The organism is Sphingomonas aquatilis (genome assembly GCF_014196115.1).
Taxonomy (GTDB): domain Bacteria; phylum Pseudomonadota; class Alphaproteobacteria; order Sphingomonadales; family Sphingomonadaceae; genus Sphingomonas; species Sphingomonas aquatilis.
Genome location: NZ_JACIDB010000009.1, coordinates 1 through 115,343 on the forward strand (window position 1 = coordinate 1; position 115,343 = coordinate 115,343).

Here is a 115,343-nt window from a genome sequence, read left to right on the forward strand (position 1 = left end):
AAAATGGAGGTGACCATGACACCCGAAGCCTGCCGTAGAGGTTACCGTCTCACTTCTAAATTGCAGGAGAGTCTCATTTCCACGTTGCGCTTACAAGCACCTACACACCGTAAGATTGATAATATACATTATGTAAATTTCTGGTGATGATGCGGTACGAGGATCAGCGTATTTCCCTCAACCCGCCAGGATTTCAGCTTCGACAGGAAGTTCATGCCGAGGACGTCGGTGTCGCCGAACGCGGGCGATACGACCACCGGCAAATCACGCGCGACGATATCGCCGAGTTTCAGGTCTCGCACCGTCGCGCTCCGCGCCTGGATGCGCCCGTTCGCCGTATTGAGCACGATCGGGATCAGGCTGTCCCTCACGTCCAGCGACGCGGCGGCCGCGGTGTCCGTAGACAATGCCGTCAGGGTCGCGCCGCTATCGACGAGCATGCGCCGGTTCACGCCATCGATCGTCACTTTCGCCCAGAAATGCCCGTCGGCAGACATTCTGATGCGCGTTTCCTCGCCGACGACATTCTGGTCGTCCAATTTCAGCAGCCGCGTAACATATTGCAGATACGGATCGAACCGTTCACGCTCGGTGATCACCACCAACAGCAACCCCGCGATTACCGCCCAACTGACCAGCGACAGGACGACCCGCAATACCGGCACCCGCCGGGCGATCAGCGCCGAGATCGGCAGGATGAGCAGCAGCAGATAGATGACCGCCTGGCCGCCCGAGTCGAGGTTCATAGGACGAATTCTAATCCATCGTAGCCGGGTTCGACACCGGGCGGCAGATCGCGGACCAGCGTGGCGTAATCCATGCTCTGATCCATATGTATGAAGGCTGACCGTTTCGGCCGAAGCTCTGCGATCCAGTCGAGCACCTCCGGCACGTGCGGATGGGTCGGATGCGGCGCATAGCGGAGCGCATCGACGATCCAGACGTCGAGCCCCGTGTAGAGCGCGCGCATCGCCGGGGTCAGTTCGTGAAAGTCGGTGGCATATCCCACCACTGCGCCACCCGCTGAAAAGCGCAGGCCGGCCGAGGTGATATGACCGTGCGGCTGATCGACGACGTCGACCGTGATCGCACCGATCGTCAGCCTATCGGGCAACACGGCACTCTCCACCGTCGGCGGATAGCCCTGTCGGCCGGCGAAGACATAAGCAAACCGATCGCGGAGCGCGGTGAGCGTGCTCGTCCGCGCATAGCCCGGGACTGGTCGACGCATGGCGTGGAAAATCTGGCGAACGTCGTCGATGCCATGACAATGATCGGCATGATCGTGCGTCCACAGGATCGCGTCGACCGTCGACACATCCGCCGCGAGCAACTGTTCCCGCATGTCGGGGCCTGTGTCGACCAGGATACGCGTGTCGTCATGCTCGACGAGCAACGATACGCGCGTACGCCGGTTGCGTGGTTCGTTGGGGTCGCAGGCGCCCCAGTCGTTCCCGATCCGCGGCACGCCCGATGACGTGCCCGATCCGAGAATGCGAACCTTCACGCGCGCGCCTTATTGAACAACGTGAAGAAGTTATCTGCGGTCCGTGCGGCCAGCTCTTCGATCGCTTCGCCGCGCAGCTGGGCGAGGAAGGTCGCGGTGTCCGCGACGAAAGCAGGCTCGCCCTGTTTGCCGCGATGCGGCACCGGCGCCAGAAATGGAGCGTCGGTTTCGATCAGCAGCCGTTCGATCGGCAGCCGGGCCGCCGTCTCTTGCAGGTCGCGCGCATTCTTGAACGTTACGATCCCCGAGATCGAGATGTAGAACCCGAGCTCCAGCGCCGCATCGGCAAAGGCGCCGCTTGCGGTGAAACAGTGGATGACGCCCGTATAGGCCCCCTGCTTCATCTCATCGCGCAGGATCGCCAGTGTGTCCTCTTCCGCGTCACGGGTGTGGACGATGAGGGGAAGCCCTGTTTCGCGACACGCTCCGATATGACTCCGGAAGCTTGCCTGCTGGCGGGCACGATCGGAATGATCATAGTAATAATCGAGGCCGGATTCACCGATGCCGACGATGCGCGGATGCGCCGTTCGGTCGACGAGGCGCGCGATGTCAACGTCGGGATGCTGATCGGCCTCGTGCGGGTGGATGCCGATCGAAGCCCAGACGTCGGGTTCGCGCTCGGCTGTCGCGACCACCGCGTCCCATTCGCTTTCGCGCGTCGAGATGTTGAGCATCGCCCCAACCCCACGTGCTCGGGCGCGGGCGAGCACCTCACCCTGCTGCTCGAACACCCCTTTGTAATTGAGGTGGCAGTGGCTGTCGGCGAACATCATGCCGCGGCGGCAGGCAATTCGAGCCGTGGGAAGACCGGCGACGGCGGTGCGATCGTAAAGCCCGCGGCCTGCTGGCGGCCATACCAGCCATCGTCGTCGATCGCGGCATGGTCACGCTCGTCCGCGCCGAGCTGATCCAGCACCTTGCCAGCCGATTGCGGCACGACGGGCAGGATCGCAATCGCCAGCATCCGGATCGCCCGCACCAGCGTGCCTAGCACCGCATGCATCCGATCGGGATCGGTTTTGCGCAACGCCCAGGGGGCTTGCGCATCGATATACTGATTGCACGCGAAGACGCCGCGCATCCATGCCTCGATGCCCTGGCTCAGCATCAGATCGTCGAATGCCGTCCGCAGTCCGGCGCAGGCGACGACCATCTCCTCGACCAGCATCGCGTCCGCCGGATCGCTGCGCCCGGCATCCGGCAGCGCGCCATCCAGATTCTTGGCGATGAACGACAATGTGCGCTGCGCCAGATTGCCGAAGCTGTTGGCGAGCTCCGCATTGACGCGCGTCACGATCGCCTCAGCCGAATAGCTGCCGTCCTGCCCGAAGCTGACTTCGCGCAGCAGGAAATAGCGGACCGCATCGACCCCGAACGCATCGGTCAGTTCGTTGGGGCTGACGACGTTGCCGACCGATTTCGACATCTTCTCACCCCGGTGGAGCACGAAGCCGTGTGCGAACACCTGTTTCGGCAGCGGCAAATTCGCCGACATCAGGAATGCCGGCCAGTATACGGTGTGGAAGCGCGTGATGTCCTTGCCGATCAGATGCAGATCGGCGGGCCAGAAGCGTGCCATCATCTCGGAATCGTTCGGATAACCGGCACCAGTCAAGTAATTGGTCAGCGCATCGACCCACACATACATGACGTGGCCGGGGCTGTCCGGCACCGGCACCCCCCAGTCGAAGCTGGTCCGCGACACGGACAAATCCGACAGACCGCCCTCGACGAAGCGCATCACCTCGTTGCGGCGCGCCTCAGGGCGGATGAAATCGGGGTTGGCGGCGTACAGGTCGAGCAGCGGCTGCTGATATTTTGACAGGCGGAAGAACCACGTCTCTTCGGCGGTCCATTCGACGGGCGTACCCTGGGGGGACAGCTTGGCGCCCCCTTCCCCCTCGACCAGTTCCTTCTCGTCGTAGAAGGCCTCGTCGCGCACCGAATACCAGCCCTCATACCGATCGAGGTACAGGTCGCCGGCATCGCGCATCGCCTGCCAAATCGCTTGGCTGGCCGCGTAGTGATCGGGTTCGACGGTGCGGATGAATCGGTCGTATGAGACGTTGAGCGTGTCCGCCATCGCGCTGAAATGCGACGACATTTCGTCGGCGAAGGCGCGCACGTCGATGCCGCGGGTGCGCGCGGTCTGCGCCATCTTCAGCCCATGTTCGTCGGTGCCGGTCTGGAAGCGCACGTCGCGCCCCGCCTGCCGCTGGAAGCGTGCGATCGCATCCGCGGCAATCATCTCATAGGCATGGCCGATGTGCGGACGGCCGTTGGGGTAATGGATTGCGGTGGTGATGTAATAGGGATCGGCCATAGCGCGCTTCCCTAGTCGATCGATCCGGCGAGGTGAAGCGGCGTCAGCGCAGCCGCGCGACGATCGCCGCCATCTCGAACACCGTCGCCTGTGCATCGAGCGACAGGCCCATTGCTGCCCCGGCGAGGTCGCGCGCAGCAGCCTGAGCGTCGAGCGCGGTTTTCAGGCGCGTCCCCGCCCGCCCACGGGCTTCGCGCGCGATAATTGCCGGAACCCGATCGAGGAACACTTCGTAGCGCGCGGCATTCCCCTTCCCCGCCAAAGCCTTGGCAAGCGCTGACCGACGCGTGTTCATCGGATCGCCATCGGTGGCGATCGCGGCGATCGCATTGTCGAGGGCAGCAACGTCCAACCCCGCATAACGGATCGCACGTCCCGGCGAGCCCTCCCCCGCCGCGATCAACGTCCCGATCTCGTCGCTATCGGCATCGGGCAAAGCGTCGTGTAGCGCACGGCGCATGTCGGTTTCGTCGAGCGCGCCGAAGCGCAGGACCCGGCATCGCGAGCGGATCGTGGGGAGCAATCGTCCGGGAGCATGGCTCACCAGCAGGAACACCGTTCCCACCGGCGGTTCCTCCAGGTTCTTGAGCAGCGCATTTGCCCCGTTGCGCTCGAGATCGTCAGCCGCGTCGATAATGACGACCCGGCGCGCGCCCATCGACGGCGTCGTTGCGAACATCGGTTGCAGGCTGCGCACCTGCGCGATGCTGATCGACCGCGCGATGTCCTGATCGGGCTTGTCGGCATCCTTGGGCAGACGGCGCAGGATGCGTAGGTCGGGATGCGACCCGGCCTCCACCAAGGCGCGCGTGGGATGATCGTCGGGCACCGTCAGTCCCGGCGCGCTTACCCCGCTCACGCTCGCCTCGGCCAGCATGCGCAACGCCGCCATCTCGGCGAAGCGCGCCTTGCCGACGCCTTGCGGCCCGACCAGCAACCAGGCGTGATGCAGCACACCGCTGCGCACGGCGGCCGCGACGGCCTCCTGCGCCTCGGCATTACCGAACAACGCGGTCATCGCGGTTGCGCGATCAACCGAAGAACGAGGTCAGCCCAGCCCAGGCGCGACCAAAGAAGCCCGCCTGACCGACGTCCTTGTCCGCGACCAGCGGCAGGCGCTGCTCGGGCAGATCGGGCGACGTCACGACGAGGTCGGCGATATGCTGGCCCTTGGTGATCGGCGCCTTGATCGGACCTTCGTAGACGACCTTGGCGCTCATCTGCGGCACGGCGCCAGCGGGCAGCGTGACGGTCAGCTGGCGCGGCGCGACCAGACCGACGTTGCTGGAACTGCCCATCTGCACTTCCGCCGTCGACACCTGCTTACCCGCCGCGACGACGGGTTTTGCCTGCCAGGCGCGGAAGCCCCATTCCATGAAGCGCACCGATTCCTCGGCGCGATCCTTGGACGACGTCAGCCCCGCAACGACCATCACCAGACGCCGGCCGTTCTGCTCGGCAGACCCGGTGAAGCCGTAGCCGGCCTCTTCGGTATGGCCGGTCTTCAGGCCGTCGGCGCCGGCGACGCGGCCCAGCAAAGGATCGCGATTCGCCTGCGTGATGTCCGCCCCTGCCCCCAGCGTCTTGCCCCAGGTGAAGTTCGGCAGCGAGTAGAAGCGCTTATAGAGATCCGGGAAATCCTGGATCGTCGCGGTGGCCAGATGAGCGAGGTCGCGCGCGGTCACATAGGTGACGCCATTGTCCGGCCAGCCATTGGCGGTGCCGAAGTGACTGTTGGTGAGGCCAAGGCGCTTCGCCTGCGCATTCATCCGGTCTGTGAACGTTTGCTCGGTGCCCGAAATACCCTCGGCCAGCACGACGCAGGCGTCGTTGCCCGACAGCGTGACGATGCCCTTCAGCAGGTTCTGGACGCTGACGTTTTCGTTGGGCGACAGGAACATGGTCGATCCCGCCTGCGGCCCATGCCACTTCGCCCAGGTTTCGGGGCGGACGGTGATCATCTGGTCCAGCTTTAGCTCGCCCTTCTTGATCATGTCGAAGGCGACGTAGACCGTCATCATCTTCGCCATCGATGCGGGCGGCATGCGGCGGTCGGCGTCACGCTGATACAGGACAGCGCCCGACGACAGATCCTGCATGAAGGCGATCGGCGCGATGCCCTGGAACTGCGGCGCCGCAGCGACGGAAGGCATGGCGAGCGCGACGATGGCGAAGGGAGCGGCGATCAGCGGTTTCATGACGTCGGGTTCGGCTTTCGGCAGGGTAATAATGGTGGAATGGGTCAGGCATAGCGCCGCAACCGCGCCGCGTCAGCCCTCAACCGCGTCGGCGAGCAGGCCGACGGACAGCGCGTAGAAGTTCGAGCAATTGTAATCGAGGATCACACGGTAATTGCTGGTGAGCAGATAGGCGGTGGCATTGGGGCCATCCGGCTCGATCAGCGTCGCCTGCACGCTGTCCGCGGGCCAGCCCCTGCCCTGCGGCACGAGGCCGAGCGCACGCCATTCGGCCATCGTCCGCCACTGGCTGTGCCGCTCGAACACCCGCGGGCAGCGCGGTGAGACCATGCGCGTCGTCAGCGCGGCGCGGTCGAAGCCGGCGGGGACGCGCACCGCGATGCCCCAGGGCTGGCCCGGCCGCCAGCCGGCATTCTCGAAATAGTTGCCGATCGAGGCGAGCGTATCCGCCGGGCTGGTCCAGATATCCGCGCGCCCGTCGCCATCGCCGTCGCGGGCGAGGCGCAGATAGACCGAGGGCAGGAATTGAGGATTACCGGTGGCGCCTGCCCAGCTGCCCTTCAGCCGCTCGCGCGGGATGCCGCGGTCGAGGATTTTCAGGCCGGCGATGAATTCGCTGGCGAACAGCTCGCGCCGACGACCCTCATAGGCCAGCGTCGCCAGGCTGCGAAGCAGATCGAAATTGCCCGTGTAGGCGCCGTAATTCGTTTCATGCCCCCAGATCGCGACCATGATCGATTCGGGGACGCCCGTCTCCCGCTCGACACGGGCGAGGCGCGCTCGCTGCGCCTGATAGGTACTGCGCCCGCGGCCGATCCGCGCGGCATCGACGTGACTGATCCGATAGGGCGCGAACGGCGGCGTCGCGGTGCGACCCGGATTACCCGGCTGCGCGCGGTCGAGCTCGATCGTCCGCTCGCTGAGCGTCAGCGTCGGGAATACCTCGTCGACCGTGCGACGCGTGACACCCTCGGCCAGCGCCTGCGCGCGCAGCGTGCCGAGATAGGACTGGAAGCCCTGCTCGTCCTGCGCCGCGACCGGTCCGGCCGAAGCCATTGCCAGGATCGTCGCCATCAAACCGGCCTTCAGCCCGCGCGTCATCGGATGCCCCCACATGCCATCGGAGGTGCCACAGCCGGCATCCCGCGTGAACCTCCTATCGTCGCGGGGCTTGCACGGACAAGCGCGGTGCGCGTATTCGGGCGCTCCACACGGAGGGATGGCCGAGTGGTTTAAGGCAGCGGTCTTGAAAACCGCCGTAGGTGGAAGCCTACCGTGGGTTCGAATCCCACTCCCTCCGCCAAGGCTCCCCGGCCGAAACCGGGGAGGCAGCGGCGATTATTTTGCGGGCTGCGCCGGACCCATCAGCTTCTGCGCGAAATAGGTCATCTGCAGCGCCTGCAGGCGGGCGCCCTGTTCGATGTCGGCATCGCCCGAATGGCCGCCGGCGGTGTCCTCGTAGAACAGATACGGCAGGCCGTATTCCTTCAGGCGCGCGGCGAACTTGCGGGCATGCTGCGGGCCGACGCGGTCGTCCTTGGTCGTGGTCCAGATATAGGGTTCGGGATAGGCCACCCCCTTCTTGATATTCTGATAGGGCGAGATCGTGCGTAGGAACGCCTTTTCCGCCGGCACGTCGACCGAGCCATATTCGTCGACCCAGGACTTACCCGCCTCGATCTGTTCGTAGCGCATCATGTCGAGCAGCGGGACCTGGATCGTCACCGCCTTCCATAGGTCAGGGTGCTGGTTGAACTCGACGCCCATCAGCAGACCCCCGTTCGATCCGCCGTAGATGCCCAGCTCCTGCGGGCTGGTCAGCTTGCGCGCGAACAGGTCCTTCGCGACGCTGGCGAAATCGTCGTAGATGATCTGTCGCTTGGTTTTGCGGCCGGCATCGTGCCAGGCGGGACCGAATTCGCCGCCGCCACGGATGTTCGCGAGCACGTAGGAGCCGCCACGCTCCAGCCACAGCTTGCCGGTGATCGCCGAATAGGCGGGCAGCATGGGCAGCTCAAAGCCGCCATAGGCCGTCATGATCGTCGGCGTGCTGCCGTTGAGCGGAATGTCCTTATGGTGGACGATGAAATACGGGACCTTGGTGCCGTCGGTCGACGTCGCCTCATGCTGCTCGACCACCAGACCTGCCGAATCGAACTTGGGCGGCAGCGTCTTGACCGGCTTGCCGACGCTCGCCGTCGCGGCGTCGAGCGGCAGCAGCGTGGTCGGCGTCAGGAAGCCGGTGACGGTCATATAGCCGTGGTCGCTGCGATCGTCGGCACTGGCGACGCCGAGCGAGACGTTGTCCGGCAAGGCGATCGGCCGCGCGGTCCAGCCCGCCTTGCCCGGCGTGTAGACCGCCGCGCGACCGCGTACATTGTCGTTATAGATCAGGACGACATGGTCCTTGGTCGTCACCACTTCGTCCACCGATTGGCGCGGATTGGGCGCGAACAATATCGTCGGCGTCACCCGGCCGCTTTCGACCATGGCGAGCGGGGCCGAGGCGACCGAGCCGGCGGCAACGGCGCCCCAGGGATCGCTGGTTTGGAACAGCACCTGCCCGGCGACCATGCCGGCGGGGAAGGTACGCGCCGGAATGTCGAGCTTCTTCGTGCCCTCTGGCGTCCAGACATGCGTCTCGCCGCCGAAGAAGGTGGTGCGGCGTTCGATCGTGACCAGACGATGGCCCTGCCCGTCGGTCATCACGCCGGCATAGGTGCCCAGCTGATCGGTCGGCGCGCCGCGGAAGATTTCCTTGGCGGCATCCAGCGGTTGGCCGCGCTTCACCATCTTGACGACGAAGGGATAGCTCGATCCGGTCATCGTGCCGGCGCCCCAGTCGCGGCTGACGAGCAGCGTATCCTTGTCGAGCCAGCTCGCGCCCTGCTTCGACTTGGGTAGCGAGAAACCGCCGGGCACGAACTGTCCGGTCGCCAGGTCGAACTCGCGATAGCTGATCGCGTCCTCGCCGCCTTCGGACAATGCGACGAGGCAGAGGCGCTCTTCGGGATGGAGGCAGCTTGCGCCCTTCCACACCCACTTCTTGCCCTCGGCTTTCGACAGCGCGTCGAGATCGAGCGCGACGGTCCATTTGGGCTGCGGCGCTGCGTAATCCGCCTCGCTCGTCCAGCGCCAGATGCCCTGCGGGTGATCGGCGTCGCGCCAGAAATTGTAGATGCGGCCGAACAGCTGGTTCGGCATCGGAATGCGATCCTTCGCAGAGGCAATCGCCAGCGCGTCGGCGTAAAAGCCCTGGTAGCGCGGATCGTTCTGCAACCGGGGCAGCGTGCGGGCGTTTTCGGCCTCGACCCAGGCGAGCGGCTTGGCGCCGTCCTTGTCTTCCAGCCAGATATAGGGATCGGTATCGGTCACGGGCGTGCTCTGCGCGAAGGCGGAGGTCGCGGCAAGCATGGTGGAGGCGATCAGCAGCGTGCGGACGATCATCGGGGTGCAATCTCCCAGGGGTGCTACGAGCAGTGATGGACCGGTTGTGCCGGGCAATGGCCCCACGGGCAAGGCACCGGCACGCGAAAGCGGCGATGGCCTGCCCCTGCCCCGTCGCTTCGTGGCGATCGGGGCGATTTCGGCCGGCACCGCGCTGACGATCATTGATGGCGGCATCGCCACGGTCGCGCTGCCGACGATCGCGACGGACCTGCACGTCGGCAGCAGTGCGGTGGTGTCGGTGGTCACCGTCTACCAGCTGATCCTCGCGATGATGATCCTGCCCTTTGCGGGCCTCGGCGACCGGTTCGGGCTGAAGCGCACCTATCAGTTCGGGCAGCTGTTGTTCACCGTGGCGACAGTGCTGTGCTTCTTCGCCAAAAGCCTGCCGTTCCTGCTGGTGGTGCGAGCAGCGCAGGCGTTGGGCGCAGCGGCGGCGTTGAGCGTCTCGTCGGCGCTGATCCGCTCGATCTATCCCTCGTCGCAGCTCGGCCGGGGCCTCGGCATCAATTCGGTCGTCGTGTCGAGTTCGGCGGCGCTGGCACCGACGTTGGGCGGGCTGGTGCTGGGGATCGCGCCATGGCCGTGGGTGTTCGCAAGCGCGGTGCCCTTCGCGATCATCAGCCTGGTCCTCGGCCGCGCACTGCCTGCGCCGCAGCCGCGCAAGGAGCCGTTCGACGTACTCGGCGCGGTGATGTGCGCGAGCATGATCGGCCTGGTCATTTCCGGGGCGGAGAGCGCGGTACATGGCGACAGTCCGGTCGTCTCCGCCGCGATCGTCGGGGTCGGCGCGGCGATCGGCTGGGTGTTCATCCGCCGCGAGCGTGGCGAAGCCAAGCCCATCCTGCCGGTCGATCTGTTGGCGAAGCCCGTGATCGCGCTGTCGGCCATCGGCGCATACACCGCTTTCACCGCTTCGATGACGCTGCTGCTGTCGACGCCGTTCCGGCTGACGCACGGTTATGGCTGGAGCGCCGCCGCGGTGGGCGCGGCGATCGCGCCGTGGCCGCTGACCAACATGATCGTCGCGCCGCTGGCGGGCTGGCTGTCCGACCGCGTGCCCGCGGGGCTGCTCGGCGGCATCGGCATGGCGGTATCGATCGTCGCGTTGACGCTGATCGCGCTGCTGCCGGCGGACGCGACCTATGTCGATATCGCGTGGCGGATGGCGCTGTGCGGGTCTGGGTTCGGACTGTTCCTGCCGCCCAATGCGCGGCTGATCATCGGATCCGCCCCGCGCGAGCGGGCGGCGGCCGCAGGCGGGCTGGTCGGCACGGTGCGGCTGGTCGGCCAGACGACCGGCGCCACGCTGGTCGCGGCCCTGCTGGCGATGGGCGTGGGGGCGACATCGACGCCGCCGTTGGTCGCTGCGGGGCTGGCGCTGGTCGCGGGTCTGTGCAGCCTTGCGCGACTGCGCCCGTCGATCCGTAATCCGCGCAGTGACGAGGCGGAGGATGAGCAGCCGGGCACGCAGGTGTCGCGGTAGTTCGTGCAGTCCTCCCCCGCCAGGGGGAGGTGGCAGCGAAGCTGACGGAGGGGGAGGATGCAGCGGGCTTAGCGATTGCGGAAACGCCCCCTCCACCATTCGCTGGCGCGAACGGTCCCCCTCCCCCACTGAAGCGAGGGAGGAATTGTAGGCTCAGAACGCGGCTTGGGTCGCGGTGGGGCATTTACCCACATTCCGTCACCCCGGCCGAAGATCCGCGGTCCCGCTTATACACCCGATGCGCGGAAGCAGGGGGGGGGCGCGGGTTAAGCTCGGGGTGACGGGCGAGGTACGATCAGAACACCGCCCGGGCGGTGTCTTCGCCCATCATCTGCTGGCGGACGAGGGGGATGGCCGGGCCGCCGTAGCTGAGGAATTGATCGTGGAAGGCCTTCCACGCCTTTCGCCCGCCGCGGCTGGCGGTCCAGTCGTCGCGGAGCTTGCGGATCAGCAGCTTGCCCATCGTGTAATTGAGATAGGCGGGATCGTAGGTGCCGCGGGCCGCCTGTTGGCGCGCATTACCTTCGTCCTGATAGCATTGCTCGCGGAACATCTGGAGGCTCTGCGCCTGCGTCATGCCGCGTGCGTGCAGGCCGATGGCGGACAGGAAGCGGCAGTCGCGCAGCAGTGCGTTGCTGAGCTGGCCGATGTGCGTTTCGGGCTTGCCGTTGTCGATGCCGGCTTCCCACATCATCTCTTCGGCATAGTGCGCCCAGCCCTCGGCAAAGGCGTAGCCGACGAACAGGCGACCGATCGGCGATTTGGCCCGGTTCGAATGCAGGAACTGGAGGAAGTGGCCCGGCATCACCTCATGGATCGAGGTGAACAGCAGGTCCTTGCGCCCCGGCACGAAGGCATCCTGCGTTTTCTTGTCCCACGCCGGATCGGGCGGCGAGATATAATAGACCGACGGCACGTTCTTTTCGAACGGCCCGGCGGGATCGATATAGGCGGAATTCTGACGGTTGTAGGGCGGGCTTTCCTCGACCTTCGCCTCTTCGGTCCCGGGAATGGTAACGAGGTCGTGCTTGACGACGAAGGCGCGCAGCTCGGGGATCTGGCGGCGGGCTTCGGCGACCGGGCCATCGGGCGCCTTGTCGGCGTTCATCTTGTCGATGCACTGCGGGATCGTCTTGCCCTTCGCGTAAAGCGCGCAGGCAGCGGTAAGCGCGTTCTGGTTGCGCTTCAGATCGGCGCGGCCCGCCGCCTCGAGCTGGTCGAGCGAGGCATCGACGCCCTCGGTCGCACGGACCATCCGCTGGAAGCGATCGGCGCCGAGCGCGAAATCCTGAGTCGCGCTGCCGCGTTGCGACGCGAGCCACGTGCCGAGGCCGCGCATTGCCTCGCTGGCGGCGGCGGAGGCGGTCTTGAGCTGCTCCTGCAGCGTGGGATCGTCGACATCGGCGAAGGCCTTCACCGCGTCGCCGCCGTAATAATCGGCAAAGCCGTTGAAGCCGGCCACCCCGTAATTCACGAACGACAAGGGCATCGGCGTCTTCAGGTTCGCGCGGATGTTGCCGACCGCCGCCGGCACGCGTTGCAGGAAGGCGATCACCGCCTTCATCCGCGTCGGCGCATCGGCATAGGGCCGCGCGATATAGACGTTGGGGTCGAGGCCGCCGCCGACATAATAAGCCGGGTTGTTGTGCGGCTGGTCGGCGTCGTCGAGCCAGAACAGCTTGCCCTCCGCAACGCGCACCAGATAGTCGCGCTCGAACCGGTCCTGCGGCGATAGATCGGCGTCGCCGAACGCCTTGGCGCGGTCGATCGTCTGGTGCAGGAATTCGGACTGGCGCTTCAGTCCCGCCGCGCTCCAGTCGGGCAGCTGACCGTCGAAATCGTGGCGGCCTTCATACACCGCGAAGGCGGGATCGATCCGGAACCAGCTTTCGATGAAGCCGTCGCGAAAGCGCACCCAGTTGCTGGGCGTGGCGACGGGCTTCGGCGCGGGCGCGGTGGCCGCCTCGTTGGCGGCGGGCGCAGCGCCACGCGAACAGCCTGCCGATACCGTTGCCGCGATCGCCATCGCCAACAGGGATGCCCTGACCCTGACCGTCATATCCGTCTCCACTCCGCCATTCCGGCGCTTGTCGCGGCCGATCCTGACAGCCCGGACCCGATGGCGCCACCCCCTTCGGTCGCCGACGGCTATCCGGGCGGTTGCTCGGAAATGTGATCTAAGTTGCGGAACGGCCGCCCGATCCGCCTCGTTGGGGCAGCGCATTGCCTGAAAGGATGATCGCCATGCCCTATATCAAAACGCGCGACGGCACCGATATTTACGTCAAGGACTGGGGCTCGGGCCGGCCGGTGATCCTGATCCATGGCTGGCCGTTGTCGGCGGACAGCTGGGACCCGCAGATGATGGCGCTGGCGGACGCGGGCTTCCGCGCGATCGCCTATGACCGGCGTGGGTTCGGACGGTCGGGGCAGCCGTGGAGCGGCTATGATTACGACACGCTCGCCGACGATCTGGCCGACGTGATGGCCGCCACCGGCGCGGACAGCGACGCGACGCTGGTCGGCTTCTCGATGGGGGGTGGCGAGGTCGCGCGCTACATGAGCCGTCATGGCGGCAAGGGCGTGATCGCCGCCGCGCTGGTCGGATCGGTCGTCCCCTATATGCTGAAGACCGAGGACAATCCGAATGGCGTCGCCGAGGCGGATCTTGCCGAGATCGGCGAGAACATCCAGAAGGATCGGGCGCACTTCTTCCGCAGCACCTTCTTCAAGCAGTTCTTCGGTGTCGGTGTGATCAGCCATCCGGTGAGCGATGCGGTGCTGGATGCGGCGACGGCGACCGCGATGCAGGCGGGGCTGAAGCCGACGCTCGCCTGCGCCGAGGCGTTCGGCCACACCGATTTCCGCCCCGATCTCGGCGCCTTCCGCGTGCCGACGCTGATCATCCACGGCACGTCCGACGTGACGGTGCCGATCGATGCCACCGGTCGCGCCGCGGCCGAGGCGATCGCGGACAGCCAGCTGGTGGAATACGACGGCGCGCCGCACGGCCTGTTCGCCACGCATGGCGACCGGCTGACCAACGATCTGCTGACCTTCCTCGGGCGCTGACGCTACGGCTGGCGCCGGGCGAGATGCATCGGTAAGCAGTGCCGCGGGCGCCCGGGAGGTGCCCGCGGTTTTGAGTTGGGGAGCGTGATGACCGATCCAGAAATCTATCCGATCACCGGCGATTGGACGAACGCCAGCCTCGACGCCAAGGCCTATGCCGAGTTGTACGAAGCGGCGACGAGCAACCCCGGCGGCTTCTGGCTGGATCAGGCGACCAAGCGCCTCGACTGGACGCGCACGCCCACGATCGCCGGCGACTGGTCGTTCGCCGAGGCCAATTTCCACATCAAATGGTTCGCCGACGGCAAATTGAACGTCGCGGCCAATTGCATCGACCGGCATCTGGCCGCGCATGGCGACACGGTGGCGATCATCTGGGAACCCGACGTGCCGACCGAAGAGGCGCGGCACATCACCTATCGCGACCTGCATGCTGAGGTCTGCCGCTTCGCCAACGTGCTGAAGAGCCAGGGGGTTGGCAAGGGCGATCGCGTCACACTCTACATGCCGATGATCCCGGAGGCGGCGTATGCGGCGCTCGCCTGCGCGCGGATCGGCGCGATCCATTCGGTGGTGTTCGGGGGCTTCTCGGCGGACGCGCTGGCGGGCCGGATCGAGGATTGCGGATCGCGCATCGTCGTCACCGCCGACGAAGGCCGGCGCGGCGGCAAGCGGATCAAGCTGAAGGCCTGCGTTGACGAAGCAGCGGCGCGCGCGCCTAGCCTCGAAAAGGTCATCGTCGTCAAGGCGACGGGCGCCGATGTGCCGATGGGTGACCGCGACGTCTGGTATCACGACGCGGCGGCCGCGGTCGGCACCGACTGCCCGGCGGAAGAGATGGACGCCGAGGACCCGCTGTTCATTCTCTATACCAGCGGTTCGACCGGCAAGCCCAAGGGGGTGATGCACACCTCGGGCGGATATCTCCTGTGGGCGAGCCTCACCCATCAGATCGCGTTCGACTATAAGCCCGGCCAGATCTTTTGGTGCGCGGCCGATATCGGCTGGGTAACGGGCCACACCTACATCCTCTACGGCCCGCTCGCGAACCGGGCGACGACGGTGATGTTCGAAGGCCTGCCGACCTGGCCCGACGCCAGCCGCATCTGGCAGGTCGTCGACCGGCATAATGTCGACACGCTCTTCACCGCCCCCACGGCGCTGCGCGCGCTGATGAAGGAGGGCGACGATTTCGTCCGCAAGACCGACCGCAGTTCGCTGAAGGTGCTGGGATCGGTCGGCGAGCCGATCAATCCCGAGGCGTGGCGCTGGTATCACGACGTGGTCGGCGAAGGCCGTGCGCCGATCGTGGATGCCTGGTGGCAGACCGAAACGGGCGGGATAATGATCGCGCCGATTCCTGGCGCGGTGCCGATGAAGCCCGGCTCCGCCGCCAAACCCCTGCCGGGCGTGACGCTGCAACTGGTCGACGATCAGGGCAGCCCATTGGTCGGCGAAGCGCAGGGCAACCTCTGCATCACCGAAAGCTGGCCGGGGCAGATGCGCGGCGTGTGGGGCGATGCCGAGCGGTTCTTCCAGACCTATTTCACCACCTACAAGGGCAGCTATTTCACCGGAGACGGCTGCCGCCGCGACGCGGACGGTTATTACTGGATCACCGGCCGCGTCGATGACGTCATCAATGTCAGCGGCCATCGGATGGGCACTGCCGAGGTCGAGAGCGCGCTGGTGCTGCATGAGGCGGTGGCCGAGGCCGCGGTCGTCGGCATGCCGCATGACGTCAAGGGGCAGGGCATCTACGCCTATGTTACGCTGAACGCCGGCCGCGAGAGTTCGGACGAGCTGCACAAGGCGTTGGTCGCCTGGGTGCGGCAGGAGATCGGGCCGATCGCAACGCCCGATAAGCTCCAGTTCGCGCCTGCGCTTCCCAAGACGCGATCGGGCAAGATCATGCGCCGCATCCTGCGCAAGATCGCCGAGGGCGATGTGTCGAGCCTGGGGGATACGTCGACGCTAGCGGACCCGGCGGTGGTGGACGATCTGGTGGCGAACCGGGTGGATTGAGGCGGCGCGGTCGCCGAATCTTCCTCGTCACCCCGGACTTGTTCCGGGGTCCACTGGGCGGCGAGGGCAACGCTCGAGCCTCTTGTCATGCCCCTCGCCGCGGAGTGGACCCCGGAACAAGTCCGGGGTGACGGTGTGGGTGGGGCGACTGTAACGCTTCGTAACGCGCCTGCCGGTTGCCCCTCATGCCCTCGCCCTCTACGCATTTCCCGCAAAGGGAGACAGACGGATGGGCATCGCTAGCAGGATCGGCTGGATCGTCCTCGCACTGGTCGGGGCGGCGGCGCTGGCCGTGGTCGCGACCGCGCGGGGCGAGGCGGTGAACGCCATCTGGATCGTCGTCGCGGCAATCTCCGTCTATCTGATCGCCTATCGCTTCTACGCGCTCTATCTCGCCAAGATCGTCGGTATCGACCCCGCCCGCCCCACCCCGGCGGTGCGCCATCCCGACGGTCTCGATTTCGTCCCCACCGACCGGCGCGTGCTGTTCGGCCATCATTTCGCGGCGATCGCCGGCGCGGGGCCGCTCGTCGGGCCGGTGCTGGCGGCACAGATGGGCTATCTGCCCGGCATGCTGTGGCTGCTCGCCGGCGTCGTGCTGGTAGGGGCGGTGCAAGACTTCATGGTGCTGTTCCTGTCGATGCGGCGCGACGGGCGCTCGCTCGGCGAGCTGATCCGCATGGAAATGGGCGCGGTGCCGGGCACGATCGCGCTGTTTGGCGCCTTCATGATCATGGTGATCATCCTGGCGGTGCTGGCGCTGATCGTCGTCCGTGCGCTCGCCGGCAGCCCCTGGGGCCTGTTCACCGTCGCCGCCACCATCCCGCTCGCGCTGCTGATGGGCGTCTATACGCGCTGGATCCGGCCGGGGCGGATCGGCGAGGTGTCGCTGCTGGGACTGGTCGGCCTGATCCTTGCGATCGTCTACGGCCAGAATGTCGCAGAATCGGCGACGCTGGCGCCGTGGTTCACCTATACGCCCGTCCAGCTGTGCTGGATCCTGATTGGCTATGGTGCCATTGCTGCTCTGCTGCCGGTGTGGCTGTTGCTCGCGCCCCGCGATTACCTGTCGACCTTCCTCAAGATCGGCGCGATCGCTGCCCTGGCGATCGGCATCGTGGTGGTCGCCCCGCCGCTGCGTATGCCGGCGCTGACGCAGTTCATCGACGGCAGCGGGCCGGTGTGGTCGGGTTCGCTGTTCCCGTTCCTGTTCATCACGATCGCCTGCGGCGCGGTGTCGGGCTTTCACGCGCTCATCGCCAGCGGCACGACGCCCAAACTGATCGCGAGCGAGGGCGATGCCCGCTTCATCGGCTATGGCGCGATGCTGATGGAAAGCTTCGTCGCGATCATGGCTCTGGTCGCGGCATCGGTGATCGATCCGGGCGTCTATTTCACGATGAACAGCCCCGCCGCGGTCGTCGGCACCGATCCCGCCAGCGCGGCCGCCGCGGTCACCAAGATGGGCTTTGCCGTCAGTGCGGATACGATCGCCGCGACCGCGAAGGATGTCGGCGAAACGACGATCATCAGCCGCGCAGGCGGCGCGCCTACGTTGGCGGTCGGCATGGCGCATATCTTCAGCCGTCTGATCGGCGGGCGTGAGATGATGGCCTTCTGGTATCATTTCGCGATCCTGTTTGAGGCGCTGTTCATCCTGACCGCGGTCGACGCCGGCACCCGTGCCGGGCGTTTCATGTTGCAGGATCTGATCGGGCTGGCGGTGCCGAGCTTCCGTAACGCGACATCCATCGTGCCGGGGCTGATCGGCACGGGTCTGTGCGTCGCGGCCTGGGGGTTCTTCCTCTATCAAGGGGTCACCGATCCCCTGGGCGGCGTGAACACGCTGTGGCCACTGTTCGGGATTTCGAACCAGATGCTCGCGGCGGTCGCGCTGACGCTGGCGACGGTCGTGCTGTTCCGCATGAAGCGGCAGCGCTACGCCTGGGTCACGATCCTGCCCGCGAGCTGGCTGGTGCTATGCACCGTCACCGCCAGCCTGATGAAGTTGTTCGCGTCCGATCCGCGCGTGGGCTTCCTCGCCCATGCCAGCCGCTTCGCCGATGCGGCAGCGCGCGGCGAGGTGCTGGCGCCGGCGAAGTCGCTGGCCGAGATGCAGCGGATCGTGATGAACGACCGGATCGACGCGGCGCTGTGCGCGCTGTTCCTGGCGGTGGTCGTTTCGATCGTGGCATATGGCGTTCGCACGTGCCTGGCGGCGCGACGGATCGACGCGCCCTCGGTCAGCGAACTTCCGGCGACCGCGGGAGCGGTGGCGTGACGATTACCCGCACAATCCGGACGCTCCGCGATGCGCTGCACCTGCTGGTGGGCATGCCATCCTACGAGACATACCGGGCGCATATGGCGGAGGCGCATCCGGACCGGCCGATCATGAGCAAAAGCGCGTTCTTTCGCGACCGGCAGCAGGCCCGGTACGGCGGGCGCAACGGCGGGCGTTGCTGCTGACGCGCAGCGAAGGTTTCGGCCATGACGCTGCCGGCGGTCAGCCGAGCAGCAGGAACGTCACCGCACATATCGAAGCCGCCATGCCGCTGGCGCAGCACAGGATCCCAAATCCGCATTGGCACAAGGTCGGTTGATACCGGTCCATAGCACCTCTCCTGTCGATCGCGTCGTTGCGCGACCAACGGAGGGTAACATGGACCGGATCGGAAGGAAATAGCCCGGATTGTGCGTCAGGTAGCCGGCGCTTCCTGCGCGTCGAGCTCGGCGGACAGTTTCGCGAACAGCACCGACAGCTGCGCCTGCTCGTCGTCGGTCAGCGCTCCGAACACGCTGCCGATCAGCTCCTGCCGCAGCGGTTCGGTCTCGCCCAGCACGCGCCCGCCCGCTTCGGTGATCGAGATCTGCTTGACGCGGCGATCGTGCGGATGCGGTCGCCGGACGACGAGGCCGTCGCGCTCCAGCCCGTCGATCGCCTCGGTCACCGTGCGCGGCGCCTGATCGAAGAAATCCGCGATGTCCGCCGCGCGGGACGGGCCGCGCCGGTCGAGGAACAGCAGCAATTTCGTGCGTGCCAGCGACGCACCCTGCTCCGCGAGGCGTTTGTTCATCATCCGATGCATGCGCAGGAACAGGCTGAACAGGTCGGAGGCGAGGTTTTCGGTGCAGGCCATATATGAGGACCCTCATTAAATGGTCTTGCGCTATGCTGCAAGTGCGAGCATGAGGGCGCCTCACGCAGTCTGAAAAGATGAAGAGCATGGCAGACCACGAGCAGACGCAGGACGATCATTCCGACTCGCAGGACGATGCAGAAACAGAGAAGCCGTCGCCGCTGAAGAACCCACGGGTGCGGATCATCCTGTTGCTGGTCCTCGCCGCCGCGGTGATCGGCGGCGTGCTGTGGTATGTCCGCTACCAGAGCGTGGGCAAGTTCATGCAGGCGACCGACGACGCCTATATCCAGGCGGATGCGGTCACGATCGCGCCCAAGGTGTCGGGCTATGTCGACCAGGTGTTCGTCGCCGATAATCAGGCGGTTAAGGCCGGGCAGCCGCTGCTGCGCATCGATGCCCGCGACTATCGCGCCCAGGCCGCGCAGGTCGAGGCTCAAATCGATGTCGCGCGGGCGAATGCGGAGGGCGTGCGCGCCCAGATCCGCGAACAGCAGGCAGCCATCACCAAGGCGCAGGCCGATCTGACTGCAGCGCGCAGCGATGCCGCCTTCGCCCATGCCGAAGTGGCCCGCTATCAGCCGCTGGCGGCGTCCGGTGCGGAGACTCGCGAGCGTTTGTCGCAGCTGCAAAACCAGGCGCGCCAGGCCGATTCGCAGGTTGCGGCCGCACAGGCGGCGCTGACCAGCGCCAATCGCCGCGTGGGCACGCTGCAGGCGCAGGTGCAGCAGGCGCGCGCCCAGGGCGAAGCGAGCCGGGCCCAGCTGACCGCGGCCAACGTCAACCTCGGGGCGACCGTGCTGCGCGCCAGCATCGACGGCCGCGTCGGCGACAAGACGGTACGCGTCGGCCAGTTCGCGCAGGCCGGCACGCGCCTGATGTCGATCGTCCCCGTCAAGCAGCTGTACGTCGAGGCGAACTTCAAGGAAACGCAGCTTGGCCTGATGCGGGTCGGCCAGCCGGTGACGCTGGAGGTCGATGCGCTGCCGGGGGTCGAGATCAAGGGGCACGTGCAGAGCGTGTCGCCGGGCACGGGCGCGCAATTCTCGCTGCTGCCGCCGCAGAATGCGACGGGCAACTTCACCAAGATCGTCCAGCGCATCCCCGTCCGCATCGCGATCGATGCCGGCCCCGAAACGCGCGCCCTGCTCGTCCCCGGAATGTCCGCGGACGTGACGGTCGACACGCGCTCGGCCAAGGGTGCCGTGAAGCGCATCCGCGAAGAGCAGGACCAGCATAACGAACGCCGGGCGCAATGAGCAGCGCGGCGCTCCCCGCCGACACGGCGCCGCCAAAGCGGGACGCCGACGCGCCGCCGGAGCGGGCCGACCTCGGCGCGTGGCTGGCGGTGGCGGCGGGCAGCCTCGGCGCGCTGATGGCGACGCTCGACATCTCGATCGTCAATTCGGCGCTCCCCGTCATCCAGGGCGAGATCGGTGCGAGCGGGACCGAGGGCACGTGGATCGCCACATCCTACCTCGTCGCCGAGATCATCATCATTCCGCTTGCCGCCTGGCTAGAGCGGGTGCTGGGCTTGCGCACCTTCCTGCTGATCGCCTCGATCCTGTTCACCGGCTTTTCGGTGGTGTGCGGCCTGTCGACGTCGCTCGGCATGATGATCGTCGGCCGCGCCGGGCAAGGCATCACCGGTGGCGCGCTAGTCCCCACCGCAATGACGATCATCGCGACGCGCCTACCGCGTTCACAGCAGCCGATCGGCACCGCCTTGTTCGGCGTCACTGCCATTTTGGGGCCCGTGCTCGGGCCGTTGATCGGCGGCTATCTGACGGAAAATGTCAGCTGGCATTACGCCTTCTTCCTCAACGTGCCGGTCGGCGCGGTGCTGCTCCTGCTGCTGCTCGTCGGCCTGCCGCACCAGAAGGCACATCTGGAGGAGCTGAAGAAGGCCGACTGGCTCGGTATCGCCGGCTTGGCGCTCGGGCTCGGCGGCCTCACGGTCGTGCTGGAAGAGGGGCAGCGCGAACAATGGTTTCAGTCGGCGCTCATCATCAAGCTGACCGCGCTGACGGTGCTCGGCCTCGTCATGCTGATTGCAGGCCAATTCGTCGCCAAGAACCCGGTAATCAAGCTGCGCCTGTTGCTGGACCGCCAGTTCGGCAGCGTCGTGACGATGGGCCTGGTGCTCGGCATGATGCTGTACGGCAGCAGCTACGTGATCCCGCAATTCCTCGCGGCGATCGCGGATTATAACGCGCTGCAATCGGGCAAGGTCGTGCTGCTCAGCGGCATCCCCAGCCTGCTAATGATGCCGCTGGTGCCGATCATGATCCGGCGTCTCGACATCCGGCTAGCGGTGGCGTCGGGCCTGCTGCTGATGGCGATGAGCTGTCACCTCGACACGACGCTGACGGCGGACTCGGTGGGCAGCGCCTTCACCGATTCCCAGCTGTTGCGCGGTGTCGGCACGGTGCTGGGCTTCGTGTTCCTCAACCAGGCGGCGATCGCGTCGGTCAAACCATCGGAGGCAGGCGATGCCGCGGGGCTGTTCAGCGCAGCGCGCAACATCGGCGGGTCGTTTGCGCTCGCCGGCATCGCGACGTTGCAGGATCAGCGCAGCTACCTGCATGCGCGCCGGATCGACGAAACGCTGAACGCTAACTCGATCGACCTGCAATCCTACCTTGCCGCCACCGGGCGGGCGCTGGGCGATCCCGCCGCGGCGCTCAGGGCGCTTGGCGGCACGATCCAGCGCGAGGCGCTGGTGATGACGTATAATGATCTGTTCTGGCTGCTGTCGGTCGGCATCTGCTGTGTCGTGCCGCTGGTCCTGTTCCTGCGCCCCCTGCCGCAAGGCAAGATGGCGGCGATGCATTGAGGCGATTGATGCGTACCCTCCCCCTTCTCGTCCCGGCGCTACTGCTTGGCGCCTGCACCGTCGGTCCCAATTATGCAGGCCCGCCGAAGACGCTCGCCGATGCGACCGGCACCACCGGCTTCAAGCGGGCGGGGCCTGCCACCACCACCGCGGCGCCGGCCGTTGCCGATTGGTGGACGCAGCTGAACGACCCCACGCTGACCGCGCTCGAGCAACAGGCGCTGGCGGGCAATCCCACTATCGCAGTGGCGGAAGCGCGGCTGCGTCAGGCCCGCGCAGGGCTGCGGCTGCAACGCGCCAATCAGGCACCCAGCGCGAACGCCTCGGCCGTCTATGCGCATGCCCGTATCCCCGGCATCGACCTGACGGGTAAGGGCGATACCGGCGCGAGTGCGGTCGATCTGTACAATCTCGGCTTCGATGCGAGTTGGGAGGTCGATCTGTTCGGCGGCCAGCGCCGACAGGTCGAAGCGGCCCGTGCGCAGGCGCAAGCGGCGGAGGCCAATGTCGCCGATGCGCAGGTCAGCCTGACCGCCGATGTCGCCAACGCCTATGTCGCGCTGCGCGATCGGCAGCAGCGGATCGCTTTGTCGCGCCGTTCGGCCGAGATGCAGCAGCGCATGCTCGACCTCACCCGCCAGCGGTTCGATCAGGGCGCCGCCTCCGCGCTCGACGTGGAGCGGCTGACCGGGCAGCTCGAGGCGACCAATGGGCAGATCGTGCCATTGCAGGCCGAACTCGAAAGCTATCTCAACGCGCTGGCCGTGCTGACGGGGCGGGAACCGGGCGCGCTCGATGCCCAGCTGACGGCGTCCGCACCGGTGCCGCTGCCGCCCGCGTCGGTGGCGGTCGGCGATCCCGCCGCGCTGCTGCAACGCCGCCCCGATATCCGCGCCGCCGAACGCCAGCTCGCGCAGCGTACGGCGCAGGTCGGCATCGCCGATGCCGCGCGCTTTCCCCGGCTCAACATTCTGGGCCTCATCGGCCTCGGCGGCACGCGCCTGTCGGACATTAGCCCGGACAAGCTGCTCGGCATAGCCGCACCGATGCTGCAATGGAATTTCCTCGATTTCGGCCGCGGCCGGGCGCGTGTCGATCAGGCCAAGGGCCAGCGGGACGAGGCGGAGGCGCAGTATCGGGGCGCGGTGCTCGGGGCGCTGCGCGACGCGGAGGATTCGCTGTCACGCTTCGGCCGCCGTCGCGAAACGGTGGCGAGCCTGATGCGGAGCAAGGCCAGCGCCGATCGCGCGGCGGGGCTGATGCAGCAGCGGTTCCGGGCCGGCACCGCGACGCTGATCGACACGCTGGATGCGGAACGCCAGCGCGTCGCGGCAGAGCAGAATCTGTCGGCGGGCGTTGCGGCGCTCACCGGCGATTACGTCTCGCTGCAAAAGGCGCTGGGCCTCGGCTGGGCGCCGGTGCCGCCGGTCGAAAGCCGGTCCGCGCGATAACTGCGGCCCCGGCCGGCGTTACCCGATGACCAGCGACACCGCGCTGCCCGTGTCGGCGAAGCGGAGGTCGAAGCCGTGCAGGTCGGCGATCGCCTTGACGAGGCTGAGCCCTAGCCCAGCGCCGCCGCCATCGGACCGGGCGCGATAGAAGCGCTGGGTCACCAAGGCGCGATCGGGAGCTGGTATGCCCTCGCCATCGTCCGCAACGGTGACGACCGCGCCCTCGCCCACTGGCCCCACCGAAACGTGGACCGTCCCGCCCGCCGGGCCGAATTTCATCGCATTGTCGATCAGATTGGCGATCGCCTCCATCAGTAGGCTGGCGTCGCCCTCGACCGGCGGCACCGGTGCGATCGAGCAAAGCAGCGTCAGGCCACGATCCTCCGCGGCGGGGCGATACAGGTCGCAGGCATCATCGACCAGACGTGCGAGGTCGACCGGCGCGAAGCGGCTGCGGCGGGCATGGTCCTCCATCTCGCGGAGGCGCAGCAGCGCGCTGACGATACCGAGCAGCGTATCGATCTCGGCGAGCGCCTGATCCGCCACGGCAGCGAACGCCGCGGGATCGGCGGCATCGCGCAACCCCCGATCGATCCGGGCGCGCAGGCGCGTGAGGGGGGTGCGCATCTGGTGCGCGATGTCGTCGCCGATCCCGCGCACGTCGCCAACCAACTGCTGGAGCCGGTCCAGCATCGTGTTGATATGCGCGCACAATAGCCCGAAACTGTCGGGATAGGGCGCCACGGGCAGCCGCTGTTCCAAATCCCCCGACACGATCTGCTGCGTTAGGCGGCGGACGGTATCCACCTGCCGCGCGGCGCGGCGCCCGGCGACGAAGCCGAAGGCGACCGCGAGCAGCACGCCGGGCACCAACCCCAGCAGCAAGGACTGCCAGATCAGCTGCAGCGCCTCTTCGGTATCGTCGAGGTCGATACCGGTCAGCAACCGCGTGCCATCGGGCATGGGACAGACCATGACGCGCGCTTCGTCGCTGCGCTTGCCGGGCAATTCCGTCGGCGCAAGGTCGGCGATGAACGATTGCCCCTTCGGCGGCGCGGTCGGAAGGCGCGCGATATTCCCCGCGATCAGGCGCCCGCGTGCATCGAACAGCCCCAGGAACCGATCGCGATGAATGTCGCGCGTCAGCTTTTCGCGCAATTCCTCGGGCCGCTCCTCCGCCGGGGTCAAGGCGAAGAAGGCGCAATCCTCGCCCAGCGCGTGTTCGATCGCGCGTCGGTGGCTGCCGTTGGCGAGCATCCAGAAAGCGGCGGTCATCACCAGCGACTGGACGACCAGCATCGCCGCCAGCGCCCCGCCCCAGCGCCACGTCGATCGGGTCCGCGGATCAAAGCGGCGCGTCAAGCACATACCCCTGGCCGCGCACGTTGCGGATCATCGGTGTCTCGCCCTCGCCATCGATCTTGCGGCGCAGGCGACCGAGGTGGACATCGACGACATTGGTATCGGGTTCGAAGCTATAGCCCCAGACGTCGCGCAACAGCATCGCGCGGGTCACGATCTGTCCGGCGCGGCGAACCATATAGTCGAGCAGCTTGAGTTCGCGCGGCAGCAAACCCAGCGGGCGTCCGGCACGCGTTGCGGTGCCAGCCAGCAGGTCCAGTTCCAGCGGCCCGGCGATCAGCCGCGTCGCGCGCGTATCGTTGGGCCGGCGCAGCAGCGCCTCGACCCGCGCGACCAGTTCGACCAGCGCGAAGGGCTTGGGCAGATAATCGTCGCCGCCCGCGCGCAGGCCGCGCACCCGGTCGTCCAGGCTGCCTAGCGCGCTCAATACCAGCGCAGGCGTGCGCTGGCCGTTTCGTCGCAGGTCGGACAGCAGCTCCAGCCCCTCGCCATCGGGCAGCTGGCGATCAAGGATCAACAGGTCGAAGGGTTCGCCGGCCGATAACGCCCGTGCCGGTTCCAGCGCGGCGACGCGCGTGACGTCATGGCCGCTCGACGTCAGCTCGAGGCCGATCTCGTCGGGGGTGCCGTCGTCGTCTTCGATAAGCAGGATGCGCGCCATGACCGGTCTGATCGCCGGGCGGCTGGGTCGGGGTCAACTGAATAGCAATTTAGGTTTGATCTGCGTGCGCGTCGTTGACGGCTCCTCACGCTTCGGCCGGGGACACGGACATTCTGCCAGACGGTGATCGGTCCCTGAAAATAAACCCTGATTTAGTCGACACCTGGCCGCGCCGATGCCTACCAGCCGGGCAACAGGAATCCGGAGTTTGCGATGCGGACAGTTGCGTGCGTCTGTCTGATGGTTGCGGCGTCGCCCGCGGCGGCCCAGTCCACTGCGCTATCGCTCGATGCGCTGGCGCAGGACGTCGTCACCCACAATCCCGAACGGCAATTCTACCAGCGGCAGATCGAGACGGCGGGCGTCGAGCGCGATGCGGCCGGGCGCTGGGCCGATCCCGAGGCGGTGGTGGAATTCGGCCAGCGTCGCGCACAGGACGTCACCAGCGGCGCCGTCACCGGCGAAGGGCTGACCTACGCCGTGTCGGTCGTCCAACCGATCGAGTTCGGCGGGCGCATCGCGCTGCGCCGGGCGATCGCCGATCGGCAGGTAGCGCTGGCACGGATCGGGTTGCAGCAGTTCGACGCGACGCTCGCCGCGCGTGCCCGCTCGCTGGGCTATGGATTGTTCGCCGCGGACGAAAAGGCCGCTGCGGCGCGCGAGGTTGCCCGGCGGATGCGCACGCTGGCGAAGGTCATCGTCTCGCGCGATCCGGCTGGGCCGTCGCCGCAGCTGGAGGCCGCATCACTGGTGGCGAGCGCGATCGGCGCGGAGCGCACCGCCGCGACGGCCGATGCCGAGGCAAATTCGATCCTCTACGAACTCAACCAGCTGCGCGGCGCACCCTTCGCCGCCCGCATCCGCATCGTCCGCCCCGATATGACGCTGCCGGCCCTGCCCTCCGGTCAGGTGCTCGCGAACCGCGCGTCGGAGAACAATTTCGAGCTGAAGGCGCTGCGGGCGCAATTCGAGCAGCAGGGGCTGCGAGTCGATCTGGCGAAGAAGGCGCGTATTCCGACCGTCAGCGTCGGCCCCTATTACGATCGGGCCCGATCCGACATCCGCGAAACCAATTACGGCGTCCGCCTGTCGACCAGTATTCCGCTGTGGAACCGGCAGGCGGGCGAGGTCGCGGTCGAACAGGGTCGGCAAGCGCAGGCTAATGCCACACTGATCAATGCCGAGCGGCGGATCGCGCGCGACGTCTTCGATCAGGCGGCGCAATATGCGGCGAAGCGTGAGGCGCTGGCGCAATGGGATGGCGAAACGCCCAAGCGCTTTGCTCAGGCGGCGGTCGATGCCGATCGCAACTACCGGTTGGGCGCCATCCCGCTGACCACCTACACCCAGATGCAGCAAAGCTATGTCGAGGCGGTCAACGCGATGCTCGACACCCGGCGCGAGGCCTTGGAGGCTTTGCTGCAACTGCGCGCGCTCAACGGCGGGGAACCGCTGGCGCGATGAACCGCTGGCTGCATTACGTCACGCACCACCGGCTTGCGGTGGCGCTCGTCACCGCCTTGGTTGCCGCGGCCGGTCTGTGGTCGTTCATCAACCTGCAGATCGATGCGATCCCCGATATCACGGGCGTGCAGGTGCAGATCAACACGCAGGTGCCCGCGCTGGCGCCGGAGGAGATCGAGCGGCTGGTGACGCTGCCGATCGAGCGCGCGATGGGCGGCCAGCCGGGGCTCGACCAGACCCGCTCGCTGACCAAGACCGGGCTCAGCCAGGTCACATTGCTGTATAAGGACGGCACCGATCAGCTGAAGGCGCGCCAGCTCGTTACCGAACGGCTGACGGCAGTGCAGAACCAATTGCCCCCCGGCAGCACGCCGCAACTCGCCCCGATCACCACCGGTCTGGGCGAAATCTACTACTATACGCTTGAATGGCGCCGCCCGCCGCCGGGCATGGACGCGCAGCGCCAGCTGATGGAGCTGTACGAGGCGCAGGAATATACCGTCCGCCCGATGCTGCGCGCGGTGCCGGGCGTCGCCGACGTCAATTCGAACGGCGGGCTGGAGGAACAGTTCGTCGTCTCGCCCGATCCGGTGCGGCTGCGGCTCCATGGCGTCACCGCCGGCGAGCTTGCCGCGGCGGTGGCGAAGAATGTCGAGAATGCGGGCGGCGGCATCATTCGACGCGGGCCCGAACGCTTCACTGTCCGCACCGACGCGCGCGTGCTGAACGCGACGCAGATCGGCGCGATCCCGGTCAAGTTCGCCGCCGGCGTCCTGCCGTTGCAGGTTCGCGACCTTGCCGATGTCGTGATCGGCGCTGCCCCGCGGCAGGGTGCGGCGACGCAGAACGGGCGGGAGACGGTGCTGGGCACCGTGATGATGCTCGTCGGGCAAAACAGCCGCGAAACCGCGCTGGCGGTCGAGGACGCGCTGCCCGGCATCCGCGCGGCGCTGCCCAAGGGCATGGTGATCGATCGCCAGTATAGCCGCGCCGATCTGGTCGATCGCACCATCCACACGGTCGAAAAGAATTTGGGCGAGGGCGCGCTGCTGGTGGCGCTCGTGCTATTGCTCGTGATGGGCAATTGGCGCGCGGCGCTGATCGTGGCGCTCGTCATTCCGCTCGCCTTCCTCGTCACCGTATCGGGCATGCATGCGATCGGCGTGTCGGGCAATCTGATGAGCCTTGGCGCGCTCGACTTCGGATTGATCGTCGATGGCGCGATCGTGGTGGTCGAGAACAGCCTGCGATTGATGGCCGTGCGTCGCCAGGAAAAGGGCGGGGCGCTGACGGCGGACGACCGCCGCGACGTCGTCGCGCATGCGGCGTAGATGGTCGCGCGGCCGACCTTCTTCGGCATCGCGATCATCGCTCTGGTCTATGTGCCGGTGCTGAGCCTCGGCGGGGTCGAGGGTAAGCTGTTCCAGCCGATGGCGCAGGCGGTGATGCTGGCCATCGTCGCCGGGCTCGCATGGACCTTCACGATCGTCCCGGCTTTGTCGGCATGGCTCCTCCGCTCCCCCGCTGCCGATGCGCAGGACGATCACCACAAGGGTTTCGTCGGCATGGCGGAGCGCGTCTATACGCCCGCGCTGAACCGGGCGCTGGCGCATCCGGTGCTGCTCTTCATCGGCGCGGTGGCGCTGCTCGCCGCGACCTTCCTCGTCTTCAAGACGCTGGGATCGCAGTTCACGCCGCAGCTCGACGAAGGCGCGATCACCGCCATGGTCTACCGCCCGGTCGGCATGTCGCTGGAAGAGAGCCTGGCGATCGAACAGCGGACCGAGGCCGCGATCCGCCGTGCCTACCCACAGGTCACCCACACCTTCTCGCGCATTGGCACCAGCGAGGTGGCGACCGACCCGATGCCGCCGAACGAGAACGACCTGTACATCTTCTACGGCCCCCAAAAGGACTGGCCGACCGGCGATGGCATGCCGCGCACGAAGCAGGAGCTGATCGCCGGCATCGAAAAGGTCGCACGCCGCGTCTACGCCGGCCAGAATTTCGAATTCGCCCAACCAATCGAAATGCGCTTCAACGAGATGCTGGAGGGTGTGCGCGCCGACGTGTCGGTCAAGATCTATGGCGACGATTACGACCGGCTGGAGCAGGCGGCCGCGAAGGCGAAGGCGATCCTGGAGAAACTGCCCGGCACCGAAGGCGTCGAGTTCGAAACGGCCGGCCGCCCGAAGAGCATCGTCGTCGACCTCGACCGCGATGCGCTGATCCGCCTCAATCTCGGCGCCGAGGAGGTCAACAACGCCATCCGAGACGCGCTCGCCGGTGCGGAGGTGGGCTTCATCCCGCATGGCCCCGCGCGCCATGCCATCGTGATCCGCATGCCCGAAAGCCTGCGCGCCGATCCGTCGGCGATCCTCGCGCTGCCCCTGCGGGTCGGCGAGTACGGCATGGTGCCGCTGTCGCGGGTCGCGCGGCTGCGGCAGACGCGGATCGTCGAACCGATCCTGCATGACGACACCAACCGCCGGGCCGCGTTGATGGTCAATCTGTCGACCAGCGACCTCGAAGGCTATGTGCAGAAGGCGAAAGCCGCGATCGACGGGCAGGTGAAGCTGCCGCCGGGCTATCGCATCGAGTTCGGCGGCCAGTATCACCAGTTGGAAGCCGCGCAGAAACGCCTATCGATCGTCGTGCCGGTGGCGCTGATCCTGATCTTCGCCTTGGTCTATGCGGCGCTCGGCAGCGTGCGCGAGGCGGCGATCGTCTACACCGGCATCCCCTTTGCCGTGACCGGCGGCATCCTGGCATTGTGGCTGCGCGGCATGCCCTTTTCGATCACCGCCGCGATCGGCTTCATCGCCTTATCCGGAATCGCGATGCTGAACGGCTTGGTCCTCATCGACCATATCAACGCGCTTCGCGATGGACGGGAGGGCGATCCGCTGCCGGTCGAGGATGCGGTGCGGCAAGGCGCGCACGACCGGTTGCGGCCGGTGTTGTCGACCGCGCTGGTCGCCTCGGTCGGGTTCGTGCCGATGGCTATCGCGACGGGCGCGGGGGCGGAGGTGCAGCGGCCGCTCGCCACCGTAGTCATCGGCGGGATCATCACCTCGACGATCCTGACGTTGCTGTTGCTGCCCAGCCTGTACGCCTGGATCGAACGGCGCGCGGCGCGGTTGCGTAGCGACGAACAGCCATCGGCATGATCGCAGCCGGTTGTGGAGCCGGCGCGAATGATACAAAGTCACCGTCGAGTCTCACAGCCGAGTGCGGTCATGCCCATCGACATCCTCCCCTCGCCCGTCACCCGACGCCCCATCCGTATTGCCGCGATCGTCGCGAGTGGCCTGCTCGTCGCCTTCGCGGCGGGGGGCAGCACCGCGAAGAGCGACACGCCCGGCTATCTCAGCGCCGGGGAGTTCGACGTGACGCACGTCCTCGAACCGGCGCCGCGCAAGGGTGATCCGCGCTACGAGACCGACCGGATCATCTTCCGGGCGACGCGCAAGCTGGCCGGCTCGCCGCGGTGGCAGCTCGCGACGAACGACGCCGATACCTCGCGGCCGGCGCTGATGCGCGACTTCAGCTGCGCCGTCGGCGTCGCGCTGACCCCGGAGACCGCACCGCTGACGCTGCGCCTGATCTCGCGCGCCGGTGCGGATACGGCCGCGCAGACCAATATCGCCAAGAATTACTATCGCCGCGCCCGCCCCTATCACCAGGACAAGGGGCCCGTGTGCCAACCCATCGCGCAGCTTGCCGACAGTTACGATTATCCGTCGGGGCATACCACCTGGGGATGGACCTGGGCGCTGATCCTCACCGAGCTGGCGCCCGATCGCGCCGGGCCGATCCTGCGGCGCGGCCGGGCCTATGGCGACAGCCGCTTCGTCTGCGGCGCGCATAACGAAAGCGCGGTCGAGGGCGGCATGCTGTCCGCGAGCGCGACGATGGCACTGGTGCGGACCAAGCCGGCCTTCCAGCAGGACCTGGCCGCCGCTCGCACCGAGATCGACCGGTTGCGCGCCGATCCCGCGACGCCCCGGCCGCAGGGCTGTGCCGCGGAAGAGGCGCTGGTCGTGCAACGCGTGATGCCGAAGCTCGACCGTTGAGGCCCGCACCGCTCCTGATCGCGCTGGCCGCCACGGCCGCCAGCGCGCAGGACTATCAACCGCGCGAGACGTTCGCGCCGTTCGACATGGCGCAGCCGATCAACCGCTATCGCAGCGCGAACGGGCTGCCCGGTCCCGATTACTGGCAGAATCGCGCCGATTATCAGTTGCGCGTGACGCTCGATCCCGTCGCCAAGACGATCGCGGGGACGGCGACGATCACCTATACCAACAACAGCCCCGATACGCTCGACGTCCTGTGGCTGCAGATCGACCAGAACCTCTACAAGCCTGGCTCGCGCGGCGGGATGGCGCGCGGCGGTGCGGCGGGTGGCCATACCGACGGGATGACGCTGGATGCGGTCGGCGTCGCGGTCGGGAGCGGCAAGGCCGTGTCCGTCACGCCGCTGGTCAGCGATACGCGAGCACAACTGCGGTTGCCAACCGAGCTTGCGCCGCATGCGAAGGCGGTCGTGACGATCCGCTACCATTACACCATTCCGGGGGAATGGGGCGGGCGCACATCCTGGGGGCGATCACGCGACGGCGAGATTTACGATATCGCGCAATGGTATCCGCGCATGGCGGTGTACGACGACGTGCGCGGCTGGGACACGGCGCCTTATCTCGCCCAGGAATTCTACCTCGAATATGGCGACTTCGATTATTGGGTGACGCTGCCGGCATCTATGCTGATGGCGGGGTCCGGCGAATTGATGAACCCGCGCGAGGTCCTCACCCCGACGCAGGCCGCGCGACTGGATGCGGCGCGACGCAGCGACTCGACGGTTCCGATCCGCAGCGTCGCGGAAATCGGCGACCCGGCGTCACGACCGCGACACACCGGTACGCTGACCTGGCATTATCGCATGCACAATACGCGCGACGTCGCGTTTTCGGCCTCGTCGACCTTCGCCTGGGACGCGGCGCGTATCCGCCTGCCGGACGGCAAGGCCGCGCTCGCCATGTCCTATTACCCCGCCGAAAGCGCCGGCACCGCACGTTGGGGCCGATCGACCGAATATGTGAAGGATACGGTCGAGCGCTTCTCGGCGCGTTGGTATCCCTATCCCTGGCCGGCCGCGATCAATGTCGCCGGCCCGACGAGCGGGATGGAATATCCCGGCATCGTGTTCGATGCGCCTGAAGATGCGGGCAAGGAGTTATTCTGGGTCACCGCGCATGAGATCGGCCACAATTGGTTTCCGATGATCGTCGGCTTCGACGAACGACGGCATGCGTGGATGGACGAGGGCTTCAATACGTTCATCGACGTCTATCAGTCGGACGATTTCAATTGCGGCGAATATGCGCCCAAGCGCGACAGCGAATATGCCGAAGGGGGCGGCAATCCGGTCGACGAAATTCTTCCCGTACTGGCCGATCCCACCGCGCCGCCGATCCTGTCCCGCGCAGATACGGTAATCGAAAAGTGGCGGCACCCGGTCACCTATTTCAAGTCGGCGCTGGGCCTCGTGCTGCTGCGCGAGCAGATCTTAGGGCCGGACCGTTTCGACCCCGCCTTCCGCCGGTTCATCGCCGCCTGGGCCTATCGCCACCCGCAGCCAGCGGACTTCTTCCGTTCGATGGAAAGCGAGGCGGGCGAGGATTTGTCCTATTGGTGGAACGGCTGGTACGCGCACAATTGGCAGCTCGATCTCGCCGTAGCGGGGATCGAGACGGCGAAGGACGGGACGCCGCTGGTTCGGGTCACGTCGCGCGACCGGTTGGTGATGCCGGCGACGTTGCGCGTGACCTATGCGAACGGCACGACACGCGATGTCCGCCTGCCCGCGGAAACCTGGATCCGTCAGGCATCGACCGCAGTCTCCGTGCCCGCAGGAACAGTCGTGAAGGCGGAACTCGATCCCGACCATAAGCTGCCCGATAGCGACCGGTCGAATAACGTCACGCAACGCTGACGACCCTGAAGGCCGATGCGGTCGCGAAGGCAGCCTATGACGCTTCGTTATGGGCGGGCGTCATGGTGGAATGGGTTGCGGGCATCGGTCATGCTATGCGCGCTCACATGGACGGCAGGACGATCCGCGGCGCGGCCAGAACCCGCTTCCACCGCCTCTCGCGGGTCGGGTGGCTGGTAGCAGGGGCGGCATGTCTTGCCGCCTCGCCTACCGGTGCGGCGACCGCGACCGACAGCTGTCCGATCCTCCACGATCCGGCGCCAAGGCCCGACACGCGGTTCGCATCGATCGACGCCGCCGTGCGCGGGGGTGTCGGCACGCTGTACCCCGGCGCAGTGCTGCTGATCGCATATCACGGCGAGATCGTGCATCGCGCCGCCTTCGGCAATGCGCAGACGCTGACTACGACGCCGGAGGGCGATCTGCGCCCCCTTGCCCCGCCGCGGCCGATGACGGTCGATACACCGTTCGACATGGCGTCGATCACCAAGGTGGAGGCGACCACCGCCGCGATCCTTCACCTCGTCGGGCGCGGCAAGCTGTCGCTCGACGATAGGCTCGGCGCGCTGTTGCTCGCCTTCCGCAATACCGACAAGGCCGGCATCACCGTGCGCCAGCTGCTGACGCATCGCAGTGGAGTGTGGGAATGGCAGCCGACGTGGCTGCATCGCGTACCCTCGGGAGGCGCCCTGCCCTATCTCGCGGCGCTACCGCTGCGCTATCCGAAAGGGGCGCGCTTCGCCTATTCGGACCTCGGCTTTATGATCCTCGGCGAGGTCGTCGCCAAGGTGTCGGGGATGCCGCTGGATCGCTACGTGCGCGAAGAGATCTACCGGCCGCTCGGCATGACGGGCACCGGGTTCCTGCCGTACGCGGGCCAGCGTCGTCGGGCCGCGGCGACGTCACAAGGGGACGCATACCAGCGCCGGATGGCGGAAACGGGTAAACCCTATCCGCAGGCCCCCTACCCACCGGCCCAGCCCTTCTCCGGCTATCGAAGCCGGGTGCTGGTCGGCGAGGCGAACGACGCCAATGCCGCGCTCGGCTGGGACGGCGTCGCGGGGCATGCGGGGCTGTTCTCGACGGCGACGGACGTTGCGCGCTACGCGCAGATGCTGAGTAACGGCGGCTGCTACGGCCGCTGGCGGCTGGCGCCGGCCGCGACGGTGGCGGCGTTCGAGCAGACGCCGTACGATCCCGATCAGGCGCTCGGCTTCCACAAGACGCAGCTCGCCGGCATCACAGCACCCTTCTTCGGCCATTCCGGCTTTACGGGTACGTGGTTCGCCGTGTCCCCGCACTTGGGGCTGACCGTCGTCTTGCTCACCAATCGCGTCCATCGTCCCGATGGCGAGCCGTATCCATCGCTCGATGCGCTGCGCGAGACGGTGTTGCGTGGCGCGGTGGCGGCGTCTGGCCAATGATCCGGGACGGCAGAAAGGTACGGCTATGACAGTGAACCTCGGCGTGATCGAAGGGCTGTTCGGCAAGCCGTGGAGCTGGGCCGATCGCACCACCGTCTTGCGAACGCTCGCCCCGGCCGGCTATCGCTTCTATCACTACGGGCCCAAGGCCGACCCCTTCCTCCGCCGACGCTGGCAGGAACCCCACCCGCCCGAACAGTTCGCCGCGCTGGCCGCTTTCGCCACCGAGTGCCGGGCGCGGGGCGTTCGCATCGGCGTGGCGCTGACCCCGGTCGGCAGCACGCATCCCTTCGATGACGCATCGCGCGCGGCGCTGCGGCGGAAGCTCGCCCATCTCGACACACTCGGTCTCGATGACCTCGCCATCCTGTTCGACGATCTGCCCGCCGAACTGCCCGATCTGGCGCGCAGCCAAGCGGACCTGGTTAATTTTTGCGCCAACGCCACCCGCGCCAGCCGCGTGTTCTTCTGCCCCAGTTTCTATTCGGACGATCCCATCCTCGAACGGGCCTGGGGCCGCCGTCCGCCGGCGTATCTGGCCGATCTCGGCCGGTTTCTCGACCGGCGGGTCCAGGTCTATTGGACGGGCGAAGAGGTGATTTCGCGCGAGATCGGCGTCGCGCATCTGAAGCGGGTGCAGGACGAACTGGGGCGCAAAGTGTGCCTGTGGGACAATTATCCGGTCAACGACGGTGTGCGGATGTCGCAATACCTTCACCTGCGCGCCTTTACCGGGCGACCCGCGGCGATCCGGAACCACGTCAGCGGCCATGCGATCAATCCTGCTTCGCAACCTCTGCTGTCCTGTATCCCGGCGCTGACGCTGGCGGCGAACTATCGCGAGGGGGACGGTTATGCCTATGGCCAAGCGTTTTTGACGGCGGCGACAACGGTGCTGGGACCCGATTTCGCCGCGACGCTGCGCCGGGACATCCTGCCGCTGCAGGATACGGGGCTCGACAATCTGGGGCCGCGCCATGCGGAATTGCGCGCGCGCTACAGTGCCATCGACCATCCGGCGGCCCGCGAGATCACCGACTGGCTGGACGGCCGCTTCCGCACGACGCTGGAAGAGGTACAGACGCAATAGCGGGGGACCGGAATGACGCGTTTTTTCCTGGGCGTGGACGCCGGCGGCAGTCATTGCCGCAGCCGTCTGGTCGATGCGAGCGGTCGGGTGCTGGCCGAGGCGCAGGCCGGGCCCGCCAATGCCGGGTTGGGGCTAATCGCACTGCATGCGACGCTGCGCGACGTGACCGATCGGGTGGTGCGGCAGGCGGGGCTCGACGCGGCCGACGTGGCGCAGATCAGCGCGGCGATGGGCGTGGCCGGCATTTCCCGCTCCGGCGTGCGCGCGGCGCTGGAGGGGTTCGCCTTTCCCTTCGCCACCACAGTCTTCGAAAGTGATGCGGAAGTTGCGAACCTGGGGGCGCACGGCGGTGCCGATGGAGCGACCCTGATCATCGGCACGGGCAGTATCGCGCTGGTGCGCGTGAACGGCGAAACCTTCCGCATCGGCGGCTATGGCTTTCCGATATCGGACGAGGGTAGCGGTGCCGCGCTGGGTCTCAGTGCGATGCGCCATGCGATGCGGGCGCTAGACGGCCGCACGCGCGCGACACCGTTGAGCGCGGCCGTGACCGAACGCTTCGGCCACGACACCGCCCGCGCGATCGCGTGGATGGATCAAGCGACCCCGCGCGATTACGGCAGCTTCGCACCGCTGGTGATGGCGCATGCGGAGGCGGACGACGTGATCGCGCGGTCGATCGTCGAGGATGCCGCAGGCCATATCGAGCGTTTCATCGAGACGATCTTCGAACGCGGCGCGACCCGCTGCGCGCTGCTGGGTGGCCTGTCGCAGGCAATGCGCCCGTGGCTGCGGGCGCGGACCGTCGCACGGCTGAGCGAGCCGTTGGGGGATGCGCTGGACGGCGCGCTGTATCTGGCGGGGCTGCCCGGCTGCGCTAGGGAGGGGATGGCATGATCGACCGCCGCAGGGTCCTCGCCGCCGTCGCGAGCGCCGGACTGGCGCCAGTCGCAGCGCCGGTGGTTCGCGCTATCCCGTTGCCGTCGGCGCCCCCTATCCTCGCATCGAGCGCGCTGGCCGCATTGCTGGCCTAAGCCCCGTCGCTCAGTTTGCAGCGGCAATCGCTACCAAGGCTGCATCGATCGCCGCGGTCGCGCTCGCGTCCCCCGCCATGTCGTTGGCATAGGCCGAGAAGATCAGCGTCCGCCCGCTCGCTGCCGTGAGATAGCCGGACAAGGCATTGGCTGCGTTGAGCGTCCCGGTCTTGGCAGACAGCCGTCCCGCGAGCGGCGTGCCGACGAAGCGACGCGTCAGCGTACCATCGGTCGCCGCGACCGGCAGCGTCGCCCGCCACGCCGCGCCCCACGGCTGAGTCATCGCCCAGCTTAGCAATGCCACCGTCGCGCGCGGGGTGACGCGATTATAGTTCGACATGCCCGCCCCGTCCGCGAAGTCGAACGCCGGCGTCGCCACGCCCGCGCGGGCCAGCGTCGCGGTGACCACGGCATGACCATCCGCGACCGACCCGCTGCGAGTCAGCCGGCGCAGCAGCAGTTCCCCGTGGAGGTTCTGGCTCGTCTTGTTGGTGCGCAGGATATCCTCGGCCAAGGGCGGCGGGGTCAGCCCAGCCAGCACCGGCAAAGTGGGCGTGCCGACATCTCCCGGCATTGCCACGGGAGCGGGTAAGCGATGCCGCACGATAATCCGCCCCGTCACCGTCACGCCGGCCGCGCGCAACAATTGCGCGAAACGCCACGCGGCGTGATGCGCAGGATCATCGATCCCGAGGGGGATGACGATCGGCGCATGGCCGGCGGGAACGCTGCCCGACACGTGCAAGCAATCGCTGCCGGGCATACGCTCGACCGTCAGCGTGCGCGCGCTGCCAGCGGGACCGGTCGTCGCACTATTGTCGATCTGGAAATAGCCGTCGCCCGTCGCCGTCAGCGGCGATCCTGGCGTCGTCGGCACGACCGTAAGCGGCACGGCATTGTCGTCCAGCGTCAATGCCGACACGCCGGTGCCGTAGACGCTGTCCATGTTGTTCCAGCTCATGCCCTGCGGCCAGCGTTCGTCCGGAAAGGCGGTATCGTCGCCAACGACATCGCCGACGATCCGGGTACGCTGCGCGACCGCCGTCGCCAGCGTCGACAGGCAATCGACCCGGCAATCGGGCGCGGAGGACAGCCGCGCATCCCCATGCCCCGCCAGGATCACCGTTGGCCGTTCCGTGCCCTCCAGCCGTACCGTCGCGCCGCCGCGCATATCCGGCGCCGCCACGTCGAGCGTCGCGAAGGCGGCGGCGGTGGTGAACAGCTTGGTGTTCGACGCGGGGATGAACCGCTCGTCGGGCCGGATCGCGACGATCTCCCGCCCATCGGCATCGACCACGAGCAAACCGATGCGCGTGCCGGGCGGCGCCTTCGCCAGTGCCTCCGCCACCGCAGGCGGGGGCGTGGTTGGCGCCGGCGGAGGGGATGCCGGGGCCGCCTGTCCCGCCAGCATCAGGGGTAGGAGCAGGGCCGTACCGATCATCGACGTTCGATTTCCTCGCTCAACAGGGTCAGGAACTCGGCGGCCAGCGCCGATGGCGGGCGGTCGAGCAGGTGGATCGCATGGACATCGAACGTCACCGACGGGCGCAGCGGACGCATCGACAGGCCCTGGCTGATCGATGCCGCTGCGGTGAAATTATCGACGATCGCCACGCCCACCCCCGCCTGCACCAGAGCGGCGGCGATATAGAAGGTCCGCGCGACGGCGACCTCGTTCAGCGCAAGACCCAGGCGGTCGATCTCATCGCCGAACAGCTTGCCGATCGGGCCGCTACCCTTCATCGAAATGATCGGCTGATCGACCAGTTGCGACAATTCGATCCGGGCTGGCGCATCGGGTATGGTCTGTTCGCGATACAGCACCACGAGTTCCCCTTCGCCCAGCCAGCTACGTGACAAAGCGACCCCGCGCGGCGGCTCGCTCGCGATGGCAATGTCGCTTTCGCGCTCGTACAATTTGCGCAACAAGTCGTCGTGGTGGACGGTCTGCAAATCGAAACTGACGTCGGGGTGGCGGGTCAGAAATCGCGCGACCGCATCGGGTAGGACGCTGAGCGCCAGGCTGGGCAGCGCGGAAATGCGCAGCGTCGTACCCGCACCGACGCGCAGGTTGCGGCCCGCTTCGCGCAGCGCGCGGACGCGTTCCTGAATGTCGGCGACATCGGCGAACAGGGCGTGCGCGTCTTCGGTCGGCAGCAGCCGGCCGTTGGAGCGCTGAAATAGCTCGAACCCCAACAGGCTTTCGGCATGCCGCAGCGTCTTCGAGACCGACGGCTGCGACACGTTGAGCGCGCGCGCCGCGGCCGAGACGGAGCCGTTGACGTAGACGGCGTGGAAGATCTCGATGTGGCGCAGGTTCATGGACAGCAGCGTAGCGAAGCCGAGGCTATTCGGCCACCGGCCCGCCGAACCGCGCGGCATCCAACGCCCCTTCGCCACGCGCGACCAGCGTCGCCACCGTCAGATTGGCGGAGGCGGAGGGGACGGTGCGCGTCATGTCGAGCAGGCGGTCGAAGGGCAGCACCAGCCCGATGACCAGCGCGGTCTGCTCCGTGCTGACGCCCACTGCCGACAGCATCGCCGCCAGCATGAACAGCGAGGCGGACGGTACGGGTGCAGTGCCGAACGCGGCCAGGGCGCCGGTCAGCAGCATGGTGACGAGCATCGTCGCGTCGGGAACGATGCCCAGCGCCTGCAACGCGAACTGGCCGAGCAGCCCGACATACATGGCCGTCCCGTCCTTGCCGATCGACGCGCCGAGCGGCAGGACGGTGGAGGCGACTGCACGCGAAACGCCCAGATTGTCCTGCGCGACCCGTAGCGCGACGGGCAGCGTCGCCGATGACGATGCCGTCGAGAAGGCGACGATTAGCGCGTCGACGATCCCCTTGAAGAACCGCGTCACCGGCAGGCGCGCGACGAAGCGGATCAGCCCGGCGTGTACCACCAGCATCTGGACGAGCGAGGCGAGCACCACGGCCAGCGCCAGCCAGCCGACATGGACGAACACGCCCGCGCCATTGACCGCGACCGCCTGGGCGATCAGCGCCAAGACGCCGAACGGGGTCGCCTCCATCACCAACCGGACGATCTGCAACAGCACAGCCGACAAGCCCTGTAGCAGTGCCGCGACCGGCTTGCCCGCCTCACCCGCCAGGATGGTCCCCGTGCCCAGCAGCACCGCGACGAAGATGATCGCAAGCATGTCGCCACGGACCAGCGCCTCGACGATGTTGAGCGGCACGATCGACAGCAGCTGATCGGCCGGCGTCACCGCGGCGCCCAGCACATGCGGCACGACGCCGCCCAGCGACATGGCCGCACCGGGGCGCAGGATCAGCCCTGCGGCCATGCCGATCGATACCGAAACCAGCGTGGTGGCCGCGAACAGGCCCACGGTGCGCAGGCCGATCGACCCCAGCCGTCGCGGATCACCCAGCGTGGCGATCCCCGCCGCGATGGTGACCAGCACCACCGGCACCACCAGCATCTTGATCAGCCGCACGAACAGATCGCCGATCAGCTGGATCGCACCCGCCGCCTCGGGCCACAGCAGCCCGAGCGCGACGCCCAGGATCAACCCGCCGACCACCCGCTGCCACAGCGGAATGGCGAACCAGCCCCGGATCAGGCGCAAGCGGGTGAGCCCCAAAAGCCAGGCGCCGGTGCGGACAGGATGCCGTCGTGATCGCGCGCGCCGCCGTCGCGATCCTGCGCCAGCCACAGCGGACCGTCGAGATCGACGAAGTCCGCGCCATTCGCAACCAGCATCGCCGGTGCGATCCCCAGCGACGAACACACCATACAGCCCACCATCACCCCGAACCCCCGTTCCCGCGCCTCACCGGCCAGCGCCAGGGCTTCGGTCAAGCCGCCCGTCTTGTCGAGCTTGACGTTCACATGGCTGTAGCGGCCGGCCAGCCGATCGAGATCGTCGCGGGTGTGCAATGCTTCGTCCGCACAGATCGGGATCGCGCCGGCCAGGGCCGCCAGCCCCTCGTCGTCATCCGCCGGAACAGGCTGTTCGAGCAGATCGACCCGCTGCGCGCGCAGCAGGGGCAGATAGGCGGCGATGTCCTCCACCCGCCAGCTTTCATTGGGGTCGACGATCAGCCGGGGCGCGGGCGCAGCGGCGCGGACGGCCGCGATCTGGGCTGCGGCCTCCTCGCGGTTCACCTTGATCTTTAGCAGCGGCACGTGCGCCACCGTCGTCGCGATGGTGGCCATTGCCTCGGGCGTATCGATGCCGATCGTGATCGCGGATGGCAGCGCCGAGGCGCGCGGCACGCTCGCCAGCGCGGCGACGTCGGTACGGCCGATCCGCGCCTCCAGGTCCCATAGAGCGCAGTCGACCGCATTGCGCGCGGCACCCGGCGGCATCGCCTGGGCAAGATCCTGCCGTGATCCGCCGGCTTCGATCAGCGCGCGGACGGCGTTGATCGCGGCGATCGCGCCATCGATCGTTTCGCCATAGCGGGGATACGGGACGCCTTCTCCCCATCCGCGCACGTCGCCGTCCGTGATCGTGACCGTCACCACATCGGCCGCCGTCTTCACGCCGCGGGCGATGCGGAACGGCGTCCTCAGTGGGAAGCGGTCATGGCGAACGGTGAGGGTGCGGCGCATGATGTCTCCAGCAGCAGGTCGATGATCGCCTCCGACCCGAAGCGATAGGGGTCGGTGCAGGGCAGGCCCAGTGCATCTTCGGCCTCGCGGCACATCCGGCGGGCGGTCAGCTCGTCGAGCTTCGCCGTGTTGAGCGCCACGCCGACGCCGCGGACGTTCGGGCTGGTCAGCCGGGCGACGCGCAGGTTCGCGTCCAGGCATTCGGCAAGACCCGGCATCGGGCAATGCGGCAGGCCGCGCATGTGCGGGCGCAGCGGATCGTGGCACAGCACCAGCGCGGCCGGCTGCGCGCCGTGCAACAGCCCGGTCGACACGCCGGCGAAGGCCGGGTGGAACAGCGATCCCTGCCCTTCGATCAGGTCCCAGCCATCGTCCTCGCGTGCCGGGGCGAGCGTTTCGATGGCGCCCGCGATGAAATCGGCGACGACGGCGTCGAGCGGTACGCCCTCGCCCGCGATCAGGATGCCGGTCTGGCCGGTAGCACGGAAATCGGCTGTGACGCCGCGCGCCCGCAGGGCGTCGCGCAGGCCGAGCGTCGCGTACATCTTCCCGACCGAACAATCCGTGCCCACGGTGAGCAATCGGTTGCCCGCACGCCGACGACCATTGCCGACGGGAAGGCCCGCGGGCGCGTCGCGCACGTCGAACAATTCGACCCCCGCCGCCTTCGCCGCCTCGACCAGTTCCGGCACGTCGCGCAGCCGCTCGTGCAGGCCGCAAGCGACGTTCAGCCCGGCCCGGATCGCGGCGAGCGCGTCGCCGATCATCCAGCCGGGAAAGCGTCCGCCGGGATTGGCGATGCCGAGCACCAGCGTCCGCGCGCCCGCGGCACGGGCGGTGTCCGCATTCATCTGCGGGAGACCTAGCGTGAAGGGGCAATCGCTGTGCCGCCATTCGCCGACGCAATCCGCCCCGCGAAAGGCGGCGAGCCCGCGGGAGGTTTTGAGGCCGATCTCGTCATCCGAATGGCCGAGATAGAGCAGATAGGGAGCGGGAATGGTCATGATGCCAGCATGATAGAGGGGGGATCGCCGATGGTGCCAATCGCGCTCGCGGCGCTGCCTATAACGTTCGGCTATTGGTCGCAGCCCGCGGGACGGGGGCGGAGCAGCGCCCGTCCGGCAGCGGCCCCGGTCGCCGTGCCATCGGTCAGCGCGCGCCGGCCGTTGACGAACAACGCGACGACGCCGACGCTCGTTTCGCGGGGATGCAAATAGTCGGCGCGCGGTGCATAGCTTTTGGGGTCGAGCACCACGACATCCGCATAATAGCCCGGCTGAAGATACCCGCGCTGCGGGATACGGTACATGTCCGCGGTCGCGCCGGTAGAGCGGCGGATGAACTGCCGCAGCGTGATGACCTTCCGGTCGACGACATAGGTTCGATACAGCCGGGGGAAGGTCGCATATTGGCGCGGGTGCCCGTCCGATCCGTCCGACGATGTCACGACCCAGGGCTGCTTCATGATCAGGTCGACGTCGCGGTCGATCATGTTGAAGCTGGCGACGTCGGACCCCGCCGGGCCGTCACCTGCCGCATTCGGCGTGCGGAGGATTCGGATCGCCGCGTCGATCGCGGAGAGTTGCCACGTCGTCGCCATCTCGGCGAGCGTCTTGCCGGTCCACGGCTGGCCCTGTGCGGTGAGCAGCAGCGCCCCCGCCCCGCCCCGGCGGCGCAGATTGTCCGCCATCGCCGACGTCAGCCGCGCCATCGTCGCCGGATCGTCGAAGCGCGCGAGCAGCCGCTTATAACCACCGTCCATCGCCCAGCCCGGCACCAGCGCGGCATCGACGCTCGATCCCGAGGCGAGCCACGGATATTGGTCGGCCGTCACGACCTGCCCCGCGCGCCGCGCTGCCTCGATCGAGGCGTTTAGCGCGGGCGCCTGCCCCTGAACGGGCACGCCCAGCGCCTTCAGATGCGCGAAATGCACCGGCGTGCCGGCGCTCTTCCCGATCGCGATCGCCTCGCGCGTCGAGGCGAGCAGGCCGATCGAGTAGTTGGATTCGTCGCGCTGGTGCGTGTCGTACATCCCGCCGCGCTTGCCCGATTCGCTGGCGACGGCCGCCACCTCGTCGGTCTTGGCGAAGCTTTGAGGTGCATAGAACAGGCCGGTGGACAGACCATAGGCCCCTTCGCACATTCCTTTGGCGGCGAGGCGCCGTTCCTCCGCCAGTTCGGCCGGAGTGGGTGCGCGGGCGTCCTGCCCCAGCACATGCGTGCGGATCGCGCCGAAGCCGACGAAGGGCACAATATTGGTGCCGATCCCACTCGCCTCCAGCGCGTGTGCATCCTTGGCGACCTCGTACGTGCCATAGCCGTCGACGCCGATCACGACCGTGGAGACACCCTGCGTCAGCCACGGCAGGTTGAGACGCGCCTTGGGATCGGGCGAGCGGATGTAGCTGTCGGGATGGGTGTGCGCATCGATCAAGCCTGGCGCGACGATCATCCCCCGCCCATCGATCACCTCGCCCGCGGCGGTGCCGCGCGGTCGCCCGACATAGACGATGCGGTCGCCGGTCAGCTCGACATCACCGACGAAGGGCGCACTTTCCTCCCCCGTATAGATGGTGCCGCCGTGGATCACGACATCGACGCGCGGGTTGCTCGCCGAGGTGGCAATGCACCAGACGAGAGCGGTCAGGGCGAGGCGCGTCATCGCGGGCTCCTTTCGGGTCGAAGGTGGGTGGTGGCGGCCGCAACCGCGTCGACCGCCGCCCGGCTGAAGGGCATGGGCAGCATCCGCCCCGCGATCCACGGGGGCGCTTGATCGTCGCGATGGACGGACCGCGGATCGTTGGACTGGCCGGGCAGATTGAGCATGACCGATCGGTCCCAGTCGCCGACATCGATGACCTGCAGGTAGCTCGCGCCGCCACCGACCTGCCAATCCGGCCCGTTGCCCAGCCAGCGCGCCATCACAGTAAAGCCGTCGCCACCGGACCCACCGACCTCGATCGGCGGAAAGGCTGCGGCAATGGCGGGGATACGGGTGAGCGGGTGCGCGATCCGGACGCGGTGGAGTGTATCCCACCGCCACGCGGCGGGGTTGTTGCCGAGCAGCGTCGTCGCTTTCGACCAGCCATCGGCGAGCGCAGCGTCGATCAGGTCGGGGCGCGTGGCGGCGACACGGATCAGCTCGGGCGGCTCGATCGCAGGGATGAGGGTGCGGGCGCGCTCAGGCACCAGTGCGGCGATCATCTTCGCGTTAAGGTCGCGGAGCACGATCTCGTACAGCGCCGCCGCGCCGCTTGCGCCGTCGATCCGGCCGTCCCAGCGCGCCAGCATGACCGCAGCGGCGGCAGCCCCGGCGGATGGCGTGCTTGGCAGCAGCGACTGGAAACGCCGGGCAGGCAGCGATAGCGTGTCATGCTGGAGCGCGACACTGTCGGCGACGCTGTGGCGCGTCTGCGTCGATAACACCTCGGCAATCCGGTCGTGGCGCGCGGGGCTACGGAACGAAAAGGCCGGGCTGTGGTCTGCGGGCCAGCCATCGGGCAGATTGTCTTGGTTGGCGGAGGCGAACCATCCGGCGGGTGGATCGATGACGCCGGGCAAGGCACGGAAATCACGCACCCCTGTCCAGTCGTAGCGGCCGTCGCCCGGCACCGGCAGCAGGCCATGGCCGCGCTTGCGCTGTGGCCAGAAGCCGATCGCCTGCCAGCCATGATGGCCGCGCACGTCGGCATAATGGAAATTGGTCGGCGACGGGTGCAGCTTGAACGCCTCGCGCAAACCGTCCCAATCCTGCGCGAGGTTGATCGCCACCATCGCGAACGCGCCCGATCCGCCGGGCTGCATCTCGACCGAAGCCAGCACGGTGGCGCGCGAGCGGGGCGGATCGTGGGCGATGACGGGCCCCTGCACGGCATAGCGCAACCGCACGGTGCGGGGCGCGGCGTCCTTGACCGGGATGGCGACATCGACCGTCGTAAACCGCTTCCACCCGCCGTCGTGGCGGTAGCGTTCGGGGTCGGCCGGATCGAGTTCCAGGACGAACAGATCCTCCTGATCGATATGGAAGTTGGTGCGACCGAAGGCGAAGCGATCGGTATGGCCCTGCATGATGCCCGCGAGGCCCGGCGCGCCGCCGCCGATCACGTCCAGCCCCGGCGCGGTCAGATGCGCGACATGGCGCGGGCCGAACCCGCCGATGCCGAGGTGCGGATCGTTGGCCAGGATCGGGCGCCCGGTCGCAGTCCGGCTGCCCGCGATCGTCCAGGCATTGGAGCCGGCGTTGGCGGCGTTCAGCAGCTCGTCCGGGTCCTGCGTGTGCGTTTCGCGGCCGAACGGCAGCGGTCCGAGGCGCAGCACGCCCAGATCGGCCTCGCTGACCTGCGCGGGGTCGAGTCCGTCGGGCACCTCAAGCGGGATCGACGGGCGTAGCGGCGCCACCAGCTGGTCGAGGTCGAGCAACCCCAACGCCGCCAGCTGCGCGCGGCGGATCTCGTCGTCGACATTCCCGATGCCGCCGCCCCGCGCCAGCACGAGGTCGCGCACGTCCCAGCGCAGCGGCATGACGCCGAGGATACGGTATTCGAGCGGCAGCAACGACCGGTCGCGCTCCACCTCCGCGATGCGCGCATTGATGCCGGCGATATAGCCGCGCACGCAGTCGAGCACCTCGCTCGGAATGCGCGCCAGCTCGGCGTCGAGATCGCCGCGATAGTGGAACAGCCGCGCCGCCGCGTCATGGGCGGCGAAGTCCCCGCCGAACACCTCGGCCACCTGCCCCATCTCGCGGCGATGCGCGAAGTCGATCTGAAACAGGCGGTCGCGCGCGACCACATAGCCCTGTCCGAAAAAGGCATCGCGCTTGGTCGCGGCGCGGATATGGGGAACGCCCCACAGATCGTCGACGATGGTGATCGGCTGCGACAGCCCCGGTACCGTCGCATAGGCGGGAGCGGCGGACAGCCGTGCCGCCGCACGCCAGGGTGCGAGCGCGCCGAACGCCGTGGCGCCGAGCAGGAAGGTGCGGCGAGAGACCATGGTTTCCCCTTGTTCGGCCGACCCACGATACGGCCGCGCATCATCGGCGGCGCAACGGTCGGCGGGGCGGTTCGCGACGGAGCATAGGCCGGCGTCGGGACCGCGCAATGCCACCATAATCGCAGGCTATGGCCCACCCAACGATCGGTGTCGGTCAACCCTTGACCTAGGTTGCATCCCGCCTGCACCATCGCCGCCGCCCGGATCAGCGACAAGACCATGACCGGCCGCAGGGTGATCACGCTCAAAACGATCGTGAATAAGGGGGATTGCAGATGACGGACGGATCATGGCGCAGGGTAATGGCGACCGGGACCGCATTGACGGCCTTGTCGATGGCGCTCGCCGCTCCCGCCTTCGCGCAGACGACGCCGGCGGCGCCGGCCGACGCAAGCCCGCCCCCGCCAGAGACCAACCCCGGGGACATCGCGCCGGACGACATCATGGTCACCGGTACGCGCATCGTGCGCGACGGCTTCAAGTCGCCAACGCCGCTGACCGTGGCGACGCAGGAGGATATCCTCAACACGTCGCCGACCAACAACATCGCCGACTTCGTCAACCAACTGCCGGCGCTGGTCGGGTCCACCCGCCCCTCGAACTCACGCCTCGCGATCAGCTCCGGTCTGGCCGGCATCAACGCGCTCAATCTGCGCGGCCTGGGTGAAATCCGGACGCTGGTGCTGCTCGACGGGCGCCGCACGGTGGGATCGAGCGTCACCGGACTGGTCGACGTCAACACCTTCCCGCAGGCTTTGGTGAAGAGTGTCGAGATCGTCACCGGCGGTGCGTCGGCAGCCTATGGCTCCGACGCGGTCGCCGGCGTGGTCAACTTCGTGCTCGACAAGACGTACAAGGGCATCAAGATCCAGGCGGATAGCGGCGTCACCGAACGCGGCGACGGCGCCAATTACTCGTTCAGCGCCGCGGCGGGCCTTGCCTTCGGCAGCGACGATCGCGGGCATTTGCTCCTCAGTGGCGAATGGGCGCATCGCGACGGCATCTTCCGCGTCGATCGCGAGTGGAACGCGCGCGGCGTCGTGCGGATCACCAACCCCAATTACACCAACACAAACGGGCAGGCGCAATTCCTGATCCGCCAGCCGGTGGGTGTCGCCAATACCACGCCCGGCGGCATCATCCTCAATTCCAGCGGCGGCGTCGCCAACCGGCTGCGCGGCATCTATTTCGGTCAGGGCGCCGCGGCGAGCCAGTTCCAATATGGTGCGCTTACCTTCCCCGCGGTCGGTGGCGCTACCGCGCCCTCGCTGACGCAGGGCGGTGACTGGCAGGTCAACGATCAGGGCCGCAACATCGGCCTCGACGCGGACGACGATCGCCGTGGCGCCTTCGGTCGGCTGAGCTATGAAGTCGCCACCGGCGTAACGCTCTTCGCCGAAGCCTCGTACAATTGGCAGAAGACGCTGTTCAACGCGGGGCCGCAATCGACGACGTCGATCACGCTGTCGTCGGCCAACCCGTATCTTCAGAGCGCGCTCGCCAATGCGGTGTCCGCCGGCCTCATCACCGCAGCGGAGCGCGCGGCCGTCACGTCGGTAACGGTCGGCAGCACCGCAGTCGACCTGCCCTATCGCAAGAACAACAGCAGCCGCGACGTGCAGCGCTATGCGATCGGTGCGGAGGGTGAGTTCCAGGCCTTCGGACACAAGGCGTTCTGGAACATCTACGGCCAATATGGCGAGACGAACGCGCACGAGCAGCTGCGCGACATCATGAACACGGCCAACATGGCCAATGCCACCGATGCGGTCGCGGCGCCCGCCGGCAATGCGCTGGGTGTGGCTGCGGGCACGGTCGTGTGCCGCTCGTCGCTGACCGCGCCGACCAACGGCTGCGTGCCGCTGAACCGGCTGGGCATCGGCGTCGCCAACCCGGCCGCCTTCGCCTATGTGCTGGGCGATCCCTATCGCGACCAGAAGCTCAAGCAGACGGTGGCGGGCGTCAACCTGTCGCTGACGCCCTTCGCGACCTGGGCCGGCGACGTCAGCGTCGCGGTGGGCGGCGAATATCGACGCGAATCGGTGTCGGGTTCGGTGCCGACGCAATTCCAGACCGGCTGGTCGGTGGGCAACTTCCTGCCCACCTTCGGCAGCTATAACGTCAAGGAAGCCTATCTCGAAACGGTCGTGCCGCTGGGCCTCGGCCTTGAGTTCAACGGCGCGGTGCGCGGAACCGACTATTCGACGTCGGGCTATGTGACGACGTGGAAGCTCGGTGCGACGTGGCAGCCGATCCCCGACATCCGCTTCCGCGCCACCCGCTCGCGCGACATCCGCGCGCCCAACCTCAGCGAATTGTACGCGTCGGGCACGTCGCGCACCAACACGCTGACCGATCCGGCGACGGGGCGCACGACGGTCACCTTCCGCGAGACGACGACCGGAAACCCGAACCTGCGGCCGGAAAAGGCGGATTCCGTTTCGGTCGGCGTGGTGTTCCAGCCGACGTTCCTGCCCGGCTTCTCGGCGTCGGTCGACGGGTTCGACATCAAGCTGAAGGACGCGATCGGCCAGTTCTTCGCGCAGGACATTATCAACCGCTGCTTTGAGGGGCGGACCGAATTCTGCGCCGCCTATGGCCCCGATCCCACAGGCGATCGCGAGCTGTTCTTCCGCGCCAGCCCCTTCAACTTCGCCCGCCAGTGGGTCCGCGGCATCGATTTCGACGCGAGCTACCGCCTGCCGCTCGCCAACATCATCCAGCGTGCGCCGGGCACGGTCACGCTACACGGCCTCGCGACGCGCTACATCCACAACATCAGCGACAGCGGCGTGCCGAACGTGATACCGGTCGACACCGTCGGCCAGCTGAGCGGCATCAGCCCGCCCAAGTGGATCTATCGCTTCAATGCCAGCTATGAGACCGATAGCTTCTCGGTGACCGGCACCGCGCGCGGGGTGAGCAGCGGCACCTATGGCAATGCGTATATCGTCTGCGACGGCAATTGCCCGACGGGTCGCCCCGCCGCCACCGTCTCGCAATTCCCGACGATCGACAACAATTCGATCTCGGGCGTCACCTATTTCGACCTCAACCTGACGACCAAGATCGAAACGCACAGCGGCGGCCGTGCGGAGCTGTTCCTCAACGTTACCAACCTGTTCGACCGCGATCCTATCCTGCTGCCTGAAACCGGGCTGGCGGCGAACAGCACCTATTCGGATCTGCTCGGCCGCGCCTTCCGGGTTGGCATCCGCTTCCAGACGCGCTGAGCCGGGCGGCGACGATGACCCATCGTCGCGCAGCCCGCCCGACACCCCGCGCCGCCATCGCACCGCCCGGCGATGCGGCCGCGGGGGCGAGACCAGCGTCGCCGGAATGAGCAATGCGGCAACACGTGGTCCGGTGACGATCGCCGACGACATATGGGGCGTGCCCCATATCCGGGCGGGCTCGATCCCCGACGCCTATTTCGGCCAGGGCTATGTCGTCGCCCGCGATCGACTGTTCCAGATCGATCTGCAACTGCGCCGCGACCTCGGGCGGCTGGCGGAGAGCTTCGGGCCGCGGTTCGTGGCCTATGATCACACCGCCCGCCTGCTGCTGTTCCGGGGCGATGTCGCGGCAGAGCTCGACGCCTTGCCGCCGGACGTCGTGGCGTGCGCGTGCGCCTATGTCGACGGGATCAACGCCCGAATTGCGGAAGTGGAGGCGGATCCCGCACTGCTCCCCCCCGAATATGCTGCGCTGGGGCTGACACCGCTCTGCTGGAATATCACCGATCTGGTCCGCATCCGCAGCGGCGACATGGGCCGGCCCGATGACGAGGTGCGCCGCGCCCGGCTTGCGGCGCGCGGGCTGCTCGACCTCGACCGCCTGATGACACCTCTCGCCTGGGATTGGCGGCCCGTGGTGCCCGACGGGCTCGACGTGGCGGCCGTGTCCGACGCCGACCTCGGCGTTCTCGCGCTGACCGATGGGCCGTTGCCATGGGACACGGCGGTGCAGGCGCGCTACGATCCCGTCCACGATCGGCTCGACCGCGATGCGCATGGTAGTAATGCGTGGACGATCGCCGCGGACCGCTCCGCGACCGGTCGCCCGATCCTGGCCAACGATCCCCATCTCGGCATCGGCGGCTTTTCGCCGCGCCATATCGCGCACCTGACCGCACCGGGGTTCGACGTGATCGGCGCCGGCAGCCCAGGTATGCCCGGCATCATGCAGGGCCACACCGATCATTATGCGTTCGGGCGCACCAACTCGCACATCGACCAGGAAGACCTGTACGTCCTGGACCTGCACCCGAACGACCCGGAGACCTATCGCCACGATGGCGTCTGGAAGCAGTTCGAGACGCGGACCGAGACGATGCGGGTCAAGGATGCGGTCGACGCGGCCGTCACGATCCGCCATTGCGTGTACGGTCCGGTTCTGTCGCACGACCCGTCGCGCCGACGCGCAACTGCGATGTCTTCGGTGTCGCTGCAACCGGGCGCGAACATGACCTTCGCGATCATCGCGCTGAACCTCGCCCGCGACTGGGACGCGCTGGCGCAGGCCGCCCGTCTGCATGTCGCGCCGACGAATTTGCACTATGCCGATCGCGACGGGAACACCGGCTGGCGGATGCTGGGCCATGTGCCGGTCCGCAGGGCTCATCACGACGGGCTGATGCCGGTCCCGGGTGACGGACGGTACGAATGGCAGGGCATCGTCGCGACGGAGGACATGCCGGCGATGCTGAACCCGCCCGACGGCTGGTTCGCATCGGCCAACCAGTTCAACCTGCCCGCCAATTGGGGCCCCGACAAACGGGTCAGCAGCTTCATCTGGAACGCGCCCTATCGCCACGATCGGATCGTTGAGGCGCTCGAACAGCAGGACCGGCACAGCCTCGCCGACAGCGTCGCGCTGCAACACGACGAGCTGTCGCTTCCGGCACGTGCGCTCGTAGCATTGTTGCCCGACCGCCTGGACGGGACTGCCGCCAGCGCCGCCGCACTGCTCCGCGACTGGGACTGCCGGTTGGGGGCCGACAGCGCGGCGGCGGCCCTGTTCGAGATGGTCTGGATCGCGCTCGGCAAGGCCTTTCTCACCGCGATCGTGCCGGACGCAGCGCGGGACCTCGTCACCTCCGTCGATCCCCGGCCGATGCTGGCGATGCTGTCCCACCCCGATGCCCGCGTCGGTCCCGACCCCGAAACCGCGCGGGATAGACTCCTGGCGACGGCGCTCGCCGCGGGATGGGAGGCGGCCATCGCCGCGTTCGGGCCCGATCCCGATGGCTGGCGCTGGGGAAACGCGCACCGCGTTGTGCTGCGCCATCCGCTGTCCGCGCTGCCCGAGGTCGCCGCCGTCAGCCCCGCGATCGAGGGCGGCCGATCGGGCGGCGATGCCTTCACGGTGATGGCGCGCGGCTATGTCGCGGCGCGCGATTACACCGTAAGCCACGGGGCCAATTTCATGATCGTCTGTGACGTCGGCGACTGGGACGAATCGCTCGTCTGCGCGCTGCCGGGTCAATCGATCGACCCGCGCTCGCCGCATTATTCTGACAGCTATGCCGCCTGGGTCGCGGGCGAACCGCGCCGCCTCGCCTTTAGCCGGCACGCCGTCGATGCGACCATACGCCAGATCACGGAGCTTCGACCATGAGAGGCCTCATCAGAGCAGCAGCGCTCGTGTTCGCGCTCGGTGCCGTCACGGTGGCGCCGGTCCCCACCCCAGCCATCGCCGCAGACCGCACGCCGAACTTCGACGCCGCCTTCGCGGAGGTGCAATCCTGCGTCGGCAAGGCCTTCCCCGGCGCGGTGGTGGCGGTCGGCGTGCATGGACGGCTGGTCGCGTTGAAGGCCTTCGGGCGCATCTCCTCCGCTCCGGACGCGCCGCCGATGCCGCGCGATGCGATCTTCGACCTCGCGTCGCTCACCAAGGTCGTTGGCACCACGACCGCCGCGGAAATCCTCTACGACCGCGGCCTGCTCGACCTCGACCGCCCCGTCGTCTCGTATCTGCCGTCCTTTGCCGGCACGCCGGGTCATGAGCGGATCACCGTACGCCACCTGCTCAGCCACAGTTCGGGTCTCTTCACCACCGACCTGTTGTGGCAGCACAGCCGCAACCGGCAGGAGTTGCTCGCACTGATCGACCGGATGCCGATGGCCTGGGCGCCGGGCACGCATTATCAGTATCGCGACGAGAATATGATCCTGATGGGCGAGATCATCGAGCGTCTCTCCGGTCAGCCGCTCGACCGCTTCCTGCACGATACGGTGTTCGCGCCGCTGGGCATGACAGACACGGGCTTCAATCCCCCCGCCAGCCGGATCAACCGGATACCGCCCACTGAGCAGGACGACCTATTCCGTCATCGGCTGGTCCGGGGCGAGGTGCATGACGAAAATGCCTTCGTCCTGGGCGGGGTCGCCGGTCACGCAGGGCTGTTTTCAACCGCGCGAGACCTTTCGCGCCTCGCGCAGCTCTATCTCGACCATGGCCGTCACGACGGTCGCCCATTCCTGAAGCCCGGCAGCCTTGCAGCCTTCACCACCCGGACGGCTTTTCCGCCGGGGAGCTTCCGGGCGCTGGGATGGGACATGCCCGATCCGGCCGGCAGCTTCGCCGGCCCCCTCGCCTCGCCCGACGCATTGATCCACACCGGCTTTACGGGCACATCGATCTATATCGACCGGTCGCGCGACGCCTTCGTCATCCTGCTGACCAACCGTGTGAATCCCACCCGCATCAACAAGCGGATCGCCGAGGCCCGGATCGCGATCCACACCGCCATCCTCTCCGCCATCGATGCTGCGGCGCGGTCGTCAGCCGCCCGCCAGTCGCGTCCACGCTGACCGTTAGCGGTGGTGCCTACGGCACGATCCGTAGCGCGAGACGCCCCAGGGCGCCGCGTTCAGCGTGTTCGACTTGCTAAATAAAATGGTCGGGGCGACAGGATTCGAACCTGCGACCCCCACACCCCCAGTGTGATGCGCTACCAGGCTGCGCTACGCCCCGACCGAGGGACCGTGCGGCATTCGCTGCCGATCCCAGAGCGCGGGCCTTTAGGCGGCGCGGACCGGCGATGCAAGCGTTGATCGTCGCTTGGCCGATACAATGCGGTCACGTGTGCCGTTGCAGCGGCGCAACATTGCGCAAGCCGCCGTGCGATGCTAGCGCGCGGCGCTTCCAGTGCGGGGGATTTCCTCCGCCGATCAGCCATGCACGGATCAGATGTTCATCTCCCCAGCCTATGCCCAGACCGCGGGTGGCGCCGCTGAATCCGGCGGCCTTGCCTCGCTGATCAGCTTCGCACCGCTGCTCCTCATCTTCGTCGTCTTCTACTTCCTGATGATTCGCCCGCAGCAGAGCCGCATGAAGGCGCTGCAGGCCGCGATCGCCGGCGTGAAGAAGAACGATCAGGTCGTCACCGCCGGCGGCATCGTCGGCCGCGTCACCAAGGTGGAGGACGCCTTCGTCGAGGTCGAGATCGCCGCGAACACCCGCATCCGCGTGGTGAAGGCGACGCTGGCCGAAGTGACGAGCCCCAATTCGAAGCCGGCGAACGACTGATGCTGGACTTTCCGCGCTGGAAGGTAGCGACGATCTGGACAGTGCTCGCGTTGCTGTGCGCGCTGGCCATCCCGACGTTCCTGCCCGAATCGATGACCGCGAACTGGCCGTTCCATCCGCGGGTCAACAAGGGCCTGGACCTCGCCGGCGGCAGCTATCTGATGCTGGAAGCCGATACGCAGGATCTCGCCAACACGCGGATCGAGGCGATGCGCGACCAGATCCAGGGGACGATGCGCAACGGCACACCCCGGATCGACATCGGCGACATTTCGACGCGCAACAACCAGATCAGCTTCATGCTGCGCAACCCGGCGCAGGTCGATGCGGCGCGCGAACGCCTCCTCGGCATCACCGGCGGCGGCGCCGGCATGACCGGCCAGCGCGAATGGGACATCCAGGTCGTCGACGGCAGCCGCTTCGTGTTGACCCCGACGCAGGCGGGCCTCAACCAGGCGATCAAGACCGCGATGGAGGATGCGACCGACGTCGTGCGCCGTCGTATCGACGCGCTCGGCACGCGTGAACCGACCATCGTGCGCCAGGGCGACAACCGCATCCTGGTGCAGGTGCCGGGCCTGCAGAACCCGCAGCAGCTGAAAGACCTGCTCGGCAAGACCGCGCGCCTCGAATTCAAGCTGGTCGACACCACCGCCAACCCGGCCGACGTCGCCAAGGGCATTGCGCCGATCGGCAGCCAGATCCTGCCCTACCCCGGCAGCCGTGACGGCGTGCCGGTCAGCGTCGTGAAGCGCACCGCGGTCATCACCGGCGACATGGTCGCCGACGCGCGCCAGGGCTTCGACCAGCAGACCAACGCCCCCAACGTCCAGATCACGTTCAACGGCGTCGGCGGCAACCGCTTCGCCCGCGTGACGCAGGCGAACGTCGGCAAGCCGTTCGCGGTGGTGGTCGACAATCAGGTCGTCTCGGTCGCCAACATCAACGAACCGATCCTGGGCGGATCGGCGGTCATCAACGGTGGCTTCACCGTCGAAAGCGCCAACCAGCTCGCCATCGCGCTGCGTTCGGGCAAGCTGTCGATCAACCTGAAGGTGATCGAGGAATCGACCGTTGGGCCGGAACTGGGCGCCGATTCGATCCGAGCCGGCATCCTCGCCTGCTCAGTTGCGGTCGCACTCGTCATGGCGTTCATGTTCCTGACCTATGGCCGGTTCGGCGCCTATGCGAACCTCGCCGTCGTCATCAACGTGTTCGTCATCCTCGGCGTCCTCGCGCTGATCAGCGGCACGCTGACGCTGCCGGGCATCGCGGGCTTCGTGCTCACCATCGGCACCGCGGTCGACGCGAACGTGCTGATCAACGAGCGTATCCGCGAGGAACGCCGACGCGGCCGCAGCGTCGTGCAGGCGGTAGAGCTGGGCTACAAGGAAGCCAGCCGCACCATCTTCGAAGCGAACATGACCCACTTCATCTCGGGCGCGATCATGTTCGTGCTGGGGTCTGGTCCGGTCCGCGGCTTCGCGGTCGTTCTGCTCATCGGTATCGTCACTTCGGTCTTCACCGCCGTCACCTTCACGCGCATGCTCGTCGCGCTGTGGATCCGGCGCGAGAAGCCCAAGACGATCAACATTTGAGGCGAAAGGACACCTCATGCGCCTCCTGAAAATCGTACCCGACAACACCAACATCGACTTCGTCCGCCTGCGCGGCTGGGCATTTGGGCTGACGCTCGCGCTGAGCCTGCTCGCGGTGGGGCTGACGGTGGTGAAGGGCCTCAACTTCGGCGTCGATTTCGTCGGCGGCCTGATGATCGAAGAGAAGTTCCCGACGCAGCCCGACCAGAACAAGGTCCGCCAGGTCATCGACGGCCTGGGCGTCGGCGAAGCCGCACTCCAACAGTTCGGCGACCCCAAGACACTGACCATCCGCCTGCCCGTGCAGGAAGGCGCTGACGAAGGCGCGACGAACGCCGTCGTCAAGAAGGTGGAAGGCGCATTGGGCCAGGCATTCCCGGGCGCGACATTCAGCCGCTATTCGACCGTGTCGAGCAAGGTGTCGGGTGAATTGATCCGCAACGGTGTGCTCGCGGTCGTCCTCGCGATCCTGGGCATCGGTCTGTTCGCGATCGTGCGGTTCGAATGGCAGTTCGGCGTGTCGACGATCGTCGCGATCGTCCACGATCTGCTGATGACGGTCGGCTTCTTCGCGCTGTCGCGCTTCGAATTCGACCTGAACATCATCGCCGCGGTGCTGACGATCATCGGCTATTCGATCAACGACAAGATCGTGATCGACGACCGTATTCGCGAAAACATGCGCCGCTATCGCAAGATGGAGATGCGCGAGATCATCAACCTGTCGGTCAACGAAACGCTGCCGCGTACCGTCATGACCTCGGTCACGATCCTGCTCGCGCTGATCGCGATGCTGCTGCTCGGCGGCCATGTGCTGCGCGGCTTCACCGCGGCGATGATCCTCGGCATCGTCGTCGGCACCTATTCGTCGATCTACGTGTCGTCGTCGCTGCTCATCACGCTCGGCCTGCGCGCCGATCCGAATGCCGGCGAACGCACGGCAAAGGGCGGCATCAGCAATGCGGAGCGGGTCGGCCCGCGCGAGGGCTGACGCGGTGCGGATGGACCGTGAGGCCGCCGCCGGCGGCCCGATCGTTCGCGGCTTCGTCGGCTCGGGGTTTCGGGTCGACGACGAGCGGGTGTTCCGAGCGCTGTTGATGACGGTGGAGACGGCGTCCGAATGGACGCCGCCCCCGCTCGACCGGCTCGACACGGCGGCGTTGCAGCCGCTGATCGACGCCGCGCCGGAGTTCATCCTGATCGGCACGGGCGCCGGGCTGACCCGACCGCCGGTCGCGCTGGTCCGCGCACTGGAAGATGCCGGAACCGGCGTCGAGGCGATGGACAGCCGCGCCGCGGCACGCGCCTGGGGCGTGCTACGCGGCGAGGGCCGCGTGATCGGCGCGGCGCTCTACCCGCTGGACGCCTGATCCCTCTCGCGCCGGTGGGCGGCGAGCGCCGACAGGTGATCGACCAGCGCCGCGGTATTCGCTTGCCAGGTAAAGCGCTTCACCGTCGCAGAGACTGCGTCAGGTGCATGCGGATCGGCGATCAGCTCCCCTATCGCAGCGGCAAAGGCCTCCGGGGTGCGCGCGACGATCCGTCCGGCGTCCGCTGAGGTTACCACCTCCGCCGCACCGCCGATTGGCGGAATGACGACAGGGGTGCCGCAGGCGAGCGCCTCGATCCACGCATTGGCCAGCCCTTCCGAACGCGAGGCCAGCGCCATGACGTCGGCTGCGGCGATCACCCCCGGCAGCGCCCGATGGGGCACGCCGCCCGCGATGCGGACGCGATCGGCAATCCCCAATGACGCGGCAAGCGCGGTGAGGCTTGCCCGCTCGGCCCCCTCGCCCACGATCATCAGCGTGACGCCGGGTAGCGTCGCCACCGCGCGCAGCACGATGTCGTGGCCCTTGCGGGGGATCAGCGCACCCAAGGACAACACCAGAGGCCCGGTGACGCCCAGCGCGGCCTTGGCAGCGGCCCGATCGGCCGAGTGGAAGGCGTCCGTGTCGATGCCTGTGTGATGCACGCGGATGCGGTCTGCCGGCATGCCGAGCGCGATCATGTCGTCCCGCATCGCGCCGCTGACCGCGAGTAGACCGTCCGCCGCGCGGCCGGCCTCCCGCACCTGCGCCGCCGTCGGGCCCGACCGTCCCCAAAGGTGGATATCCGCCCCGCGCGCCTTGATCGAGACGGGAACGCCATAGCGCCGCCCGAGCATCACCGCGGCCGGCCCATCGGGGAAGAAAAAGGACGTATCGATCACATCGAACGGAAAGTCGTGCCGTATGGCATCCAGCACCGGCACCAGCGCGCGAACGAGCATACGGGCATGCCAACGACCGGCGGTGCCCGGCATCGCGATAAAACGCGGCCGGTACACATCGACACCGCGCCAAGTTTCGCGCGTGGGCAGCGCCAGCCGCTCGCCTTGCCGCAAGCGCGACACCGGCCAGGGGGCGACACCCACCGGCGCGATGACCCGCACCGCGACGCCGTCCGCGGCCGCCAGCCCCTGCGTCTGCCGTTCGACGAACACGCCAAAATTCGGCCGGTTCGCATCCGGATACAGGGACGACAGGGTCAGGACGCGCAGCATCGCGGCTTGGCCTAACGGCGCCGGGTTAAGGCTTCCCCAACCCGGCGCCACCCGCGAATCAGAGGCGCTGTGTGCCCGGATAGGCGAACAGCAGGTCGGCATCAGCGCTGCTCGCGATCGTCTCGCTGCCGGTGACGGTGACGCATTCGCCCGCCTTGAACGCGACGCCGGCAACCTCGCCCGCCCCGCGGATCGGCAGCAGCCAGCCGGTCTGACCGTCCTTCAGCGCGACCTGGTGTTCGCCGCCGGTCCAGCGCTCCAGTACGAACTTCGGCCCCTCGACCAGAATGTCGCGCCCCTCGCCCGCCGCACCCGGCGAGACGATCGGCTGGTACGGGGTCAGGTGCGAAACCGCGACGCCATCGTCGAGGTGCAGTTCCCGGTCGCTGCCGTAGTCGTATAGGCGATAGGTCGTCTCGCTGTTCTGCTGCACCTCGATCAGCGTCAGGCCACCGCCGATCGCGTGGATCGTGCCGCTGGGGGCGTAGTAGAAGTCGCCGGCCTTCACCGGCACCCAGTCGAGGTCGTCCTCGATGCTGCCGTCCTGTGCGTCAGTGCGCAGTTGCTCCGCGGTGATCGGCTGCTTGGGGCCCAGGGCGATCGTCGAATCGGGGCGGGCCGCCAGGATCGTCCAGCATTCGTCCTTGCCGCGCGGCAGGCCGCGTGCATGCGCCTGCTCGTCGTCCGGGTGGACCTGCACCGACAATTTGTGGTCGGTGAACAAATACTTGATCAGCAGGTCAGGCGTGCTGTCGCCCGGCTCCTGAAACCAGATTTCGCCGATCGGCTCGCCGTCCCTGGGCGCGTCCTCAAAGCCGAACCCCAGGTCATGCCGGCCCCACGGCTTTTCGACGCGGTGGGTGTGGAGCAACGTAGCAGGCATGAGGGTCCTTTCGAGTCCGTAACAGGCGCGCCAACGTGCGACGGAGGGGATTGTTCGCTGGCACGCGCTTACGCTAAGAGCCTTAGCCGATGCGTATCCCACAGTCCAAGGCGCTTGCCGCCGCGATGATCGCCGTCCTCGCGCTTCCGGTCGCCGGTTGCGCCCGTAACAAGGCGAAGTCCGACCTGCCCTATGTCGCGCGCGACGTGGGCACGCTCTATTCCACCGCGAAGACGCGGCTGGATCAGGGCCGCTACAAGGAGGCGGCGCTGCTGTTCGACGAGGTCGAGCGCCAGCATCCCTATTCGATCTGGGCCCGCCGCGCGCAGCTGATGAGCGCGTTCAGCTATTATCTCGACCGCGATTACACCGCGAGCATCCAGTCGGCGCAGCGCTTCCTGTCGGTCCACCCCGGCAACCGCGATGCTCCTTATGCCTATTATCTGATCGCGCTGAGCTATTACGAACAGATTCGCGACGTCACGCGCGACCAGAAGATCACGCTCCAGGCGCTGAGCGCACTGGGCGAACTGACCCGCCGCTATCCGAACACCCGCTACGCCTCCGACGCCCGCCTGAAGATCGACCTCGTCAACGATCACCTCGCCGGCAAGGAAATGGAGATCGGGCGGTTCTACGAGACCCGCGGTCAGTGGCTGGGCGCCGCGCTGCGCTTCCGCACCGTGATCGACAAATATCAGACCACGACGCACACGCCCGAAGCGCTGATGCGCCTCGTCGAATGCTATCTGGAACTGGGCCTGCGCGGCGAAGCCGAGAAGGCCGCGGCGGTGCTCGGCGCCAACTATCCCGGCAGCGACTGGTACTCGCATGCGTACAAGCTGATGCAGGAGCACCCCTTCACGCCGACTGCGCCGATTCCCGCCGGCCAGCCGATCATTCCGCCCAACACGCCGGGCACCAAGAAGCTCGCCGAACCGGGCGAGCTGGAGGCCGCCAAGCCCAAGGCGGAAGCCCCCACGCCGCCGACGCCGGTCGCCCCGAGCGGCGGCACGGCCGGCGCGCCGGTGCCGACCACCGAGACGCCGACCAACTGATCCGCGCCCCGGCCGTCATCGCGGCGATGAGAACATTTAAGGATCAACATCGCCGCGCGGGCGCGCTATAGCGCCTGCGATGCTGACCGCGCTGTCCATTCGCGATGTGGTGCTGATCGAGGCGCTTGACCTCGAATTCGGGGCCGGGCTCGACGTGCTGACCGGGGAAACCGGTGCGGGCAAGTCGATCCTGCTCGATGCCCTCGGGCTGGCGCTGGGGGGGCGTGGCGAATCGGGTCTGGTGCGCCACGGCGCGGCACAGGCGATCGTCACCGCGACCTTCGATCCGCCCGTCGGCGCGCTCGGCGCCTTATTGGAAGAGAATGGCGTCGAGGTGGAGCCGGGCGAACCGTTGCTCGTCCGCCGCATCGTCAAGGCCGATGGCGGCAGTCGCGCGCTCATCAACAACCAGCCCGCAGGCGTCGCGCTGCTGCGCGAGATCGCGCCGATGCTGGTCGAGATTCACGGCCAGCACGACGATCGCGGCCTACTCAATCCACGCGGGCATCGCGCGCTGCTCGATGCGTTCGGACGCGTCGATCCGGGCGATACCGCACGCGCCTGGGCAAGTTTGCGAGACGCGCAGGCAAAGCTCGCCGCGGCGCAGGCCGAGATCGAAACGGCCGCGCGCGATCGCGAATGGCTGGAACATGCGGTGGGCGAACTCAGCGCCCTAGCCGCCGAACCGGGCGAAGAGGAAGCGCTCGCCGACAAGCGGCGCGGCATGCAGCGCGCCGAAAAGATCGCGGACGAATTGGCCGCTATCGATGATTATCTCGAAGGATCGAATGGCGGGCTAGCGCAGTTGCGCCAGGCAGCGCGGGTGCTGGAACGCATCGCCGAGGATCATCCCGCGCTCGGCGAAGCCCTCGCGGCGATCGATCGCGCGGTGATCGAGGCGGCGGCTGCCGAGGAACAGCTGGTCGAGGCGCGCCGTGCCCTCGCCTTCGACCCACGGGCGCTGGAAGAGGATGAGGCGCGCCTGTTCGAACTGCGCGGTATGGCGCGCAAGCATCGCGTCCAGCCCGACGATCTCGCCGCGCTGACCGAGGATTTGCGCGGCCGATTGGAGCGGCTGGAAGCTGGCGAGGGCGGGATCGCGCTGCTGGAAGCGTCCGTCGCCGCGGCTCGGGCCGATTACGACGCCGCCGCCGACATCCTGTCGCAACGCCGCCATGCCGCGGCCGAGCGCCTCGACGCGGCGGTCGCGGGCGAACTCGCGCCGTTGAAGCTCGACGCCGCACGCTTCCGCACGACCGTGGTGTCGGTCGGGCCTGACGGGTGGTCCGCGCACGGCAAGGATCGTGTTGAATTCGAGATCGCGACCAACCCCGGCGCGCCCTTCGCCCCGCTCGCCAAGATCGCCAGCGGTGGCGAGCTGTCGCGCTTCATCCTGGCGCTGAAGGTCGCGCTGGCCGAAGAAGGCGGCGCGGCGACGATGATCTTCGATGAGATCGATCGCGGCGTCGGCGGTGCGGTGGCGAGCGCGATAGGCGAACGCCTCGCGCGGCTCGCCGAACACACGCAGCTACTGGTGGTGACGCACTCGCCCCAGGTCGCGGCGCGCGGTGCCGAGCATCTGTTGATCGCCAAGAGCCACGACGGCACCGTCACCCGCACCGGCGTCCGGGTGCTCGACGAGGCCGAACGACGCGAAGAGATCGCGCGGATGTTGTCCGGTGCGACCGTCACCGATGAGGCGCGGGCGCAGGCCGACCGGTTGCTCGAGACGGCCTGACCCTACCCTTCTTCATCGGAGGGGAAATGTCAGATCGCGCCGGTGCCGCCGTTCGCGCCAAAGGCGCTGCCGGTGGTGAAGCTGTTTCCCGCCTCGGCCAGCGCAACGTACAGCCCTGCCAGTTCCGCTGGCTGGCCCGCGCGGCCCAAGGGCGTATCCTGCCCAAACTCGCCCATCTTTCCCGGCAGCTGGCCGCCCGCCACCTGTAGCGGCGTCCATACCGGACCCGGCGCGACCATATTCACGCGGATGCCCTTCGGCCCCAGCTGTTTCGCCAATCCCTTGGTGAAGACGAGGATCGCGGCCTTCGTCGTGGCATAATCGAGCAACTCTTCGCCCGGATTGACCGAATTGACCGACCCGGTATTGATGATCGCCGCACCCCTCGGCATCAGCGGGATCGCCGCCTTGCACAGGTGGAACATCGCATAGACGTTGGTCTTCATCGTCCGGTCGAACTGTTCGGTGCTGATCTCCGCGATCGACGCCTTCGACTGCTGGTACGCCGCATTGTTGACCAGGATATCCAGCCCGCCCAGCTCGCGGTTGGCACGCGCGATCAGGTCGCGACAGAATTTTTCGTCGGTCAGATCGCCGGGGATCAGCACCACCTTGCGCCCTTCGGCCCGCAGCAGTTTGGCAACGTCTTGCGCATCGGGCTCCTCGGTCGGATAGTAATTGATCGCGACATCGGCGCCCTCGCGCGCGAAGGCGATCACCGCGGCACGGCCGATGCCGGAATCGCCGCCCGTGACCAACGCCTTGCGCCCGGCCAACCGCCCCGACCCGCGATAGCTGCGCTCGCCGCTGTCGGGCACCGGCTTCATGTCGCGTTGCAGCGCCGGCCATTTCTGGCGCTGTTCGGGAAACGGCTGGCTGGTGTAGCGCGTCTGCGGATCGCTGAGCGCCGGGACGCCTTGCGCGAAGGCCGGGGCCGCAGCGGCGGCGACGCCAGCGACGGCGGCGCCCTTGAACAGATCGCGGCGATTGGTCTGATCGGTCATGATGCGGCTTTCGATGGCGGATGGATGAAGACGCAATCGCCGGGGGCCGCGGTTGGTTCATCCGCGGCGGAAATTCATGCGGCGGATCAAGCATCTACCGCCGTCGATCCGGGCTATTCCACTCCCCGCTTGCCCGACCGCCTTTCTGTCCCCTAGTCCGCAGCCATGACCGACCTGCCGCAGACGCCGCTCGATGCCGCCGCCGAACTGGAGGCGCTCGCCGCGCAGATCGCGCACCACAATAGCCTCTACCATACGCATGACGCGCCCGAGATTTCGGACGCCCAATATGACGCGCTGGTCCGCCGCAACACCGCGATCGAAGCGGCCTTCCCCGACCTGATCCGCGCCGATTCGCCCAGCCGCAAGGTCGGCGCCGCCCCGGCCGCGCATCTGGCCAAGGTGCCGCATGCCCGGCCGATGACCAGCCTCGACAATGCCTTTACCGACGAAGAGGTCGAGGAGTTCGTCGCCCGCGTCCGCCGCTATCTCAAACTTCCCGAGGACGAGCCGGTCACCCTGACCGCCGAGCCCAAGATCGACGGCTTGTCCTGTTCGCTGCGCTATGTCGACGGGCGGCTGGTCCAGGCGTTGACCCGCGGTGACGGCGCCATCGGTGAGGACGTGACCGAGAATGTCCGCACCATTGCCGACATTCCCCAAGCCCTGCCCGCCGACGCGCCGCGGGTCTTCGAGGTGCGCGGCGAGGTTTATATGAGCAAGGCCGATTTCGCCGCGCTCAACGCCCGACTGGCGCAGGAGGCCGCCGACACGGGCAAGGAGGCGCGCCAGTTCGCCAATCCGCGCAACGCCGCCGCCGGATCGCTGCGTCAGAAGAACCCGGCCATCACCGCCGGACGTCCCTTGCGCTTCCTGGCGCATGGCTGGGGCGAGGCGAGCGACGTGCCGGTCGACACCCAATATGACATGGTCGAGGCATGGCGCCGCTGGGGCTTTCCCATCGCCGACGCCTTTGCCCGCGTGCCCGATGCCGCGGCGGCACTAGCCATCTATCGCAGCATCGAGACGCAGCGCGCCGACCTGCCCTTCGACATAGACGGCGTCGTCTATAAGGTCGATCGGCTCGACTGGCAGGCGCGGCTGGGGATCGTCGGGCGCACCCCGCGTTGGGCGATCGCGCACAAATTTCCGGCCGAGCGCGCCCAGACCACGCTGGAGAAGATCGACATCCAGGTCGGTCGCACCGGTGCGCTGACCCCCGTCGCGCGGCTGGAGCCGGTGACGGTCGGCGGCGTCGTCGTGACCAACGCGACGCTGCACAATGCCGACGAGATCGAGCGGCTGGGCGTCCGCCCCGGCGACCGCGTGGTCCTGCAACGCGCTGGCGACGTCATTCCGCAGATCGTCGAAAACCTGACCCGCGAGACGCCGCGCGAGCCCTTTATCTTCCCCGATCACTGCCCCGAATGCGACAGCCTGGCGACGCGCGAGGAGGGCGAGGTCGTCATCCGCTGCACCGGCGGCCTGATCTGCCCGGCGCAGCGCGTGGAACGCCTGATCCACTTCGTCTCGCGCCACGCCTTCGACATTACCGGTCTCGGTCTTGTCCGGGTCGAGGAATTCTTCCGCGACGGCCTGATCGCCTCGCCTGCAGACATCTTTCGCCTGCACCAGCATCGCGAGGCGCTGATCCAGCGCGAGCGTATGTCCGAGCTGGTGGTCGACAAGTTGCTCGCCGCGATCGATGCGCGGCGTGACATATCGCTCGACCGCTTCCTGTTCGCGCTGGGCATCCGCCATGTCGGTGAGATCACCGCGCGCGATCTCGCCCGCCGCTTGGTGTCGATGGCCGGCTTCCGCGCGATGATCGACGCCGCGCTTCAGGTCCGGGCCGACACCGTCCCCGCGCTGGGCGAGCCCGACCGCAAGTTCGAGCTGCGCCGCCAGCGTGCGATCGTCGCGGCGATCGACACGCCCCAGATCGGCCCGGAAGTCGCCGACGCCCTGCTCGATTTCTTCGCCGAGGCGCATAACCGCGAGGTCGTCGACGACCTGCTCAGCGAGGTCACGCCCGCCGACGTCGTGTGGGAAACCCGCGCCTCGCAGGTCAGCGGCAAGATCGTCGTCTTCACCGGCAAGCTCGAAACGCTGAGTCGCGACGAAGCCAAGGCGCAGGCCGAGGCACTGGGCGCGCGCGTGTCAGGATCCGTGTCCGCCAAGACCGACCTCGTGGTGGCCGGAGCCGATGCGGGGTCGAAACTCAAGAAGGCGACGGACTTGGGCGTGGCGGTCATCTCCGAAGCGCAATGGGCTGAAATCGTTGCCGAAACGGCCGCATGACAAAGCGGGGGCGTTGCCTTTTTGCAACGCAGCGGGACGAAGCGACGCGGGTCATCATCGCTGCCCTTTGATTGTCACAAACTCGCAATATTGATCTCACATGGGCCGCGGCAACGGCAAAAAACACGAGCCGCGAATCCAAGAGCACCATGCTCAAAGGGGACAAGATCAGATGCGTATGACTTTCGCTTGCGGCGTTGCCTTCGCCGCGCTCATGCTGCCGGGCGCCGCCTTCGCGCAGTCGACCGGTTCGACCGAAGCCGACACCGTCGGTTCGGGTGACATCGTCGTCACCGGCGCGCGCGAACCCGGCGTCGGCGGCGTGGATATTCCGAACACGTCGAAGAACAAGCAGGTCCTCAACCAGACATTCATCTCGCACCAGACCCCTGGCCAGACGATCAACGACATCATCAACCAGCTGCCGGGCGTCAGCTTCCAGAACAACGATCCGTTCGGTTCGGCGGGCGGTACGCTCACCATCCGCGGGTTCGACAGCAGCCGCATCAGCCAGACGTTCGACGGCATTCCGCTGAACGACACCGGCAACTATGCCATCTATTCGAACCAGCAGCTGGACCCCGAGCTGATCGAGCAGGTCAACGTCAACCTCGGCTCGACCGACCCCGACTCGCCCACCGCATCGGCTTCGGGCTCGACCGTCAACTACCGCACGCTGATCCCCACCGACGAATTCGGTGCGCGCATGGTCGGCTCGATCGGCGACTATAAGTTCTTCCGCGTCTTCGGCCTGGTCAACACCGGCGTGTTCACCCCCTGGGGCACCAAGGCCTGGTTCTCGGGTTCGAGCGCGACCAATGACGTCGTGTTCAACAACTTCGGCCGCATCAACAAGCAGCAGTACAACGCCAAGATCTATCAGCCAATCGGCAGCGGCAAGGACTTTATCTCGGTTTCGGGCCACTACAACCAGAACCGCAACAACTTCTTCGGTTCGGCGCCGCTGCGGAACGAAGATTTCGTATACACCTCGACCGGTGGAACCGGCGCGAACGCTGCCGCCCCGACGCTGGTGACCGGCGTTGCCCGCACCGCAGGCACCGGCAGCCTGAACCGCTTTCCGCGCAGCCGCGACGAGCTACCCTATTCGGTTGCGCGGTGTCAGATCGACGTGGCGCAGGCCGGCGTCGCCGACCAGCCCGCGATCGTCAACGCGCCGGGCAATTCGAACAACGGCAGCGCCTGCGGCAGCAGCTTCGACGAGCGCTACAACCCGTCGAACACCGCTAACATTCGCGTCAACTCGCGCTTCTCGCTCAGCGACAAGCTGACGCTGTTCGTCGATCCGTCGTATCAGTACACGAAGGCCAACGGCGGCGGCACCGTGACCGCGCGTGAAGGCGGCTGGGTGCGTGGTACGTCGACATCGGGTCTGCCCGCCGTCACGACGCCGATCTATGGCTATATCGGCAACCAGTATTATTTCGGCCGCGACCTGAACGGCGATGGTGACGTTCTCGACACGTGCGCCCTGCAGACCAACGCCACGACCGGCGCTGTGTCCTGCACCAGCGCGACGTCGAGCAATGGCGTGACCCTGCTGGCCCCCAGCCAGACGATCACCAACCGCTACGGCGTGATCGCATCGCTGCGCTACAATTTCTCGGACACGCAGAGCATCCGCGTCGGCTACACGCTCGATTACGGCCGTCACAAGCAGACCGGCGAGCTGGGCTTCCTGCAGGCGAACGGCAAGCCGTTCGACGTCTTCCCGGTCAACAACGGCATCCTCGCCATCAGCGGCGGCGTCCTGCAGAAGCGTAACCGGTTCTCGAAGGCGATCCTGAACCAGGGCTTCGCGCAGTACATCGGCAACTTCTTCGACAGCAAGCTGCGCGTCGAAGCGTCGGTGACCGGCAAGTGGTTCAAGCGCGACCTGACCAACTATTGCTTCACCACGTCGGCCGGCGGCAACGTCGACTGTATCGCTTCGGGTGCGCAGAACGCGGCCTATGCCGCAGCCTTCCCGTATGTCGTGGGCGGCACCACGGCGGTTCCGACCGTGACCGGCTATGCCGCGCCGCAGAACCGGGTCTACAAGTATGACCGCATCCTGCCGGCAGGCGGCCTGACCTACGAAGTCACTGACGCGGTCAGCATCTTCGGCAACTATTCGAAGGGTATTCAGGTCCCGGGCACGGATAACCTGTATCAGGCGTTCTACTATCCGCAGAACACCACCCCTGCGAACCCGAAGCCAGAGACGACGGACAACTTCGACGCAGGCATCCGTTACACCTCCAGCCGCATCCAGGCGTCGCTGGGCCCGTGGTACACCCGCTTCCAGAACCGTCTGGCGAGCGCCTACGACATCGACACGCAGCAGACGATCTATCGCAACCTGGGTCGCGTCGATAAGTATGGCATCGACGGCAGCATCTCGTATCGTCCGATCCGCGAACTGCTGTTCTACGCCTACGGTTCGTATCTGAAGTCGGAGATCAAGACGAACGTCGAGATCGGCCGCTGCCCGCAGACGCTGACCGCTGCCAACACGACCAACAACTGCACGGTCGCTGGCGCCCCGATCCTGGCGCAGACCGCCGGCAAGCGTGAATCCGGTGCTCCGGTCTACACCTTCGGTGGTCGTATCCAGGCGACGCTGGGCCCGCTCGAACTGGGCGTCCAGGCGAAGCGGACCGGCCGTCGTTACGTCAACGACCAGAACCTGCCGAACTTCGGCTGCACCGTGTCGCTTGTGAACAACGTTTGCCCGACCGTGAACGACGTGCCCGCCACCTACACCGGCACGCGCGGCATCCTGGTCCAGACGTGGGGCGCCACGGCGCCGGGCTACACGGTCGTCGACTTCGACGCCCGTCTGGCGCTCGACTGGGTCGGCATCGGCGGCAAGAACAAGACCTACCTGCAGCTGAACGTCGTCAACGCGTTCAACAAGTTCTACGTCGGCGGCTTCAACGGCGGTTCGACGCTGACCTACAACAACACCATCCCGTTCGTGCAGATCGGCAGCCCGCGCGCGTTCATCATGTCGGTGAACACCGCCTTCTGATCGACCTGACCGACACGGTCTGACGGACAGGGCCGTCGCTCCATCATCGGAGCGGCGGCCCTTCTGTTTTGCACGGCGGTGCGCACGCGTGTAGAGACGCCGGCTATATGGCGACCCTTCCCGCCCCCAACCGCCCGGCGCTCAACGTGCGCCCCTTCTTCGAGAACAAGAGCCGCGCCTTCTGGACGCTGCAGGCGGTCGGCTGGACCGGCTATCTGCTGCTGCGCGGCGCCTCGACGCTCACCAACCTGTCGCTCGACACGATCATTCCCGTGATCGTCGAGGCGATCGTCGGCTATTGCGTCACGTTGCTGCTCTCGACCTTCTACGGCTATTTCCGGCGCTTGCCGCGGGTCAGCGGGCTGATCCTGACGATCCTCGCCTTCGTGGTCGCGACGATCTTCTCGACCTTCGTCGATGCCTTCACCTGGTCGCTGATCCAGAACGGCCAGCCGGGCGTCACGCTGCCGCGCATGGTCGTTGCCTTCTACGTCGCCTTCACCGCGCTGTTCGGCTGGTCTGCGCTGTACTTCGGCATCAACTTCTACCTGATCGTCGAGGATCAGATCGACCAGATGCAGCATCTGGAAAGTCAGGCATCGTCGGCGCAGCTCGCGATGCTGCGCTATCAGCTCAACCCGCACTTCCTGTTCAACACGCTCAATTCCATCTCGACGCTGGTACTGCTCAAGCAAACCGAGCGGGCCAATGCGATGCTGAGCCGGCTGTCGTCCTTCCTGCGCTACACGCTGGCCAACGAACCGACTGCGCACGTCACCGTGCTGCAAGAGGTCGAGACGCTGAAGCTATATCTCGAGATCGAAAAGATGCGGTTCGAGGATCGCCTGCGCCCGGTGTTCGACGTCGATCCGCGTGCCGAACGCGCCCGCCTGCCTTCGCTGCTGCTGCAACCCTTGGTCGAGAACGCGATTAAATATGCCGTCAGCACGCAGGAGCAGGGAGCCGAAATCTGCATCCGCGCGCGGCTCGCCGGGGATCGCGTGCAGATCGGCGTATCCGACACGGGGCCGGGTTTGCAGGAGGGTCGTGCGATGCCAAGCCTTTCAACCGGCGTGGGTCTCCCCAATATTAGGGAGCGGCTGGTCCAGGCCTACGGCCCGGATCACCGTTTTGAGACGCGTACCGCGCCGGCTGGCGGGTTTTCGGTGGAAATCGAAATTCCCTTCCAGCTCGACGATGTGAGTAGAGAGGCCGCATGACGATCAGAACCATCCTGGTGGACGACGAACCGCTCGCGATCCAGGGATTGGAGCTCCGGCTCCAGGCGCATGAAGACATCGAGATCATCGAAAAGTGCTCGAACGGGCGCGAGGCGATCCGGGCGATCAAGACGCACAAGCCCGACCTCGTCTTCCTCGATATCCAGATGCCTGGTTTCGATGGCTTTTCGGTCGTGCAGGGCCTGATGGAGGTCGAGCCGCCTTTGTTCGTGTTCGTCACCGCCTATAGCGACCACGCGCTGCGGGCGTTCGAGGCGCAGGCGGTCGATTATCTGATGAAGCCCGTCGAGGAATCGCGTCTTGCCGACACGATCGAACGGGTGCGGCAAAGGCTTAGCGAGAAGCGCGGCGTCGAGGAGGTGGAGAAGCTGAAGGAGGTGCTCGCCGAGCATGCGCCCGAGGCGGCCGCCGATATCGCCGACGCGGGCGACCTGTCGGCCAATCGCTACGAGAAGCTCATCAACATCAAGGATCAGGGCCAGATCTTCCGCGTCGACGTCGACACGATCGAGCGGATCGACGCGGCAGGCGACTATATGGTGATCTACACCGGCGACCGGAACCTGATCCTGCGCGAGACGATGAAGGATCTGGAAAAGCGGCTCGATCCGCGCCGCTTCCAGCGCGTCCATCGCTCGACGATCGTCAACCTCGATCTCGTCAAACAGGTGAAGCCGCACACCAACGGCGAATGCTTCCTGGTGCTCGATTCGGGCGCCAGCGTGAAGGTCAGCCGCAGCTATCGCGACGTCGTCGCGCGCTTCGTCCACTAACGAAAGCGGGGGCGGCCGCTGCCGCCCCCGATCGATCTTATAAAGCGCGGCGGCCGGTGAAGAGCTGGATCAGGCCGACGATGATCGCGATGACCAGCAGGATGTGGATCAGACCGCCGGCGATGTGGAGCGAGAAGCCCAGCAGCCACAGGATCAGCAGGATTACGGCGATCGTCCACAACATGATTGGCATCCCTCTCTTCGCCGAGCCCAGCGCCCGGCGTCAGCAACAAAACGTTACGCAGGCGATACCGGTTCCGTTATGTCCGAAGAGTGATTGTTTGTGAGGCGCTTACGATGCGCCGTCAGCGAATCGAGGCGGCCTCCGCCCGTGGCTTGATCCACGCGAGCGCCTCGTCATGGATGCCCGGTGCAGCAACCATCACGCCGAAGGCGGTCGGATCGGGCTTGTTATAGCGGAGCGGCCCACCCAGCGCGTCGCTCACCCCCGCGCCCGCCTCGCCCGCGATCACCGCCGCGGCCGCGATATCCCATTCGTTGCCCCAGCGCAGCGTCGCGACGAGGTCAGCCTCGTCCGCCGCCACCATTGCCATCCGCAGCGCAATCGAATTGGGCTTGTGGACGATCGTCAAATGCCGATCGATCTTCGGCAGTGCATCGGTGGGCACACGCGCACCGGACAAAGCGGATCGCGTACCGGCGTGCAGGGCCACGCCGTTGCGCCACGCCCCCTGCCCGCGCGTCGCGGTCCAGCGTTCGCGGCGCGCCGGTGCATCGAGCACTCCCAGCACCACCTCGCCGTTGCGCACCAGCGCGACCGAGACCGCCCAGCCCTCGCGTCCGCGGATATAATCGCGGGTCCCGTCGATCGGATCGACGACCCACACCGCCTCGCGCGCCAGCCGGTCGGTATTGTCCACCGTCTCCTCCGACAGCCAACCAGCGTCAGGCAGCAGCCCCTCCAAGCGCGCGCGCAACATACGATCGACGTCGAGATCGACCTCGCACACCGGGCTACCCGGTGTCTTCTCCCAGCGGCGGAAATCGGTCCGCCAGCGGGCAAGCGCCATCTGCCCCGCCTCGTGCGCGATCTGGGCGACGGCCGCCGTCAGGTCGAACGCCGGATCAGCCACTCGCGATCGTCATCCCGTCGATCCGCAACGTCGGCACGTTGATGCCATAGCGAAATTCGAGGTCGCTCGCGGGCGTCATGTTGAGGAACATGTCCTTTAGATTGCCCGCAATCGTGAATTCGGCGACCGGCCCGGCAATCGCCCCGTCGACGATGCGGAAGCCGGACGCGCCCCGGCTGTAATCGCCCGTGACGGAGTTCACCCCCTGGCCGATCAGCTCCGTGATATAGACGCCATCGGCAATGTCGCCGATCAGCGTCTCGACCGGGATCACACCGGCCTGCATGTACAGATTGCTGGGCGAGACGCCGGGCGATCCGCCGACGCCGCGCGCGGCATGGCCGGTCGGCTCCAGCCCCAGTTGCCGCGCCGATCCGCTGTCGAGCAGCCAGGTCTCCAGCATACCGTCCGCAATGATCGCGGTCGGCGATACCGGCAGCCCTTCACCGTCGAAGGGGCGCGACCGCAGCCCGTGCGGGCGATGCGGATCGTCGCAGATGGTGACGCCGTCGGCGAACACGCGCGTCCCCAGCGCGTCGAGCAGAAAACTGGTCCGCCGTGCGATCGCCTGGCCGGCAATCGCGCCGGTGAGATGGCCGAGCAGCGACGAGCCGACGCGCGGATCGAGCACGACCGGCATCGCACCGCTGGCGAGGCGGCCGGGGTTGATCCGGGCGACGGCACGCTCCCCGGCGCGCCGGCCGATCGCCTCCGGCGTCTCGAGATGCGCCCGCTTGCGCGCTGCGTGATGGGCGTAATCGCGCTGCATGCCGCTCGCGACGTCGCCGGCCAGCACGCTTGCCGACAGGCTATAGGTGGTCGTGGCATAGGCGCCGGCAAAGCCATGGCTGGTCGCCAGACCCCAGACGGATCGCGACGCGGCCGCGCCGCCGCCCTCGCTGTTGCTAACGCCCGCAACGCTGCGTGCCGCGTCCTCGGCCTCCTCGGCCCAGGCCCGCAGATCGGCAGGCGAAATGTCGCCGCCATCGTCGAGATCGAGCAGAGGCGGCGCCCCGTGCATCAACCGCTCCTGCGGCGCGAGGCCCGCCCAGCGATCCTCCGGCGCCTCGCGCGCCATCGCCACCGCACGCTCCACCAGCGCGCCCAGCGCGTCGGCGGACAGGTCGGACGTCGAGACGCTCGCCGAGCGCCGGCCGACGAAGACCCGCAGCCCCAGCTCTTCGCTTTCCGACCGACCCAGATCCTCCAATGCGCCCAGCCGCACGCCCACGTCGGTCGAGGCATCCGCGGCAAAGACCGCGTCCGCGGCATCCGCCCCCGCCCGAACGGCGCGGGAAACGATATCGGCGGCGCGGTCACGCGCTTGATCGGGAGTCAGCATCGCCCCCAATTAGGGGCGGGGCGGGCGCGATGCTAGGCCCGACGGCAGCTCAGGCGGTCGATCCGACGACCAGACAGGCGAGGAACATCAGCAACCCCGCAAAGCGGTTGCTGCGAAAGCGCGCCAAGGCATTGCCGCCATCGTCCGGCACCAGCGTCGTCACCTGCCAGCCGAGATGCAGCGCGACGGGCACCAACGCGGCCAACGCGAGCGGATCGGCATGCACCAGCCCAATCGCCCCTGCCCAGCACAGCACCGCCAGCAGGTAGAAGCCGGCCGTCCCCGATCGCACCCGCGCCCCCATCCGCAGGGCCGACGAGCGCACGCCGATCAGCGCATCGTCCTCGCGATCCTGCAGCGCATAGATCGTGTCATAACCGATCACCCAGGCGATACAGCCGGCGTAGAGCAGCCACAGCGGTGTCGACAGCGCACCCGCCACCTCCGCCCAGCCGACCAGTGCCGCCCAGGAAAACACGAGGCCCAGCCACGCCTGCGGCCACCAGGTGATCCGCTTCATGAACGGATAGGCCGCCACGGGCGCCAGGCTCGCCAACGCGACGATCTTGGCCAGCGTGCCGAGCTGGAGCAGCACCACCAGCCCGACCAGACACAGTGCGACCAGCCACACCCAGGCGAGCCGCACCGACACCAGCCCGCTCGGGATCGGCCGCGCCCGCGTGCGCGCCACCTGCGCGTCGAGGTCGCGATCGACGATGTCGTTGTACACGCAGCCCGCACCGCGCATCGCAATGCTGCCGGCAAGGAACCACAGCAGCAGCGGCCAGCGCGCGATCCCGCCCCCCGCGAGCGCGATCGCCCACGCACCCGGCCAGAACAACAGCCACCAGCCGATCGGCCGGTCGAGCCGGGCCAGCAGCGCCAGTCCCCGCGCACGGGGCGGCAGGCGGCCGACCAGACCGCGATGTTCGCTGTCGGGGACGATATCGGTGGGGGGATGCGCGGCCATGCTCCGCCTTTGCCGCGCGACACCGCCCGCGGGCAAGGCCGTTCCCGGGCTTTTGCCTCGCTATCGCCGCGAAGATGCGGCAGATCGTCCGCGATGGACGCTACCCGCCCCTCCTGCCCCCGCCGGAACGACCGATGATCGGCCTGTCGGTCGCGGTCGGCCGCTTCGTCGAGGCGCTGTTCTGGGCGATCCTGCGCGTCGCGGGCGTGGTGACCGTCGTCGTCGTCGCGATCGCGGTGGGCGCGCTGCTCGTCGCGATCGTCGCCCGCAAAATCTGGGCGCGGCAGAAGCGCCTGAAGGCCCCATCCGAGCATCGACCATGACCGCAACGCCCGCCTGGCCGCCGCAATCCACCCCCCGCCTGTTCGTCGAGCAGCCCCTCGCGCCCGGCCCGCTGCGCATCGACGGGCCGGCGGCGCATTATCTCTTATCGGTGATGCGGACCGCGCCGGGCGATCCGGTGAAGCTGTTCGACGACGTCACGGGGGAATGGCTGGCGACCGCAGTGCAGGTCGGGCGCCGCGACCTGACCGTCGACGTGTCGACACGTTTGCGCGAGCGGGAGCCGGTGCCCGATCTATGGCTGTGCGCTGCGCCGCTCAAGAAAGGGCGGATCGACTGGCTCGCCGAAAAGGCCTGCGAGCTTGGGGTGGACCGGTTGGTCCCCGTCGTCACCGCGCGCACCATCGTCGACAAGCTGAAGACCGATCGCCTGCGCGCACACATGATCGAGGCGGCAGAGCAATGCGCCCGCACCGCTCTGCCCGCGGTCGATGAGCCCGTGAAGCTCGCCGCTTTGCTGCGCGACTGGCCAGCGACGCGCACCTTGTTCTTCGCGGACGAGGCAGGCGGCGATCCCGCCGTCGCGGCGATGCGGGCGCATCCCGGCCCAGCCGCGATCCTGATCGGTCCGGAAGGCGGTTTCACGGATGCCGAACGCGCGATGATACGCGAACATTCTCAAGCGATTGGCATCAGCCTGGGGCCCCGCATCCTGCGTGCCGACACGGCCGCGGCCGCGGCGGTCGCATTATGGATGGCGGCTGCGGGCGACTGGTAGCAAAGCTTGCTGGCGTCGCTGTTCATCCCCGCGTAAGGGCGCGCCATGACGACCAAGACCGTTATCGCCGAGGGCTCACCCCTCATCGAGTCGCGCGAGCAGCTGATCGCGAGTTTCGCCCGCGGGGAAAAGCCGCGCGAACGGTGGCGGATCGGCACCGAACACGAGAAGTTCGTTTACAGCACGACCGACCATCACGCGCCGAGCTGGGGCGAGCCCGGCGGCATCCGCGCACTCCTGACAGAGCTTCAGCAATATGGCTGGCAACCCGTTGAGGAAGGCGGAAACCTTATCGCCCTCACCGGCGCGGACGGCAGCGTCAGCCTGGAACCCGCCGGCCAGTTCGAACTGTCGGGCGCACCACTCGACAACCTGCACCAGACCTGTGCCGAAACCGGCCGCCACCTGGATCAGGTGAAGGCCGCGGGTGAGAAGCTCGGCATCGGCTTCCTCGGCCTCGGCATGTGGCCCGACAAGACGCGCGACCAGCTCCCGATCATGCCCAAGGGCCGCTATGCGATCATGCTGCGCCACATGCCGCGCGTCGGCAGCATGGGCCTCGACATGATGCTGCGCACCTGCACGATCCAGGTGAACCTCGACTATGCGTCGGAAGCCGACATGGCTAAGAAGTTCCGCGTCGGGCTGGCGCTCCAGCCGCTCGCGACCGCGCTGTTCGCCAATTCGCCCTTCACCGATGGCAAGCCCAACGGCTTCCTGTCGTATCGCAGCCATATCTGGTCGGACACCGATCCCGCCCGCACCGGCATGCTGCCCTTCGTGTTCGAAGACGGCTTCGGGTACGAACGCTACGCCGACTATATGCTCGATGTGCCGATGTACTTCGTCTACCGCGACGGTCGCTACATCGATGCCGCCGGCCTGTCGTTCCGCGACTTCCTGAAGGGCGAGCTTAGCGTCCTCCCTGGTGAAAAGCCGACGCTGGACGACTGGAATGATCATCTGTCCACCGCCTTCCCCGAAGTGCGATTGAAGACCTTCCTCGAAATGCGCGGGGCCGATGGTGGTCCGTGGGGCCGTATCTGCGCCCTGCCCGCTTTCTGGGTCGGCCTGCTCTACGACGATGCCGCGCTCGATGCGGCGTGGGACGTGGTGAAGGACTGGAGCCTCGCCGAACGACAGGCGCTGCGCGACGCAGTGCCGCGGATGGCGCTCGACGCGCCGCTGCCGGGTGGCGGACGGCTGGCCGATATCGCCGGCACCGTGCTCGACATCGCCCACGCCGGCCTCGCCGCGCGCGCGCGGATTAACGGCATCGGCGAAAACGAAACCGGCTTCCTCGATCCGCTGCGCGAAGTGGTCCGGAGCGGCAAAGTGCCCGCGCAGGTATTGCTCGATCGCTACAACGGCGCCTGGGCAGGCGACCTCGCCCGCGTGTACGATGAGGCAAGCTTTTAAAACGGATCGACTGACCATTCCTCCCCCGCCAGGGGGAGGTGGCGCCGCGCAGCGGTGACGGAGGGGGAGGAAAGAAACACATCGGTTTCGTGTCCGCCCCCTCCGCCATGCCTATGGCATGCCACCTCTCCCTGGCGGGGGAGGAATTGCTAGGACCGATCGACATTCGTTCACGCCAAGATACGAAGAGGTGAAGAGAAGACGGTTCGCGCAGAGGCGCGGAGGACGCAGAGGTGTCGCGTTTGCCGCGTGAGCGGCCTGTCTATCTCGGCCGAGGTCAAGGCGAAGCGCTGCCACGCGCGTGACACCTCCGCGTCCTCCGCGCCTCCGCGCGAACAAAACCCTTTTTTCCTCGGGTCTTTCCGCTCGTCGAAAAATCCATCACGACGGTGAATGTCGATCCGCCCCAAAAGCGCGCGCCTACCGCCCCAACGCGGCCCGCGCGACACGCTCCAGTTCGGCATCGAGAGGCGGCGGCGTCATATCCACCGCAGCTTCGAGCTGGTCGGCGACCTCCGTCAGCGCGTGAATGCGCGCCGCCTTCTTGTCGTTGCCGTTGATCACCGTCCAGGGCGCGCCGCCCGTGTCGGTGCGGGCGAACATGTCGTGCATCGCGGCAAGATACTCCTCGCGTTTGGCGCGGTTGCGATAATCCTCCATCCCCGTCTTCCACCGCTTCCACGGATCGTCCAGCCGCGCCTCCAGCCTCTTGTCCTGTTCCTTCTGCGACACCTGGACGAACAGCTTGACCAGTGTGGTGCCGCTCTCGGCCAGTTCCGCCTCGAACGCATTGATCGCGTCATAGCCCGCGCGCCATTCGGCCTCGCTGGCAAAGCCCTCGACCCGCTCGACCAGCACACGGCCGTACCAGCTGCGGTCGAAGACGATGATGTTGCCCGGCTTGGGCAGGCGGGTCTGGAAGCGCCACAGGAAATCATGCGCCTTTTCCTCCGCACTCGGCGCGGCGATCGGATAGACTTCGAAATAGCGCGGGTCCCATTCCGCGGTCAGCCGCTGGATGATGCCGCCCTTGCCCGCCGCGTCCCAGCCTTCCAGCATCACGACGGCGCGGCGGCCATGGACGATATGGGCGACGAGGATCTGCTCCAGCCGCTCCTGCAGCGCGGCGAGGTCGCGCTTGTAATGGCCCTTATAGGCCTGCTTCTTGTCGTAATCGCGCAGGTCGATCATGCGTCGGTCCGTCCTATCGCTCCTAACCTTCATCGGGAACGTGAACGCTCCAGTCGCCGCGACGACGCAGGACGAACCAGTAATAGGCCGCGGATGCGACGATCTGCGCGCCCGTCATCAGCAGCCCGGGCCGCCCCTCGCTCGCGTCCTGCCAGCTCGTCCACACGACATAGGCAAGCGCAACCAGCGTCACGACCGGGGCGATCGGATACAGCGGCATGCGATAGCGCGCATGCGCCGTCGCCCCGGTGCGCCGCCCGACCATCGCGGCGATCGCGATGCCGGCGTAGATCGCGACGAGGCCGGTCCCGCTCAGCACCAGCAACAGCGTCAGCGGCAGGAAGCAACAGGCGACGCCCACCCCCCCGACGATCAGCGTGCCGACCCAGGGCGACCCGAAGCGTGGGTGAATGCGCGTCATCCACAGGTCGATCGGCCGCCCCCAGCTGCCGTCGCGCGCGGTGCCGTAGAAGAAGCGCGAACAGGCCAGGATGCAGGCGATGATCGCGTTGACGATCGCGATCACGACGCCGATCGCGGTCGCATCCGCCACCCAGCCGTTACCGCGCAACCGCGCGATCAGACCGAACGGATCGCTGGCGGTGGTCAGCGCATGCAGGTCGGGCGCGCCCATCAGCACGGCGATCGTCGGGACGATCTCGAACAGCAACGTCAGGACGAGGCTTGCCAGGATCGCCCGCGCGATCAGCCGCGACGGCTCCTTCATCTCCTCACCGAAATAAACCGCGGCACCATAGCCGTTCAGCGCGAAGATCGCGATCGAGGTGGCAAGGCCGATCCCCGCGGCCGATGCCGGCACCATCGCGCCGCCGTCCGGCATCACCGGCGCGGTCAGCAGCACGGCGAACGGCCGCACCACGTCCGACCAGCCGAGCGCGGTGACGACGAGCAGCGCCAGCACTTCGCCCGCCAGAAACAGGCCGGTGATCCAGGCATTCACGCGGATCTGCAGCAGCGCGATCAGCGTCGATGCCGCGACGACCGCGATCGCGACCGGCACCGTCGGCAGGCCCGGATAGACGGTGGACAGAACCGCACTGATCCCCAGCGCCGCGGCGGGCGGAAAGAACAGATTGTTGAAGACGTTGACGCCCAGCATCACGAATCCGGACAGCGGCCCCAGCGTCTTGGCGACGGCGACATATTCGCCGCCCGCGACGGGCCATGCGCTCGACAGCTCGGCATAGACGAAAGCCGTCGCGACGCAGACGATCCCCGCCAGGATCAGCGCCCAGATCGTCCCCGTCCCCGCCACCTGCAACATGCCCGGAATGATGACGAACACCGACGAAGCCGGCGTCGCCACCGACAAGGTCAGGAACAGGACGCCCATGACACCGAGACTGCGGACGAGCGGGGCCGGCCGTGCCGGAAGCAACTGATCGTCTAACATGACCCCCCACGTCTAACCCCGGGGGCCTAGTGACATGGTTAACGGAGCGAGGGAAGCGACGGAATTGCGCGGCTTGCTACTCGCATTGGTTTTTGCAGGCGTGGTAGGGCGGTGCATCACCTGAAGAGGACGATGATCCATGCCCTATGAAAGTCCCTGGCAGCAGCAGCGCCGATCGAGCGTCGCGGACGAGATCGACTATGAGATCAAGGGCCAGGAATTGCAGTTCCTGGAGATCGAGCTCGACCCCGGCGAAAGCGCGGTCGCAGAGGCGGGCGCGATGGTGTGGAAGGACGCCAGCATCGCGATGACCACCGTGTTCGGCGACGGCAGCGGCGCGAGCGGCGGCGGCTTCATGGGCAAGCTGCTCGGCGCGGGGAAGCGATTGGTCACGGGCGAAAGCCTGTTCACCACGGTTTTCACGCACGAGGGGTACGGCAAGGCGCGCGTCGCCTTCGCCTCGCCAACGCCGGGCTCGATCGTGCCGCTGCGCTTGTCGGACCTGGGCGGGCAATTGATCTGCCAGAAGGACGCGTTCCTCGCCGCGGCGAAGGGTGTGCAGCTCGGCATTTATTTCCAGCGGCGGGTCATGACCGGGCTGTTCGGCGGCGAGGGCTTCGTGATGCAGTCGCTGACCGGCGATGGCTGGGTCTTCGTCCAGATGGGCGGCACCGTCGTCGAGCGCAAACTGGCACCGGGCGAGGAGCTGCACGTCGACACCGGCTGCCTCGCGGCGATGACGCCGTCGGTCGAGTTCGACCTCGTCACGGTCGGCGGCGTGCGCAGCGCATTGTTCGGCGGCGAGGGCCTGTTCTTCGCGCGGCTACGCGGACCGGGCACGGTCTGGATTCAATCACTCCCCTTCTCGCGCCTCGCGGGCCGCATGATGGCGGCCGCGAACGGCGGCGGTCAGAACCGCGGCGAGGGATCGGTGCTGGGCGGGTTCGGCGATTGGGTCGGCGGCAACGATTAGTCGAACCTGCATCCGACGGAAAAAATCCTCCCCCGCCAGGGGGAGGTGGCATGCCGCAGGCATGACGGAGGGGGCGGACACGAAACCGATGTGTCGCTAACCTCCCCCTCCGTCACCGCTGCGCGGCGCCACCTCCCCCTGGCGGGGGAGGACTTGTCGTCTGTCTTCCGCAAACCTCGACAACGCCAGACCCGCCGTCGCCGGTAGACCAGCCGCGCGAAACTTACCCCGCGCTCGGCGCCACCGCCTTGTCGACGTTGACCGTCGGCTGCGGCGGGGTCGCCTGACGGATCGACAGCTCCCGCAGCTGTTGCACCGACGCGGGCGACGGCGCGCCCATCAACAGGTCCTCGGCGCGCTGGTTCATCGGGAACAGCGACACCTCGCGCAGGTTCTGCGCGCCGCAGACCAGCATGACGATCCGGTCGACACCGGCGGCCATGCCACCGTGCGGCGGCGCGCCGTACTGGAACGCGCGGTACAACCCGCCGAAGCGCTCTTCCACGTCCGCCTTGCTCAGCCCGACCAGCTCGAACGCCTTCACCATCAGTTCGGGCGACTGGTTACGGATCGACCCCGACGCGATCTCATAGCCGTTGCAAACGAGGTCGTACTGATACGCCTTGATCGTCAGCGGATCCTGGTTCTCCAGCGCATCCATGCCGCCCTGCGGCATCGAGAACGGGTTGTGCGCGAATTCGACCTTCTTCGCGTCCTCGTCATATTCGTAGAAGGGGAAGTCGACGATCCAGCACAGGCGAAACGCGCCCTGCTCGATCAGCCCGAGCTGGTCCGCAACGCGCGTGCGTGCGGCACCGGCGAGCTTTGCCGCCGCCTCCGCCTTGCCCGCCGCGAAGAACAGGCCGTCATCCGGCCCCAGCCCGAGCGCGGCATAGATCGCCTCCATGCCCTCGGTGCCATGGTTCTTCGCGATCGGCCCACCGAACTCGCCGCCCTTGCGGGTGACGTAGCCCAGGCCCGCATGCCCCTCGGCACGCGCCCATTCGTTCATCTCGTCGAAGAACTTGCGGCTCTTGTCCGCGGTCTTCGGCGCCGGAATCGCGCGGACGACACCGCCACCGGCGACGATCTTCTCGAACAGACCGAAGCCGCTCTGCGTGAAATGCGCCGACACGTCGGTGATGATCAGCGGGTTGCGCAGATCGGGCTTGTCGCTGCCATACTTCAGCATCGCTTCGTCGTGCGGAATGCGCGGGAACTGGCCGCTCGGCGTCACGCTCTTCCCGTCGGCGAAGGATTCGAAGATGCCGGCGATCACCGGCTCCATCGTCTCCCACACCTCTTCCTGCGTAACGAAGCTCATTTCCAGGTCGAGCTGGTAGAACTCGCCCGGCAGGCGGTCGGCGCGCGGGTCTTCGTCGCGGAAGCAGGGCGCGATCTGGAAATAGCGGTCGAAGCCCGCCACCATCAGCAGCTGCTTATACTGCTGCGGCGCCTGCGGCAGCGCGTAGAACTTGCCCGGATGGATGCGGCTCGGCACCAGGAAGTCGCGCGCGCCTTCCGGCGACGAGGCGGTGAGGATCGGCGTCGAATATTCGGTGAAGCCCACGCCTTCCATCCGGCGCCGCATTTCGGAAATCACCTTCGTCCGGCGCACGATATTGGCGTGCAGCGTCTCGCGGCGCAGGTCGAGGAAACGATACCGCAGGCGGATGTCCTCAGGGTATTCCTGCTCGCCGGCGACCGGCATCGGCAGCTCGTCCGCGGCCGACAGCACCGTCGCACCGCGCGCGAACACCTCAATCTCGCCCGTCGCGAGGTTGGCATTCACCGTGCCCGCCGAGCGCGCCTTGACGCTGCCATCGATCGTCACGACCGATTCGACGCGCACCTGCTCCAGGATGGCGAGCGCGGGCGAATCGCTGTCGGCGACGATCTGGGTGATGCCGTAATGATCGCGCAGGTCGACGAACAGGACGCCGCCATGGTCGCGCTTGCGATGCACCCAGCCCGACAGGCGAACGGTATCGCCGACGTTGCTCGCGGAGAGCGCGGCGCAGGTGTGGGTACGATAGGCGTGCATGATCGTGTCTTCTTCAGGCCGGGGTGACGGGGATGGATGACGGATCGCATCTTCACCCATCCCCTATTTGTCAACCCGCGCGGGCGGTCTATGGAGCGTCGGATGCATATCCACCCGTTGATTACCGACAGCGCGACGCTCGCCAATCTCTGCCATCGCCTCGCCCAGGCCGACTTCATCACGGTCGACACCGAGTTCATGCGTGAGAGCACCTATTACCCCGAGCTGTGCCTGATCCAGATCGCCGACGTGAACGAGGCTGCCGCGATCGACCCGATGGCGCCGGGGCTCGACATGACGCCGCTGCTCGATCTGCTCGTGAATAACGAGGACGTGCTGAAGGTCGTCCACGCCGGCGGGCAGGATATCGAGATCATCTACAATCTGACCGGCAAGACGCCGCACCCGCTGTTCGACACGCAGGTTGCGGCGATGGCGCTGGGTCAGGGCGAACAGATCGGCTATTCGAATCTCGTCGACAGCTGGCTGGGCATTCAGGTCGATAAGGGCGCGCGCTTCACCGATTGGGCGCGCCGGCCGCTCGATGCGCGCCAGATCGAATATGCGATCGGCGACGTCACGCACCTCGCGCGGATCTTCCCCAAGATGCTGGAACGGCTGCGCAAGACCGGTCGCGGTGTCTGGCTGGATCAGGAGATGGAGCGGCTCGCCGATCCCGCCAATTACGCCAACGACCCCGATCAGGCGTGGAAGCGCGTGCGCATCTCGGGCCGCAAGCCCGACGTGCTCGGCCGGCTGAAGGCGCTCGCCCGCTGGCGCGAACTGGAGGCGCAGGGCAAGGACCTGCCACGCGGTCGCATCGTCAAGGACGAAACGCTGGGCGACCTCGCCGGCCATCCGCCGCGGCGGCAGGCGGACCTCGCCAAGGTACGCGGCCTATCGGCGACCTGGGCGTCGAACGATATCGGCGGCCGGCTGATGGCGGCGCTGGAAAGCGCGGCGCCCCTGTCCGCAGACGAATTGCCCCCGCGCGACGATCGCAAGCCGGGGCTGGGCAAGGACGGCGCGCTGGTCGCTGATCTGCTGAAGCTGCTGCTCAAGATTCGCGCGCGCGACATCGACGTCGCCTCCCGCCTGCTGGCCCGATCCGATGAGTTGGAGGCGCTCGCCGCCGGCACCCGCACCGGCCTGCCGATGTTGGAAGGCTGGCGATTCGACCAATTCGGTCGCGATGCATTGGATCTTGTCGAAGGTCGACTGGGTTTTGCCGTACAGGGCGGCAAGCTCACGATGACGCGGACGGAGGAAGCGGGATGACGACACGAGTCTGGACGCTGGCGGCGCTGCTGCCGATCGGTCTTTCCGGCTGCATGACGATGGCGCCCCCGCCACCGCCCGCCGGCCCGTGCGTCGTGACCGAAGAGGCGCGCATCCGCTACGCCGGCGTCAAGTTCCGCGAGCGTATGCGCGATGCCATCGAATATGAAACCCATTCGCGGATCTCCCGCGTGCTGCGCCCCGGCGATGCCGCGACGATGGATTTCCGGCCCGACCGCCTCAACATCCTGCTCGACGACATGAACGAGATCAGCGGCCTCAAATGCGGCTGAGCCGATAACGGCCCACTCAAAGTCCTCCCCCGCCAGGGGGAGGTGGCATGCCGCAGGCATGACGGAGGGGGAGGTAAGGGCAGCGCGTCGTTATCGGGAAACATCCCGCCCCCCCCGTCACCCGCTCCAGTGAACCACCGACTTCCGCCCCAGCGCCGCCGCCAGCGCCGCATGCCGCCGCTCGACCGTCTCCGCATATAGCGCGCGATCCGCATCCTTCAGCGCCAGTGTCACTTGCCCGGTATCGATCGACAGCGCCGATCGCTGCAATGGCCCCGCCAGCCCGCCGCTGAACCGCTGTCCCAGCCGGATCGCCAGGCCCCAGCGAATCGCACAGGCGATCTGCGCATCCCCCGCCAGACCGCCGAGCAGCGGATGCGGGGTCGTGCTCCCGCCCAGGCTGGTATGCAGCGCCTGCGCCAGCATCGCGCGTTCGGACGCCTCGATCGCCACCCAATTGCCGTGCAGCGCGATTTCGAACCCGCGCTCGTCGCGAAATTCGGGATTCGCACGCCACCCCACGTCGGCCAGCAGGCAGGCGGCATGGCGAATGCGCGCCAGATGCGGCGGATCGGCGGCGAACAGCGGCGCAATCCAGTCGCTCAGCAGATCGCCATGTTCGGGAAAGCGCCCCAGCAGCCGCCCCTCTTCGCGCGCGGCAACGATCAGCGGGTCGAGGCTGCGGGTCTGGCGGTCGAGCGCGCCGTACAACAGCCCCTCGCGCAGGCCGAAGCTGGACGCCACCGCGCTGGACGATCCCAGTTCGCGCAGCACGATGCCGAGCAAGGCGGTCGCGTCACTAAGCTGGGACGCCCGGCCTGCGGACATGCCGGGAATTTCGCGCAGCCGCTGCTTGGACATGTGCGCGATACTGCGGCCCAGGCGTGCGACCGTTTCCGGCGCCAGCGCATAGCCATGGATGATCGGCAGCGGGAAATGCGTCAGGCTCATGTCGAGCCGCGCCAGTGCGCGCCACGATCCGCCGACCATGTACAGCGGCAGGCCCCTTCCCCGCCCGTTCCACCCGGCCTCGCGGATTAGTTTCGAGACATGGCGGTCCAGCCCCGGGCGGCTGCCCCGCCGCAGCGCCGCGATGCGCAGCACGCCGAGCGGGAACGAGATGCGATCGGTGACGGTGCCCGCCACCACCCGCACCAGCTCCAGACTGCCGCCGCCCAGATCGCCGACGATCCCGTCCGCATCGGGGATAGCGGACAGGACGCCGAGCCCCGCCGCATTCGCCTCCTGTTCGCCGCTCAGCAGCTCGACTTCGAGGCCAAGGTCGCGCGCGGCGGCGATGAAGTCCCCGCCGTTCGACGCATCGCGCACTGCTGCGGTCGCCACGGTGCGTACCGTCGCCTCCATCTCGCGCGCCACCGCCGCGAATCGGCGCAGCGCCCCGATCGCAAGGCTCATGCTGTCGGCGTCGATCGCCCCCGTCGCGGCCAGGCTGCGGCCGAGGCCCGCCATCACCTTTTCGTTGAACAGCGTCGCCGGGACGCGCGGGTGCCCCTGGTACACCACCAGCCGAACCGAGTTCGATCCGATGTCGATGATGCCGGTACGGGGAAAGGCGCGGCTCATGGGCGAGCGAACCCTTCGCCCCACACCCCCGTCACCCCGGACTTGGTCCGGGGTCCACTCCGCGGCGAGGGGGACGGCACGAGGCTCGAATAGCCCCCTCGCGGCCCGGTGGACCCCGGAACCAGTCCGGGGTGACGGCGAATGTGGGGTGAGCGCTGACGATCCATCAGCGGAGTGATGGCGATCAATGCGTCCGCCAACAACCCTAACGCCGCCGCCGAAGCGCCAAAGTGGGCACCGCATTGCTTTCCGCCAGCGCCGCACCGCGTCCGGACAGCGACGGATTGTTCATGAAATAGCGGTGCAGGTTGAACGGCTTGTCGCCCGGCTCGTCGCGCACGTAGCGGCCGTCCGCCTCCAGCTCCCAGCTCTGCTCGGTGTCGATCAGGTTGGCGACCATCACCTGATCGAGCACTTGGTCATGCACCGTCGGATTTTCGATCGGCAGCATATATTCGACGCGCCGGTCGAAGTTGCGCGGCATCCAGTCGGCGGACGAGATGAACACATGTGCATTGTCGTTGGGCAGCGCCGCACCGTTGCCGAAGCAGAAGATGCGGCTGTGCTCCAGGAAGCGGCCGATGATCGACTTCACGCGGATATTCTCCGACATGCCGGGCACGCCGGGCCGCAGGCAGCAGATGCCGCGGATGATCAGCTCCACCGCGACGCCCGCGCCGCTCGCCTCGTACAATTTGTCGATGATGATCGGGTCGACCAGGCTGTTCATCTTCGCCCAGACCGCGCCAGGCTTGCCGCTGCGGGCATTGGCGATCTCGACATCGATCTGCTCCAGCAGCGTCTTGCGCAGGTCGCGTGGGCTGAGCGCCAGCTTGGTAATATCGGTCGGTTCGACATATCCCGTGACGTAATTGAACATCTGCGCCGCATCCCGCCCCATCCGCGCATCCGCAGTAAAGAAGCTGAGGTCGGTATAGATGCGCGCCGTCACCGGGTGGTAATTGCCGGTGCCGAAGTGGCAATAGGTGCGGAACTGCCCACCCTCACGCCGCACGACCATCGATACCTTGGCGTGCGTCTTCCACTCAAGGAAGCCATAGACCACCTGCACGCCGGCCCGCTCCAGCGCGCTCGCCCACAGGATGTTCTGCTCCTCATCGAACCGCGCGCGCAGCTCGACCACCGCGGTCACCGATTTGCCCGCCTCCGCCGCGGCGATCAGCGCGTTGATCACCGCGGGCTGCTTGCCGGCGCGGTACAGCGTCTGCTTGATCGCGATGACGTCCGGGTCCGCCGCCGCCTGTTTCAGGAAGGCGAGCACCACGTCGAACGTCTCGTACGGGTGGTGGACGATGATGTCCTTGGCCCGGATCGCCGCGAAACAATCGCCGCCGAACTCGCGGATGCGCTCGGGAAAGCGCGGCACGAACGGCAGGAATTTGAGGTCCGGCCGGTCCTCGTCGATCACCATGTCGAGGTCGCCGATGCCGAGCAGATTGCCGCTTTCGGTGACGATCGCATCCGCCCCGCCCAGTTCGTTGCGCAGCACGTCGGCCAGCGCATCGGGCATACCCGTTTCCAGCTCCAGCCGGATCACGCGGCCGCGACGGCGGCGCTTGATCGCATTGGCAAAGTAGCGGACGAGATCCTCGGCCTCTTCATCGATTTCGATATCGCTGTCACGCAACACGCGGAACGCCGCAGCGCCGACCAGCGTGTATCCGGGGAACAGCACATAGGCGAAGCGCTTGAGCAGCGCCTCGATCGACACATAGCGCGCGACCTCGCCCGGCAGGCGCACGAAGCGCGGCGCGCTTGCGGGGATCATCACCAGCTCGCGCACCGGCTCGCCGTCCGAGTCGCGGACGACGTCGAACATCACCGACAACCCCTTGTTCGGGATGAACGGAAACGGATGCGCCGGATCGAGCGCCTGGGGCGTCAGGATCGGGAAGATTTGCTCGCGGAAATGCTGTTCCAGCCACACCGCGGCCTCGGCATCCACCTCGTCGCGGCGCAACACGTGGACGCCCGCCTCGTCGAGCGCGGTGCGCAGGTCGCCCCATACCGCCTGCTGGCTCGCCATCAGCGAATCGGCCTCCGCGGTGATCGCGGCGAGCTGCTGCGCGGGCGTCAGGCCGTCGGTCGAGCGGCGATCGACATCCTTCAACTGCTGCCCTTTCAGGCCAGCCACGCGCACCATGAAGAATTCGTCGAGGTTGGTGCCCGAGATCGACAGGAAGCGCAGCCGCTCGAGCAGGGGATGCGATCCGTTGCACGCCTCTTCCAGCACCCGCCGGTTGAACGCCAGCCACGACAGCTCACGGTTGAAATAGCGATCGTTGACCTCGGGGACGAAGGGATCGTCGTCCGCTGCTGACAGATGCGAGAGATGGGCTGGGCGTGTCATAATCAGGTCATAGGCAGCAACGGTTGCGGTTGCGTGACGATCCCAGCCGCGGTCAAAACAGTACGCGCGAGCGGGATCGACAACCGCTTGCGGCTTTCGAGCACCTCCTGATCCAGCGCATCGACGACGCGCTGGACGACGATATGGCTGCGCTCGATCCGCGTGCTGAGCCAGGTGACGAGATCGGGCCGCGCATCAAGGCCGCGGCGCTGGAACAGATGGTCGAGCAGCGCCGCGATCAATTCGTCATCGGGCGGCTGGATCGCCGCATGCGGGCTTGCCGCAAGGCGCGATCGCAAGTCTGGCAGGCGCACCGCCCACAGCGGCGGCAAGGCGTCGGCGACGATCACCAGCGGACGCCTTTCCGCCTGCGCCTGGTTCCACGCGTGGAAGATCTGCGCCTCCGGCACGTTCTCCGCATCGTCGATGATCGTGCCGTTGCTCTTGGCGGCGAAGATTCGCGCGAGCAGGCTACGGCCCGACTTGCGCGGACCGGTCAGCACCGCCGCCATCACCGGCCACGTCGCCCAATGTTCCAGCGTCTGTGCGGCGCGGGCGTTGGAAGGCGTCACGAGAAAGGCGTCGTCGCGGGGGTCGGCGGGCCACCCCAACGGCAACGCGAGCTGATTGGTCATCGCGTCAGCCTGCCGGGTTGGTGTCGGCCGGCAGGTTCGGCGGCAACAATTGCGGCGCGCGGCGGATGCGCAGCGTCTGGCCGCTGCCCGTCACCTGCAAGCCCCGCACTTCCAGCGCCGCGCGCAACGCATCGGGATCGCCGTCATAGGTCACGCGCATCAGCGACACGCCACCCAGCGCCAGGCTGGTGGTGGAGGCGGAGCGGACGCCGGGGATGCCGCGGACAAGCCCTTCGGTATTCGCGACCGCGCTCGCGCTCGGCGTATCGAATTGCAGCGTGATCGCGATGCCGGCGCTCGCGGGCGCCGTATCGCCGACGATCTCGGCCAGCGTCTCGCCGCTCGTATCTTCGGTCGTCGGATCGACGACGGGTTCGGGCTCGGGCGGCGGCGACAGCGTGGGGTCGAGCCCCAGCGCGCCACTGCGCAGTGCTTGCTGGAACAGCCCGTCCATCCGCGTCACGCCCGCATCGAGCAATTGCGGCAGACCCGCCGCCGTTCCGACGCGCAGCGTGAAGCTGCCGAGCAACTGATTGTCCGGCCCGTGTCGTGCCTGGAACACGCCGATGATCGGCCCGCCCGGATAGCTGCGATACAGGCGCACGACCGGGATCAGGATGTCGGATGCGCCATATTGGTCGATGATCGTCCGCCACCAGCCGCGCCCCGGCCGGCCGATCTGGCCCGCATTCAGCAGCAGCGAATCGGCGCCCGTGCCCGATGGGCGGACATAATCGATCGTGCTGTTGCCCGTGCGGAAGCGCGCCCAGGCCTCATGCCAGTCGTTGCGCTGTTCGAACACCGTCTCGACGCCACCGGATATCTGCAGCGGCACGAGCAGCATCGGACGCGACCGATCGGAATAGGCGCTGATGCCCAGGATCGACGCGGCCCGGCCGCGGTCGAACAGCACGCCCAGCCTGGCGATATAGCGCGTCGGCCCCAGCTGTTCGTTTTCGACGACGATGCCCGACACGATCTGGTCGAGCGCATTGTCGGAAATCAGCGCGCCGTCGCCGCCCAGCCGGCGCGACAGCTGCACCCACGCCTTGCGCTGTGCCAGCCGCCAGCCGCCGAGGCGCGCGGCCTCCGCCGTCTTCGCCGCGACATCGACCGTGACGCCGCTCACCTCGAAATCGCCCGAACTGTCGACCGGCGCGACCCCACGCCCGCCCTCGATCTGCGCAAGCGCACCCGCGCCAAGGAGGAGCGCGGCACCGGCCAGCGACGAGAACAGGGTACGGACACGCATCGTGCCCGCCTTTTGGCGAAGCGCGGCCGGTAAGCCAAGCGGGATGTGATCGGGCGGCACCGTGGGGGAGACGCAGAGCGGCGGTCGGGGCGTGGCTGCCAGCCCGCTTCTCGCCAGATTGATCGCGAAACGGGAATGACGCTCGCGAATTTTGGGTTTCGAAGTCAGGTTTTAATGATCGTCGATCTTACACAGCGGCCAACGCTACGGCGTGACTATCTTCGAACAGCCGGAAGCGAACGATCTGACCGTCCTCGACCGTAAAGTCGAAGGCGAATTCCGTCTGTATGAGTTTCCCGGTATTCCTCACCCGCGAGGCCAGCTCACCAAGCACAACGACCCTGTTTTCGTTGGCCAGCGTATCCGTAATCTCGAATTTCTCGGCTATAACCTGTTGACGAAGTTCACGATAAAAGTCCGCTACGCCAGCACGACCTTCCTTACGCCCGATCCACGGGACGACGTTTATGTCGCCCGCCACGTACCAATCGACATCCTCGCGGACCAATTCGGCAATATGCTCAGGAGGATCACCGGATGCGTTCCGGCGGAAGAACTCCTCAACCGTCGCCTGTGCGGAGTTGGCCATAGCGTCCTCGTTATGCTGCGTCGCATCGGAAGAGCTATGTTGGCGACCCGTCAGGGTCAACGGCCTCTACGGTTGTTTCAGTCTTCTCCGAGTGGGAACGGCGACGGACACCCGGTCGGGCGAATTATGTACACCTCCAACTCTGCGCTAATCGGAAGCCCGGTGGCGCGTCTGAACGAACTTCAGCCGTCACGCCCCCCTGTCCTACACGCCGATCACTCCCTACATCGGCATCATGTGCTCGACCGGCGCCCATCTCCCCCATCGCGACGCGGGGGCAGGCGGGGTGGGCGTTTCGAACGATACGGGTCGTCCACTTCGTCCACTTCCGCGCGCGAATTTCGGCGATCCCGGCCCGTCCGCCGCGCCCGAATCACCTGCCTTCGCACCCGGCGCCGGTTCGGCATTGCCACCGCGCCGGACAGATCGTAGCAGGCTGGCCGGATGAGCACCGAGCCATCCTCCCCCGCCGACCAGTCCTACACCTATGCCGACGCCGGCGTATCGATCGCCGCGGGCAACGCGCTGGTCCGCGCGATCGGGCCGCTCGCCAAGGCGACGCGGCGGCCGGGCGCCGACGCCGATCTGGGTGGCTTCGGCGGCATGTTCGATCTGCGCGCGGCGGGCTTCACCGATCCGCTGCTGGTCGCGGCGAATGATGGCGTCGGCACCAAGCTGAAACTCGCGATCGAATGGGACCGGCATGAGGGCGTCGGCGTGGATCTCGTCGCGATGTGCGCCAACGACCTGATCGTGCAGGGCGCAGAGCCTCTGTTCTTCCTCGATTATTACGCCACCGCGAAGCTCGACAACGGCATCGCCGAACGCGTCGTCGCCTCGATCGCGGAGGGCTGCCGCCAAGCCGGCTGCGCACTGATCGGTGGCGAAACGGCCGAGATGCCCGGCATGTATGCTGAGGGCGATTACGATCTCGCCGGCTTCTGCGTCGGCGCGGTCGAGCGCAACGCCGTGCTGACCGGCCAGACGATCGCCGCGGGCGACGTCATCCTCGGCCTCGCCTCGTCGGGCGTGCATTCGAACGGCTTCTCGCTGGTCCGCCGCCTGGCCGCGGATCGCGGCTGGAAGCTCGACCGCCCGGCGCTGTTCGACGCCGATCGGCTGCTGATCGACACGCTGATGGCGCCGACGCGCATCTATGTCGCATCGCTGCTGCCGCTGCTGCGCGAGCGCAAGATCAAGGGCCTCGCCCACATCACCGGCGGTGGCCTGCTCGAGAACATTCCGCGCGTCCTGCCCGAGGGCACGCATGCCGTGGTCGATGCCGATGCGTGGGAGCAGCCGCGCCTGATGGCGTTCCTACAGGCCCAAGGCGCGATCGAGCCCGAGGAAATGGCACGCACCTTCAACTGCGGCATCGGCATGGCCGTGGTCGTCGCCGCGGATCAGGCGGAAGCGGTCGCCGCAGCGCTGACCGCGGCGGGCGAAACCGTCCACACGATCGGCCGCATCGACGCCGGCCCGCGCGGCTGCACCGTGCGCGGCAGCACCGAAACCTGGAGCGCGCGCGCCGATTGGACCGCCACGCACACCCATGGCTGACGGGGCGATGAAGACCGTCGGCATCCTGATCTCCGGCCGCGGCTCGAACATGATGGCTTTGGTCGAATCGGGCGTGCCGGTCGGCCTCGTCGCATCCGACAAGCCCGATGCCGCGGGCCTTGCCTGGGCACGCGAGCGGGGGCTCAATACCTTCGCGCTGTCGCCCAAGGGGATCGGCAAGGCGGCCTATGAAGAACAGGTCGACGCCGCCCTGCGCGAAGCAGGGTGCGAGATCGTCGCGCTCGCCGGCTATATGCGCCTGTTGTCGAACGATTTTGTCGCGCGCTGGCGCGACCGCATCGTCAACATCCACCCTTCCCTGCTGCCCAAATACAAAGGCCTCGACACCCACGCGCGCGCGATCGACGCTGGCGATGCGGTGGCTGGTTGCTCGGTGCATATCGTCACCGAGGAGCTGGACGCTGGCGCCCTGCTCGGCCAGGCCGAGGTGCCGATTTTTGCCGGCGATACACCCGATACGCTCGCCGCGCGCGTTCTGGTCGCCGAACATCGCCTGTATCCGCAGGTGCTCAAGGAGTTCGCCAGCCGATGACCCCCGAATTGACCGACGCGTCTACCCCGATCGACCGCGTCCGTGCGATCGCCCTGCTGTTGCCCGAGGCGGAAGAACGCGACGAGGGTGGCCTCCCCGTCTTCGTCGTCGATGACGTCCCCTTCGCACAGCTCACCGACGACGAAACGGTGTGTGTCCGCACCGCCGATGCCGAGGAACAGGCCGACGCGCTGGAAAGCGATCCCGACGCCTACGAACCGGCCGACGAGCTCGGCCCCGAACCGTGGATCGGCATGACGCTGGGCGGCCACCCGGACTGGACGCTGATCGAGGATCGCATCGCACACAGCTGGGAACTGGCGGCGCCCGAACGCCTGCTGGAGGCCGGCGGCCGATGAGCGGCACCGGCGGCGGCAGCGAAACGCCCGATCAGGCGCAGACGCGCCGCCGCTGGATCACGCTGGCGGAGGTGGTCGCCGTCGCCGGCGTCATCATTGCCGCGCTGACGCTGTACAACAATTGGCAGGAACGCCGCGACGCCGCTGCCGACAAAGCGGTCGAAGCGGCGAGCGCGACGCGCGACAAGACCCGCTTCGTGCTGCGCGGCACACCGTCGAAGGACAAGAGCCAGATCGTCCTCGCCAAGACAGAGGCGCACCCGCTCGGCGACGTGCGCATCACCTTCCCCACCGCGCTCGACGTCGGTCCGCAGGATGCCGTCGATCAGACGATCGAATCGCGCTGGTTCGAAAAGGCGCTGCGCAAGGCAACCGATGGCGGTCCCGACGCGCAGAGCGGGCGGCTGCCCGTGCTGATCCGCTACACCTATTTTACCGACGATCAGCCGACGACGCGGCAGGCGGTCTACGATCTCGTGTGGGAAACGCATGGCCGCCCGCTGCGTGGCCGCGTGGTCGAGCTGATCGATCTGCGCCTGCGCGAAACCGGCGGCAGCCAGGCGCGCATCGACGCCTTATGGGCGAAGGATCATCCCGCCACCTGAGGCGCCTCGACCGGCGCCGGTGCCGGCGTCCCAAGCAGCCAGCGGAGGAACCGCGGCACGGCGCCATGCCGCCCCATCCAGTCGCTGTACGCGCGATACGTCGGGTCGAGACCCAGATGCCGCTCTTCGGTCTTTGCCCGCCAATAATAGACGCCGCTCACCACGCCCATCAGCAGAGTCGCTCGGATCGCGTCGACCAGCGAACCCGTCGTCAACAGCGGCAGGGTCGATAGCCACCAGAAGAGGTTCTTCGACAGATAGGCCGGATGCCGCGACCAGGCGTAGGGCCCATGGGTCAAGATGCCGCGATGCGTGAGGTTGGAAAAGCGCAGGCCGAATGCCACCGTCGCCCAGGCATAGACCGCGGTCAGGGCGACGAGGGCCGCGCCCCACAGCCACAGCAGCGCCGGATGCCCGGCGAACCAGCTGCTCCACTCCTGCGTTCCCGGATGATAATCCAGCGGCCCGCCGGTCTCCATCATGATAAACGGTGGATAGCAGATCAGCGCCGCGGTCCATGCCGCCGCAAATGGATTGGCGCTGCGGATATGCGAATCGAGCGGCCGCAATGTCAGTACATAGCCGACGGTCGCGAAGCTGACGTCGATCACGAACATCAGCGCGATCAGCCAGCTCGCCAGCATCACCGGATCGCTCAGCCGCGTCAGATCGCTGCGGATGAAGCTGCCGTAATTGCCCGGCACCACCGCCAGCATGAAGGCCAGGAAGAACGCCTTCACCCCCCAGCTGCGCATATGCCCCCAGATCGCCTCGCGCTCGACGCCCGACTGCCCGGTCAGCCACGCGCCGACATGCCAGCTGCCGTCGCGCGGCTGCTCCAGATAGCGGTCCAGCCACAGGACATAGGGCACCGCCAGCAGCGCGACGATCGGCATGCCCCAGCTGAAGCACCACATGGCAAAGGCGAAATTGCCCTCCCAATAAAAGCGCCCCATGCCATAAATGATGCCGATCGCCGCCCAGGTCGCGAACAGGCCGGCAAGCTTGGTCAGGCTGATCTCCCGCGTCTCGGCGAACGGCCGCGGACTGCCCCAGTCGATCCCCGTCGTCGCATGGCGATGCACCTTGTCGACGAGCAGCGACCACAGGATCATCGGCGCAGCGCAGGCCACCAGCGCGACCAGCGCCGCATAGGGTCCGTCCATGCCGATGCTGCCCGCAAAGACCAGCCACGCACCCAACCCAGCAAGGCCCGCCAGCCCCACGCCATGGCTGACCGCCGACGGCGGGCAATGATCAGGCGAGGACGCGCAATTAGGTACAGGGTCGACAGACATGGCCCGCTTCTACCGTGCGAACGGTAATCAAGCCATGAACCACGCTGCCGCTTGCACCGCACGAAGGGCGACGATAGATAGGCCCCCACGCGACGATCGCCGGGCCTCAGGCTCCGCTGCCAGCGTCATGCGGGTATAGCACAATGGTAGTGCAGCAGCCTTCCAAGCTGAATACACGGGTTCGATTCCCGTTACCCGCTCCATCCCTCCCCATGCGCCGCCCATCATGCCGGTTGCGCTCCGGCATGATGGGCGCGAGCGTTCGTCGTTCAGTCCTTCGCCGTTCCCGGCTCGGCCATGGCGCGGTGGCGCTCCGCGAGTACGGCGTTCGGCGTGACGTTCGCGACGGCCGACTGAATCTTGTTTTTCCAACCGGACACGACCTGTGCCTTGCCGGCCATCAGCGCGTCCCAGCCATCGCGGGCGACGTCGGCGGGGTCGCTCTTCTTCGGATCGCTGCCGACCGACGTGTCCAGCATATCGCCACGCGCGAAGAATTCGGTGTCGACGGGGCCCGGCATCAGGTTGGTGAGCGTGACGCCGTCCGCATCCTTGATCTCGTTCTGGATCGCGGCAACGAAGCTGTCCACGAAGGCCTTGGTGCCATTGTACACCGCCTGGAACGCGCCGGGGATGTAGCCTGCGATCGAGCCGGTCACCAGCACCTTGCCCGAATTGCGCGCGACCATGTCGGCTAGCACCTTTTGCAACAGATAGCTGGTGCCGACGATATTGGTGTCGACCACACGGCGCCAATCTTCGACGCGCTGATCGAGGAAGGCGTGACCAAGCCCGCGGCCGGCATTGGCGCACAGCAAGTCCACCGGCCGCCCCTCCGCAGCCTTGAGCAGTTCATCGACACCCTGAAGCGTCGACAAGTCCGCCTCAATGGAGCGTACCTCGGTGCCGAACTGGCGAAAGTCTTCCGCCGCCGCCTCGATCAACGGTTCGTCCGCGACGACCAGAATGTCATAGCCGTTTTTGGCCGCCAACGTGGCGAGCTCGAAGCCGATGCCGGTCGAGGCGCCGGTAATGATCGCAAAGAGATGTGCCATGATGTCGCGTTCCTTATGAGGTGGCCGTCATGCCGGGCTTCAGCACGATCTTCGTCGTCTCGTTCTGCTGGTCCTTGAACATCTTGTAGCCCTTGGGCGCGTCCATCAGCGGCATGCGGTGCGAGATCAGGAATTCGGTGTCGATCTTGCCCTCCAGGATCGCGTTCAGGAGTGCGGGCATGTAATGCTGGACGTGGGTCTGGCCGGTCTTCAGCGTCAGCCCCTTTTCCATGAACGCGCCGAGCGGAAACTTGTCGACGAAGCCGCCGTACACCGCCGGCATCGACACGCGCCCGCCCTTGCGGCAGGCGATGATCGCCTGGCGGATCGAATGCGGCCGATCGGTGCCGAGGAAGGTCGACGCTTTGATCTGATCTATGACGTTATCGACGAACATCCCGTGCGCCTCCAGGCCGACGGCGTCGATCACCGCATCGGGACCGATGCCACCGGTCATTTCCATCAGCGCGTCATAGGTTGCACTATCCGCGAAATTGATCGTCTCCGCCCCGAAGCGCTTGGCGAGTTCCAACCGGTGCGGGAAATGATCAATCGCAATGACGCGCTCGGCCCCCATCAGGAACGCCGACTGCACCGCGAATAGCCCTACCGGGCCGCAGCCCCAGACCGCAACGGTGTCGCCGGGTTCGATCTGCGCATATTCGGCGGCCTGCCAGCCGGTCGGCAGGATGTCGCTGAGAAACAACACCTTGTCGTCCTCCACTCCGTCCGGGATTACGATCGGCCCGACATCGCTGAACGGCACGCGGACATACTCGGCCTGGCCGCCCGCATAGCCGCCGGTCATGTGGCTGTAACCGAACAGCGCCGACATCTCATGCCCGTACAGCTCGCGCGCGATATCCTGATTGTCGGCGGGCAGGCCGTTGGGACAGGCGGAATATTGGTGCTTGCCGCAATGGAAGCAGCTGCCGCAGGCGATGGTGAAGGGCACGACGACGCGCTGCCCCTTCTTCAGCGTCGACTTCGCGCCGACCTCCACCACTTCGCCCATGAACTCATGGCCCAGGACATCGCCGGCCTTCATCGTCGGAATATAGCCATCATACAGGTGTAGATCCGATCCGCAGATTGCGGTGGAGGTTACCTTGATGATGCAATCGCGCGGGTTGACGATTTCGGGATCGTCGACCGTATCCATGCGGACGTCATGCTTGCCGTGCCATGCGAGCGCTTTCACAGCCCCATCTCCTCGAATTGCTTGAGCGTCATGGCCGGCGTGGCGATCTCGCCCGCCTCCATCAGCTGCTTGAAGCGCGCCAGATCGCGACGCGCCTGGATCGCGGGTTCGCGCTGGAACATCTTGGCGATGACCTTGCCGATCACCCCGCCGGGCGGATCATAAGCGATCGTCGCGGTGACGACCGTTCCGCGCGGGCCCGCATCGCGGAACGTGACACGGCCCGAGTTGGGCACGTCGGCACCGGGTTCGGACGTCCAGGCGATCAGCCGGTCCGGTTCTTCCTGCGTGATCCGCGCGTCCCACGACACCGTGGCGCCGGCGGGCGCCTTCACGGTCCAATGCGACGTCTTATCGTCCGTCACCTCGATCGAGATGACATTCTCCATGAAGCTCGGCAGGTTCGCGAAGTCGCGGAAGTAGGCATAGACCTCGGCCACCGGCCGATTGATCGTCACCGCCGTTGCGATCGCGGACGAGCCCTTGGCATCGATCAGCGATTCGGTTGCAGCATCAGCGGCATCGCCGTGTTTCGACGTCGTCGGCGGCGCGTCGTCGCGTGGATAGGTCATCCTCAGCTCCCTCGAGAAGAGGGGCACCAACCCGACGTAGCAACCAGCGTTCCAGTCGTTACGCCCGTAGATTCAACTAGATAAGTCTCTTTCCGGTGTGCGCCGCATGCGCGCGGGCATCCGCCGACGAACGATGTCGCTGTGATGGTGAGGAGCGATCCGGCGGTGCGGATCGGCCTACCCTGCGTCGGGAAGGATGGTGGACAGGGCTGGATTCGAACCAGCGTACGCTTGCACGGGCAGATTTACAGTCTGCTGCCTTTAACCACTCGGCCACCTGTCCAGATGGGAGCTTCGCCGAAGCGAGGCGGCCTATTGGCGTGGGGCGACGCGCCTGTCAACGCCGCTTTGCCCACAAAACTGTGCATAAGCTGCACCAGCTTGCGTGCTCCGCCGTCGCGGCCTAGCAGGCCGGCGATGACTTACGCCCCCTTCCCCTCCGTTTCCGGCGGCCTGCGCTGATGGCGCGCCGCGGCCATCGCCCGTCGACGGGCACCGCCAATCGCCCCAAATTCTGGGGTCGCCACCCGGTGACGGCGGCGCTCGCCAACCCCAACCGCACCGTGCGCAAGATCTGGGGCACGCGCGAGGCGCTGTCGTCGCTCGACCTGCCGCCCGCGATGCCGGTCGTCTATGCCGACGCCGCGGACCTCGGCCGGCTGGTGCCATCGGACGCGCCGCACCAGGGCCTCGTCGCCGAGGTCGAGCCGCTTGAGGAGATGTGGCTCGCCGACCTGCTGATGGAGGGCAAGGACGACAACCGCCCGCTGATCGTGCTCGATCAGGTGACCGACCCGCACAATGTCGGCGCGATCCTGCGTTCGGCAGCGGCGTTCGACGCGCTGGGCATCGTCACGCAGGACCGGCACGCACCGCCCGAAAGCGGCACGGTTGCGCGCTCGGCCTCGGGTGCGTTGGAAACGGTGCCGTGGTGCCGCGTCGTCAATCTGGCACGCGCATTGGAAGAGATCGCCGAAGCCGGCTTCTGGCGCATCGGCCTGACCGGCCACGCCAGTCAGACGCTGGCCGAGGCAATGGGGACGCAGCGCATCTGCATCGTGCTCGGCGCGGAAGGCGAAGGCATGCGCCAGAATACCGAGGCGCATTGCGACGAGCTCGCCAAGCTGCCGATCAGCGACAAGGTGGAAAGCCTGAACGTCTCGAACGCCGCGGCGATCGCACTGTATGCGGTAGCGGCGCGATAAGGCCATGTGAACGTCGTCATCCCCGCGCAGGCGGGAATGACGACGTCGGGATGCCGGTCCCCTCAATCCTCGCCGGCGATCGTCACCTTCAGGCCGTCGAGCGCATCGGTGAACGGCAGCTGGCACGACAGGCGCGAGGTGGCGTTGCGCTCGTCGCTCGAATCGAGCAGGTCGTCCTCGTCCGGGCTCATCGCGGGCAATTGGTCGGCGAAGGCCGGGTCGACATGGACATGGCAGGTCGCGCAGCTGCAGCAGCCGCCGCACAGCGCCAGCAGTTCGTCGATGCCGGCGTCGCGGATGACTTCCATCACCGACAAACCGGCCTCGCCGTTGATTTCGCGTTCTTCCCCCTCGCGCGTGACGACGATAAGCTTGGGCATGATAATCTCCCCTAGAGTTGCCGCGGGCCATGCCTCGCCACCGCCCCAGGATCAAGCATGGGCCTGAGCGCCGAGCAAATCCGCGCGAGCATGGACGCCCTCGCCGCCGCCGAACCCGCCTTTGCCGCAGGCCTCGCCCGCGTCGGCTATCCGCCACCGCGGCTGCGCGCGCGCGGCTATATCACGCTGCTCCGCACGATCATCGGCCAGCAGGTGAGCGTCGCATCGGCGAATGCCGTTTATCGCAAGCTCGAATCCTTGGTGGGCGATCCGGGCGATCCGCATACCATCCTGGCGGCCAGCGACGAGACGCTGCGTGCGGCGGGGCTTTCGCGCCAGAAGGCGGGGTATGCGCGCAGCCTTGCCGAGGAGGTGACGAGCGGTCGTCTGAACCTCGATGCGCTGCCCGAGGATGACGAAGAGGCGATCGCGCAGCTCGTCCGCGTCAAGGGGATCGGGCGATGGTCGGCCGAAATCTATCTCCTCTTTGCGGAGGGGCGCCCCGATATCTGGCCTGCCGGCGACCTCGCCGTGCAGATCGAAGTCGGCCGCCTGCTGGGTCATGACGCCCGCCCGTCCGAAAAGCAGGTCCGCGCGCTCGCCGAGGCATGGCGGCCCCATCGCGGGGCGCTCGCGATCTTCACCTGGCACCATTACGGCGCCGCGCCGGACGTCGACGCCGCTCCGGTGTGACGGCGCACGTTTTCGAATAAGATCGGGCGATTACATCTGATTAACACAGATCAGTGTATCGTCGTCGGAAGAGGCACGCTGCGCGAGAGGAGGCTTGATGACAACGACAGTCGATATCGCACCCGCCTCCGATCCCTTGTGGCATCGGCTGCTGTCGGGCGAGATCAAGCCGACCTATCGCTGCCTGGCCCTGCGGATCCTGATGATCCGACTGACGCATGCCTATCGTGACGGATCCGCCGACAAGGCGGACATCGTTGCCGAACTGCGCACCTTCTTCCGCGACAATGCCCGGTTCGCGGCCCCTGATTATGCCACCATCGCAGAGGCCAGCGCGCGATGACCATCAGCCCGGATCAGCCCGCCGCCGACCGTTCGCTCTACAGCGTTGACGAGGTCGGCGCGATGATCGCCGCTGGCGATGCCCTGCTGCTGGCCGGCGAGGAGCAACTACTCGCCGCGCTGCCGCAAGGCCGGTGGATCGGCGGCACCATCCCCTATTTCATGACGCATGAAGACGGCGGCACGTTCGATCGCGACCGCATCTTCGTGCAACGCCTGCCAGACATGGCGAACGTTCATGCGCAACACCTGCTGCCGGCCGATGCGTTGTCGACGCTGGCGGACGGAGGTCCCGACAACGGCTTTACCGTCATCCTGCTGCCGTCGCAGAGCCCAGCGCATCAGGCGTTCGCGCTGCGCAGTGGGGAATGGCCCGCAGTGTTCCGCCGCCCGCTGGTCGGCTGGGTCACGGGCGCCGCGCTCGATCGTCTCGACACCGATAGTCCCAAGGTGTTCGACGGCGCGACCGGGCAGATCTCCGGCACGGACGCCGTGGTCATGCACGTCGCGCTGCCCGACAGCCATTATGCCGAAGTAGACATCGTCAACCTCTTCGAACCCGGCGACGGCCCCGCACTGACTTTCGGAAACGACGATGGCGCCGATACCGGCTTCACCGTCGAACACGTTTACGTCGATGGCGTTCGCAAGCGCCTGATCGACCATATCGCGGACCATGGCATCGATACGCGGTTGCCGCTCGTCGCGGACTATAACGGCGCGATGATCAACGTCGCGACGGCCGGCATCGCGGCGGACACCGGCCACGTCACGTTTTTCGCGCCGGTGTTCTCCCACATCACCTATCGCTTCGCCAAGCCGATCGGGGATTATGAGACGCTGTTCGCGGAGCAGCTCGGCGAACGGCATGACACGCTGGCCTTCGCCTGCAACTGCATCCTCAACTACAATTACGCCGGTCTTGCGGGCAAACGCACCGCGGATGTCGCCGGGCCGATGTCGTTCGGCGAGATCGCTTATATGCTGCTGACCCAGACCCTGGTCTACCTCACCGTCAAGGCCGTCTGACTCGACCACCAGCCGGGCGCGCGTCGAAGTTTTTCGCGTCGCGTGCGGCACTTGCGGTCGTGACGCGCTTGCCGCACAGACCGCGGAGATGACGCCCCCCGCCACCTCGCCCGCACCCTCGCTGATCGGCAGCCATCGCAGCGTCTCGGTGCCGACCGGCGGATCGGGCTGGCGGCGGCTGGCGGCCTTCATGGGGCCGGGCTTCCTCGTCGCCGTCGGCTATATGGACCCCGGCAACTGGGCGACCGACATCGCCGGCGGGTCGGCCTTCGGTTACACCTTGCTGTCGGTCATTCTGCTGTCGAACCTGATGGCGATCGTATTGCAGGCGCTCTCCGCCCGACTGGGCGTCGCCTCCGGCCTCGACCTCGCGCAGGCCTGCCGGGCCTATTACAGCCGTCCAGTGTCGTTCGCGCTGTGGGCGCTGGCGGAGGTCGCGATCATCGCCTGCGACCTGGCCGAAGTGCTGGGCACGGCGATCGCGCTGAAACTGCTGTTCGGTATCCCGCTGGTCTGGGGCGTGATCCTGACCGCGCTCGACGTGTTCCTGATCCTGGCGCTGCAACGCTATGGCTTCCGCAAGATCGAAGCGTTCATCATCGCGCTGCTCGTCATCATCGCGGGCTGCTTCGCGTTCGAGCTGTTTCACGCAAAGCCGGACGTCGGCGCGATGCTCGCAGGCCTCGTCCCCAGCCCCGGTATCGTCACCGATCCAGCCAAATTGTACCTCGCGATCGGCATCCTCGGCGCGACGGTGATGCCGCACAACCTCTATCTCCATTCCTCAATCGTCCAGACCCGCGCCTTCGAACCCACCGACGCCGGCAGGGCCGAGGCGGCGCGGATGGCGACGATCGACGGCACGATCGCGCTGGGCCTCGCCTTCTTCATCAACGCGGCCATCCTCGTGACGGCGGCGGCGGTGTTCCACACCGCGGGCCGCACCGAAGTCGCCGAGATCGATGAGGCCTATCGCCTGCTCGCCCCGATGATGGGCGTCGGCGCGGCGAGCGTCGTGTTCGGCATCGCGCTGCTCGCCTCGGGCCAGAACTCCACCGTCACCGGCACGCTGGCCGGGCAGATCGTGATGGAGGGCTTCCTCCAGCTCCGCCTGCCCGTCTGGCTGCGCCGCCTCGTCACGCGGCTGCTCGCGATCGTGCCGGCGGTGATCGTCGTCGGCGCGAGCGGCGATGGTGGTGCGACCCGGCTGCTGGTGCTGAGCCAGGTCATCCTCAGCCTGCAACTGCCCTTCGTCGTGGTGCCGCTGGTCCTGTTTACCGGCCAGTCACGCGTCATGGGCCGCTTCGTCAGCCCGCGTTGGTTGCGTCTGCTCGCCTGGCTGATCGCCGCGATCATCATCGGGCTCAATCTGACGCTGCTGGTCGGCATGCTGTGATGCCACTTCGGCCATTTAGAGGGTGACTTTCGCCGGCACCTATCGTTTAGTTACGGCAGCGTATCCCTCTTCTTCCCCGGATCGATCGTGACCGAACCAGCTGCCGCACCGACCCCTGCGCAGACCCATGCGCTCGCCCCCGATCTCGCCAGCGAGATCGTCGACACCCTCGTCCATCGGATCGGCAAGGACCGGCAGGCCGCCCGCCCGCACGATTGGCTCGCGGCGACGATCTTCACGCTGCGGAACGAGATCATCGAACGCTGGATGCGGTCGACCAAGGAGGCGCACGCGGCGGGCGCAAAGCGGGTCTATTATCTCAGCCTCGAATTCCTGATCGGGCGGTTGCTGCGCGACGCACTGTCGAACCTGCGGCATAACGAGGAGGTCGCGCAGGCACTGGCCTCGCTCGGCGTCGACCTTGCGGTGATCGAAGAGATCGAGCCGGACGCGGCGCTCGGCAACGGCGGCCTGGGGCGGCTGGCCGCGTGTTTCATGGAGAGCCTCGCGAGCCTCGACCTGCCGGCCTATGGCTATGGCATCCGCTACGTGAACGGCATGTTCCGCCAGCGGCTGGACGATGGCTGGCAGGTCGAGCTGCCCGAAACATGGCTCGCCCACGGCAACCCCTGGGAGTTCGAGCGGCGGGAAAGCGCCTATTTCGTCGGTTTCGGGGGCGAGGTGACGACGCTGGCCGACGGCCGCAGCCACTGGTCGCCCGCCGAGGCGGTGGAGGCGGTCGCCTTCGACACGCCGATGGTCGGCTGGCGCGGCAAGCGCGTCAACACGCTGCGGCTGTGGAACGCCCGCGCGTTCGATCCGATCAAGCTGGACCAGTTCAACGCCGGCGATTTCGAAGGCGCGCTCGCCGGGCAGCTCCGCGCGGAAACGCTGACCCGCGTCCTCTATCCCAATGACAGCACGCCTGCGGGCCAGGAGCTGCGGCTGCGGCAGGAATATTTCTTCTCGTCCGCCTCGATCCAGGACATCGTCCGCCGCCACGTTCAGTATTTCGGCGATATCCGCACGCTGCCGGACAAGGCGGCGATCCAGCTCAACGACACGCATCCGGCGGTGTCTGTCGCCGAACTGATGCGGCTGCTGAAGGATTTCCATGGCCTGACCTTTGACGAGGCGTGGGACATCACCCGCAAGACCTTCGGTTATACCAACCACACGTTGCTGCCCGAGGCGCTGGAAAGCTGGCCGCTGCCGCTGTTCGAACGGCTGCTGCCGCGGCACATGCAATTGGTCTATGCGATCAATGCCAAGCTGTTGCGCGAGGCGCGCGACAGCGGTGCCGACGATCGCGCGATCGCCGCTATCAGCCTGATCGACGAAGGCGGCGAGCGTCGCGTCCGCATGGCGAACCTCGCCTTTGCGGGCAGCCACAGCGTCAATGGCGTGGCAGCGCTGCACACCGATCTGATGAAGAAGACGGTCTTCGCCGACCTCCACCGTCTCTATCCCGATCGGATCAACAACAAGACCAACGGCATCACCCCGCGCCGCTGGCTGCAGCAGTGCAATCCCGGATTGACCGATCTGATCGAAAACGCGATCGGCGACGGCTTCCGCGACGATGCGCAGGCGCTGACCGCGCTGGCCCCCTTCGCCGACGATGCGGGCTTCCGCGACCGCTTTGCCGCGGTGAAGCGCGCGAACAAGGTGGCGCTCAGCCAGTATCTGCATGACACGATGGAGCTGAAGCTCGATCCCGATGCGATCTTCGACGTGCAGATCAAGCGCATCCACGAATATAAGCGCCAGCTGCTCGGCATCGTCGAGACGGTCGCGCTGTACGACCAGATCCGCAGCCACCCCGAGCGCGACTGGACGCCGCGCGTCAAGCTGTTCGCCGGCAAGGCGGCCTCGAGCTACCACAACGCCAAGCTGATCATCAAACTGGCGAACGACGTCGCCAAGCGGATCAACGCCGATCCCGCGGTCGGCGATCTGTTGAAGGTCGCCTTCGTCCCCAATTACAACGTCAGCCTTGCCGAACGCATCATCCCGGCGGCCGACCTGTCCGAACAGATTTCGACCGCGGGCATGGAGGCATCGGGCACCGGCAACATGAAGTTTGCGCTCAACGGCGCGCTGACGATCGGCACGCTCGACGGCGCGAATATCGAGATCCGCGACCATGTCGGCGCCAACAACATCTTCATCTTCGGCCTGACGGCTGAGGAGGTCGCCGACAAGCGAGCCAGCGGCTATCGCGGTACGGACGCGATCGGCGCGTCGCGCGAATTGGCGCAGGCGGTGAACGCAATCGCCTCTGGGGTGTTTTCTCCGGACGATCCAAATCGTTACGGGGGACTGATGGACGGCATTCGCGATCACGACTGGTTCATGCTGGCCGCCGACTTTGACGGCTATGCCGCCGCCCAACGCATGGTCGATGCCCGCTGGAGCGATCCCGCGGCATGGGGCCGATCGGCCGTGCTCAACGTCGCTAACATGGGCTGGTTCTCGTCCGATCGCACGATCGGTGAATATGCGCGCGACATCTGGAACGTGATGTGAAGCCGCCGCGTGGCGCCATCGCTGCCCTGCTCGCCGGGCGCCACGACGATCCCTTTTCGCTGCTGGGTGTCTTCGCCGGTCCGAACGGCACGTTCGCGCGCACGCTGATCCCCGGCGCGGAAACCGCAGAGGCGTATGACCTGTCGGGCACCCCGCTAGGCCGCGTGAACCGTGTCGACGACGCCGGCCTGTTCGAAGGCGCGATCGACGGCGATCCGCAGCCGGTGAAATACCGCGCGCAAGGTTATGGCGCCGAATGGTGGGTGACGGACCCTTACAGCTTCGGCCCGGTGCTCGGCCCCACCGACGATTATCTGATCGCGGAAGGATCGCATTTCCGCCTCTACGACAAGATGGGCGCGCATCTGATCGAGCATCAGGGCGCGAGCGGCATGCACTTTGCCGTCTGGGCCCCGAATGCACAGCGCGTGTCGGTGGTCGGCGACTTCAACGACTGGAACGACACCCGCCACGTCATGCGCCGCCGCGCCGACATCGGCGTGTGGGAGATTTTCCTGCCCGATATCGGTGCCGGCCGCAGCTATAAGTTCGCCATCCTCGGCCCGGACGGCACGCTGCAACCGCTGAAGGCGGACCCCTTCGCCTTCCAATCCGAACTGCGTCCGAAGACCGCGTCGATCACCACTTCGCCGTCCGCGCATGACTGGGGCGACGCCGCCCACCGCGACAGCTGGTCGAAGCTCGATCCCCGCCGCGTGCCGATGAGCATCTACGAGGTCCATGCCGGCAGCTGGGATCGCGACGAAAACGGCTGGTATCTGTCGTGGGACGCGCTCGCCGACCGCCTGATCCCCTATGTCGTCGACCTGGGCTTTACCCACATCGAATTCATGCCGATCAGCGAACACCCCTATGATCCGTCATGGGGCTATCAGACGACCGGACTCTACGCGCCCTCCGCGCGCTTCGGCGATCCGGACGGCTTCGCGCGCTTCGTCGATGGTGCGCACCGGGCTGGGATCGGCGTGCTGCTCGACTGGGTCCCCGCGCACTTCCCCGTCGACGTCCACGGTCTCGCCCGATTCGACGGCACCGCGCTGTACGAACACGAAGACCCGCGCCTCGGCTTCCACCCCGACTGGAATACCGCGATCTACAATTTTGGGCGGCGCGAGGTACGCAGCTTCCTAATCAACAACGCTTTGTTCTGGACCGAACGCTACCACGTCGATGGGTTGCGCGTGGATGCCGTCGCCTCGATGCTGTACCGCGACTACAGCCGCAAGGCCGGCGAATGGATCCCGAACGACGAGGGTGGCCGCGAGAATTGGGAGGCCGTGCATTTCCTGCGCGACATGAATCGCGCGGTGTACGGCAAGCGCGACGGCGTGTTCACCGTCGCCGAGGAATCGACCAGCTGGCCGGGCGTCTCCACCCCCGCCTCCGACGACGGGCCGCGCACCAACCTGGGCTTCGGGTTCAAGTGGAACATGGGCTGGATGCACGACACGCTCCAGTATTTCGCTCGCGAACCGATCCACCGGCGGCATCACCATGGCGAAATCACCTTCGGCCTCGTCTATGCCTTCGACGAGAATTTCGTGTTGCCGCTCAGCCATGACGAGGTCGTCCACGGCAAAGGGTCGCTACTCGCCAAGATGGCCGGTGACGACTGGCAGCAGTTCGCGAACCTGCGCGCTTATTACGCCTTCATGTGGGGCTATCCCGGCAAGAAGCTGCTGTTCATGGGCCAGGAGTTCGCGCAGCGACAGGAGTGGAGCGAGGATCGTGCGCTCGACTGGCATTTGCGCTGTTCGTCGTCGCATGAGGGGATTCGCAATCTCGTCCGCGACCTCAACCGCCTGTATCGTGAGACACCCGCGCTGCATGCGCGCGACTGCGAGGGCGAGGGCTTCGAATGGCTGATTGGCGATGATGCCGCCAATTCGGTCTTCGCCTGGCTGCGCAAGGCGCCGGGCGAGAAGCCGGTGGCGGTGATCGCCAACCTGACGCCGGTCGCGCGCGCACCCTATCGCGTGCCGCTGCCGCACGACGGGCGCTGGCGCGAGATCATCAATTCCGACGCGCACCATTATTGGGGCTCCGGCCTCGGCAATATGGGGGGCGTCGACGCGAAGGACGGCGCGGCATGGGTGACACTGCCACCGCTCGCGACCATCATGCTGCAATACGACGGTTGACCGATCCAGGGGCAGGAGGTCGACGTACCGATAATAGGAGGATGCCAGTGGTAGACAGACGAGGACAGCCCCTATCGCGTGATGCGATGGCCTATGTGCTGGCGGGTGGCCGCGGCAGCCGGCTGATGGAACTGACCGACACGCGCGCCAAGCCCGCGGTCTATTTCGGCGGCAAGAGCCGGATCATCGATTTCGCGCTGTCGAACGCGATCAATTCGGGCATCCGCCGCATCGGCGTTGCGACCCAGTACAAGGCGCATTCGCTGATCCGCCACTTGCAGCGCGGCTGGAACTTCCTGCGCCCGGAACGCAACGAAAGTTTCGACATCCTGCCCGCCAGTCAGCGGATCAGCGAGTTCCAATGGTATGAAGGCACCGCCGACGCGGTTTACCAGAACATCGACATCATCGAGGCTTATGACGTCGAATATATGGTTATCCTGGCCGGCGATCACATCTACAAGATGGATTACGAAGTGATGCTCCAGCAGCATTGCGACAGTGGCGCCGACGTCACCGTCGCGTGTATGGAGGTGCCGCGGATGGAGGCGGTCGCGTTCGGCGTGATGCACGTCGATGAGACCGACCGGATCATCGACTTCGTCGAAAAGCCCGCCAATCCGCCGTCGATCCCGGGCCAGCCCGACATCGCGCTCGCCAGCCTCGGCATCTACGTCTTCCGCACGAAGTTCCTGATCGAGCAGTTGCGCCGCGACGCCGACACACCCGGCTCCGCGCGCGATTTCGGCAAGGACATCATCCCCTACCTCGTCCAGCACGGCAAGGCGCAGGCGCACCGCTTCTCGGCAAGCTGCGTCCGCACCAGCGAGGAACCCGCCGCCTATTGGCGCGACGTCGGCACGGTCGACGCCTATTGGGAGGCGAACATCGACCTCACCGATGTCATCCCGCAGCTCGACGTCTACGATCACGAATGGCCCATCTGGACCTACTCCGAGATCACGCCGCCCGCGAAGTTCGTCCATGACGAAGAGGGCCGGCGCGGCTCGGCGGTGTCGAGCCTGGTGTCGGGTAATTGCATCGTGTCGGGCTCGTCGATTCATCGCAGCCTGCTGTCGACCGGCGTACGCGCGCACAGCTTTTCGGCCCTCGAGGAAGCTGTCGTGCTGCCCTATTGCCACATCGGCCGCGGCGCCCGCCTGAAGCGCGTGGTGCTCGATCGCGGCGTCGTCATCCCGGACGGGCTCATCGTCGGGGAGGACCCGGAACTCGACAGCCGCCGCTTCCGCCGGACCGACAAGGGCATCTGCCTGATCACCCAACCGATGATCGACCGCCTGGCGCTGTGACCCTGTCGGTTCTCTCGGTCGCGTCCGAAGCCTTTCCGCTGGTGAAGACCGGCGGGCTGGCGGACGTCGTCGGTGCCCTCCCCGACGCGCTCAGCCCGCATGGTATCGCAACGACCACGCTGCTCCCCGGCTATCCCGCGCTCGCCAAGACGGTGAAGGGTGCGACGGTCGTCCACCGCTGGCCCGACTTGCTCGGCGTTGAGGCGCGGCTGCTGGCGTCGCACATCGGCGAGCATCCGCTGCTGGTGCTCGACGCGCCCGAATTGTTCGCACGGCCCGGCGGACTCTATGGCCAGACCGACGACTGGCAGCGGTTTGCGGCGTTCGCCTTCGCGGCCGCCGAGATCGCCGCGGGCGTGGTGCCGGGCTATCGCTTCGACCTGCTTCACGCCCACGACTGGCAGGCGGCGATGGCACCCGCCTATCTCCGCTTCCTGCACGCCGATCGCCGTCCGGCGAGCGTGATGACCGTCCACAATATCGCCTTTCAGGGCCAGTTCGGCGCGGAGGTGTTCGCTGACCTCGGCCTGCCCGCGATGGCCTATGCGATCGACGGCGTCGAATATTATGGCGGCGTCGGCTTTCTGAAGGCGGGCCTCGCCTCGGCCGATGCGATCACCACCGTCAGCCCGACCTATGCGGCCGAAATCCGCGAGGGCCGCTTCGGCATGGGCCTTGAAGGCCTCATCGAAGCGCGCCGCGACCGCGTCCACGGCATCGTCAACGGCATCGACCCCGCGGTCTGGAACCCGGAAACCGACGCCGCCCTCCCCAGCCGCTACACCACGCGCGCGCTCGGCCGGCGCAAGGCGAACAAGCGCGCGATCGAAAGCGTATTCGGATTGGAAGGGGGGGACGGCCCCCTGTTCACCGTCATCAGCCGCCTGACGTGGCAGAAGGGCATGGATGTCCTGACGCAATGCCTCGACGAACTCGTCGCGCTCGGCGGACGGCTGGCGCTGCTGGGATCGGGCGACGCGCATCTGGAGGCGGCATTCCTTGCCGCCGCCGCGCGCTATCCCAATCGGATCGGCGTGCAGATCGGCTATGACGAGCCGCTCTCGCATCTGCTGCAGGGCGGCGCCGACGCCATCCTGATCCCGTCGCGCTTCGAACCGTGCGGGCTGACCCAGTTGTACGGCCTTGCTTATGGCTGCGTGCCGATCGTCGCGCGCACGGGCGGCCTCGCCGACACGGTCATCGATGCTAACGAAGCGGCGCTCGCCGCCGGCGTCGCCACCGGTTTCCAGCATGGCGAGACCGGCTACCACACCCTCGCGCACGCGATCCGCCGCGCGATTGCCGCATATGCCCGCCCCGATCTATGGTGCATCCTCCAGCGCAACGGGATGCGCGCCGATTTCTCCTGGGGCCAAAGCGGCCGCCGTTACGCCGACCTCTACAAGACCCTGACAGGACACGCATGATCCGCACCTGCCCGACCCAGCCTTACACCGACCAGAAGCCCGGCACCTCGGGCCTCCGCAAAAAGGTGACGGTGTTCCAGCAACCCAATTACGCCGAGAATTTCGTCCAGTCGGTGTTCGACGTCATCGACGGCAAGCAGGGCGCGACGCTCGTCATCGGCGGCGACGGCCGCTACCTCAACCGCGAGGTGATCCAGAAGGCGATCCGCATCGCCGCCGCCAACGGCTTTGGTCGGGCAGTCATCGGCCGCGGCGGCATTCTGTCGACGCCGGCGGCCAGCAACATGATCCGTATCCGCAAAGCGCTGGGCGGCCTCGTCCTATCGGCGAGCCACAATCCCGGCGGCCCGACCGAGGATTTCGGCATCAAGTATAATATCGCCAACGGCGGCCCCGCTCCCGAAAACGTCACCGAAGCGCTGTACCAGCGTACCAAGGTGATCGACCGCTGGCTGACCGTCGACGCGGCGGACGTCGATCTTGATACGATCGGCGAAACGCAGGTCGGCGATATGACGGTCGAAATCGTCGATCCGGTCGCCGATTATGCCGCTTTGATGGAGCGGCTGTTCGACTTCGCTGCCATTCGTGCCGCCGGTCTGACCATGGCATTCGACGCGATGAGCGCCGTTACCGGCCCCTATGCGACCGAAATCCTCGAAAACCGTCTCGGCTTCGCGAAGGGCACGGTGCGCAACGGCACGCCACTGGAGGATTTCGGCGGCCATCACCCCGACCCCAATCTCGTCCACGCGCATGCGCTGTACGACACGATGATGGCCCCCGACGCGCCCGATTTCGGCGCCGCCTCGGACGGCGACGGTGACCGCAACCTCATCATCGGCCGCGGCCGATTCGTGACCCCATCCGACAGCCTCGCGATGCTCGCCGCCAATGCGCATCTTGCGCCGGGCTATGCGGGGGGGCTGAAGGGCATCGCCCGATCGATGCCGACCAGCGCCGCCGCCGATCGCGTCGCGGCGGCCAAGGGGCTGCCGATCTTCGAAACGCCCACGGGATGGAAGTTCTTCGGCAATTTGCTCGACGCCGGCATGGCGACGATCTGCGGGGAGGAAAGCGCGGGCACCGGGTCCGATCATGTGCGGGAGAAGGACGGCCTGTGGGCGGTCCTGCTGTGGCTCAACATCCTCGCCGTTCGCGGCCAATCGGTCGATGCGATCGCGCGCGATCACTGGGCGACCTACGGCCGCAACTATTACGCCCGCCACGATTACGAAGGCGTGGAGAGCGATCGCGCCGATGCGCTGATGGCAGAGCTGCGCGGCAAGCTCGGCACGCTTGCCGGCACGCAGGTCGCCGGCCTACGCATCGCGGAAGCCGATGATTTCGCCTATACCGATCCCACCGACGGGTCGGTCAGCCGCAACCAGGGCGTGCGCATCCTGTTCGATGGCGGCAGCCGCGTCGTCTTCCGCCTGTCGGGCACGGGCACCAGCGGCGCGACATTGCGCGTCTATCTCGAACGCTACGAACCCGCCGACGGCGACCTCGACCGCGATACCGGCGAGATGCTCGCCGATATCGTCGCCGCAGCGGATGCGATCGCCGGGATCGTTCGCCACACCGGCCGCACCGAGCCCGACGTCATCACGTGAGCGTGTCGCTCGGCGCCGAAGTCGTGGACGGCGGCACCCGTTTCGCTGTGCGCAGCGCGACACCGGTCACGCTCTGCCTGTTCGACGATGCCGGCGAGCGACGCATCGCCATGACCGGTGCCGACGGCGTCTGGCATGCGGAGGTCAAAGGCGCTGGTGTCGGCACGCACTACGGCTATCACGCGGCTTCCGACTCAGCGAAACTGCTGGTCGATCCCTATGCGATCCAGCTGGACCGGCCGTTCCACTACGACCCGTGCCTCGGCGAGCCGGGCATCGACACGACCGCGCTGGTCCCCCGCGCCATCGTCACGCCGCCCCCTACCGTACCTGTCGCCCCGGCCCTCTTCACCCCCGGCGGCCTGATCTACGAACTCAACGTCCGCGGCTTCACCATGCTGCACCCGGACGTACCGGAGGCGCAGCGCGGGACGATCGCCGCCCTCGCCCATCCCGCTGTCATCGCGCATCTCAAGAAGCTCAAGGTCGCCGCGATCGAGCTGATGCCGATCGTCGCATGGATCGACGAACGCCACCTTCCGCCCCTCGGCCTGACCAACAGCTGGGGCTACAATCCGGTCGTCCCGATGGCGATCGACCCGCGGCTCGCCCCCGGCGGCGTCGCCGAACTGGTCGAGACGGTCGCCGCCCTCCGCAGCGCCGGGATCGGCGTGATCCTCGACCTGGTCTTCAACCACACTGGCGAGAGCGACCGCCTCGGCCCGACATTGTCGCTGCGCGGGTTCGATGAGGCGCTCTATTACGCGCACGCGCCCGACGGCAGCCTCGTCAACGACACCGGCACGGGCAACACACTCGATTGCAACCGGCCGGAGGTTCGCGCGCTGATCCTCGACAGCCTGCGCCATTTCGCCCGGTGCGGGGTCGACGGCTTCCGCTTCGACCTCGCGACGATCCTCGCCCGCGGCCCTGGCTTCGATCCCCATGCGCCGATCTTCGCGGAGATCGCGGCTGACCCGCTGCTCGCCAGCCGCGTCATGATCGCCGAGCCGTGGGACATTGGCCCCGGCGGCTATCAGCTCGGCCAGTTCCCCGACCACTGGCTGGAGTGGAACGACCGCTACCGCGACGACGTCCGCCGCTTCTGGCGCGGCGACGGCAGCGCTGGCGACCTGGCCACCCGCATCGCAGGATCGGCGGACCTCTTCGGTCCCGGCGACACGCGCACGGTCAACTTCCTCGCCGCGCACGATGGCTTCACGCTCGCCGATCTCGTCAGCTATGCCGAGCGCCACAACCACGCCAATGGCGAGGACAATCGCGATGGCCATGGCGACAATCTCAGCTGGAACAATGGCGTCGAGGGGCCGAGCGACGATCCCGCCATCCGCCAGCGCCGCCGTGACGGCCTCCGCGCGCTGCTCGCCACGCTGTTCGCCTCGCGCGGCACGATCATGCTGACCGCCGGCGACGAATTCGGCCGCACGCAGCAGGGCAACAACAACGCCTATGCGCAGGACAATGCGATCGGCTGGATCGACTGGCAGAACCGTGACCGCGATCTCGAGGACTTCGTCGCCGCCCTCGCCGCCTTTCGCGCAGCCAACCGACTGGACGCCATAGCCCCCTACGCCAACGCCGACTGGCGCGCGCTCGATGGCGAGGTCATGACGCCGGGTCGCTGGCACGACGCGCCCGGTTTCGAACTTCGCCTGGCCGACGGCGGCGCCCAGATCGTGCTGCGTATCGATCGCCAGACCCGCCGCGTCTCGCTGAGCGGTAGAACCATCGTGGAGAGCCGATGATGATCCGACCGCTGCTGCTTGCCCTGTCGACGCTGCTCGTCGCCGCCACGCCGCTGTCGCCCGCACAGCGCTTCGGCGAGTTGTTCCGCGCGGTGCAGATGCAGCGCGTCTTCCCCGATTCGAAGACCTTCGCCGACGCCCAGCCGCGCCGCAGCGATGCCGCGATCATGAAGGCCTATCACCATTGCGCCTGCAAGGATCGCGCGGCGCTCGAAGCCTTCGTGCAGGCGAACTTCACGCTGCCGATCACGCCGACCGTGCCGCCACCGTCGGCCAAACTCTCGCTCACCGCGCATATCGATGCACTGTGGCCGCAGCTCACGCGCACCTTGCCGAGCGTCGCGCCAGGTTCGTCGGCGCTGCCGTTGCCCAAACGCTTCGTCGTCCCCGGCGGCCGGTTTCGCGAAATGTATTATTGGGACAGCTGGTTCACGATGCTGGGCCTGCAAGCCTCCGGACGGCAGGATCTGGTCGAAGACATGATCGTCGACTTCGGCAGCCTGCTCGATCGCTACGGCCGCATCCCCAACGGCACGCGCACTTATTATCTCAGCCGCTCGCAGCCGCCCTTCTTCTACCTGATCGCCGGCATGTCGAAGCGTGCCGACACGCTGGCGCAGCGCACCCGCTGGCTGCGCGCCGAGCATGACTTCTGGATGCGCGGCGCCGAAGGCCTGCGGGCCGGCGAGGCGAGCGCCCGCGTCGTCCGCCTCAGCGACGGCAGCCTGCTCAACCGCTATTGGGATGACCGCGACGATCCCCGCGACGAAAGCTATCGCGAAGACGCGCTGCTCGCGCAGGCGAACCCCGGTCGCGACGCCAAGGTCCTTTACCGCGATCTGCGCGCGGGCGCCGAGAGCGGATGGGACTTCAGTTCGCGGTGGCTCGCCGATGGCAAGACGCTGGCGACGATCCGCACGACGCGCGTCGTCCCGGTCGATCTCAACAGCCTGCTCTACGGGCTCGAACGCAGCATCGCGACGAATTGCCGGACGCTGAAGGACGATCCCTGCGCCAGCCGCTACACCGCGGCGGCAGACGCCCGCGCGGTGGCGATCAACCGCCATCTTTGGAACGCCGCCGGCTATTATGCCGATTACGACCTGGATGCGGACACGGTCGCGGGCGGGCGCACCGCCGCCATGGCCTTCCCCCTGTTCGTCGGCATCGCGACGCCCGATCGCGCCCAAGCCACTGCCAAGGCGCTGGCCCCGCTGATCGGCGAGGGCGGGCTTCGCACGACGCTGGTGGACACCGGGCAGCAATGGGATGATCCCAACGGCTGGGCGCCCTTGCAATGGGTCGCGATCACGGGGCTCGAACGCTATGGCGAAGCCGCGCTCGCCCGCCGGATCGCCGCCCACTGGCTGGCCAGCGTGACCCGCGAATATGACGCCAGCGGCAAGCTGCTGGAAAAGTACAACGTTGTGCAGCGCCTGCCCGGCGGCGGCGGTGAATACCCGCTGCAGGACGGGTTCGGCTGGACCAACGGCGTCACCCGCGCGCTCATCGCCAAGGGGTTTACCACAGCGCAATAGCTGCATAACATCGGTTATGGCCACCGCCGCCCCCGACCGGACGCTCCGCGCGACGGACCTTACGCCACGCGATTGGCTGGAGGCGGGGCAGTCACTTCTGCGGCGGGGCGGCCTGCGGGCGCTGAAGCTGCGTCCGCTCGCCACGGAGCTTAACGTTTCGACCGGCAGCTTCTATCACCATTTTACCGACTTCGACGCCTATCAGGGCCGGCTGGCGGAGTATTTTGCGGGCGAACATCTCGCCAGCATCCTCGACACGATCATGAAGGCGGAGCGAAATCCCGTCGATCGCATCCGCCTGCTCGCCGAGATCGTCCGCCGGCGGGGTCTGTTCCGTCTCTCACTCGCGATGCGCGCCTGGGCCGAAAGCGATCCCCGTGCGCAGGCTGCGGTCGAACGCAACGACGCGCAGGTCCTCGCCTTCCTGTCGCATTGCCTCGAAGCGAACGGCCTCACGCCGCATCAGGCACGCGTGCGCGGCTATGCGTTGATGACGCTGGGTCTCGGCAAGGTCCACGCGCCCGATCTCGATCGGCCGGCACTGATGGAGGAGCTGATCGCGCTCCTCTGCACACCCACGGATGCGACGGTCGAAACGGCCGCGCAGGAGGAGAGAGCATGGCAGACCAAGGCTTCGACTATATCGTCATAGGGGGCGGCTCGGCCGGCTGCGTCATGGCGGCGCGCCTGTCCGAAGACCCCGCGGTCCGCGTGCTGCTGATCGAAGCCGGTGGCCAAAACCGAGACCTGCTCGTCCGCATGCCGGCCGGCGTCGGCGAGCTGATCAAGACGAAGAGCAAGCACAATTGGGGCTTCTGGACCGCCCCCGAACCGCACCTCGACAACCGTCGCCTGTGGTGGCCGCGTGGCAAGGGGCTGGGCGGCAGCTCGGCGATCAACGGCATGATCTATTCGCGGGGCCATCCGCGCGATTACGATCGCTGGGCGCAATCCGGCCTCGCCGGGTGGGGCTGGGACGACGTCCTCCCCTATTTCCGCAGGCTGGAGGGGCATCATCGCAACGGCCCGCTGCACGGGACCGACGGCCCGCTGCGCGTCTCGCCGGGCGAAAGCGACAGCCCGTTCAACGCCGCCTTCATCGCCGCGGGGCGACAGGCCGGCTATCCGATCACCGACGATTTCAACGGCGCGCATCCCGAAGGCTTCGGCCCCTATGACCTGACCATCGCCAACGGCCGGCGCTGGACCGCGGCGGAGGCGTATCTGTTCCCCGCCTTGGACCGGCCGAACCTGACGATCGCGACGGAGGCGCGCACCACGCGGATCGACGTGCAGGGTGGCAGGGCGGTCGCGGTCGACTATGTAGTCGGGCGCGAGCCGCGCCGGGCGACCGCCTCCGGCGAAATCCTGCTGTGTACGGGCGCCGTGCAGTCGCCGCAGCTGCTCCAGCTATCAGGTATAGGCGA

Annotated in this window: 91 protein-coding genes, 4 tRNA genes and 1 pseudogene (1 of these 96 running past the window's edge); 55 read left to right on the forward strand and 41 right to left on the reverse strand. The window is 67.1% G+C overall.

Annotated elements, in window-relative coordinates; genetic code table 11:
- Positions 1-128: 128 nt before the first annotated feature.
- The 7 genes from GGR47_RS15500 to GGR47_RS15530 form a co-directional block, all read right to left on the reverse strand.
- A complete protein-coding gene (locus GGR47_RS15500) occupies positions 129-746 on the reverse strand; it encodes a retropepsin-like aspartic protease family protein (protein ID WP_043059328.1) in 618 nt (205 codons plus the stop codon).
- Positions 743-1,507, reverse strand: a complete 765-nt coding sequence (locus GGR47_RS15505; RefSeq protein ID WP_167509759.1) for an MBL fold metallo-hydrolase — start codon at positions 1,505-1,507, stop codon at positions 743-745. Before GGR47_RS15505 ends, GGR47_RS15500 begins: the two co-directional genes overlap by 4 nt.
- Entirely contained in the window at positions 1,504-2,280 is a 777-nt protein-coding gene (locus tag GGR47_RS15510) for a TatD family hydrolase (protein ID WP_147036620.1), read from the reverse strand. Before GGR47_RS15510 ends, GGR47_RS15505 begins: the two co-directional genes overlap by 4 nt.
- Positions 2,280-3,833 (reverse strand): methionine--tRNA ligase, encoded by a 1,554-nt coding sequence (metG, locus tag GGR47_RS15515; protein ID WP_147036610.1) that lies wholly within the window; start codon positions 3,831-3,833, stop codon positions 2,280-2,282. Before metG ends, GGR47_RS15510 begins: the two co-directional genes overlap by 1 nt.
- Before the next feature lie 43 nt (positions 3,834-3,876).
- Complete coding sequence (locus GGR47_RS15520; protein ID WP_147036611.1) at positions 3,877-4,851, reverse strand: DNA polymerase III subunit delta'; 975 nt, start codon at positions 4,849-4,851, stop codon at positions 3,877-3,879.
- 13 nt (positions 4,852-4,864) lie between these two features.
- Positions 4,865-6,031 (reverse strand): D-alanyl-D-alanine carboxypeptidase family protein, encoded by a 1,167-nt coding sequence (locus tag GGR47_RS15525; RefSeq protein WP_147036612.1) that lies wholly within the window; start codon positions 6,029-6,031, stop codon positions 4,865-4,867.
- Between the two features lie 72 nt (positions 6,032-6,103).
- The gene (locus GGR47_RS15530) at positions 6,104-7,132 is read right to left on the reverse strand and encodes a lytic murein transglycosylase (RefSeq protein WP_371859740.1); all 1,029 of its coding nucleotides are present in this window, start codon (positions 7,130-7,132) and stop codon (positions 6,104-6,106) included.
- Positions 7,133-7,244: 112 nt separating this feature from the next.
- Between GGR47_RS15530 and GGR47_RS15535 the strand changes: the two genes are divergently transcribed.
- Positions 7,245-7,334: transfer RNA gene (locus GGR47_RS15535), tRNA-Ser, on the forward strand.
- A gap of 35 nt (positions 7,335-7,369) precedes the next feature.
- On the opposite strand, the gene GGR47_RS15540 is transcribed toward GGR47_RS15535, so the two are convergent.
- The gene (locus GGR47_RS15540; RefSeq protein ID WP_063689245.1) at positions 7,370-9,478 is read right to left on the reverse strand and encodes a prolyl oligopeptidase family serine peptidase; all 2,109 of its coding nucleotides are present in this window, start codon (positions 9,476-9,478) and stop codon (positions 7,370-7,372) included.
- Between the two features lie 46 nt (positions 9,479-9,524).
- On the opposite strand from GGR47_RS15540, the gene GGR47_RS15545 reads away from it, so the two are divergent.
- Entirely contained in the window at positions 9,525-10,964 is a 1,440-nt protein-coding gene (locus GGR47_RS15545) for an MFS transporter (RefSeq protein ID WP_063689242.1), read from the forward strand.
- A gap of 295 nt (positions 10,965-11,259) precedes the next feature.
- Here the strand turns inward: GGR47_RS15545 and GGR47_RS15550 are convergent, their stop codons facing one another.
- The gene (locus GGR47_RS15550) at positions 11,260-12,990 is read right to left on the reverse strand and encodes a DUF885 domain-containing protein (RefSeq protein WP_147036621.1); all 1,731 of its coding nucleotides are present in this window, start codon (positions 12,988-12,990) and stop codon (positions 11,260-11,262) included.
- A 218-nt stretch (positions 12,991-13,208) separates the two neighbouring features.
- Between GGR47_RS15550 and GGR47_RS15555 the strand changes: the two genes are divergently transcribed.
- The 4 genes from GGR47_RS15555 (at position 13,209) to GGR47_RS15570 (ending at position 18,530) form a co-directional block, all read left to right on the forward strand.
- Positions 13,209-14,036, forward strand: coding sequence for an alpha/beta fold hydrolase (locus tag GGR47_RS15555; RefSeq protein WP_147036614.1), 828 nt, complete (start codon positions 13,209-13,211; stop codon positions 14,034-14,036).
- 87 nt (positions 14,037-14,123) lie between these two features.
- Positions 14,124-16,061 (forward strand): acetate--CoA ligase, encoded by a 1,938-nt coding sequence (gene acs, locus GGR47_RS15560; RefSeq protein ID WP_147036615.1) that lies wholly within the window; start codon positions 14,124-14,126, stop codon positions 16,059-16,061.
- Between the two features lie 229 nt (positions 16,062-16,290).
- Positions 16,291-18,342: a carbon starvation CstA family protein gene (locus tag GGR47_RS15565; RefSeq protein WP_147036616.1), complete on the forward strand. Its 2,052-nt coding sequence runs from the start codon at positions 16,291-16,293 to the stop codon at positions 18,340-18,342.
- Complete coding sequence (locus GGR47_RS15570) at positions 18,339-18,530, forward strand: YbdD/YjiX family protein (RefSeq protein WP_147036617.1); 192 nt, start codon at positions 18,339-18,341, stop codon at positions 18,528-18,530. The genes GGR47_RS15565 and GGR47_RS15570 overlap by 4 nt, the downstream gene beginning before the upstream one ends.
- Before the next feature lie 230 nt (positions 18,531-18,760).
- Here the strand turns inward: GGR47_RS15570 and GGR47_RS15575 are convergent, their stop codons facing one another.
- Positions 18,761-19,201: a MarR family winged helix-turn-helix transcriptional regulator gene (locus GGR47_RS15575; RefSeq protein ID WP_147036618.1), complete on the reverse strand. Its 441-nt coding sequence runs from the start codon at positions 19,199-19,201 to the stop codon at positions 18,761-18,763.
- 86 nt (positions 19,202-19,287) lie between these two features.
- On the opposite strand from GGR47_RS15575, the gene GGR47_RS15580 reads away from it, so the two are divergent.
- The 3 genes from GGR47_RS15580 to GGR47_RS15590 are packed head-to-tail and all read left to right on the forward strand — an operon-like array spanning position 19,288 to position 23,488.
- Positions 19,288-20,460 (forward strand): HlyD family secretion protein, encoded by a 1,173-nt coding sequence (locus tag GGR47_RS15580; RefSeq protein ID WP_020486497.1) that lies wholly within the window; start codon positions 19,288-19,290, stop codon positions 20,458-20,460.
- Positions 20,457-22,037, forward strand: a complete 1,581-nt coding sequence (locus GGR47_RS15585; protein WP_183949588.1) for an MDR family MFS transporter — start codon at positions 20,457-20,459, stop codon at positions 22,035-22,037. The genes GGR47_RS15580 and GGR47_RS15585 overlap by 4 nt, the downstream gene beginning before the upstream one ends.
- A gap of 8 nt (positions 22,038-22,045) precedes the next feature.
- Positions 22,046-23,488, forward strand: a complete 1,443-nt coding sequence (locus GGR47_RS15590; protein ID WP_147035028.1) for an efflux transporter outer membrane subunit — start codon at positions 22,046-22,048, stop codon at positions 23,486-23,488.
- 18 nt (positions 23,489-23,506) lie between these two features.
- On the opposite strand, the gene GGR47_RS15595 is transcribed toward GGR47_RS15590, so the two are convergent.
- Together GGR47_RS15595 and GGR47_RS15600 are read right to left on the reverse strand one after the other, a co-directional pair.
- Positions 23,507-24,856: a sensor histidine kinase gene (locus tag GGR47_RS15595; RefSeq protein ID WP_147035027.1), complete on the reverse strand. Its 1,350-nt coding sequence runs from the start codon at positions 24,854-24,856 to the stop codon at positions 23,507-23,509.
- On the reverse strand, positions 24,834-25,511 hold the full coding sequence (locus tag GGR47_RS15600; protein WP_147035026.1) for a response regulator transcription factor: 678 nt from the start codon (positions 25,509-25,511) through the stop codon (positions 24,834-24,836). The genes GGR47_RS15595 and GGR47_RS15600 overlap by 23 nt, the downstream gene beginning before the upstream one ends.
- Positions 25,512-25,724: 213 nt before the next feature.
- On the opposite strand from GGR47_RS15600, the gene GGR47_RS15605 reads away from it, so the two are divergent.
- The 8 genes and pseudogenes from GGR47_RS15605 (at position 25,725) to GGR47_RS15640 (ending at position 36,521) form a co-directional block, all read left to right on the forward strand.
- A complete protein-coding gene (locus GGR47_RS15605) occupies positions 25,725-26,975 on the forward strand; it encodes a TolC family protein (protein ID WP_147035025.1) in 1,251 nt (416 codons plus the stop codon).
- Positions 26,972-30,145 (forward strand): annotated as a pseudogene (locus GGR47_RS15610) (efflux RND transporter permease subunit). Before GGR47_RS15605 ends, GGR47_RS15610 begins: the two are co-directional and overlap by 4 nt.
- A gap of 69 nt (positions 30,146-30,214) precedes the next feature.
- Positions 30,215-31,051 carry an acid phosphatase gene (locus GGR47_RS15615; RefSeq protein ID WP_147035024.1) on the forward strand — a complete coding sequence of 279 codons (837 nt, stop codon included), beginning with the start codon at positions 30,215-30,217 and terminating at the stop codon, positions 31,049-31,051.
- Entirely contained in the window at positions 31,048-32,973 is a 1,926-nt protein-coding gene (locus GGR47_RS15620; RefSeq protein WP_147035023.1) for a M1 family metallopeptidase, read from the forward strand. Before GGR47_RS15615 ends, GGR47_RS15620 begins: the two co-directional genes overlap by 4 nt.
- Before the next feature lie 107 nt (positions 32,974-33,080).
- Complete coding sequence (locus tag GGR47_RS15625) at positions 33,081-34,397, forward strand: serine hydrolase domain-containing protein (protein WP_221204839.1); 1,317 nt, start codon at positions 33,081-33,083, stop codon at positions 34,395-34,397.
- Positions 34,398-34,422: 25 nt separating this feature from the next.
- On the forward strand, positions 34,423-35,487 hold the full coding sequence (locus GGR47_RS15630; RefSeq protein ID WP_147035022.1) for a beta-N-acetylglucosaminidase domain-containing protein: 1,065 nt from the start codon (positions 34,423-34,425) through the stop codon (positions 35,485-35,487).
- 12 nt (positions 35,488-35,499) lie between these two features.
- Entirely contained in the window at positions 35,500-36,384 is an 885-nt protein-coding gene (locus tag GGR47_RS15635; protein WP_147035021.1) for a glucosamine kinase nucleotide-binding domain-containing protein, read from the forward strand.
- Positions 36,381-36,521 (forward strand): hypothetical protein, encoded by a 141-nt coding sequence (locus GGR47_RS15640; protein ID WP_167509688.1) that lies wholly within the window; start codon positions 36,381-36,383, stop codon positions 36,519-36,521. The genes GGR47_RS15635 and GGR47_RS15640 overlap by 4 nt, the downstream gene beginning before the upstream one ends.
- Positions 36,522-36,531: 10 nt before the next feature.
- On the opposite strand, the gene dacB is transcribed toward GGR47_RS15640, so the two are convergent.
- The 7 genes from dacB to GGR47_RS15675 form a co-directional block, all read right to left on the reverse strand.
- The gene (dacB, locus tag GGR47_RS15645; RefSeq protein ID WP_147035020.1) at positions 36,532-37,962 is read right to left on the reverse strand and encodes a D-alanyl-D-alanine carboxypeptidase/D-alanyl-D-alanine endopeptidase; all 1,431 of its coding nucleotides are present in this window, start codon (positions 37,960-37,962) and stop codon (positions 36,532-36,534) included.
- Positions 37,959-38,843: a LysR family transcriptional regulator gene (locus GGR47_RS15650; RefSeq protein ID WP_147035032.1), complete on the reverse strand. Its 885-nt coding sequence runs from the start codon at positions 38,841-38,843 to the stop codon at positions 37,959-37,961. The genes dacB and GGR47_RS15650 overlap by 4 nt, the downstream gene beginning before the upstream one ends.
- A gap of 25 nt (positions 38,844-38,868) precedes the next feature.
- Positions 38,869-40,119 (reverse strand): dicarboxylate/amino acid:cation symporter, encoded by a 1,251-nt coding sequence (locus GGR47_RS15655; RefSeq protein ID WP_147035019.1) that lies wholly within the window; start codon positions 40,117-40,119, stop codon positions 38,869-38,871.
- The gene (gene dgcA, locus GGR47_RS15660) at positions 40,110-41,108 is read right to left on the reverse strand and encodes an N-acetyl-D-Glu racemase DgcA (RefSeq protein WP_147035018.1); all 999 of its coding nucleotides are present in this window, start codon (positions 41,106-41,108) and stop codon (positions 40,110-40,112) included. Before dgcA ends, GGR47_RS15655 begins: the two co-directional genes overlap by 10 nt.
- On the reverse strand, positions 41,066-42,112 hold the full coding sequence (dgcN, locus tag GGR47_RS15665) for an N-acetyltransferase DgcN (RefSeq protein ID WP_147035017.1): 1,047 nt from the start codon (positions 42,110-42,112) through the stop codon (positions 41,066-41,068). The genes dgcA and dgcN overlap by 43 nt, the downstream gene beginning before the upstream one ends.
- Before the next feature lie 71 nt (positions 42,113-42,183).
- A complete protein-coding gene (locus tag GGR47_RS15670) occupies positions 42,184-43,770 on the reverse strand; it encodes an N-acyl-D-amino-acid deacylase family protein (RefSeq protein ID WP_147035016.1) in 1,587 nt (528 codons plus the stop codon).
- Complete coding sequence (locus tag GGR47_RS15675) at positions 43,767-46,103, reverse strand: penicillin acylase family protein (protein ID WP_147035015.1); 2,337 nt, start codon at positions 46,101-46,103, stop codon at positions 43,767-43,769. The genes GGR47_RS15670 and GGR47_RS15675 overlap by 4 nt, the downstream gene beginning before the upstream one ends.
- A 302-nt stretch (positions 46,104-46,405) precedes the next feature.
- Here GGR47_RS15675 and GGR47_RS15680 point away from each other — a divergent pair, with 302 nt between their 5' ends.
- The 3 genes from GGR47_RS15680 (at position 46,406) to GGR47_RS15690 (ending at position 52,918) form a co-directional block, all read left to right on the forward strand.
- Positions 46,406-49,336, forward strand: a complete 2,931-nt coding sequence (locus tag GGR47_RS15680; protein ID WP_244304945.1) for a TonB-dependent receptor plug domain-containing protein — start codon at positions 46,406-46,408, stop codon at positions 49,334-49,336.
- A 106-nt stretch (positions 49,337-49,442) separates the two neighbouring features.
- Positions 49,443-51,722: a penicillin acylase family protein gene (locus tag GGR47_RS15685; protein ID WP_147035013.1), complete on the forward strand. Its 2,280-nt coding sequence runs from the start codon at positions 49,443-49,445 to the stop codon at positions 51,720-51,722.
- Positions 51,719-52,918 (forward strand): serine hydrolase domain-containing protein, encoded by a 1,200-nt coding sequence (locus GGR47_RS15690; protein WP_221204840.1) that lies wholly within the window; start codon positions 51,719-51,721, stop codon positions 52,916-52,918. Before GGR47_RS15685 ends, GGR47_RS15690 begins: the two co-directional genes overlap by 4 nt.
- A gap of 86 nt (positions 52,919-53,004) precedes the next feature.
- Here GGR47_RS15690 and GGR47_RS15695 read toward each other — a convergent pair.
- A tRNA-Pro gene (locus GGR47_RS15695) sits at positions 53,005-53,081 on the reverse strand.
- 216 nt (positions 53,082-53,297) lie between these two features.
- Between GGR47_RS15695 and yajC the strand changes: the two genes are divergently transcribed.
- From yajC to GGR47_RS15715, 4 genes are read left to right on the forward strand one after another with little or no spacing between them, the layout of a single operon-like run.
- Entirely contained in the window at positions 53,298-53,636 is a 339-nt protein-coding gene (gene yajC / locus GGR47_RS15700; protein ID WP_017978788.1) for a preprotein translocase subunit YajC, read from the forward strand.
- Complete coding sequence (gene secD / locus GGR47_RS15705) at positions 53,636-55,234, forward strand: protein translocase subunit SecD (RefSeq protein ID WP_147035012.1); 1,599 nt, start codon at positions 53,636-53,638, stop codon at positions 55,232-55,234. Before yajC ends, secD begins: the two co-directional genes overlap by 1 nt.
- 16 nt (positions 55,235-55,250) lie before the next feature.
- Complete coding sequence (gene secF / locus GGR47_RS15710; RefSeq protein ID WP_018250758.1) at positions 55,251-56,225, forward strand: protein translocase subunit SecF; 975 nt, start codon at positions 55,251-55,253, stop codon at positions 56,223-56,225.
- Positions 56,226-56,235: 10 nt separating this feature from the next.
- Positions 56,236-56,604: an MTH938/NDUFAF3 family protein gene (locus GGR47_RS15715; protein WP_244304943.1), complete on the forward strand. Its 369-nt coding sequence runs from the start codon at positions 56,236-56,238 to the stop codon at positions 56,602-56,604.
- On the opposite strand, the gene GGR47_RS15720 is transcribed toward GGR47_RS15715, so the two are convergent.
- Together GGR47_RS15720 and GGR47_RS15725 are read right to left on the reverse strand one after the other, a co-directional pair.
- Positions 56,586-57,779 (reverse strand): glycosyltransferase, encoded by a 1,194-nt coding sequence (locus GGR47_RS15720; RefSeq protein ID WP_147035010.1) that lies wholly within the window; start codon positions 57,777-57,779, stop codon positions 56,586-56,588. The genes GGR47_RS15715 and GGR47_RS15720 overlap by 19 nt on opposite strands.
- A gap of 58 nt (positions 57,780-57,837) precedes the next feature.
- Entirely contained in the window at positions 57,838-58,662 is an 825-nt protein-coding gene (locus tag GGR47_RS15725) for a class I mannose-6-phosphate isomerase (protein ID WP_147035009.1), read from the reverse strand.
- A gap of 89 nt (positions 58,663-58,751) precedes the next feature.
- On the opposite strand from GGR47_RS15725, the gene GGR47_RS15730 reads away from it, so the two are divergent.
- Both GGR47_RS15730 and recN read left to right on the forward strand, forming a co-directional pair.
- Entirely contained in the window at positions 58,752-59,720 is a 969-nt protein-coding gene (locus GGR47_RS15730) for an outer membrane protein assembly factor BamD (protein WP_147035008.1), read from the forward strand.
- A 79-nt stretch (positions 59,721-59,799) separates the two neighbouring features.
- Positions 59,800-61,458, forward strand: a complete 1,659-nt coding sequence (gene recN / locus GGR47_RS15735; protein ID WP_147035007.1) for a DNA repair protein RecN — start codon at positions 59,800-59,802, stop codon at positions 61,456-61,458.
- 29 nt (positions 61,459-61,487) lie between these two features.
- Here recN and GGR47_RS15740 read toward each other — a convergent pair whose 3' ends face one another.
- On the reverse strand, positions 61,488-62,462 hold the full coding sequence (locus GGR47_RS15740) for an SDR family oxidoreductase (RefSeq protein WP_147035006.1): 975 nt from the start codon (positions 62,460-62,462) through the stop codon (positions 61,488-61,490).
- A 165-nt stretch (positions 62,463-62,627) separates the two neighbouring features.
- Here GGR47_RS15740 and ligA point away from each other — a divergent pair, with 165 nt between their 5' ends.
- The 4 genes from ligA to GGR47_RS15760 all read left to right on the forward strand — a co-directional run bounded on the left by ligA (position 62,628) and on the right by GGR47_RS15760 (position 69,811).
- On the forward strand, positions 62,628-64,763 hold the full coding sequence (gene ligA, locus GGR47_RS15745) for an NAD-dependent DNA ligase LigA (RefSeq protein ID WP_147035005.1): 2,136 nt from the start codon (positions 62,628-62,630) through the stop codon (positions 64,761-64,763).
- Positions 64,764-64,941: 178 nt separating this feature from the next.
- Positions 64,942-67,797 carry a TonB-dependent receptor gene (locus GGR47_RS15750; RefSeq protein ID WP_147035030.1) on the forward strand — a complete coding sequence of 952 codons (2,856 nt, stop codon included), beginning with the start codon at positions 64,942-64,944 and terminating at the stop codon, positions 67,795-67,797.
- A 107-nt stretch (positions 67,798-67,904) separates the two neighbouring features.
- Positions 67,905-69,017, forward strand: coding sequence for a sensor histidine kinase (locus tag GGR47_RS15755; protein ID WP_147035004.1), 1,113 nt, complete (start codon positions 67,905-67,907; stop codon positions 69,015-69,017).
- Positions 69,014-69,811, forward strand: a complete 798-nt coding sequence (locus GGR47_RS15760; protein ID WP_017978776.1) for a LytR/AlgR family response regulator transcription factor — start codon at positions 69,014-69,016, stop codon at positions 69,809-69,811. The genes GGR47_RS15755 and GGR47_RS15760 overlap by 4 nt, the downstream gene beginning before the upstream one ends.
- A 37-nt stretch (positions 69,812-69,848) precedes the next feature.
- Here the strand turns inward: GGR47_RS15760 and GGR47_RS15765 are convergent, their stop codons facing one another.
- From GGR47_RS15765 to ubiA, 4 genes are all read right to left on the reverse strand, one after another.
- Positions 69,849-69,995: a lmo0937 family membrane protein gene (locus GGR47_RS15765; RefSeq protein WP_017978775.1), complete on the reverse strand. Its 147-nt coding sequence runs from the start codon at positions 69,993-69,995 to the stop codon at positions 69,849-69,851.
- 121 nt (positions 69,996-70,116) lie between these two features.
- Positions 70,117-70,905, reverse strand: coding sequence for a 3'(2'),5'-bisphosphate nucleotidase CysQ (locus GGR47_RS15770; protein ID WP_147035003.1), 789 nt, complete (start codon positions 70,903-70,905; stop codon positions 70,117-70,119).
- On the reverse strand, positions 70,898-72,247 hold the full coding sequence (locus GGR47_RS15775) for a TldD/PmbA family protein (RefSeq protein ID WP_147035002.1): 1,350 nt from the start codon (positions 72,245-72,247) through the stop codon (positions 70,898-70,900). The genes GGR47_RS15770 and GGR47_RS15775 overlap by 8 nt, the downstream gene beginning before the upstream one ends.
- A 49-nt stretch (positions 72,248-72,296) precedes the next feature.
- On the reverse strand, positions 72,297-73,217 hold the full coding sequence (ubiA, locus tag GGR47_RS15780; protein WP_147035001.1) for a 4-hydroxybenzoate octaprenyltransferase: 921 nt from the start codon (positions 73,215-73,217) through the stop codon (positions 72,297-72,299).
- Positions 73,218-73,291: 74 nt separating this feature from the next.
- On the opposite strand from ubiA, the gene GGR47_RS15785 reads away from it, so the two are divergent.
- From GGR47_RS15785 to GGR47_RS15795, 3 genes are read left to right on the forward strand one after another with little or no spacing between them, the layout of a single operon-like run.
- A complete protein-coding gene (locus GGR47_RS15785) occupies positions 73,292-73,540 on the forward strand; it encodes a hypothetical protein (protein WP_147035000.1) in 249 nt (82 codons plus the stop codon).
- Entirely contained in the window at positions 73,537-74,277 is a 741-nt protein-coding gene (locus GGR47_RS15790; RefSeq protein WP_147034999.1) for a 16S rRNA (uracil(1498)-N(3))-methyltransferase, read from the forward strand. The genes GGR47_RS15785 and GGR47_RS15790 overlap by 4 nt, the downstream gene beginning before the upstream one ends.
- A gap of 45 nt (positions 74,278-74,322) precedes the next feature.
- Positions 74,323-75,696: a glutamate--cysteine ligase gene (locus tag GGR47_RS15795; protein ID WP_147034998.1), complete on the forward strand. Its 1,374-nt coding sequence runs from the start codon at positions 74,323-74,325 to the stop codon at positions 75,694-75,696.
- Positions 75,697-76,116: 420 nt separating this feature from the next.
- Here the strand turns inward: GGR47_RS15795 and GGR47_RS15800 are convergent, their stop codons facing one another.
- Both GGR47_RS15800 and GGR47_RS15805 read right to left on the reverse strand, forming a co-directional pair.
- Positions 76,117-76,887, reverse strand: a complete 771-nt coding sequence (locus GGR47_RS15800) for a polyphosphate kinase 2 family protein (RefSeq protein ID WP_147034997.1) — start codon at positions 76,885-76,887, stop codon at positions 76,117-76,119.
- Positions 76,888-76,909: 22 nt separating this feature from the next.
- Complete coding sequence (locus GGR47_RS15805) at positions 76,910-78,301, reverse strand: APC family permease (RefSeq protein WP_244304942.1); 1,392 nt, start codon at positions 78,299-78,301, stop codon at positions 76,910-76,912.
- A 139-nt stretch (positions 78,302-78,440) separates the two neighbouring features.
- On the opposite strand from GGR47_RS15805, the gene GGR47_RS15810 reads away from it, so the two are divergent.
- Positions 78,441-79,274, forward strand: a complete 834-nt coding sequence (locus tag GGR47_RS15810) for a TIGR00266 family protein (RefSeq protein ID WP_147034996.1) — start codon at positions 78,441-78,443, stop codon at positions 79,272-79,274.
- A gap of 223 nt (positions 79,275-79,497) precedes the next feature.
- Here the strand turns inward: GGR47_RS15810 and aspS are convergent, their stop codons facing one another.
- On the reverse strand, positions 79,498-81,318 hold the full coding sequence (aspS, locus tag GGR47_RS15815; RefSeq protein WP_147035623.1) for an aspartate--tRNA ligase: 1,821 nt from the start codon (positions 81,316-81,318) through the stop codon (positions 79,498-79,500).
- Positions 81,319-81,420: 102 nt separating this feature from the next.
- Here aspS and rnd point away from each other — a divergent pair, with 102 nt between their 5' ends.
- Both rnd and GGR47_RS15825 read left to right on the forward strand, forming a co-directional pair.
- Complete coding sequence (gene rnd / locus GGR47_RS15820; RefSeq protein ID WP_043059378.1) at positions 81,421-82,596, forward strand: ribonuclease D; 1,176 nt, start codon at positions 81,421-81,423, stop codon at positions 82,594-82,596.
- Positions 82,593-82,889 (forward strand): I78 family peptidase inhibitor, encoded by a 297-nt coding sequence (locus tag GGR47_RS15825; protein ID WP_043059379.1) that lies wholly within the window; start codon positions 82,593-82,595, stop codon positions 82,887-82,889. Before rnd ends, GGR47_RS15825 begins: the two co-directional genes overlap by 4 nt.
- 117 nt (positions 82,890-83,006) lie before the next feature.
- Here GGR47_RS15825 and GGR47_RS15830 read toward each other — a convergent pair whose 3' ends face one another.
- From GGR47_RS15830 to GGR47_RS15850, 5 genes are all read right to left on the reverse strand, one after another.
- Positions 83,007-84,473 carry a Ppx/GppA phosphatase family protein gene (locus GGR47_RS15830; RefSeq protein WP_147035622.1) on the reverse strand — a complete coding sequence of 489 codons (1,467 nt, stop codon included), beginning with the start codon at positions 84,471-84,473 and terminating at the stop codon, positions 83,007-83,009.
- Between the two features lie 205 nt (positions 84,474-84,678).
- Positions 84,679-86,844 carry an RNA degradosome polyphosphate kinase gene (locus GGR47_RS15835; protein ID WP_043059381.1) on the reverse strand — a complete coding sequence of 722 codons (2,166 nt, stop codon included), beginning with the start codon at positions 86,842-86,844 and terminating at the stop codon, positions 84,679-84,681.
- Between the two features lie 2 nt (positions 86,845-86,846).
- Positions 86,847-87,479 carry an HdaA/DnaA family protein gene (locus GGR47_RS15840; RefSeq protein ID WP_043059382.1) on the reverse strand — a complete coding sequence of 211 codons (633 nt, stop codon included), beginning with the start codon at positions 87,477-87,479 and terminating at the stop codon, positions 86,847-86,849.
- A 4-nt stretch (positions 87,480-87,483) separates the two neighbouring features.
- Positions 87,484-88,731, reverse strand: a complete 1,248-nt coding sequence (locus tag GGR47_RS15845; protein WP_147035621.1) for a heavy-metal-associated domain-containing protein — start codon at positions 88,729-88,731, stop codon at positions 87,484-87,486.
- Positions 88,732-88,918: 187 nt separating this feature from the next.
- Complete coding sequence (locus GGR47_RS15850) at positions 88,919-89,320, reverse strand: nuclear transport factor 2 family protein (RefSeq protein ID WP_147035620.1); 402 nt, start codon at positions 89,318-89,320, stop codon at positions 88,919-88,921.
- Positions 89,321-89,764: 444 nt separating this feature from the next.
- Here GGR47_RS15850 and purM point away from each other — a divergent pair, with 444 nt between their 5' ends.
- Genes purM through GGR47_RS15870 form a run of 4 tightly spaced genes read left to right on the forward strand, consistent with a single transcriptional unit; the run spans position 89,765 to position 92,397 of the window.
- Positions 89,765-90,880 (forward strand): phosphoribosylformylglycinamidine cyclo-ligase, encoded by a 1,116-nt coding sequence (purM, locus tag GGR47_RS15855; RefSeq protein WP_147035619.1) that lies wholly within the window; start codon positions 89,765-89,767, stop codon positions 90,878-90,880.
- A gap of 7 nt (positions 90,881-90,887) precedes the next feature.
- Complete coding sequence (purN, locus tag GGR47_RS15860) at positions 90,888-91,433, forward strand: phosphoribosylglycinamide formyltransferase (protein WP_147035626.1); 546 nt, start codon at positions 90,888-90,890, stop codon at positions 91,431-91,433.
- On the forward strand, positions 91,430-91,792 hold the full coding sequence (locus GGR47_RS15865) for an MmcQ/YjbR family DNA-binding protein (protein WP_147035618.1): 363 nt from the start codon (positions 91,430-91,432) through the stop codon (positions 91,790-91,792). Before purN ends, GGR47_RS15865 begins: the two co-directional genes overlap by 4 nt.
- Complete coding sequence (locus GGR47_RS15870) at positions 91,789-92,397, forward strand: hypothetical protein (protein WP_147035617.1); 609 nt, start codon at positions 91,789-91,791, stop codon at positions 92,395-92,397. Before GGR47_RS15865 ends, GGR47_RS15870 begins: the two co-directional genes overlap by 4 nt.
- Here the strand turns inward: GGR47_RS15870 and GGR47_RS15875 are convergent.
- A complete protein-coding gene (locus tag GGR47_RS15875; RefSeq protein WP_244304988.1) occupies positions 92,382-93,695 on the reverse strand; it encodes a methyltransferase family protein in 1,314 nt (437 codons plus the stop codon). The two genes, GGR47_RS15870 and GGR47_RS15875, sit on opposite strands and share 16 nt — an antisense overlap.
- Positions 93,696-93,824: 129 nt before the next feature.
- Here GGR47_RS15875 and GGR47_RS15880 point away from each other — a divergent pair.
- A tRNA-Gly gene (locus GGR47_RS15880) sits at positions 93,825-93,898 on the forward strand.
- A 66-nt stretch (positions 93,899-93,964) separates the two neighbouring features.
- On the opposite strand, the gene GGR47_RS15885 is transcribed toward GGR47_RS15880, so the two are convergent.
- The 4 genes from GGR47_RS15885 to GGR47_RS15900 form a co-directional block, all read right to left on the reverse strand.
- Positions 93,965-94,750, reverse strand: a complete 786-nt coding sequence (locus GGR47_RS15885) for an SDR family NAD(P)-dependent oxidoreductase (protein ID WP_147035616.1) — start codon at positions 94,748-94,750, stop codon at positions 93,965-93,967.
- Between the two features lie 13 nt (positions 94,751-94,763).
- Positions 94,764-95,951 carry a zinc-dependent alcohol dehydrogenase gene (locus GGR47_RS15890; protein WP_147035615.1) on the reverse strand — a complete coding sequence of 396 codons (1,188 nt, stop codon included), beginning with the start codon at positions 95,949-95,951 and terminating at the stop codon, positions 94,764-94,766.
- Complete coding sequence (locus GGR47_RS15895; protein WP_147035614.1) at positions 95,948-96,523, reverse strand: SRPBCC family protein; 576 nt, start codon at positions 96,521-96,523, stop codon at positions 95,948-95,950. Before GGR47_RS15895 ends, GGR47_RS15890 begins: the two co-directional genes overlap by 4 nt.
- 197 nt (positions 96,524-96,720) lie before the next feature.
- A tRNA-Tyr gene (locus GGR47_RS15900) sits at positions 96,721-96,806 on the reverse strand.
- 178 nt (positions 96,807-96,984) lie between these two features.
- On the opposite strand from GGR47_RS15900, the gene rlmB reads away from it, so the two are divergent.
- Positions 96,985-97,728 carry a 23S rRNA (guanosine(2251)-2'-O)-methyltransferase RlmB gene (gene rlmB / locus GGR47_RS15905; RefSeq protein ID WP_147035613.1) on the forward strand — a complete coding sequence of 248 codons (744 nt, stop codon included), beginning with the start codon at positions 96,985-96,987 and terminating at the stop codon, positions 97,726-97,728.
- Positions 97,729-97,790: 62 nt separating this feature from the next.
- Here the strand turns inward: rlmB and GGR47_RS15910 are convergent, their stop codons facing one another.
- A complete protein-coding gene (locus GGR47_RS15910; protein WP_043059391.1) occupies positions 97,791-98,108 on the reverse strand; it encodes a 2Fe-2S iron-sulfur cluster-binding protein in 318 nt (105 codons plus the stop codon).
- 57 nt (positions 98,109-98,165) lie between these two features.
- Here GGR47_RS15910 and GGR47_RS15915 point away from each other — a divergent pair, with 57 nt between their 5' ends.
- The 13 genes from GGR47_RS15915 to GGR47_RS15975 all read left to right on the forward strand — a co-directional run.
- Complete coding sequence (locus GGR47_RS15915; RefSeq protein ID WP_147035612.1) at positions 98,166-98,801, forward strand: DNA-3-methyladenine glycosylase family protein; 636 nt, start codon at positions 98,166-98,168, stop codon at positions 98,799-98,801.
- Between the two features lie 97 nt (positions 98,802-98,898).
- Positions 98,899-99,144 (forward strand): hypothetical protein, encoded by a 246-nt coding sequence (locus GGR47_RS15920; protein ID WP_147035611.1) that lies wholly within the window; start codon positions 98,899-98,901, stop codon positions 99,142-99,144.
- Positions 99,141-100,172 carry a DUF6976 family protein gene (locus GGR47_RS15925; protein WP_147035610.1) on the forward strand — a complete coding sequence of 344 codons (1,032 nt, stop codon included), beginning with the start codon at positions 99,141-99,143 and terminating at the stop codon, positions 100,170-100,172. The genes GGR47_RS15920 and GGR47_RS15925 overlap by 4 nt, the downstream gene beginning before the upstream one ends.
- Positions 100,173-100,260: 88 nt before the next feature.
- Positions 100,261-101,568 (forward strand): Nramp family divalent metal transporter, encoded by a 1,308-nt coding sequence (locus GGR47_RS15930; protein ID WP_147035609.1) that lies wholly within the window; start codon positions 100,261-100,263, stop codon positions 101,566-101,568.
- Positions 101,569-101,655: 87 nt separating this feature from the next.
- On the forward strand, positions 101,656-104,097 hold the full coding sequence (locus GGR47_RS15935; RefSeq protein WP_147035608.1) for a glycogen/starch/alpha-glucan phosphorylase: 2,442 nt from the start codon (positions 101,656-101,658) through the stop codon (positions 104,095-104,097).
- A complete protein-coding gene (gene glgB, locus GGR47_RS15940; RefSeq protein ID WP_147035607.1) occupies positions 104,094-106,259 on the forward strand; it encodes a 1,4-alpha-glucan branching protein GlgB in 2,166 nt (721 codons plus the stop codon). The genes GGR47_RS15935 and glgB overlap by 4 nt, the downstream gene beginning before the upstream one ends.
- 47 nt (positions 106,260-106,306) lie before the next feature.
- Positions 106,307-107,569, forward strand: coding sequence for a glucose-1-phosphate adenylyltransferase (gene glgC / locus GGR47_RS15945; protein WP_147035606.1), 1,263 nt, complete (start codon positions 106,307-106,309; stop codon positions 107,567-107,569).
- Complete coding sequence (glgA, locus tag GGR47_RS15950; RefSeq protein WP_147035605.1) at positions 107,566-108,996, forward strand: glycogen synthase GlgA; 1,431 nt, start codon at positions 107,566-107,568, stop codon at positions 108,994-108,996. Before glgC ends, glgA begins: the two co-directional genes overlap by 4 nt.
- On the forward strand, positions 108,993-110,612 hold the full coding sequence (locus tag GGR47_RS15955; RefSeq protein ID WP_147035604.1) for an alpha-D-glucose phosphate-specific phosphoglucomutase: 1,620 nt from the start codon (positions 108,993-108,995) through the stop codon (positions 110,610-110,612). The genes glgA and GGR47_RS15955 overlap by 4 nt, the downstream gene beginning before the upstream one ends.
- Positions 110,609-112,378 (forward strand): glycogen debranching protein GlgX, encoded by a 1,770-nt coding sequence (gene glgX / locus GGR47_RS15960; RefSeq protein WP_147035603.1) that lies wholly within the window; start codon positions 110,609-110,611, stop codon positions 112,376-112,378. Before GGR47_RS15955 ends, glgX begins: the two co-directional genes overlap by 4 nt.
- Positions 112,375-113,916, forward strand: a complete 1,542-nt coding sequence (treA, locus tag GGR47_RS15965; RefSeq protein ID WP_147035602.1) for an alpha,alpha-trehalase TreA — start codon at positions 112,375-112,377, stop codon at positions 113,914-113,916. Before glgX ends, treA begins: the two co-directional genes overlap by 4 nt.
- 16 nt (positions 113,917-113,932) lie before the next feature.
- Positions 113,933-114,568 (forward strand): TetR/AcrR family transcriptional regulator, encoded by a 636-nt coding sequence (locus GGR47_RS15970; protein ID WP_147035601.1) that lies wholly within the window; start codon positions 113,933-113,935, stop codon positions 114,566-114,568.
- Positions 114,535-115,343, forward strand: the beginning of a protein-coding gene (locus tag GGR47_RS15975; protein WP_147035600.1) for a choline dehydrogenase. 811 nt of this gene lie beyond the right edge of the window; the window shows 809 of its 1,620 coding nt (coding positions 1-809); it begins with the start codon at positions 114,535-114,537; its stop codon lies off the right edge, out of view. The genes GGR47_RS15970 and GGR47_RS15975 overlap by 34 nt, the downstream gene beginning before the upstream one ends.

Excerpts from the sequence above, each read along its gene's own strand:
- GGR47_RS15500 (WP_043059328.1), bottom strand. The coding sequence starts at position 746 with ATGAACCTCGACTCGGGCGGCCAGGCGGTCATCTATCTGCTGCTGCTC.
- GGR47_RS15510 (WP_147036620.1), bottom strand. The coding sequence starts at position 2,280 with ATGTTCGCCGACAGCCACTGCCACCTCAATTACAAAGGGGTGTTCGAG.
- metG (WP_147036610.1), bottom strand. The coding sequence starts at position 3,833 with ATGGCCGATCCCTATTACATCACCACCGCAATCCATTACCCCAACGGC.
- GGR47_RS15520 (WP_147036611.1), bottom strand. The coding sequence starts at position 4,851 with ATGACCGCGTTGTTCGGTAATGCCGAGGCGCAGGAGGCCGTCGCGGCC.
- GGR47_RS15525 (WP_147036612.1), bottom strand. The coding sequence starts at position 6,031 with ATGAAACCGCTGATCGCCGCTCCCTTCGCCATCGTCGCGCTCGCCATG.
- GGR47_RS15530 (WP_371859740.1), bottom strand. The coding sequence starts at position 7,132 with ATGACGCGCGGGCTGAAGGCCGGTTTGATGGCGACGATCCTGGCAATG.
- GGR47_RS15540 (WP_063689245.1), bottom strand. The coding sequence starts at position 9,478 with ATGATCGTCCGCACGCTGCTGATCGCCTCCACCATGCTTGCCGCGACC.
- GGR47_RS15550 (WP_147036621.1), bottom strand. The coding sequence starts at position 12,990 with ATGGCGATCGCGGCAACGGTATCGGCAGGCTGTTCGCGTGGCGCTGCG.
- GGR47_RS15555 (WP_147036614.1), top strand. The coding sequence starts at position 13,209 with ATGCCCTATATCAAAACGCGCGACGGCACCGATATTTACGTCAAGGAC.
- acs (WP_147036615.1), top strand. The coding sequence starts at position 14,124 with ATGACCGATCCAGAAATCTATCCGATCACCGGCGATTGGACGAACGCC.
- GGR47_RS15565 (WP_147036616.1), top strand. The coding sequence starts at position 16,291 with ATGGGCATCGCTAGCAGGATCGGCTGGATCGTCCTCGCACTGGTCGGG.
- GGR47_RS15575 (WP_147036618.1), bottom strand. The coding sequence starts at position 19,201 with ATGGCCTGCACCGAAAACCTCGCCTCCGACCTGTTCAGCCTGTTCCTG.
- GGR47_RS15580 (WP_020486497.1), top strand. The coding sequence starts at position 19,288 with ATGGCAGACCACGAGCAGACGCAGGACGATCATTCCGACTCGCAGGAC.
- GGR47_RS15585 (WP_183949588.1), top strand. The coding sequence starts at position 20,457 with ATGAGCAGCGCGGCGCTCCCCGCCGACACGGCGCCGCCAAAGCGGGAC.
- GGR47_RS15590 (WP_147035028.1), top strand. The coding sequence starts at position 22,046 with ATGCGTACCCTCCCCCTTCTCGTCCCGGCGCTACTGCTTGGCGCCTGC.
- GGR47_RS15595 (WP_147035027.1), bottom strand. The coding sequence starts at position 24,856 with ATGTGCTTGACGCGCCGCTTTGATCCGCGGACCCGATCGACGTGGCGC.
- GGR47_RS15600 (WP_147035026.1), bottom strand. The coding sequence starts at position 25,511 with ATGGCGCGCATCCTGCTTATCGAAGACGACGACGGCACCCCCGACGAG.
- GGR47_RS15605 (WP_147035025.1), top strand. The coding sequence starts at position 25,725 with ATGCGGACAGTTGCGTGCGTCTGTCTGATGGTTGCGGCGTCGCCCGCG.
- GGR47_RS15615 (WP_147035024.1), top strand. The coding sequence starts at position 30,215 with ATGCCCATCGACATCCTCCCCTCGCCCGTCACCCGACGCCCCATCCGT.
- GGR47_RS15625 (WP_221204839.1), top strand. The coding sequence starts at position 33,081 with ATGGACGGCAGGACGATCCGCGGCGCGGCCAGAACCCGCTTCCACCGC.
- GGR47_RS15630 (WP_147035022.1), top strand. The coding sequence starts at position 34,423 with ATGACAGTGAACCTCGGCGTGATCGAAGGGCTGTTCGGCAAGCCGTGG.
- GGR47_RS15635 (WP_147035021.1), top strand. The coding sequence starts at position 35,500 with ATGACGCGTTTTTTCCTGGGCGTGGACGCCGGCGGCAGTCATTGCCGC.
- GGR47_RS15640 (WP_167509688.1), top strand. The coding sequence starts at position 36,381 with ATGATCGACCGCCGCAGGGTCCTCGCCGCCGTCGCGAGCGCCGGACTG.
- dacB (WP_147035020.1), bottom strand. The coding sequence starts at position 37,962 with ATGATCGGTACGGCCCTGCTCCTACCCCTGATGCTGGCGGGACAGGCG.
- GGR47_RS15650 (WP_147035032.1), bottom strand. The coding sequence starts at position 38,843 with ATGAACCTGCGCCACATCGAGATCTTCCACGCCGTCTACGTCAACGGC.
- dgcA (WP_147035018.1), bottom strand. The coding sequence starts at position 41,108 with ATGCGCCGCACCCTCACCGTTCGCCATGACCGCTTCCCACTGAGGACG.
- dgcN (WP_147035017.1), bottom strand. The coding sequence starts at position 42,112 with ATGACCATTCCCGCTCCCTATCTGCTCTATCTCGGCCATTCGGATGAC.
- GGR47_RS15670 (WP_147035016.1), bottom strand. The coding sequence starts at position 43,770 with ATGACGCGCCTCGCCCTGACCGCTCTCGTCTGGTGCATTGCCACCTCG.
- GGR47_RS15675 (WP_147035015.1), bottom strand. The coding sequence starts at position 46,103 with ATGGTCTCTCGCCGCACCTTCCTGCTCGGCGCCACGGCGTTCGGCGCG.
- GGR47_RS15680 (WP_244304945.1), top strand. The coding sequence starts at position 46,406 with ATGGCGACCGGGACCGCATTGACGGCCTTGTCGATGGCGCTCGCCGCT.
- GGR47_RS15685 (WP_147035013.1), top strand. The coding sequence starts at position 49,443 with ATGAGCAATGCGGCAACACGTGGTCCGGTGACGATCGCCGACGACATA.
- GGR47_RS15690 (WP_221204840.1), top strand. The coding sequence starts at position 51,719 with ATGAGAGGCCTCATCAGAGCAGCAGCGCTCGTGTTCGCGCTCGGTGCC.
- yajC (WP_017978788.1), top strand. The coding sequence starts at position 53,298 with ATGTTCATCTCCCCAGCCTATGCCCAGACCGCGGGTGGCGCCGCTGAA.
- secD (WP_147035012.1), top strand. The coding sequence starts at position 53,636 with ATGCTGGACTTTCCGCGCTGGAAGGTAGCGACGATCTGGACAGTGCTC.
- secF (WP_018250758.1), top strand. The coding sequence starts at position 55,251 with ATGCGCCTCCTGAAAATCGTACCCGACAACACCAACATCGACTTCGTC.
- GGR47_RS15715 (WP_244304943.1), top strand. The coding sequence starts at position 56,236 with ATGGACCGTGAGGCCGCCGCCGGCGGCCCGATCGTTCGCGGCTTCGTC.
- GGR47_RS15720 (WP_147035010.1), bottom strand. The coding sequence starts at position 57,779 with ATGCTGCGCGTCCTGACCCTGTCGTCCCTGTATCCGGATGCGAACCGG.
- GGR47_RS15725 (WP_147035009.1), bottom strand. The coding sequence starts at position 58,662 with ATGCCTGCTACGTTGCTCCACACCCACCGCGTCGAAAAGCCGTGGGGC.
- GGR47_RS15730 (WP_147035008.1), top strand. The coding sequence starts at position 58,752 with ATGCGTATCCCACAGTCCAAGGCGCTTGCCGCCGCGATGATCGCCGTC.
- recN (WP_147035007.1), top strand. The coding sequence starts at position 59,800 with ATGCTGACCGCGCTGTCCATTCGCGATGTGGTGCTGATCGAGGCGCTT.
- GGR47_RS15740 (WP_147035006.1), bottom strand. The coding sequence starts at position 62,462 with ATGACCGATCAGACCAATCGCCGCGATCTGTTCAAGGGCGCCGCCGTC.
- ligA (WP_147035005.1), top strand. The coding sequence starts at position 62,628 with ATGACCGACCTGCCGCAGACGCCGCTCGATGCCGCCGCCGAACTGGAG.
- GGR47_RS15750 (WP_147035030.1), top strand. The coding sequence starts at position 64,942 with ATGACTTTCGCTTGCGGCGTTGCCTTCGCCGCGCTCATGCTGCCGGGC.
- GGR47_RS15755 (WP_147035004.1), top strand. The coding sequence starts at position 67,905 with ATGGCGACCCTTCCCGCCCCCAACCGCCCGGCGCTCAACGTGCGCCCC.
- GGR47_RS15760 (WP_017978776.1), top strand. The coding sequence starts at position 69,014 with ATGACGATCAGAACCATCCTGGTGGACGACGAACCGCTCGCGATCCAG.
- GGR47_RS15765 (WP_017978775.1), bottom strand. The coding sequence starts at position 69,995 with ATGTTGTGGACGATCGCCGTAATCCTGCTGATCCTGTGGCTGCTGGGC.
- GGR47_RS15775 (WP_147035002.1), bottom strand. The coding sequence starts at position 72,247 with ATGCTGACTCCCGATCAAGCGCGTGACCGCGCCGCCGATATCGTTTCC.
- ubiA (WP_147035001.1), bottom strand. The coding sequence starts at position 73,217 with ATGGCCGCGCATCCCCCCACCGATATCGTCCCCGACAGCGAACATCGC.
- GGR47_RS15785 (WP_147035000.1), top strand. The coding sequence starts at position 73,292 with ATGCGGCAGATCGTCCGCGATGGACGCTACCCGCCCCTCCTGCCCCCG.
- GGR47_RS15790 (WP_147034999.1), top strand. The coding sequence starts at position 73,537 with ATGACCGCAACGCCCGCCTGGCCGCCGCAATCCACCCCCCGCCTGTTC.
- GGR47_RS15795 (WP_147034998.1), top strand. The coding sequence starts at position 74,323 with ATGACGACCAAGACCGTTATCGCCGAGGGCTCACCCCTCATCGAGTCG.
- GGR47_RS15800 (WP_147034997.1), bottom strand. The coding sequence starts at position 76,887 with ATGATCGACCTGCGCGATTACGACAAGAAGCAGGCCTATAAGGGCCAT.
- GGR47_RS15805 (WP_244304942.1), bottom strand. The coding sequence starts at position 78,301 with ATGTTAGACGATCAGTTGCTTCCGGCACGGCCGGCCCCGCTCGTCCGC.
- GGR47_RS15810 (WP_147034996.1), top strand. The coding sequence starts at position 78,441 with ATGCCCTATGAAAGTCCCTGGCAGCAGCAGCGCCGATCGAGCGTCGCG.
- aspS (WP_147035623.1), bottom strand. The coding sequence starts at position 81,318 with ATGCACGCCTATCGTACCCACACCTGCGCCGCGCTCTCCGCGAGCAAC.
- rnd (WP_043059378.1), top strand. The coding sequence starts at position 81,421 with ATGCATATCCACCCGTTGATTACCGACAGCGCGACGCTCGCCAATCTC.
- GGR47_RS15825 (WP_043059379.1), top strand. The coding sequence starts at position 82,593 with ATGACGACACGAGTCTGGACGCTGGCGGCGCTGCTGCCGATCGGTCTT.
- GGR47_RS15830 (WP_147035622.1), bottom strand. The coding sequence starts at position 84,473 with ATGAGCCGCGCCTTTCCCCGTACCGGCATCATCGACATCGGATCGAAC.
- GGR47_RS15835 (WP_043059381.1), bottom strand. The coding sequence starts at position 86,844 with ATGACACGCCCAGCCCATCTCTCGCATCTGTCAGCAGCGGACGACGAT.
- GGR47_RS15840 (WP_043059382.1), bottom strand. The coding sequence starts at position 87,479 with ATGACCAATCAGCTCGCGTTGCCGTTGGGGTGGCCCGCCGACCCCCGC.
- GGR47_RS15845 (WP_147035621.1), bottom strand. The coding sequence starts at position 88,731 with ATGCGTGTCCGTACCCTGTTCTCGTCGCTGGCCGGTGCCGCGCTCCTC.
- GGR47_RS15850 (WP_147035620.1), bottom strand. The coding sequence starts at position 89,320 with ATGGCCAACTCCGCACAGGCGACGGTTGAGGAGTTCTTCCGCCGGAAC.
- purM (WP_147035619.1), top strand. The coding sequence starts at position 89,765 with ATGAGCACCGAGCCATCCTCCCCCGCCGACCAGTCCTACACCTATGCC.
- purN (WP_147035626.1), top strand. The coding sequence starts at position 90,888 with ATGAAGACCGTCGGCATCCTGATCTCCGGCCGCGGCTCGAACATGATG.
- GGR47_RS15865 (WP_147035618.1), top strand. The coding sequence starts at position 91,430 with ATGACCCCCGAATTGACCGACGCGTCTACCCCGATCGACCGCGTCCGT.
- GGR47_RS15870 (WP_147035617.1), top strand. The coding sequence starts at position 91,789 with ATGAGCGGCACCGGCGGCGGCAGCGAAACGCCCGATCAGGCGCAGACG.
- GGR47_RS15875 (WP_244304988.1), bottom strand. The coding sequence starts at position 93,695 with ATGTCTGTCGACCCTGTACCTAATTGCGCGTCCTCGCCTGATCATTGC.
- GGR47_RS15885 (WP_147035616.1), bottom strand. The coding sequence starts at position 94,750 with ATGGCACATCTCTTTGCGATCATTACCGGCGCCTCGACCGGCATCGGC.
- GGR47_RS15895 (WP_147035614.1), bottom strand. The coding sequence starts at position 96,523 with ATGACCTATCCACGCGACGACGCGCCGCCGACGACGTCGAAACACGGC.
- rlmB (WP_147035613.1), top strand. The coding sequence starts at position 96,985 with ATGGCGCGCCGCGGCCATCGCCCGTCGACGGGCACCGCCAATCGCCCC.
- GGR47_RS15910 (WP_043059391.1), bottom strand. The coding sequence starts at position 98,108 with ATGCCCAAGCTTATCGTCGTCACGCGCGAGGGGGAAGAACGCGAAATC.
- GGR47_RS15915 (WP_147035612.1), top strand. The coding sequence starts at position 98,166 with ATGGGCCTGAGCGCCGAGCAAATCCGCGCGAGCATGGACGCCCTCGCC.
- GGR47_RS15920 (WP_147035611.1), top strand. The coding sequence starts at position 98,899 with ATGACAACGACAGTCGATATCGCACCCGCCTCCGATCCCTTGTGGCAT.
- GGR47_RS15925 (WP_147035610.1), top strand. The coding sequence starts at position 99,141 with ATGACCATCAGCCCGGATCAGCCCGCCGCCGACCGTTCGCTCTACAGC.
- GGR47_RS15930 (WP_147035609.1), top strand. The coding sequence starts at position 100,261 with ATGACGCCCCCCGCCACCTCGCCCGCACCCTCGCTGATCGGCAGCCAT.
- GGR47_RS15955 (WP_147035604.1), top strand. The coding sequence starts at position 108,993 with ATGATCCGCACCTGCCCGACCCAGCCTTACACCGACCAGAAGCCCGGC.
- treA (WP_147035602.1), top strand. The coding sequence starts at position 112,375 with ATGATGATCCGACCGCTGCTGCTTGCCCTGTCGACGCTGCTCGTCGCC.
- GGR47_RS15970 (WP_147035601.1), top strand. The coding sequence starts at position 113,933 with ATGGCCACCGCCGCCCCCGACCGGACGCTCCGCGCGACGGACCTTACG.